This window comes from Pseudomonas sp. GW531-T4 (genome assembly GCF_017349615.1).
Taxonomy (GTDB): domain Bacteria; phylum Pseudomonadota; class Gammaproteobacteria; order Pseudomonadales; family Pseudomonadaceae; genus Aquipseudomonas; species Aquipseudomonas chlororaphis_I.
Genome location: NZ_JACMZT010000005.1, coordinates 110,074 through 224,457, shown reverse-complemented (window position 1 = coordinate 224,457; position 114,384 = coordinate 110,074). Strand labels below are relative to the sequence as shown.

General features: G+C 62.3%; 98 protein-coding genes and 8 tRNA genes (2 of these 106 cut by a window edge). 63 read left to right on the top strand and 43 right to left on the bottom strand.

The genetic code is table 11. The features are described from left to right. The 7 genes from J4D28_RS06305 to ccoN (J4D28_RS06275) all read right to left on the bottom strand — a co-directional run. Positions 1-122, bottom strand: the 5' portion of a protein-coding gene (locus J4D28_RS06305) for a CcoQ/FixQ family Cbb3-type cytochrome c oxidase assembly chaperone (protein WP_003175465.1). 64 nt of this gene lie to the left of the window's left edge; 122 of the gene's 186 nt are visible here — the first part of the coding sequence; the start codon lies at positions 120-122; the stop codon falls past the left edge of the window. A gap of 5 nt (positions 123-127) precedes the next feature. After that, complete coding sequence (gene ccoO / locus J4D28_RS06300; protein WP_009042961.1) at positions 128-736, bottom strand: cytochrome-c oxidase, cbb3-type subunit II; 609 nt, start codon at positions 734-736, stop codon at positions 128-130. Then, positions 736-2,178 (bottom strand): cytochrome-c oxidase, cbb3-type subunit I, encoded by a 1,443-nt coding sequence (gene ccoN / locus J4D28_RS06295; protein ID WP_009042962.1) that lies wholly within the window; start codon positions 2,176-2,178, stop codon positions 736-738. The genes ccoO (J4D28_RS06300) and ccoN (J4D28_RS06295) overlap by 1 nt, the downstream gene beginning before the upstream one ends. Positions 2,179-2,672: 494 nt before the next feature. Continuing rightward, complete coding sequence (ccoP, locus tag J4D28_RS06290) at positions 2,673-3,614, bottom strand: cytochrome-c oxidase, cbb3-type subunit III (protein WP_009047945.1); 942 nt, start codon at positions 3,612-3,614, stop codon at positions 2,673-2,675. After that, entirely contained in the window at positions 3,611-3,835 is a 225-nt protein-coding gene (locus tag J4D28_RS06285) for a cbb3-type cytochrome c oxidase subunit 3 (RefSeq protein WP_023968526.1), read from the bottom strand. The genes ccoP and J4D28_RS06285 overlap by 4 nt, the downstream gene beginning before the upstream one ends. Positions 3,836-3,838: 3 nt before the next feature. Then, entirely contained in the window at positions 3,839-4,447 is a 609-nt protein-coding gene (gene ccoO / locus J4D28_RS06280) for a cytochrome-c oxidase, cbb3-type subunit II (RefSeq protein ID WP_009047947.1), read from the bottom strand. Between the two features lie 10 nt (positions 4,448-4,457). After that, the gene (gene ccoN / locus J4D28_RS06275; protein ID WP_009047948.1) at positions 4,458-5,882 is read right to left on the bottom strand and encodes a cytochrome-c oxidase, cbb3-type subunit I; all 1,425 of its coding nucleotides are present in this window, start codon (positions 5,880-5,882) and stop codon (positions 4,458-4,460) included. A gap of 99 nt (positions 5,883-5,981) precedes the next feature. On the opposite strand from ccoN (J4D28_RS06275), the gene J4D28_RS06270 reads away from it, so the two are divergent. Next, on the top strand, positions 5,982-6,680 hold the full coding sequence (locus J4D28_RS06270) for an alpha/beta family hydrolase (RefSeq protein WP_028682995.1): 699 nt from the start codon (positions 5,982-5,984) through the stop codon (positions 6,678-6,680). Between the two features lie 182 nt (positions 6,681-6,862). On the opposite strand, the gene J4D28_RS06265 is transcribed toward J4D28_RS06270, so the two are convergent. From J4D28_RS06265 to acnA, 3 genes are all read right to left on the bottom strand, one after another. Then, complete coding sequence (locus J4D28_RS06265; protein ID WP_009047950.1) at positions 6,863-8,428, bottom strand: PAS domain-containing methyl-accepting chemotaxis protein; 1,566 nt, start codon at positions 8,426-8,428, stop codon at positions 6,863-6,865. A 169-nt stretch (positions 8,429-8,597) separates the two neighbouring features. Continuing rightward, the gene (locus J4D28_RS06260) at positions 8,598-9,389 is read right to left on the bottom strand and encodes a CPBP family intramembrane glutamic endopeptidase (protein WP_041989222.1); all 792 of its coding nucleotides are present in this window, start codon (positions 9,387-9,389) and stop codon (positions 8,598-8,600) included. Positions 9,390-9,550: 161 nt separating this feature from the next. Then, positions 9,551-12,292 carry an aconitate hydratase AcnA gene (acnA, locus tag J4D28_RS06255; RefSeq protein ID WP_009047952.1) on the bottom strand — a complete coding sequence of 914 codons (2,742 nt, stop codon included), beginning with the start codon at positions 12,290-12,292 and terminating at the stop codon, positions 9,551-9,553. Between the two features lie 207 nt (positions 12,293-12,499). Between acnA and rlmM the strand changes: the two genes are divergently transcribed. Beyond that, entirely contained in the window at positions 12,500-13,573 is a 1,074-nt protein-coding gene (gene rlmM / locus J4D28_RS06250) for a 23S rRNA (cytidine(2498)-2'-O)-methyltransferase RlmM (RefSeq protein ID WP_103330848.1), read from the top strand. Positions 13,574-13,652: 79 nt separating this feature from the next. Next, entirely contained in the window at positions 13,653-13,904 is a 252-nt protein-coding gene (tusA, locus tag J4D28_RS06245; RefSeq protein WP_007921329.1) for a sulfurtransferase TusA, read from the top strand. On the opposite strand, the gene J4D28_RS06240 is transcribed toward tusA, so the two are convergent. Continuing rightward, positions 13,901-15,307 (bottom strand): MATE family efflux transporter, encoded by a 1,407-nt coding sequence (locus J4D28_RS06240; protein ID WP_103330847.1) that lies wholly within the window; start codon positions 15,305-15,307, stop codon positions 13,901-13,903. The two genes, tusA and J4D28_RS06240, sit on opposite strands and share 4 nt — an antisense overlap. A gap of 179 nt (positions 15,308-15,486) precedes the next feature. On the opposite strand from J4D28_RS06240, the gene pdxB reads away from it, so the two are divergent. Next, positions 15,487-16,632 carry a 4-phosphoerythronate dehydrogenase PdxB gene (pdxB, locus tag J4D28_RS06235; RefSeq protein ID WP_101282058.1) on the top strand — a complete coding sequence of 382 codons (1,146 nt, stop codon included), beginning with the start codon at positions 15,487-15,489 and terminating at the stop codon, positions 16,630-16,632. An 81-nt stretch (positions 16,633-16,713) separates the two neighbouring features. Here the strand turns inward: pdxB and J4D28_RS06230 are convergent, their stop codons facing one another. After that, positions 16,714-16,893: a PA1571 family protein gene (locus tag J4D28_RS06230; protein ID WP_007921326.1), complete on the bottom strand. Its 180-nt coding sequence runs from the start codon at positions 16,891-16,893 to the stop codon at positions 16,714-16,716. A gap of 346 nt (positions 16,894-17,239) precedes the next feature. Here J4D28_RS06230 and J4D28_RS06225 point away from each other — a divergent pair, with 346 nt between their 5' ends. Then, complete coding sequence (locus tag J4D28_RS06225) at positions 17,240-19,015, top strand: ABC transporter transmembrane domain-containing protein (RefSeq protein ID WP_009047956.1); 1,776 nt, start codon at positions 17,240-17,242, stop codon at positions 19,013-19,015. Positions 19,016-19,075: 60 nt separating this feature from the next. On the opposite strand, the gene J4D28_RS06220 is transcribed toward J4D28_RS06225, so the two are convergent. After that, complete coding sequence (locus tag J4D28_RS06220; protein WP_041988543.1) at positions 19,076-21,004, bottom strand: transglycosylase SLT domain-containing protein; 1,929 nt, start codon at positions 21,002-21,004, stop codon at positions 19,076-19,078. Between the two features lie 213 nt (positions 21,005-21,217). On the opposite strand from J4D28_RS06220, the gene J4D28_RS06215 reads away from it, so the two are divergent. After that, complete coding sequence (locus J4D28_RS06215; protein WP_009047958.1) at positions 21,218-23,137, top strand: ATP-binding cassette domain-containing protein; 1,920 nt, start codon at positions 21,218-21,220, stop codon at positions 23,135-23,137. An 87-nt stretch (positions 23,138-23,224) separates the two neighbouring features. On the opposite strand, the gene J4D28_RS06210 is transcribed toward J4D28_RS06215, so the two are convergent. Continuing rightward, positions 23,225-23,662: a universal stress protein gene (locus J4D28_RS06210; RefSeq protein WP_007921319.1), complete on the bottom strand. Its 438-nt coding sequence runs from the start codon at positions 23,660-23,662 to the stop codon at positions 23,225-23,227. A 104-nt stretch (positions 23,663-23,766) separates the two neighbouring features. On the opposite strand from J4D28_RS06210, the gene J4D28_RS06205 reads away from it, so the two are divergent. From J4D28_RS06205 to J4D28_RS06175, 7 genes are all read left to right on the top strand, one after another. Further along, positions 23,767-24,204, top strand: coding sequence for a hypothetical protein (locus J4D28_RS06205; RefSeq protein WP_009047960.1), 438 nt, complete (start codon positions 23,767-23,769; stop codon positions 24,202-24,204). Positions 24,205-24,769: 565 nt separating this feature from the next. Next, positions 24,770-26,917 (top strand): fatty acid oxidation complex subunit alpha FadB, encoded by a 2,148-nt coding sequence (gene fadB, locus J4D28_RS06200; protein ID WP_009047961.1) that lies wholly within the window; start codon positions 24,770-24,772, stop codon positions 26,915-26,917. Positions 26,918-26,946: 29 nt separating this feature from the next. After that, positions 26,947-28,122 (top strand): acetyl-CoA C-acyltransferase FadA, encoded by a 1,176-nt coding sequence (gene fadA / locus J4D28_RS06195; protein WP_009047962.1) that lies wholly within the window; start codon positions 26,947-26,949, stop codon positions 28,120-28,122. 89 nt (positions 28,123-28,211) lie between these two features. Further along, positions 28,212-28,448: a DUF1653 domain-containing protein gene (locus tag J4D28_RS06190; RefSeq protein ID WP_023968538.1), complete on the top strand. Its 237-nt coding sequence runs from the start codon at positions 28,212-28,214 to the stop codon at positions 28,446-28,448. A gap of 114 nt (positions 28,449-28,562) precedes the next feature. After that, positions 28,563-31,175, top strand: a complete 2,613-nt coding sequence (gene topA, locus J4D28_RS06185) for a type I DNA topoisomerase (RefSeq protein ID WP_009047964.1) — start codon at positions 28,563-28,565, stop codon at positions 31,173-31,175. A 142-nt stretch (positions 31,176-31,317) separates the two neighbouring features. Beyond that, on the top strand, positions 31,318-31,842 hold the full coding sequence (locus tag J4D28_RS06180; protein WP_009047965.1) for a DUF6586 family protein: 525 nt from the start codon (positions 31,318-31,320) through the stop codon (positions 31,840-31,842). 272 nt (positions 31,843-32,114) lie between these two features. Then, positions 32,115-32,348 (top strand): hypothetical protein, encoded by a 234-nt coding sequence (locus J4D28_RS06175; RefSeq protein ID WP_009042980.1) that lies wholly within the window; start codon positions 32,115-32,117, stop codon positions 32,346-32,348. 104 nt (positions 32,349-32,452) lie between these two features. Here J4D28_RS06175 and sulA read toward each other — a convergent pair whose 3' ends face one another. Both sulA and lexA read right to left on the bottom strand, forming a co-directional pair. Further along, positions 32,453-32,926, bottom strand: a complete 474-nt coding sequence (gene sulA / locus J4D28_RS06170; RefSeq protein WP_007921302.1) for an SOS-induced cell division inhibitor SulA — start codon at positions 32,924-32,926, stop codon at positions 32,453-32,455. A 10-nt stretch (positions 32,927-32,936) separates the two neighbouring features. Beyond that, complete coding sequence (gene lexA / locus J4D28_RS06165) at positions 32,937-33,545, bottom strand: transcriptional repressor LexA (protein ID WP_007921301.1); 609 nt, start codon at positions 33,543-33,545, stop codon at positions 32,937-32,939. 252 nt (positions 33,546-33,797) lie between these two features. Here lexA and J4D28_RS06160 point away from each other — a divergent pair, with 252 nt between their 5' ends. The 3 genes from J4D28_RS06160 to J4D28_RS06150 all read left to right on the top strand — a co-directional run bounded on the left by J4D28_RS06160 (position 33,798) and on the right by J4D28_RS06150 (position 36,463). Continuing rightward, entirely contained in the window at positions 33,798-34,505 is a 708-nt protein-coding gene (locus J4D28_RS06160) for a TetR/AcrR family transcriptional regulator (RefSeq protein ID WP_009047966.1), read from the top strand. 204 nt (positions 34,506-34,709) lie between these two features. Further along, positions 34,710-35,708, top strand: a complete 999-nt coding sequence (nagZ, locus tag J4D28_RS06155) for a beta-N-acetylhexosaminidase (RefSeq protein WP_169915215.1) — start codon at positions 34,710-34,712, stop codon at positions 35,706-35,708. A gap of 11 nt (positions 35,709-35,719) precedes the next feature. Continuing rightward, the gene (locus J4D28_RS06150; RefSeq protein ID WP_028682991.1) at positions 35,720-36,463 is read left to right on the top strand and encodes an S-methyl-5'-thioinosine phosphorylase; all 744 of its coding nucleotides are present in this window, start codon (positions 35,720-35,722) and stop codon (positions 36,461-36,463) included. A gap of 104 nt (positions 36,464-36,567) precedes the next feature. On the opposite strand, the gene J4D28_RS06145 is transcribed toward J4D28_RS06150, so the two are convergent. From J4D28_RS06145 to mfd, 3 genes are read right to left on the bottom strand one after another with little or no spacing between them, the layout of a single operon-like run. After that, on the bottom strand, positions 36,568-39,261 hold the full coding sequence (locus J4D28_RS06145) for a DEAD/DEAH box helicase (protein WP_016704940.1): 2,694 nt from the start codon (positions 39,259-39,261) through the stop codon (positions 36,568-36,570). A gap of 11 nt (positions 39,262-39,272) precedes the next feature. Then, entirely contained in the window at positions 39,273-39,836 is a 564-nt protein-coding gene (locus tag J4D28_RS06140; protein ID WP_009047970.1) for a CsiV family protein, read from the bottom strand. A 10-nt stretch (positions 39,837-39,846) separates the two neighbouring features. After that, positions 39,847-43,296 carry a transcription-repair coupling factor gene (mfd, locus tag J4D28_RS06135; protein WP_009047971.1) on the bottom strand — a complete coding sequence of 1,150 codons (3,450 nt, stop codon included), beginning with the start codon at positions 43,294-43,296 and terminating at the stop codon, positions 39,847-39,849. Positions 43,297-43,646: 350 nt separating this feature from the next. Here mfd and J4D28_RS06130 point away from each other — a divergent pair, with 350 nt between their 5' ends. Then, positions 43,647-45,110 carry a glyceraldehyde-3-phosphate dehydrogenase gene (locus tag J4D28_RS06130; protein WP_016704937.1) on the top strand — a complete coding sequence of 488 codons (1,464 nt, stop codon included), beginning with the start codon at positions 43,647-43,649 and terminating at the stop codon, positions 45,108-45,110. 147 nt (positions 45,111-45,257) lie between these two features. Here J4D28_RS06130 and J4D28_RS06125 read toward each other — a convergent pair whose 3' ends face one another. After that, entirely contained in the window at positions 45,258-46,556 is a 1,299-nt protein-coding gene (locus J4D28_RS06125) for an MFS transporter (RefSeq protein WP_009047973.1), read from the bottom strand. A 373-nt stretch (positions 46,557-46,929) separates the two neighbouring features. Between J4D28_RS06125 and J4D28_RS06120 the strand changes: the two genes are divergently transcribed. Further along, on the top strand, positions 46,930-47,907 hold the full coding sequence (locus tag J4D28_RS06120) for an FAD:protein FMN transferase (RefSeq protein WP_103330845.1): 978 nt from the start codon (positions 46,930-46,932) through the stop codon (positions 47,905-47,907). Positions 47,908-48,108: 201 nt separating this feature from the next. Then, positions 48,109-49,503: a Si-specific NAD(P)(+) transhydrogenase gene (gene sthA / locus J4D28_RS06115; protein WP_007926939.1), complete on the top strand. Its 1,395-nt coding sequence runs from the start codon at positions 48,109-48,111 to the stop codon at positions 49,501-49,503. A 42-nt stretch (positions 49,504-49,545) separates the two neighbouring features. Here the strand turns inward: sthA and J4D28_RS06110 are convergent, their stop codons facing one another. Together J4D28_RS06110 and J4D28_RS06105 are read right to left on the bottom strand one after the other, a co-directional pair. Beyond that, positions 49,546-50,268 (bottom strand): glycerophosphodiester phosphodiesterase, encoded by a 723-nt coding sequence (locus tag J4D28_RS06110; protein WP_016704935.1) that lies wholly within the window; start codon positions 50,266-50,268, stop codon positions 49,546-49,548. 61 nt (positions 50,269-50,329) lie between these two features. Beyond that, positions 50,330-50,917 (bottom strand): PilZ domain-containing protein, encoded by a 588-nt coding sequence (locus tag J4D28_RS06105; protein ID WP_009047976.1) that lies wholly within the window; start codon positions 50,915-50,917, stop codon positions 50,330-50,332. A gap of 94 nt (positions 50,918-51,011) precedes the next feature. Between J4D28_RS06105 and J4D28_RS06100 the strand changes: the two genes are divergently transcribed. The 3 genes from J4D28_RS06100 (at position 51,012) to J4D28_RS06090 (ending at position 54,262) form a co-directional block, all read left to right on the top strand. Then, positions 51,012-52,262, top strand: a complete 1,251-nt coding sequence (locus J4D28_RS06100) for a lipoprotein-releasing ABC transporter permease subunit (protein ID WP_016704934.1) — start codon at positions 51,012-51,014, stop codon at positions 52,260-52,262. 7 nt (positions 52,263-52,269) lie between these two features. Further along, complete coding sequence (gene lolD / locus J4D28_RS06095) at positions 52,270-52,953, top strand: lipoprotein-releasing ABC transporter ATP-binding protein LolD (RefSeq protein ID WP_164485193.1); 684 nt, start codon at positions 52,270-52,272, stop codon at positions 52,951-52,953. A gap of 64 nt (positions 52,954-53,017) precedes the next feature. After that, on the top strand, positions 53,018-54,262 hold the full coding sequence (locus tag J4D28_RS06090; RefSeq protein WP_009047979.1) for a lipoprotein-releasing ABC transporter permease subunit: 1,245 nt from the start codon (positions 53,018-53,020) through the stop codon (positions 54,260-54,262). A 62-nt stretch (positions 54,263-54,324) separates the two neighbouring features. Here the strand turns inward: J4D28_RS06090 and J4D28_RS06085 are convergent, their stop codons facing one another. Both J4D28_RS06085 and J4D28_RS06080 read right to left on the bottom strand, forming a co-directional pair. Next, positions 54,325-55,686: a heavy metal sensor histidine kinase gene (locus tag J4D28_RS06085; protein ID WP_016704933.1), complete on the bottom strand. Its 1,362-nt coding sequence runs from the start codon at positions 55,684-55,686 to the stop codon at positions 54,325-54,327. Then, positions 55,686-56,366, bottom strand: a complete 681-nt coding sequence (locus tag J4D28_RS06080; RefSeq protein ID WP_007926961.1) for a heavy metal response regulator transcription factor — start codon at positions 56,364-56,366, stop codon at positions 55,686-55,688. Before J4D28_RS06080 ends, J4D28_RS06085 begins: the two co-directional genes overlap by 1 nt. Positions 56,367-56,521: 155 nt before the next feature. Between J4D28_RS06080 and J4D28_RS06075 the strand changes: the two genes are divergently transcribed. Continuing rightward, positions 56,522-57,076: a plastocyanin/azurin family copper-binding protein gene (locus J4D28_RS06075; RefSeq protein WP_016704932.1), complete on the top strand. Its 555-nt coding sequence runs from the start codon at positions 56,522-56,524 to the stop codon at positions 57,074-57,076. 68 nt (positions 57,077-57,144) lie between these two features. Next, a complete protein-coding gene (gene queF, locus J4D28_RS06070) occupies positions 57,145-57,975 on the top strand; it encodes an NADPH-dependent 7-cyano-7-deazaguanine reductase QueF (RefSeq protein ID WP_101282061.1) in 831 nt (276 codons plus the stop codon). A gap of 46 nt (positions 57,976-58,021) precedes the next feature. On the opposite strand, the gene J4D28_RS06065 is transcribed toward queF, so the two are convergent. Next, on the bottom strand, positions 58,022-58,285 hold the full coding sequence (locus J4D28_RS06065; RefSeq protein ID WP_007926964.1) for a DUF4404 family protein: 264 nt from the start codon (positions 58,283-58,285) through the stop codon (positions 58,022-58,024). A 113-nt stretch (positions 58,286-58,398) separates the two neighbouring features. Further along, positions 58,399-59,019: a hypothetical protein gene (locus J4D28_RS06060; RefSeq protein ID WP_009047983.1), complete on the bottom strand. Its 621-nt coding sequence runs from the start codon at positions 59,017-59,019 to the stop codon at positions 58,399-58,401. 202 nt (positions 59,020-59,221) lie between these two features. On the opposite strand from J4D28_RS06060, the gene J4D28_RS06055 reads away from it, so the two are divergent. Continuing rightward, positions 59,222-59,905, top strand: coding sequence for a VacJ family lipoprotein (locus J4D28_RS06055; protein WP_009047984.1), 684 nt, complete (start codon positions 59,222-59,224; stop codon positions 59,903-59,905). Between the two features lie 60 nt (positions 59,906-59,965). On the opposite strand, the gene J4D28_RS06050 is transcribed toward J4D28_RS06055, so the two are convergent. Further along, positions 59,966-60,265 carry a PilZ domain-containing protein gene (locus J4D28_RS06050; protein ID WP_009047985.1) on the bottom strand — a complete coding sequence of 100 codons (300 nt, stop codon included), beginning with the start codon at positions 60,263-60,265 and terminating at the stop codon, positions 59,966-59,968. Positions 60,266-60,542: 277 nt separating this feature from the next. On the opposite strand from J4D28_RS06050, the gene rssB reads away from it, so the two are divergent. Both rssB and rssC read left to right on the top strand, forming a co-directional pair. Beyond that, entirely contained in the window at positions 60,543-61,724 is a 1,182-nt protein-coding gene (gene rssB, locus J4D28_RS06045; RefSeq protein ID WP_007926968.1) for a two-component system response regulator RssB, read from the top strand. Continuing rightward, on the top strand, positions 61,724-62,206 hold the full coding sequence (gene rssC, locus J4D28_RS06040) for an anti-sigma factor antagonist RssC (RefSeq protein WP_007926970.1): 483 nt from the start codon (positions 61,724-61,726) through the stop codon (positions 62,204-62,206). The genes rssB and rssC overlap by 1 nt, the downstream gene beginning before the upstream one ends. A gap of 74 nt (positions 62,207-62,280) precedes the next feature. Here rssC and tal read toward each other — a convergent pair whose 3' ends face one another. The 3 genes from tal to J4D28_RS06025 all read right to left on the bottom strand — a co-directional run bounded on the left by tal (position 62,281) and on the right by J4D28_RS06025 (position 65,262). After that, positions 62,281-63,207: a transaldolase gene (gene tal / locus J4D28_RS06035; protein WP_009047986.1), complete on the bottom strand. Its 927-nt coding sequence runs from the start codon at positions 63,205-63,207 to the stop codon at positions 62,281-62,283. Between the two features lie 189 nt (positions 63,208-63,396). After that, on the bottom strand, positions 63,397-64,398 hold the full coding sequence (gene dusA / locus J4D28_RS06030) for a tRNA dihydrouridine(20/20a) synthase DusA (RefSeq protein WP_103330844.1): 1,002 nt from the start codon (positions 64,396-64,398) through the stop codon (positions 63,397-63,399). A 225-nt stretch (positions 64,399-64,623) separates the two neighbouring features. Continuing rightward, a complete protein-coding gene (locus tag J4D28_RS06025) occupies positions 64,624-65,262 on the bottom strand; it encodes an FMN-dependent NADH-azoreductase (RefSeq protein ID WP_103330843.1) in 639 nt (212 codons plus the stop codon). Positions 65,263-65,356: 94 nt separating this feature from the next. Between J4D28_RS06025 and J4D28_RS06020 the strand changes: the two genes are divergently transcribed. Beyond that, complete coding sequence (locus tag J4D28_RS06020; protein WP_009048077.1) at positions 65,357-66,211, top strand: LysR substrate-binding domain-containing protein; 855 nt, start codon at positions 65,357-65,359, stop codon at positions 66,209-66,211. A gap of 52 nt (positions 66,212-66,263) precedes the next feature. Here the strand turns inward: J4D28_RS06020 and J4D28_RS06015 are convergent, their stop codons facing one another. Then, positions 66,264-66,752 (bottom strand): hypothetical protein, encoded by a 489-nt coding sequence (locus J4D28_RS06015; protein WP_009048078.1) that lies wholly within the window; start codon positions 66,750-66,752, stop codon positions 66,264-66,266. A gap of 257 nt (positions 66,753-67,009) precedes the next feature. Between J4D28_RS06015 and J4D28_RS06010 the strand changes: the two genes are divergently transcribed. Then, complete coding sequence (locus tag J4D28_RS06010) at positions 67,010-68,572, top strand: sensor domain-containing diguanylate cyclase (RefSeq protein WP_009048079.1); 1,563 nt, start codon at positions 67,010-67,012, stop codon at positions 68,570-68,572. A 3-nt stretch (positions 68,573-68,575) separates the two neighbouring features. On the opposite strand, the gene J4D28_RS06005 is transcribed toward J4D28_RS06010, so the two are convergent. Continuing rightward, positions 68,576-69,166, bottom strand: a complete 591-nt coding sequence (locus J4D28_RS06005; protein WP_016704926.1) for a GNAT family N-acetyltransferase — start codon at positions 69,164-69,166, stop codon at positions 68,576-68,578. A 187-nt stretch (positions 69,167-69,353) separates the two neighbouring features. Between J4D28_RS06005 and J4D28_RS06000 the strand changes: the two genes are divergently transcribed. After that, positions 69,354-70,190, top strand: a complete 837-nt coding sequence (locus J4D28_RS06000; RefSeq protein ID WP_016704925.1) for an arylamine N-acetyltransferase — start codon at positions 69,354-69,356, stop codon at positions 70,188-70,190. A 12-nt stretch (positions 70,191-70,202) separates the two neighbouring features. Here J4D28_RS06000 and J4D28_RS05995 read toward each other — a convergent pair whose 3' ends face one another. Both J4D28_RS05995 and J4D28_RS05990 read right to left on the bottom strand, forming a co-directional pair. Then, complete coding sequence (locus J4D28_RS05995; protein ID WP_009048082.1) at positions 70,203-70,625, bottom strand: DUF4952 domain-containing protein; 423 nt, start codon at positions 70,623-70,625, stop codon at positions 70,203-70,205. 61 nt (positions 70,626-70,686) lie between these two features. Continuing rightward, positions 70,687-71,106, bottom strand: a complete 420-nt coding sequence (locus tag J4D28_RS05990) for a hypothetical protein (RefSeq protein WP_009048083.1) — start codon at positions 71,104-71,106, stop codon at positions 70,687-70,689. A gap of 239 nt (positions 71,107-71,345) precedes the next feature. On the opposite strand from J4D28_RS05990, the gene J4D28_RS05985 reads away from it, so the two are divergent. Next, complete coding sequence (locus J4D28_RS05985; RefSeq protein ID WP_009048084.1) at positions 71,346-72,884, top strand: nucleobase:cation symporter-2 family protein; 1,539 nt, start codon at positions 71,346-71,348, stop codon at positions 72,882-72,884. Between the two features lie 54 nt (positions 72,885-72,938). Here J4D28_RS05985 and J4D28_RS05980 read toward each other — a convergent pair whose 3' ends face one another. Beyond that, the gene (locus tag J4D28_RS05980) at positions 72,939-74,096 is read right to left on the bottom strand and encodes an MFS transporter (RefSeq protein WP_016704924.1); all 1,158 of its coding nucleotides are present in this window, start codon (positions 74,094-74,096) and stop codon (positions 72,939-72,941) included. 562 nt (positions 74,097-74,658) lie between these two features. After that, a tRNA-Asn gene (locus J4D28_RS05975) sits at positions 74,659-74,734 on the bottom strand. Positions 74,735-75,004: 270 nt separating this feature from the next. Here J4D28_RS05975 and J4D28_RS05970 point away from each other — a divergent pair. Continuing rightward, entirely contained in the window at positions 75,005-75,238 is a 234-nt protein-coding gene (locus J4D28_RS05970; protein ID WP_016704923.1) for a hypothetical protein, read from the top strand. A 6-nt stretch (positions 75,239-75,244) separates the two neighbouring features. On the opposite strand, the gene J4D28_RS05965 is transcribed toward J4D28_RS05970, so the two are convergent. Further along, entirely contained in the window at positions 75,245-75,439 is a 195-nt protein-coding gene (locus tag J4D28_RS05965; protein ID WP_009048087.1) for a hypothetical protein, read from the bottom strand. A 134-nt stretch (positions 75,440-75,573) separates the two neighbouring features. Next, on the bottom strand, positions 75,574-76,770 hold the full coding sequence (locus tag J4D28_RS05960) for an amino acid aminotransferase (RefSeq protein WP_009048088.1): 1,197 nt from the start codon (positions 76,768-76,770) through the stop codon (positions 75,574-75,576). 335 nt (positions 76,771-77,105) lie between these two features. Here J4D28_RS05960 and uvrB point away from each other — a divergent pair, with 335 nt between their 5' ends. From uvrB to J4D28_RS05895, 13 genes are all read left to right on the top strand, one after another. After that, positions 77,106-79,121 (top strand): excinuclease ABC subunit UvrB, encoded by a 2,016-nt coding sequence (gene uvrB / locus J4D28_RS05955; RefSeq protein WP_007923725.1) that lies wholly within the window; start codon positions 77,106-77,108, stop codon positions 79,119-79,121. Between the two features lie 240 nt (positions 79,122-79,361). Further along, the gene (gene gltX, locus J4D28_RS05950; RefSeq protein WP_007922014.1) at positions 79,362-80,843 is read left to right on the top strand and encodes a glutamate--tRNA ligase; all 1,482 of its coding nucleotides are present in this window, start codon (positions 79,362-79,364) and stop codon (positions 80,841-80,843) included. A gap of 237 nt (positions 80,844-81,080) precedes the next feature. Then, positions 81,081-81,156, top strand: a tRNA-Ala gene (locus tag J4D28_RS05945). 78 nt (positions 81,157-81,234) lie between these two features. Further along, positions 81,235-81,310, top strand: a tRNA-Glu gene (locus tag J4D28_RS05940). Between the two features lie 53 nt (positions 81,311-81,363). Next, positions 81,364-81,439 (top strand) — tRNA-Ala (locus J4D28_RS05935). A gap of 79 nt (positions 81,440-81,518) precedes the next feature. Then, positions 81,519-81,594, top strand: a tRNA-Glu gene (locus J4D28_RS05930). 182 nt (positions 81,595-81,776) lie between these two features. After that, positions 81,777-82,316, top strand: coding sequence for a TetR/AcrR family transcriptional regulator (locus J4D28_RS05925; protein WP_009048089.1), 540 nt, complete (start codon positions 81,777-81,779; stop codon positions 82,314-82,316). A gap of 29 nt (positions 82,317-82,345) precedes the next feature. Continuing rightward, positions 82,346-83,179 carry an alpha/beta fold hydrolase gene (locus tag J4D28_RS05920; protein WP_038631269.1) on the top strand — a complete coding sequence of 278 codons (834 nt, stop codon included), beginning with the start codon at positions 82,346-82,348 and terminating at the stop codon, positions 83,177-83,179. A gap of 48 nt (positions 83,180-83,227) precedes the next feature. Then, positions 83,228-83,665 carry a thioesterase family protein gene (locus J4D28_RS05915; RefSeq protein ID WP_009048091.1) on the top strand — a complete coding sequence of 146 codons (438 nt, stop codon included), beginning with the start codon at positions 83,228-83,230 and terminating at the stop codon, positions 83,663-83,665. 118 nt (positions 83,666-83,783) lie between these two features. Then, positions 83,784-84,743, top strand: a complete 960-nt coding sequence (locus J4D28_RS05910; RefSeq protein ID WP_009048092.1) for a tRNA-dihydrouridine synthase — start codon at positions 83,784-83,786, stop codon at positions 84,741-84,743. 121 nt (positions 84,744-84,864) lie between these two features. Then, positions 84,865-85,311, top strand: a complete 447-nt coding sequence (locus J4D28_RS05905; RefSeq protein ID WP_007922004.1) for an Hsp20 family protein — start codon at positions 84,865-84,867, stop codon at positions 85,309-85,311. A 185-nt stretch (positions 85,312-85,496) separates the two neighbouring features. After that, positions 85,497-86,195, top strand: coding sequence for a DUF1266 domain-containing protein (locus tag J4D28_RS05900; RefSeq protein WP_009048093.1), 699 nt, complete (start codon positions 85,497-85,499; stop codon positions 86,193-86,195). Continuing rightward, positions 86,192-88,876, top strand: coding sequence for a DUF805 domain-containing protein (locus J4D28_RS05895; RefSeq protein ID WP_009048094.1), 2,685 nt, complete (start codon positions 86,192-86,194; stop codon positions 88,874-88,876). The genes J4D28_RS05900 and J4D28_RS05895 overlap by 4 nt, the downstream gene beginning before the upstream one ends. Here J4D28_RS05895 and J4D28_RS05890 read toward each other — a convergent pair. From J4D28_RS05890 to J4D28_RS05880, 3 genes are all read right to left on the bottom strand, one after another. After that, a complete protein-coding gene (locus J4D28_RS05890; RefSeq protein ID WP_103330842.1) occupies positions 88,873-90,564 on the bottom strand; it encodes a molecular chaperone HscC in 1,692 nt (563 codons plus the stop codon). The genes J4D28_RS05895 and J4D28_RS05890 overlap by 4 nt on opposite strands. Positions 90,565-90,672: 108 nt before the next feature. Beyond that, positions 90,673-93,951, bottom strand: coding sequence for an EAL domain-containing protein (locus tag J4D28_RS05885; protein ID WP_103330841.1), 3,279 nt, complete (start codon positions 93,949-93,951; stop codon positions 90,673-90,675). 81 nt (positions 93,952-94,032) lie between these two features. Continuing rightward, on the bottom strand, positions 94,033-94,923 hold the full coding sequence (locus J4D28_RS05880) for a LysR family transcriptional regulator (RefSeq protein WP_009048097.1): 891 nt from the start codon (positions 94,921-94,923) through the stop codon (positions 94,033-94,035). 145 nt (positions 94,924-95,068) lie between these two features. Here J4D28_RS05880 and leuC point away from each other — a divergent pair, with 145 nt between their 5' ends. The 6 genes from leuC (at position 95,069) to J4D28_RS05850 (ending at position 103,622) form a co-directional block, all read left to right on the top strand. After that, positions 95,069-96,487, top strand: a complete 1,419-nt coding sequence (gene leuC / locus J4D28_RS05875) for a 3-isopropylmalate dehydratase large subunit (RefSeq protein ID WP_009043027.1) — start codon at positions 95,069-95,071, stop codon at positions 96,485-96,487. A gap of 10 nt (positions 96,488-96,497) precedes the next feature. Further along, positions 96,498-97,142: a 3-isopropylmalate dehydratase small subunit gene (gene leuD / locus J4D28_RS05870; protein ID WP_016704914.1), complete on the top strand. Its 645-nt coding sequence runs from the start codon at positions 96,498-96,500 to the stop codon at positions 97,140-97,142. Positions 97,143-97,371: 229 nt separating this feature from the next. Beyond that, entirely contained in the window at positions 97,372-98,454 is a 1,083-nt protein-coding gene (gene leuB / locus J4D28_RS05865; RefSeq protein ID WP_009048099.1) for a 3-isopropylmalate dehydrogenase, read from the top strand. A gap of 54 nt (positions 98,455-98,508) precedes the next feature. Then, complete coding sequence (gene asd / locus J4D28_RS05860) at positions 98,509-99,621, top strand: aspartate-semialdehyde dehydrogenase (protein ID WP_041988497.1); 1,113 nt, start codon at positions 98,509-98,511, stop codon at positions 99,619-99,621. A gap of 184 nt (positions 99,622-99,805) precedes the next feature. Further along, positions 99,806-100,816: an aspartate-semialdehyde dehydrogenase gene (locus tag J4D28_RS05855; protein WP_016704913.1), complete on the top strand. Its 1,011-nt coding sequence runs from the start codon at positions 99,806-99,808 to the stop codon at positions 100,814-100,816. Between the two features lie 202 nt (positions 100,817-101,018). Continuing rightward, positions 101,019-103,622 (top strand): FimV/HubP family polar landmark protein, encoded by a 2,604-nt coding sequence (locus J4D28_RS05850; RefSeq protein ID WP_103330840.1) that lies wholly within the window; start codon positions 101,019-101,021, stop codon positions 103,620-103,622. A 78-nt stretch (positions 103,623-103,700) separates the two neighbouring features. On the opposite strand, the gene J4D28_RS05845 is transcribed toward J4D28_RS05850, so the two are convergent. Next, positions 103,701-104,360: a M24 family metallopeptidase gene (locus J4D28_RS05845; protein ID WP_009048102.1), complete on the bottom strand. Its 660-nt coding sequence runs from the start codon at positions 104,358-104,360 to the stop codon at positions 103,701-103,703. A 230-nt stretch (positions 104,361-104,590) separates the two neighbouring features. Between J4D28_RS05845 and truA the strand changes: the two genes are divergently transcribed. The 12 genes from truA (at position 104,591) to J4D28_RS05785 (ending at position 114,030) form a co-directional block, all read left to right on the top strand. Next, on the top strand, positions 104,591-105,415 hold the full coding sequence (truA, locus tag J4D28_RS05840; protein ID WP_009048103.1) for a tRNA pseudouridine(38-40) synthase TruA: 825 nt from the start codon (positions 104,591-104,593) through the stop codon (positions 105,413-105,415). A 64-nt stretch (positions 105,416-105,479) separates the two neighbouring features. Beyond that, a complete protein-coding gene (locus J4D28_RS05835; protein WP_009048104.1) occupies positions 105,480-106,103 on the top strand; it encodes a phosphoribosylanthranilate isomerase in 624 nt (207 codons plus the stop codon). Positions 106,104-106,371: 268 nt separating this feature from the next. Next, positions 106,372-107,292: an acetyl-CoA carboxylase, carboxyltransferase subunit beta gene (gene accD / locus J4D28_RS05830; RefSeq protein WP_007921980.1), complete on the top strand. Its 921-nt coding sequence runs from the start codon at positions 106,372-106,374 to the stop codon at positions 107,290-107,292. Then, positions 107,289-108,596 (top strand): bifunctional tetrahydrofolate synthase/dihydrofolate synthase, encoded by a 1,308-nt coding sequence (folC, locus tag J4D28_RS05825; protein WP_009048105.1) that lies wholly within the window; start codon positions 107,289-107,291, stop codon positions 108,594-108,596. The genes accD and folC overlap by 4 nt, the downstream gene beginning before the upstream one ends. Further along, on the top strand, positions 108,580-109,260 hold the full coding sequence (locus J4D28_RS05820) for an SPOR domain-containing protein (RefSeq protein WP_009048106.1): 681 nt from the start codon (positions 108,580-108,582) through the stop codon (positions 109,258-109,260). The genes folC and J4D28_RS05820 overlap by 17 nt, the downstream gene beginning before the upstream one ends. Before the next feature lie 98 nt (positions 109,261-109,358). Further along, the gene (locus tag J4D28_RS05815) at positions 109,359-109,916 is read left to right on the top strand and encodes a CvpA family protein (protein ID WP_009048107.1); all 558 of its coding nucleotides are present in this window, start codon (positions 109,359-109,361) and stop codon (positions 109,914-109,916) included. A 41-nt stretch (positions 109,917-109,957) separates the two neighbouring features. After that, positions 109,958-111,463 carry an amidophosphoribosyltransferase gene (purF, locus tag J4D28_RS05810; protein WP_009048108.1) on the top strand — a complete coding sequence of 502 codons (1,506 nt, stop codon included), beginning with the start codon at positions 109,958-109,960 and terminating at the stop codon, positions 111,461-111,463. 33 nt (positions 111,464-111,496) lie between these two features. After that, positions 111,497-112,708 carry an O-succinylhomoserine sulfhydrylase gene (locus tag J4D28_RS05805; protein WP_009048109.1) on the top strand — a complete coding sequence of 404 codons (1,212 nt, stop codon included), beginning with the start codon at positions 111,497-111,499 and terminating at the stop codon, positions 112,706-112,708. A gap of 5 nt (positions 112,709-112,713) precedes the next feature. Beyond that, complete coding sequence (locus J4D28_RS05800; protein WP_219733791.1) at positions 112,714-113,481, top strand: SDR family oxidoreductase; 768 nt, start codon at positions 112,714-112,716, stop codon at positions 113,479-113,481. 159 nt (positions 113,482-113,640) lie between these two features. Beyond that, positions 113,641-113,716, top strand: a tRNA-Val gene (locus tag J4D28_RS05795). A 59-nt stretch (positions 113,717-113,775) separates the two neighbouring features. Further along, positions 113,776-113,852 (top strand) — tRNA-Asp (locus J4D28_RS05790). A 101-nt stretch (positions 113,853-113,953) separates the two neighbouring features. Then, positions 113,954-114,030: transfer RNA gene (locus tag J4D28_RS05785), tRNA-Asp, on the top strand. Positions 114,031-114,241: 211 nt separating this feature from the next. Here the strand turns inward: J4D28_RS05785 and J4D28_RS05780 are convergent. Continuing rightward, positions 114,242-114,384: the final stretch of an FAD-binding oxidoreductase gene (locus J4D28_RS05780; RefSeq protein ID WP_009048110.1), read on the bottom strand. 1,141 nt of this gene lie beyond the right edge of the window; the window shows 143 of its 1,284 coding nt (coding positions 1,142-1,284); its start codon lies off the right edge, out of view — the gene reads right to left on this strand; its stop codon occupies positions 114,242-114,244.

The following is a 114,384-nucleotide window of genomic DNA, read 5'->3' as shown; positions in this document are numbered from 1 at the left end:
GGCAGCAAGGTGGCGTCTTCGAACTCGGACTTGCGCTTGGGGCTGAACACCCACAGCGCCAGGCCGATGAAGGCCACCATCACCACTACGGTGCCCAGGCCACGAATCATCCCGATATCCATCCAGATCACCGTTTGCTTTTGATGATGGTGCCCAGGCCTTGCAGATAGGCCACCAGCGCGTCCATTTCGGTTTTGCCCTTCACGGCATCCTTGGCACCGGCGATGTCTTCGTCGGTGTAAGGGACGCCGAGCGTGCGCAAGACTTCCATTTTTTTCGCGGTGTCTTTGCCGTCGAGCTTGTTTTCTACGAGGAACGGGTAAGCCGGCATTTTCGACTCAGGTACAACGTTGCGCGGGTTGTACAGGTGCGCACGCTGCCAGTCATCGGAGTAACGACCGCCAACGCGGGCCAGGTCCGGACCGGTACGCTTGGAACCCCACAGGAACGGGTGGTCCCAGACGCTTTCACCGGCGACCGAGTAGTGGCCGTAGCGTTCGGTTTCGGCACGGAACGGACGGATCATCTGCGAGTGGCAGCCGACACAACCGTTGGCGATATAGACGTCGCGGCCTTCCAGTTCCAGGGCGGTGCGCGGCTTCATGCCTTCGACCGGCTTGTTGGTGACGTCCTGGAAGAACAGCGGAACGATCTGGGTCAGGCCGCCGATGCTGACGGCGATGACCATGAAGAAGGCCAGCAGGCCGATATTCTTCTCTACTGCTTCATGCTTCATCAGTGAGCTCCAACTACAGCGATCTGAGCGGCGGCTTCAGCTTCAGCCGGGTTCGAGGCGCGAACGGTACGGAACACGTTGTACGCCATGAACAGCATGCCGGCGGCAAAGAACGCACCGCCCAGGGCGCGCACGATGAAACCAGGGTGGCTGGCCTGCAGGGCTTCGACGAAGGAGTAGGTGAGGGTGCCGTCGTCGTTGATTGCACGCCACATCAGGCCCTGGGTGATGCCGTTGACCCACATCGAGGCGATGTACAGCACGGTACCGATGGTAGCCAGCCAGAAGTGGGTGTTGATCAGGCCGATGCTGTGCATCTGCTGGCGACCGAAGACTTTCGGGATCATGTGGTACAGGGCGCCGATCGAGATCATCGCTACCCAGCCCAGGGCACCGGCGTGTACGTGGCCGATGGTCCAGTCGGTGTAGTGCGACAGCGAGTTGACGGTCTTGATCGCCATCATCGGACCTTCGAAGGTCGACATGCCGTAGAACGCCAGGGACACCACGAGGAAGCGCAGGATCGGGTCGGTGCGCAGCTTATGCCAGGCGCCCGAGAGGGTCATCATGCCGTTGATCATGCCGCCCCAGCTTGGTGCCAGCAGGATGATCGACATGGCCATGCCCAGGGACTGCGCCCAGTCCGGCAGGGCGGTGTAGTGCAGGTGGTGCGGACCGGCCCAGATGTACAGGGTGATCAGCGCCCAGAAGTGCACGATGGACAGGCGATAGGAGTAGATCGGACGCTCGGCCTGTTTCGGCACGAAGTAGTACATCATCCCCAGGAAGCCGGTGGTCAGGAAGAAGCCCACGGCGTTGTGGCCGTACCACCACTGGATCATGGCGTCGGTCGCGCCCGAGTAGGCCGAGTAGGACTTGAAGAAGCTGACCGGCAGGGAAGCGTGGTTGACGATGTGCAGCATCGCGGTGACCACGATGAAGGCACCGTAGAACCAGTTACCCACATAGATGTGCTTGGTCTTGCGCTTGACGATGGTGCCGAAGAACACCAGACCGTAGGTGACCCAGACGATGGCCAGCAGGATAGCCAGGGGCCATTCCAGTTCCGCGTATTCCTTGGTGGTGGTGTAACCCAGCGGCAAGGTAACGATCGCGCCGACGATCACGGCTTGCCAACCCCAGAAGGTGAAGGCCGCCAGGCTGTCGGAAATCAGTCGCGTTTGGCAGGTTCGCTGCACGACGTAGTAAGAAGTGGCAAACAACGCACATCCACCGAAGGCGAAAATCACCAGGTTGGTGTGCAGCGGGCGCAGGCGTCCAAAGGTCGTCCATGGCAGACCGAAGTTCAACTCCGGCCAGACCAGTTGCGAGGCGATGAAGACACCGAGCCCCATGCCAAGGATCCCCCAGACCACCGTCATGATGGCGAACTGGCGGACTACCTTATAGTTATAAGCAGTCGGACTGATTGCTGTGCTCATTCTAAGGTTCCACGGTTTGGGTGTTTTATTAGGAGTAAAAATCGGCCGCAAGTATGGAGAAAGCGGGGGGTCATTGCAACGCGCCATGACCTGGGTCAATGCTTTCAAAAGCTGATTCTGCGGCCTTTCCATGCGCGGAGTAAGGACAAAATCGGCCCCGGACAAAATGTCGCAGCGGATGAAAAAGGCGAGGGGTACAGGTCAGTTGTAACCGGGTGTGTGGAAAGCCCTTGAACGAGCGACAGACGGTAAGTGGCGCGACAGCCGGTATAAACCAGCCTTTGCGGCCTGTCCTCGAACAACGGCTTCGAATGGAGCGGCTACTTCTGGTCTGTGACCGGCCAGTGCCAGTCCACTGCGAAGCAGCTTAGACCCGAATCCGGAGAGTGGAAAGGCAGGGAGTAGAGAGGGTGCGACACTTGGTCGCAAAGGAGGAGGGCTAAGCTTCAAGCTGCAAGCTGCAAGTCAAAAACTCACAGCTTGCCGTTGATCTTTTACTTATCGCTTGCAGCTTCTGGCTTGCTGCTGTGGGAGAGGCTGTAGACGTAGGCCGCGAGCAGCTGGACCTTGTCGTTGCCGAGCAGTTCGTTCTGCGCCGGCATGTGGCCCTGGCGACCGTGGCGAATGGTCTGTTGCAGCTGGGTCAGGCTGGTGCCGTAGATGAAGCCTGCCGGTTGCGTCAGGTTCGGCGCGCCCATGATTTCAGTGCCCTGGCCGTTGGCGCCGTGACAGGCGACGCAGGTGGTGCTGAAGGCTTGTTTGCCAGCGACGAGGTCGGCGCTGCTGTCGGCAGGCAACGGCAGGCCGGCGAGTTCATGACGCACATAGGCCGCGACGTTCTTCACCCCGTCCTCGCCCAGCACTTCGCCCCAGGCCGGCATGGCCGCCATGCGACCGCCCATGATGGTGGCCTTGATGGTGTCGGCGTTGCCGCCCCAGCGCCAGTTGTTGTCGGCGAGGTTAGGGAAGCCGAAGGCGCCCTTGGCGTCCGAGCCGTGGCACACCGAGCAGTTGGAGGCGAACAGGCGTCCGCCCATTTTCAGCGCCTGCGGGTCCTTGGCCACTTCTTCCACGGGCATGGCGGCGAACTTGGCGAAGATCGGGCCGAACTTGGCGTCTGCCTTGTCCATTTCCTTTTCCCATTCCTTGGTCTGGGTCCAGCCGTCCTCGTAGCCCGGCAGAATACCTTTCCAGTTGCCCAGGCCCGGGTAGAGGATCAGGTAGCCGACGGAAAACACCAGGGTGCCGGCGAACAGCAGGAACCACCATTGCGGCAGGGGGTTGTCGTACTCCTCGATGCCATCGAACGCGTGCCCCATGGTCTGGTCGACGCTGCCCTTGGTCTCGCCCTTGCGCGTGCCGATCAACAGCCAGGTCAGGCCGATCAGGCTGCCTATGGTCAGTACGCAGATGTACGTACTCCAGAAGGTGGTCATGGCCGAATGCTCCTTGTCGCATGCTCTTCGGATTGAGCGTCATCAGATGGATTGCCGGGCACTTCCGGCGAAGGTTCGTCGGCGAAGGGCAGCAGGCGCGCCTGGGCGAACTCCGGGTTGCGCTTGGCGTTGAAAACCCAGATCGACAGGCCGATGAAGGCAATCATCACCACCAGCGTGCCGAGCCCGCGGATCATGCCGCTATCGAGTTCAAGACCCATGGCTCACCTCTTGCTCTTGATCGCAGTGCCAAGCACTTGCAGGTAGGCGACCAGGGCGTCCATCTCGGTCTTGCCCTTGAGGGAAGCGACGGCACCGGCGATATCGTCGTCGTTGTACGGCACGCCGAGGGTGCGCATGGCGCGCAGCTTGGTTTCGGTGTGGCTGCTGTCGACCGCCTGGGTGACCAGCCATGGGTAGGCCGGCATCTTCGACTCGGGCACCACGTTGCGCGGGTTGTACAGGTGCGCGCGGTGCCAGTCGTCGGAGTAGCGGGCGCCGACCCGGGCCAGGTCCGGACCGGTACGCTTGGAGCCCCACAGGAACGGGTGGTCCCAGACGCTTTCACCGGCGACCGAGTAGTGGCCGTAGCGTTCGGTTTCGGCACGGAACGGACGGATCATCTGCGAGTGGCAGCCGACGCAGCCTTCGCGGATGTAGATATCGCGGCCTTCCAGCTGCAGGGCGGTGTAGGGCTTCATGCCTTCCACCGGCTTGTTGGTGACGTCCTGGAAGAACAGCGGGACGATCTGGGTCAGACCGCCGATGCTCACGGCAAACACCATCAGCAGCATCAGCAGGCCGACGTTTTTCTCGATGACTTCGTGTTTCATGGCGGACTCCTCAGGCCATCTGCGCAGCGGCGGTGATTTCGGCAGGCTGGGCTGCGCGTACGGTGCGCCAGGTGTTGTAGGCCATCAGCAACATGCCGAAGAGGAAGATCGCGCCACCGGCGAAGCGCACGATAAAGCCCGGATGGCTGGCCACCAGGGTTTCGACGAAGGAGTAGGTCAGCGTCCCGTCTTCGTTGACGGCGCGCCACATCAGGCCCTGGGCGATGCCGTTGACCCACATCGAAGCGATGTAGAGCACGGTGCCGATAGTGGCCAGCCAGAAGTGCGCGTTGATCAGGCCGATGCTGTGCATCTGCTCACGACCGAAGACTTTCGGGATCATGTGGTACAGCGCGCCGATGGAGATCATCGCTACCCAGCCCAGGGCGCCGGCGTGGACGTGGCCGATGGTCCAGTCGGTGTAGTGGGAGAGGGCGTTGACGGTCTTGATCGCCATCATCGGACCTTCGAAGGTCGACATGCCGTAGAACGCCAGGGACACCACCAAAAAGCGCAGGATCGGATCGGTGCGCAACTTATGCCAGGCCCCCGAGAGGGTCATCATGCCGTTGATCATGCCGCCCCAGCTTGGCGCCAGCAGGATCAGCGACATCACCATGCCCAGGGACTGCGCCCAGTCCGGCAGCGCGGTGTAGTGCAGGTGGTGCGGGCCGGCCCAGATGTACAGGGTGATCAGTGCCCAGAAGTGCACGATGGACAGGCGATAGGAATACACCGGACGCTCGGCCTGCTTGGGCACGAAGTAGTACATCATCCCCAGGAAGCCCGCGGTCAGGAAGAAACCCACCGCGTTGTGGCCGTACCACCACTGGACCATGGCGTCGGTCGCACCGGCATACAGCGAGTAGGACTTGGTCAGGCTGACCGGCAGCTCCAGGTTGTTGACGATGTGCAGGATGGCCACGGTGATGATGAAACCGCCGAAGAACCAGTTGCCGACGTAGATGTGCTTGGTGTTGCGCTTCATCACCGTGCCGAAGAACACGATGGCGTAGGCCACCCAGACGATGGTGATGAGGATGTCGATCGGCCATTCCAGCTCGGCGTATTCCTTGGAACTGGTGTAGCCCAGCGGCAGGCTGATGGCCGCCAGGAGGATGACAAGCTGCCAGCCCCAGAAGCAGAACGCAGCGATTTTCGGCGCGAACAGCTGGGTCTGGCAGGTGCGTTGCACCGAGTAGAAGGAGCTGGCGAACAGTGCGCAGCCACCGAAGGCGAAGATCACCGCGTTGGTGTGCAGCGGGCGCAGGCGACCGAAACTGGTCCAGGGCAGGTTGAAGTTGAGTTCGGGCCAGACCAACTGGGCAGCGAGAAAAACCCCGAGCCCCATGCCGACGATGCCCCACACCACCGTCATAATGGCGAATTGGCGGACCACCTTGTAGTTGTAGGCGGTACTGATAGAAGTGTTCATGGTTCCCCATCCACGGTTCAGCTGAAGTGAAAGCGACTGCGCACGGCAAGGCGCGCTCACTTCTTCTGGAGTTATAGGCAGACTAAAAGCGAGGTAAGCATGGGCAAACGGCAAGGGGCTGTTATTGACGGGGATCAATGGGCGCAGTGCGTGCGGGAATGTAGCTGGCTCTGGGATGTCGCGCAGGAGCCGCTGGCCGGCGAACCGCTGACCCTGATCCTGGCCCATGGCGCCGGCGCGCCGATGGACAGCGCTTTCATGAACGACATGGCCGCACGCCTTGCGGCGCATGGGGTCAACGTCCTGCGCTTCGAGTTTCCCTACATGGCCCAGCGTCGCCTCGATGGTGGCAAACGGCCGCCTAACCCGGCGCCGAAGCTGCTGGAGTGCTGGCGCGAGGTATATGCCCAGGTGCGACCTCATGTCGCTGGGCGGCTGGCCATTGGCGGCAAGTCCATGGGCGGGCGCATGGCCAGTTTGCTGGCCGACGAGCTGGGCGCCGATGCGCTGGTGTGCCTGGGGTATCCGTTTTATGCCGCCGGCAAGTCGGAGAAACCGCGGGTCGCCCACCTGGCCGAATTGCGCACCAGGACCCTGATCGTCCAGGGCGAGCGCGACGCCCTGGGTAACCGCGAGGCGGTCGAAGCCTATGCGCTGGCGCCGGCTATCGAACTGTTCTGGCTGGCGGCCGCCGACCATGACCTGAAACCACTCAAGGCCTCCGGCTTCACCCATGAGCAGCACCTGGAGGCGGCCGCGCGGAAGGTTGCCGAGGTTTTGCGCGGTCTGACTGGCTGAACGACTCTTCTGTAGGAGCAGCCGGTCGACGTTCGATTGCTCGCGATTGTTTTTCAAGGCGACAACGGTGGCGACTGCCAGGCCGCATCGCGAGCAAGCTTCGCTCCTACAGGGCGCGCGGGGCTGGAAAAAGGCAATAAAAAACCCGGAAGGCAAACCTTCCGGGTTTTTTGTTTTGCGGCTTAGCGGTTGAAGCGTTCGACCAACGAGTACTGCGTGTTGGCGGTGCGGGTCAGCTCTTCGCTGAGTTGCGCCGAATGCTGGGCCTGTTCCGAGGTCTGGTCGGCCAGTTGGGCAATGGTGCTGATGTTGCGGCTGATCTCTTCGGCCACCGCGCTTTGTTCTTCAGTGGCGGCGGCGATCTGGGTGGTCATGTCGGTGATGTTGGCCACCGCTTCGCTGATCCCCACCAGCGCCTGGTCGGCTTCCAGCACCCGGGCCACGCCTTCCTCGGCCTGACGATGCCCGGCGTCCATGGTCTGCACCGCCGTGCTGGCGGTTTGCTGGAGCTTGGCGATCAGGTTGTGGATCTGGCCGGTGGACTCGCTGGTGCGTTGCGCCAGTTGGCGAACCTCGTCGGCCACCACCGCGAAGCCGCGGCCCATTTCCCCGGCACGCGCCGCTTCGATGGCCGCGTTCAACGCCAGCAGGTTGGTCTGGTCGGCGATGCCCTTGATCACATCGACCACGCCGCCGATTTCGTCGCTGTCCTTGGCCAGCTGGGTCACAGTCAGGCCGGTTTCGCCCACTACCACCGACAGGCGCTGGATCGCTTCGCGGGTTTCCCCGGCGATGTCGCGCCCACGCCCGGTGAGGCGGTTGGCCTCCTGGGTGGCGTCGGCGGTGCGCTGCACGTGGCTGGCCACTTCCTGGGTGGTGGCGGCCATCTGGTTGACCGCGGTGGCCACCTGTTCGGTTTCCACACGCTGGCGTTCCAGGCCGCTGGAGCTGTTGTGCGCCAGGGTGTCGGACTGCCGCGCCTGCTCGTTGAGGTGCTCGGCGGTGTCCTGCAGACGAGTCAGGCAGGTTTTCAGGCGGGCTTCCTGGCTGAGGATCGACATCTCCAGGCGCGCCTGGGCGCCACGGCTGTCGGTGTACATCTGGGCGATCAGCGGGTCGGAGGTGGTCTGTTCGGCCAGGCGCAGCAAGCGCTTGAGGCCGCGCTGTTGCCAGCTCAGCCCGAGCAGGCCGAGCGGCACGGAAAGGCCGGCGGCGAGGGCAAAGCCCCAGGAAGAGTTGAGCCAGACGCCAATCAGGAAGCTCAGCTGGCTGACCAGGATGAACGGCAGCCAGTCCTGGAGCACCGGCAGCCATTTGTCGCGTTTCGGAATCGCCGACTTGCCCTGGTTGATGCGTTGGTAAAGCGCTTCGGCCCGACGGATCTGCTCGGCGGTGGGCTTGACCCGCACCGACTCGTAGCCGACCACTTGCTGACCTTCGAAGACCGGTGTCACGTAGGCGTTGACCCAGTAGTGGTCACCGGTCTTGCAGCGATTCTTGACAATGCCCATCCATGGCAAGCCTTGTTTCAGGGTGGCCCACATATGCGCGAACACCGCGGCCGGAACGTCGGGGTGACGGACCAGGTTGTGCGGTGCGCGGACCAGTTCCTCACGAGAAAACCCGCTGATTTCAACGAAGGCATCGTTGCAGTAGGTGATCACGCCTTTGGCATCGGTGGTGGAGATCAACCGTTGCTGAGCCGGAAAGGTACGTTCGCGCTGGGTGACGGGCTGGTTGTTACGCATGGTTTTTCTATCCGCAAGGCTTTGATAGGTTGTCGGCGGTCTTCGCCAATTGTTGAAGTTTTTTTCTGGAATTTGAGAAGTGCCTCATTGACAGAGAGCTGATTCTGCAAGGTGGCGCGAGGGGGCGGCGAAGCCGAGGCCCGTTCAAGGAGCCCCGGCTTGGCCAGGGTCAACCCGCGAGCATCGGGTAGGTGAACAGCCCGAAGTGCAGCAGGTTCAGACCGAAATGGGTGGCCACCGCGGCACCCAGGCCGCCAAAGCGGTAGGCCAGGCCGTAACCGACCCCGGCGATGCTCGCCAGCAGCCACCATTGCCAGCCGGCGCCCACATGCACCAGGCCGAACAGCAGGGCCGCGCACATCAGCGCCAGGTTTTCGCCATAGGGCAGATGCTTGAAGCGACGGCTCAGGCCGCCCTGAATGTAGCCACGAAACAGCGCTTCTTCCACCAGGGTGACCAGCAGCAGGTTGTTCAGCACCCACAGCCAGGCCTGATCCGGCCATTTCGGCGCCCAGTCGATGATGCCCAGCAACACCGCGCCGCCCAGGGCCGCCAGGGCGGTCAGGGTCAAGGCCAGGGCGCTGGTGTAAAGGGACAGGCGCAACGAGCGGCGGCCGATGATCCAGGGGCAGACCAGCAACAGCCAGAAGCCGATCAGCGGCTTGTCCTGGTTCAGGTACATGGAAAACGGCACGGCGTCGGCGGTGAAGCGTTCCGGGCCGATCGCCCGACCATTGTAGAAACCGGGCAGCCAGTGCATGGCCAGCGCCAGGGCCAGCACCACGAACAGGCCGTGCCCCAGGTAACGCGCGTAAGGGCTTTTCTGCTGGCGCACGGCAAAGCCCGCGCACAGCAGCAAGGCGACGGAAACCGCCGCCAGCAGGCCCAGTTGGCCGTAGCTCAGGGCCAGGGCGTAACCAATGGAGAGAAGTGCCAGGTACATCCATGGCAGAACAGTCATGTGAAATCCTTGTTGCGAAAAGAATGGAATCAGCCGCTCGCGCCACCTGCGTCAGCGGTTACTGGATAGAACGAACGGGGGGCCAGTATAACGAGGCATGGGCGATGAATAAGTGAAACAAAAACACCGCCCGGAGGCGGTGTTGGTTTTGCGGCAAGGCGTTATGCGGCGATCAGCTGTCGCAGGACGTAGTGCAGGATCCCGCCGGACTTGAAGTATTCCACTTCGTTCAGGGTGTCGATGCGGCACAGCACCTCGACCTTTTCCTGGCTGCCATCCTCGCGGGTGATCACCAGGGTCAGGTTCATCCGCGGCGTCAGTTCGACGCCGGTCAGGCCCTGGATATCCAAGGTTTCCTTGCCAGTCAGGTTCAGGCTCTTGCGGTTCTGGTCGAGCTTGAACTGCAGCGGCAGCACACCCATGCCCACCAGGTTGGAGCGGTGGATGCGCTCGAAGCTCTCGGCGATCACTGCCTTGACCCCCAGCAGGTTGGTGCCCTTGGCCGCCCAGTCGCGGCTGGAGCCGGTGCCGTATTCCTGGCCGGCGATCACCACCAGCGGCGTGCCCGCTTGCTGGTAACGCATGGCCGCGTCATAGATCGCCAGTTTCTCGCCGGTGGGGATGTACAGAGTGTTGCCGCCTTCCTCGCCGCCGAGCATTTCGTTGCGGATGCGGATGTTGGCGAAGGTGCCGCGCATCATCACCTGATGGTTGCCGCGACGTGAACCGTAGGAGTTGAAGTCCCGCGGTTCCACGCCTTGCTCGCGCAGGTAGCGGCCGGCTGGGCTGTCGGCCTTGATGTTGCCGGCCGGGGAGATGTGGTCGGTGGTCACCGAGTCGCCCAGCAGCGCCAGGATCCGCGCGCCCGTCACATCCTTGATCACCGGCAGAGGGCCGGAGATGTCGTCGAAGTAGGGTGGGTGCTGGATATAGGTGGAGTCCGCCTGCCACACATAGGTCGCGGCCTGCGGTACTTCGATGGCTTGCCACTGGGCGTCGCCGGCGAATACCTCGGCGTATTCCTTGTGGAACATCCGGGTGTTGACCTGGGTGACCGCCTCGGCGATTTCCTGGCTGCTCGGCCAGATGTCGCGCAGGTAGACCGGCTTGCCGTCCTTGCCTTCGCCCAGCGGCTCGCGGCTGATATCGATGCGCACGCTGCCGGCCAGGGCATAGGCGACCACCAGCGGCGGCGAGGCCAGCCAGTTGGTTTTCACCAGCGGGTGCACGCGGCCTTCGAAGTTGCGGTTGCCGGACAGCACCGAGGCGACGGTCAGGTCGGCTTTCTGGATGGCTTTCTCGATCGGCTCCGGCAAGGGGCCGGAGTTGCCGATGCAGGTGGTGCAGCCGTAACCCACCAGGTCGAAACCCAGGGCGTCGAGGTATTGGGTCAACCCGGCGGCCTTGTAGTAGTCGGTGACCACTTTCGAGCCCGGGGCCAGCGAACTCTTCACCCAGGGCTTGCGCTTCAAGCCTTTTTCCACGGCCTTTTTCGCCACCAGGCCGGCGGCCATCATCACGCTGGGGTTGGAGGTGTTGGTGCAGGAGGTAATAGCGGCGATCACTACCGCGCCGTTTTTCAGGCGATAGGTCTGGCCATTGTGGGCGTAATCGACTTCGCCTATCAGGTCGGCGCTGCCCACGGCCACGCCACCACCGCCTTCGCTTTCCAGGCGGCCTTCTTCCTTGCTGGTGGGCTTGAACTGCAGATCGAGAAAGTCAGTGAAGGCCTGGCCGACGTTCGGCAGCGAGACCCGGTCCTGCGGCCGCTTCGGCCCGGCGAGGCTGGCTTCCACCGTACCCATGTCCAGCGCCAGGCTGTCAGTGAACACCGGCTCCTTGCCCGGCAGGCGCCACAGGCCCTGGATCTTGCTGTAGGCCTCCACCAGCTTCACCACGGCATCTGGGCGGCCGGACAGGCGCAGGTATTCCAAGGTGACGTCATCCACCGGGAAGAAGCCGCAGGTGGCGCCGTATTCCGGGGCCATGTTGGCGATGGTGGCGCGGTCGGCCAGCGGCAGGTCGGCCAGGCCGTCGCCATAGAACTCGACGAATTTGCCGACCACGCCTTTCTTGCGCAGCATCTGGGTGACGGTCAGCACCAGGTCGGTGGCGGTGATGCCTTCCTTGAGCTTGCCGGTCAGTTTGAAACCTATGACTTCCGGGATCAGCATCGACACCGGCTGGCCGAGCATCGCCGCCTCGGCCTCGATGCCGCCCACGCCCCAGCCGAGCACGCCGAGGCCGTTGATCATGGTGGTGTGGGAGTCGGTGCCGACCAGGGTGTCGGGGAAGGCGTAGGTGCGGCCGTCTTCGTCCTTGGTCCAGACCGTGCGGCCCAGGTATTCCAGGTTGACCTGGTGGCAGATGCCGGTGCCCGGTGGCACCACGCTGAAGTTGTCGAAGGCGCTCTGGCCCCAGCGCAGGAAGGCATAACGCTCGCCGTTGCGCTGCATTTCAATGTCGACGTTCTGTTCGAAGGCGGTGTTGCTGCCGAACTTGTCGACCATCACCGAGTGGTCGATCACCAGGTCCACCGGCGACAACGGGTTGATGCGTTGCGGGTCGCCGCCGGCCTTGGCCATGGCCGCGCGCATGGCCGCCAGGTCGACCACCGCCGGCACGCCGGTGAAGTCCTGCATCAGCACCCGCGCCGGGCGGTACTGGATCTCGCGATCCGAGCGACGCTCCTTGAGCCAGGCGGCGAGGGCCTTGAGGTCGGCGCCGGTGACGGTCTTTTCGTCTTCCCAGCGCAGCAGGTTTTCCAGCAGGACTTTCAACGACATCGGCAGCTTGTCGAGATCGCCAAGGCGCTTGGCGGCTTCTGGCAGGCTGAAGTAGTGGTAGGTCTTGTCGTCGACTTTTAATGTTTTAAGGGTTTTCAGGCTATCGAGGGACGGCATTGAATCACTCCTTTTGGTCCGCACGGCTACGGACCTGACGGGAAGGGCAGAGCTCTTAAGCTAGCCCTGTTTTCAGTAGCTGGCTAATAACTGGACTCTATGGACAAGTCCAAGGTTCCGAACTCGGCTATCATGCGCCGGTTTTCGTGACAGGCTTTGCTACAGCGGGTTTGCGCATGATTCATTGCCAATTGCCCAGGAGATTCGATGAACACCCTCTTTATGCACTGCCGGCCGGGCTTCGAAGGCGAAGTCTGCTCCGAGATCGCCGACCATGCCGCGCGCCTGAACGTGGCCGGGTACGCCAAGGCCAAGCCGAGCACCGCCTGTGCCGAGTTTGTGTGCAGCGAAGAAGACGGCGCCGAGCGCCTGATGCGCGAGCTGCGTTTTGCCGAGCTGATCTTTCCGCGACAGTGGGCGCGGGGCGTCTTCGTCGATCTGCCGGAAACCGACCGCATCAGCGTGATCCTGGCCCATCTGGCGAGTTTCCCGACCTGCGGCAGCCTGTGGCTGGAAGTGCTGGATACCAATGACGGCAAAGAACTGTCGAACTTCTGCAAGAAATTCGAAGCGCCACTGCGCAAGGCGCTGACGGCGGCCGGCAAGCTGGTGGACGATGCCGGCAAGCCACGCTTGCTGCTGACCTTCAAAAGCGGCCGCGAGGTGTTTGTCGGCCTGGCCGATGCCGGCAATTCGGCCATGTGGCCGATGGGCATTCCGCGCTTGAAGTTCCCTCGTGAAGCGCCCAGCCGCTCGACCCTGAAGCTGGAGGAGGCCTGGCACCACTTCATTCCTCGCGATCAGTGGGACGAGCGCCTGCACGGCGACATGACCGGCGTCGACCTCGGTGCCGCCCCGGGTGGCTGGACCTGGCAACTGGTCAACCGCGGCATGCTGGTCACCGCTGTCGACAACGGGCCGATGGCCGAAAGCCTGATGGACACCGGCCTGGTGCAGCACCTGATGGCCGACGGTTTCACCTTCAAACCCAAGCAGCCGGTGGACTGGATGGTCTGCGACATCGTCGAGAAACCGGCGCGCAACGCCGCCTTGCTGGAAACCTGGATCGGCGAGGGGCATTGCCGCGAAGCGGTGGTCAACCTGAAACTGCCGATGAAGCAGCGTTACGCGGAAGTGAAGCGTTTGCTCGAACGGATCGAAGACGGCTTCAAAGCCCGTGGCCTTCGCGTGGCGATCGGCTGCAAGCAGCTGTACCACGACCGTGAAGAAGTGACCTGCCACCTGCGCCGGCTGGATGAAAAGAAGCCCAAGGCACGTTGAGCGTAGTTGCGGCGCAATGTCACAGATAGCGTCGATGCCGGCATTGCGCGACAATGCCGGCCAGTTTCAGGAGTGAGTTATGAGTCAAATCATCGATACGCCGGTCGACGGCACGCTGGATGCCACCGGGCTCAATTGCCCGGAGCCGGTCATGATGCTGCACCAGCATATTCGTGACCTGCAGCCCGGCGGCCTGCTCAAGGTGATCGCCACCGATCCCTCGACCCGCCGCGACATCCCCAAGTTCTGCGTGTTCCTCGACCATGAGCTGGTCGCCCAGCAGGAAGAGGCCGGCACCTATCTGTATTGGATTCGCAAGAAGTCCGGTTAACCCGCCGCCCGGCTGATGCGGATTCGCTTGCGCGCGCTGCGCGCCAGGCGGATCGACAGCATCAGCGCCGCGCAGCTCAGGCCGGCAATCAAGCCTTCCCACAGCCCGCTCGGGCCGCTGGCAGGGCCGAACCAGTCGGTCAGCCCCAGCACATAACCCACCGGCAAACCGATACCCCAGTAGGCGAGCAGCGTCAGGACCATGGTCACCCGGGTGTCCTGGTAGCCACGCAGCGCGCCTGCGCAGATCACCTGGATCGCGTCGGAGAACTGGTAGAGCGCGGCGTACACGATCAGCATCGCCGCCACCTGGATCACCGCGGTGTCCGGGGTGTAGATCGAGGCGATGGACTCACGCAGCAGCAGGATCAGGCTCGCGGAGAACAGGGCGAAGGCCAGCGCCGCGCCCAGGCCGACGCCGGCGGCGAAGCGCGCCTGGTATGGATTGCCGGCGCCCAGGGCCTGGCCGACCCGCACGGTGACCGCCATGCCCAGGGAATACGGAATCATGAACAGCAGGGAGCTGATGTTCAGGGCGATCTGGTGCCCGGCCACCACTGTCGCGCCGAGGCTGCCGATCAGCAGGGCGATCACCGCGAAGATGCTCGATTCGGCGAACACCGCGATGCCGATCGGCAGGCCGACGCTCAGCAGGCGCTTGATCACCGCCCACTGCGGCCAGTCGAAACGCTTGAACAGCTGGCTGCTCTGGTAGGCCGGGGCCCAGCGGGTCCAGCCCGCCATGGCCAGCATCATCGCCCACATCACGATAGCCGTGGCCCAGCCGCAACCGACGCCGCCCATGGCCGGTACGCCGAAGTGGCCATAAATGAACACGTAGTTGATGGGGATGTTCAGGGCCAGGCCGAACAGGCCGATGACCATGCTCGGCCGGGTGCGCCCCAGGGCGTCGCTGCAGCAACGCAATACGTAATACAGCGCCACCGCCGGCAGGCCGCTGGCGATGCCGTGCAGGTATTCCATGCAGGGGCCGATCAGCGTCGGGTCGACCTTCATCAGGTGCAGCACCGGCTCGGCATTGATCAGGATCAGGCTGGCGCTCAGGCCGACCGCCAGGGCCAGCCACAGCGCCTGGCGCACGATCGGGCCGATCTCACCATAGGCGCCGGCGCCGACCCGCTGGGCCACCTTGGGCGTGGTGGCCAGCAGGGTGCCGGTCATCAACAGGAACACCGGGATCCAGATCGAGTTGCCCAGCGCCACCGCCGCCAGGTCCCGTGGGCTGTACCGGCCGGCCATCACCGCATCGACGAAGCCCATGGCCGTGGTCGCCAGCTGCGCGATCATGATCGGCAAGGACAGGGCCAGCAGGCTGCGCAGTTCAAGGCGCACCCGGGCCGGGCGGTTGAGGGAGGTGGCAGGGGTATCGGTCACGGAATTCACAGGCGAAGCGTCCACAGGGTTGATGCGCAGGGCGGCGTATTCTACGCATTGACGGATGAGTCAGGAAAAAACCTCTGTTGTCGATTTGTAAGTGCTGGCGGCGCCCGGCGGGATGGATTGCTCGCTGGCCGAAAATGGCCTTCTACGCCTAAACTGCGGCTCCGCGAAAGGAGCCTGCCATGCTGATTGTTGCCGACGAAAATATTCCCCTGCTCGATGCCTTTTTTGCCGGCTTCGGCGAAATCCGCCGTTTCCCGGGGCGGGCCATCGACCGCGCCGCCATCGAGGGCGCCGATGTGCTGCTGGTGCGTTCGGTGACCCAGGTCAGTCGCGCCTTGCTCGAGGATAGCCAGGTACGGTTTGTCGGGACCTGCACCATTGGTACCGATCACCTGGACCTCGAGTATTTCCACGAGGCGGGCATTCGCTGGTCCAGCGCGCCGGGCTGCAACGCACGCGGGGTGGTCGACTATGTGCTGGGCAGCCTGCTGACCCTGGCGGAAATCGAAGGCGCCGACCTGACGCAACGCACGTACGGCGTGGTGGGCGCGGGCGAGGTCGGTGGACGGCTGATCGAGGTGTTGCGCGGCCTGGGCTGGAAAGTCCTGGTCTGCGACCCGCCACGGCAGGTGGCGGAAGGTGGCGACTATGTCAGCCTGGAACAGATCCTCGCCCAGTGCGATGTCATCAGCCTGCACACTCCCTTGACCAAGGCCGGCGAGCTGCCGACCTGGCACTTGCTGGACAAGCAGCGCCTGCTCCAGCTGCGCCCCGGCGCCTGGCTGATCAACGCCAGCCGTGGCGCGGTGGTGGATAACAGCGCCCTGCGCGAGGTGTTGCTCGAGCGTGAAGACTTGCAGGCGGTGCTGGATGTCTGGGAAGGCGAACCCCAGGTCGACGTGGCCCTGGCTGACCTCTGTGTGCTGGCCACGCCGCATATCGCCGGTTACAGCCTCGATGGCCGGCAGCGCGGGACGGCGCAGATCTATCAGGCGCTGTGCGATTACCTTGGGCAGCCGCAAGCGATTCACTTGCACGACCTGCTGCCTCGGCCATGGCTGTCGGAGGTGAGTCTCGATGCCAATAGCGACCCGGCCTGGTCCCTGGCGATGATCTGTCGGGCGGTCTACGACCCGCGGCGCGACGATGCGGATTTCCGCCGCAGCCTGGTGGGCAGCGTGGCCGAGCAGCGCGCGGCCTTCGATGCGTTGCGCAAGGGCTATCCGCCGCGACGTGAAATCGATGGGCTGGCCGTGCGTATCCAGGGCGAAGCACCAGGCTTGCAGCAGATCGTATCGGCCCTGGGATCGGTGTCGGTTCGCTGATCGGGCCTGGAGTCTGGTCGTTTCCGGCAGGCATAAAAAACCCGGCTTCAGGGCCGGGTCAAGAGGACGTGAGGCTATGTGTCAATCTTGCTGCGCAGGCTTGACCAGTCGCTTTTCCAGTTCGCGGCAAGCGTTCTGGATCATGTCTTCGGTGATCGGTACTTCGCGACCCTGAGCGTCGATGATGGCGCATCCCAGAGACTGGTCGGGGTGGGTACGAATCACTTCAATCTTGTCATTGCTGCTGTTTTGCAAGGACATGGCCTGTCTCCTCATCAGGTTGTGCGCTTACTTTAAAACCGCCAGGTGACCAAGCTGTGACAACTCCCTGCAAGGTCCCACTACGGCGTTTTCTATCCGGGGAGTCCTCAGTCCAACAGAAATGCCTGTGGACTTCCACTCGGACCTTAGACCAATAGCATCTAGGCTCCAGTATCAGCGGACATAATTAACCTGACTCATTGTGATTTACCGAAGTTCCAGGAAAAGAAGGTTCCAGGAAAACAGGTTCCAGGAAATCGGTTCCGACAAACAGGGCTGCGCCTCATGACTGTGCTGGATCACCCAGCGGTGAATGGGGCGGGGCCGTTCCCAGGTGTGCTTCCGGATGAACTTCATGCTTTCTTCGCGTCAACGCCGGGCGATTCGCCTGGCCAGTCGTTTCATCGCGCCTTATCGCTGGCAGGCCCTGGGGGCGTTGCTGGCGCTGGTGGTGACCGCGGGCATCACCCTGTCCATGGGGCAGGGCATCCGCCTGTTGGTGGACCAGGGCTTCATGACCGGATCACCGGACCTGCTCAACCAGTCCATCGGCCTGTTTCTGCTGCTGGTGCTGGGGCTGGCGGTGGGGACGTTCGTGCGTTTCTACCTGGTGTCGTGGATTGGCGAGCGCTGCGTGGCGGACATCCGTCGGCAGGTGTTCAACCATCTGATCTACCTGCACCCGGGCTTCTATGAGAACAATCGCAGCTCGGAGATCCAGTCGCGGCTGACCGCCGACACCACCTTGCTGCAATCGGTGATCGGCTCGTCGCTCTCGCTGTTTTTGCGCAATGCGCTGATGGTCATCGGCGGCATCGTGCTGCTGTTCGTCACCAACCCCAAGCTCACCAGCATCGTGGTGATCGCCTTGCCCCTGGTGTTGGTGCCGATCCTGATTTTCGGCCGCCGGGTGCGTAGCCTGTCACGCTTGAGCCAGGACCGTATCGCCGATGTCGGCAGTTACGTGGCGGAAACCCTGGGCCAGATCAAGACCGTCCAGGCCTATAACCACCAGCCCCAGGATGAGCGGCGTTTCGCCCTGACGGTGGAGGAGGCGTTCAACACCGCACGCCGGCGTATCGTCCAGCGTGCCTGGCTGATCACCCTGGTGATCGTGCTGGTGCTGGGCGCGGTCGGGGTGATGCTCTGGGTCGGCGGCATGGATGTGATTGCCGGGCGCATTTCCAGTGGCGAGCTGGCGGCCTTTGTTTTCTACAGCCTGATCGTCGGCAGTGCCTTCGGCACCCTGAGCGAAGTGATCGGCGAGTTGCAACGGGCCGCGGGCGCGGCGGAGCGGATTGCCGAGTTGCTGCGTTCGGAAAACCTGATCCAGCCGCCGAATGAAGGCCTGGTCGCCTTGCCCGAGCGGGTGCGGGGCGAGCTGGTGCTGGAGAACCTGCGCTTCTCTTATCCATCGCGTCCGGACAGTTATGCCGTCGATGGCCTGAGCCTGACGGTTCGCGAGGGGGAAACCCTGGCGCTGGTCGGGCCGTCGGGGGCGGGCAAGTCGACCATCTATGATCTGCTGCTGCGTTTCTATGACCCGGAGCAGGGGCGCATCCTGCTCGATGGCGTGCCCTTGACCCGGCTCGACCCGCAGGATGTGCGACGCTGTTTTGCCCTGGTGTCGCAAAGCCCGGCGCTGTTCTTCGGCAGCATCGAGGAGAACATTCGTTATGGCAAACCCTCGGCCACCCCGGAGCAGGTCAGGGAGGCGGCAAGGATCGCCTACGCCCACGACTTCATCGAGAAAATGCCCGAGGGTTACCAGACCCATCTCGGCGATGCGGGGCTGGGACTTTCCGGCGGCCAGCGCCAGCGCCTGGCGATTGCCCGGGCGCTGCTGGTGGATGCGCCGATCCTGTTGCTGGATGAAGCCACCAGCGCCCTGGATGCCCAGAGCGAGCATTTGATCCAGCAGGCCTTGCCGAGCCTGATGAAGAATCGCACCACCCTGGTGATCGCCCATCGCCTGGCCACGGTGAAAAACGCCGACCGCATCGCGGTGATGGATCAGGGCCGGCTGGTGGCGGTGGGTACCCACCAGGAGTTGATCGCCAGCAATCCGCTGTATGCACGTCTGGCGGCGTTGCAGTTCAGCGATGGCCAGGCAGCCTCCTGAGCCCGCGCTGGAAACAAAAATGCCCGCATCGCTGCGGGCATTTTTATTGGGCGTTATCGCTTACTGATCGTCGAAATACCGCTCATGCCAATCCACCAGTGGCTGTGGCGAATTGAGTTTCTGGCCGTAGATCACCGAGTAGGACAGCACGTTCTGCACGTACTGGCGGGTTTCATCGAACGGAATGCTCTCGACCCAGACGTCGAAGCTCAGGTGGTCGGCGCCCCTGAGCCATTGGCGCACGCGGCCGGGGCCGGCGTTGTAGGCGGCGGACGCGAGCACCCGGTTGCCGTTGAACTGGCTGTGCACCTGGCTCAGGTAGGCGGCGCCGAGCTGGATGTTCTTGTCCGGGTTCAGCACTTGCTGCGGCGAGGCCAGCGGGATGCTGAACTTGCGCGCGGTTTCCTTCGCGGTGCCGGGCATCAGTTGCATCAGGCCGGCCGCGCCGACGCCCGAGCGAGCGTCGTCCATGAACGCGCTTTCCTGGCGGGTGATCGCGAAGATCCAGCTCGAGTGCAGGCCACGGACCTTGGCTTCGCGCACCAGGGTGTCGCGGTGGGCCATCGGGAAGCGGATGTCCAGGTCGTCCCAGTATTTCGCCTGGCTGATGGTGCGGATAGCCGGGAAGTACCATTTCAGGTCGTAGGCCAGCTTGGCCTGGGCGACCATTTCGTCACGGCTGAAATGACGGCTGACGTGGTACCACTCACGCCGGCCATCGACGATCTGGCCGCGGGCATGGAACTCCAGGGCGCGCCGTACGCCCGGCGTATTGCGTACCTTGTTGATCACCTGCTGGCTGAGCACCAGCGGTTTGTTGTTCAGCTGATAAGGCAGTTGTGTGCGGTCGGCCGCGAGGAAACCATAGAAGTCGCGTTCGTTGGCCAGGCCCTTGTAGAGGGTCTGGGCCTGAGGGTTCTGCGGCTCGGCCAGTTCCAGGCTGCGCGCCTGCCAGTAGCGCCAGCGGTTGGTGGTCGCCAGGTCCTGGGGCAACTTGCGGGTCAACTGGTAGGCATCTTCCCAGCGCGCCAGGCGCAGCAGCAGGCGCAGGCGCCACTCGGAGACCGTGTTGTCGCGCAGCTCGGGATCGTATTTGGTCATCACCTCCAGGCCACGGCTGTCGAAGCGTCGCGCCAGGGTCAGGCCGATTTCCCGGGCAATCGCCACTTTTTCGTCACGGGAGAAGTGCATGCTGCTGGCATAACCGTCGAGCAGGGCCATGGCCCTGTCCGGATCCTGGCGGGCCAGGCGGCGCAGACCCAGGCCGACCACGTCGGACATGGCTTCGCTGGCTGGAGTGAAGCGTGACGGCTGGCTGAGCAGCTCGGGTTTCTGGGCAACATCCACCAGCAGCCGGCCCTGGGGGGCGAGGGTGGTCATGCTTTTGACCAGGCTATTGGCCAGCGGATAGTTGCGGGCTTCGGCGGCCAGTTTGGCGCGCTGCCAGCGCTTCTGTTCGGTCAACTGGCCTTCGGCGGCCCACTGGGCGAACAGCGCGTCGCAGGTGGCCGGCAAGGATTTGCCGCTGAGCCAGAGCTTGTCGGTGGCGGCGTACCCTTCGGCCTTGAGGTTGTGGCCCAGCTGGTATTGCGCGTTCAGGCAGTCCAGCTCGGTGAAGTTGAGCTTGGGGTCGTAATACTTGACGAAGGTGGCCCAGTCGCCACGTTCGGCCAGCCAGCGCAACCAGCGCAGTCTCATCCAGTTGGCCTGGGGCAGGTCGCCGTGTTCACCGAGAAACTTTTCGATCTCGGCGTTGCTGGCGGTTTTTAGCCGGGCGGTCAGTTCGTCGTAGGCCAGGTAGGGCTCGAGCGGGTAGTCGGCCAGGACCTGGCGGTAGCGGAAATACGGGCCGGTGTCGCCCTTGGCCAGGGCGCGTTTGGCTTCATCGTAATATTGACGCTGGAGTGAGAGGTCCGCGGCCTGAGCGGTGTGCACGGCAGAGGCAGAAAGAAGCAGGCAGGACAAAAGACTGAAAAGGCGACTGCGCATGAGACATCCGGGCAGAGAAATCATGACAAGTGCCGACAATGCCAACACTGATTATTCCCTAGCTTAGCCTTTTGCCAGCAACGGGTGAAAGCTTTGCCGGCCTCTTGTCGCCAGTTCGCTGCAAATGTTGTTCAGGGTGCTTCAGGATTGAAAATGCCGGCCTTCTGAGGCCTCAACTCAGGTAGAATGCGCGCCCGGTTTTTGGAGAAGCTCATGACCCTGCTCAAATTCAGCGATGTGTCCCTTGCGTTCGGCGCTATGCCGTTGTTGGACAAGGTGTCCTGGCAGATCGCCCGTGGTGAGCGGGTGTGCATCATCGGCCGTAACGGCACTGGCAAATCCAGCATGCTGAAGCTGGTCAAGGGCGATCAGAAGCCCGACGACGGTTCCGTATGGCGCGCGCCCGGTCTGAAAATCGGCGAATTGCCGCAGGAATTGCCAGTGGCCGACGAGCGGACAGTGTTCGACGTCGTCGCCCAGGGCCTCGATGGCGTTGGCGAGCTGCTGGCGCAGTACCACCACCTGAGCCAGAACATCGTCACCGATGCCGATCTGGAAAAGCTCATGCACGTCCAGCATGACCTCGAAGCCCGTGATGGCTGGCGCTTGCAGACGCTGGTGGACAGCACCCTGAGCCGCCTGCAGCTGCCGGCCGACAAGACCCTCGCCGAGTTGTCCGGTGGCTGGCGCCGTCGCGTCCTGCTGGCTCAGGCCCTGGTGTCCGAACCGGACCTGCTGCTGCTCGACGAACCGACCAACCACCTGGATATCGGCGCCATCGCCTGGCTGGAAGAAGCCCTGAAGGACTTCCAGGGCGCCGTGCTCTTTATTACCCACGACCGTTCCTTCCTGCAGAACCTGGCGACCCGGATTCTTGAGCTGGACCGTGGTGGGCTGATCGACTGGAACGGCGACTACGCCAGCTTCCTGGTGCACAAGGAAGCAGTGTTGGCGGCTGAAGAGACAGCCAACGCGCTGTTCGACAAGCGCCTGGCCCAGGAAGAAGTCTGGATTCGCCAAGGCATCAAGGCCCGTCGTACCCGTAACGAAGGCCGCGTGCGCGCCCTCAAGGCCCTGCGTGTCGAGCGCAGCGAACGTCGCGAGCGCACCGGCAAGGCCAATATCCAGCTGGAAACCGCCGACAAGTCCGGCAAGCAGGTCATGGTGCTCGAAGACGTGAGCTTCGCTCATCCGGGCGGGCCATTCCTGGTCAAGAACTTCTCCATGGTCCTGCAGCGCGGCGACCGTATCGGCCTGCTCGGCGCCAACGGTACCGGCAAGACCACGCTGCTCAAATTGATGCTGGGCGGCCTGGTGCCGAGCAGCGGCAAGGTCGAGGAGGGCACGCGTATCGACGTGGCGTACTTCGACCAGTTGCGTCACCAACTGGACCTGGAAAAGACCGTGATCGACAACGTCGCCGAAGGTCGCGACTTTATCGATATCGATGGCCAGAGCCGTCACGTGCTCAGCTACCTCGGCGATTTCCTGTTCAGCCCGCAGCGTGCCCGCACACCGGTCAAGGCGCTGTCCGGTGGCGAGCGTGCCCGCCTGCTGCTGGCCAAACTGTTCAGCAAGCCGGCCAACCTGCTGGTGCTCGACGAACCGACCAACGACCTGGACGTGGAAACCCTCGAGCTGCTGGAAGAGGTGTTGCTGACCTTCCAGGGCACCGTGCTGATGGTCAGCCACGACCGGGCATTCCTCGATAACGTGGTGACCAGCACCCTGGTGTTCGAAGGCGAAGGCAAGGTTCGCGAATACGTCGGCGGTTATCAGGACTGGCTGCGCCAGGGCGGTTCGCCACGCCTGCTGGGCGTGACCGAGAACAAGTCCGGCAAGGCCGAGCTGAATTCGGCGGTGGTTGCGCCTGTCGCAGCGGCACCTGCTGCGGCACAGGAAGCACCTGCGGTCAAGAAGAAGCTCAGCTACAAGTTGCAGCGGGAGCTCGAAGCGTTGCCTGGCCAGATCGAAGCCATGGAGCAGCAGATCGCCAGCGTGGAAGCGGAGATGGCCGACGCCGGCTTCTATCAGCGTCCTGCGGCCGAGACCACGGCAGTCATCGCCCAGTTGGAACAGCTCAACGCTGAACTGGACGTGATGGTCGAGCGCTGGGCCGAGCTGGATGCCTGAGTGACCTGGCGTCAATAAAAAAGCCCGACATTCATGTCGGGCTTTTTGCAGGGCCGGTGCGGGCGGAGAATTCTGCCTGCGGCGGGCTCAGCGTTTGACCAGGTGCACGGCCAGCACGTCGCAAGGGGCGCCATGCAGCACGTCGTTGGCGGTCGAGCCCAATAGCAGGGCCAGGCCGTGGCGGCCATGGCTGCCGACCACGATCAGGTCGCATTCCTGTTCCTTGGCCAGATGGTGGATTTCCTGGCGTGGCTGGCCATAGGTCAGGTGGCTGTATTCCTTGGACAGCTCGGGGTATTTGGTGATGAGGCGATCGAGGCGTTCCTTGGCCTGGTCGAACTGCTGCTGTTGCAATTGGGACAGGTCCATCGGCACGTCGCCGCCGAACGCCATGGCCATCGGCTCGACAATATGCACCAGGGACAATTTGGCGCTGTTGCTGACCGACAGCTCGCGTGCCCGGTGGATAACAGGATCGCACTCTTCGGTTAGATCTACGGCGACCAGAATATGGTGGTAGGGCATGAGGTGCTCCTCCTGAGGATTGCAATAGCTTCAAGTATGGCTGGTTTCAAGCGGATTGGTTCCGACCTGGATCAATCGGCTCATCAAGAATCGGGAGTACAGATATGACGGTCTGGATAGTGGTGTCAATCCTCGCAGTGGTCTTGAGTCCGCTGGCCTGGTTGCGCCCGTCGCGCCGCCAGAGCGGGCAGATCGCCCTGCGCATGGAGGCGCGACGCATGGGGCTGGGCATGCAACTGGCGCCTCAGGAATGGCCGCACTGGATGGATCCGCAGCCTCCAAGCCCCTGTGCGCAATACCATCGGCCGCGGCGCGGTACACAGCCGGCCTGCTGGGCCTACTGGCAAAGTGCGCCGGGCATGTGGGTCAACCAATGGCGGGAAGCCTGTGCGGACCCGGCCTTGCTCGAGCACTTTCGCACGCTGCCGGCCAATGTGTTCAAGGTCGAGGCCGACCGGCAGATGATCGTCTTGTATTGGGGCGAACGTGGCGAAGCCAGTGTTTTGCAAGACATTGCCGCGGTACTCAAGGCGCTGGCGTGAAGCATGACCTGCGCTGCAATGGCCAGGTTGTTGAAAAACAGGCAATAAAAAGCCCGACAGGGTCGGGCGGGGTTGGCCAGGCAGGCCGGTAAATCCTTTCTGATCCCCTGGTTCTGACCGGCGGGGATAGAGTTGTCGCCGATCTTACGCCTGGTTTTCGGCCAGGCATCCATATTTTTGCTCCAGGATTGTGCCAGCGTAGCCGCGAATCGGTTACGGGGGCCACGTATTAGGGCGACTTTTCTAAAGATTGATTCTATGAATGTCCTGAGATGAGCAAGCTTGTTGATGGTGCGTGCCCGTCTGGAATGACTAAGAAGTCGCGTTTTAAACAACCTTTTGGGCGATTGACAATTGTCGGATTTTGCCTGAATGTGGCGTACCCAAATCAAACGGGCGTATGAATTGAGCGTTTGTATTACCAGACGGCTCTTCCAGAATCCCGACTATCGCGTTGGCGGGTGTGCCTGGCGGATTGGCGTAGCATCGATGGAAACGTCGTTGCCGAGTCAGAAGTTAGCGTCCGACGTGTACTGTTCAGCTTCCATATCGTGGAGATCAGTTGATGATTTACGAAGGTAAAGCCATCACGGTTAAGGCTCTTGAAAGTGGCATCGTCGAATTGAATTTCGACCTCAAGGGTGAGTCCGTCAACAAGTTCAACCGTCTTACCCTGAACGAATTGCGTTCGGCCGTAGACGCCATCAAGGCAGATGCGTCGGTCAAGGGTGTGATCGTCAGCAGTGGCAAGGACGTCTTCATCGTCGGCGCCGACATCACCGAATTTGTCGACAACTTCAAGCTGCCGGATGCAGAGCTTGTCGCAGGCAACCTCGAAGCCAACAAGATTTTCAGCGATTTCGAAGACCTCAACGTTCCGACCGTTGCCGCGATCAATGGCATCGCGCTGGGCGGCGGTCTGGAAATGTGCCTGGCAGCTGACTATCGCGTCATGTCCTCCAGCGCCAAGATCGGCCTGCCGGAAGTCAAGCTGGGTATCTACCCGGGCTTCGGCGGTACCGTTCGCCTGCCGCGCATCATCGGTGCCGACAACGCCATCGAATGGATTGCCGCCGGCAAGGAAAACCGTGCCGAGGACGCACTGAAAGTCGGCGCCGTCGACGCTGTCGTTGCCCCGGAAAAACTGCATGAAGCGGCTCTGGCCACCGTCAAGCGCGCCATCTCCGGCGAGTTCGACTACAAGGCCAAGCGTCAGCCGAAGCTAGAAAAGCTCAAGCTCAACGCCATCGAACAGATGATGTCCTTCGAAACCGCCAAGGGTTTTGTCGCCGGCCAGGCTGGCCCGAACTACCCGGCGCCGGTCGAAGCCATCAAGACCATTCAGAAAGCCGCCAACTTCGGTCGTGACAAGGCGCTGGAAGTCGAGGCCGCAGGCTTCGTCAAACTGGCCAAGACCTCTGCTGCGCAGAGCCTGATCGGTCTGTTCCTGAATGATCAGGAGCTGAAGAAAAAGGCCAAGGCCTATGACGAAATCGCCCACGATGTGAAGCAGGCCGCCGTACTGGGTGCCGGCATCATGGGTGGCGGTATCGCCTATCAGTCGGCGTCCAAAGGCACGCCGATCCTGATGAAAGACATCAACGAACACGGTATCGAGCAAGGCCTGGCGGAAGCCGCCAAGCTGCTGGTCGGCCGTGTCGATAAAGGTCGCATGACCGCGGCGAAGATGGCCGAGGTGCTCAACGGCATTCGTCCTACGCTGTCCTACGGTGACTTCGGCCACGTCGACCTGGTGGTCGAAGCGGTCGTCGAGAACCCTAAGGTCAAGCAAGCGGTTCTGGCCGAAGTCGAAGACCAGGTCAAAGAGGACACCATCCTCGCTTCGAACACCTCGACCATTTCCATCAGCCTGCTGGCCAAGGCCCTCAAGCGTCCGGAAAACTTCGTCGGCATGCACTTCTTCAACCCGGTGCACATGATGCCGCTGGTCGAAGTCATCCGTGGCGAGAAGTCCAGCGAGCTGGCCGTGGCCACCACCGTTGCCTACGCCAAGAAAATGGGCAAGAACCCGATCGTGGTCAACGACTGCCCGGGCTTCCTGGTCAACCGCGTGCTGTTCCCGTACTTCGGCGGTTTCGCCAAGCTGGTCAGCGCCGGTGTGGACTTCGTGCGCATCGACAAGGTCATGGAAAAATTCGGCTGGCCAATGGGCCCGGCCTACCTGATGGACGTGGTCGGCATCGACACCGGCCACCACGGTCGTGACGTGATGGCCGAAGGTTTCCCGGATCGCATGAAAGACGATCGCCGTTCGGCTATCGATGTGCTCTACGAAGCCAAGCGTCTGGGCCAGAAGAACGGCAAGGGTTTCTACGCCTACGAGGCCGACAAGAAAGGCAAGCAGAAGAAAGTGGCCGACCCGTCGGTGCTGGAAGTGCTCAAGCCTATCGTGTACGAGCAGCGTGAAGTCACTGACGAGGACATCGTCAACTGGATGATGATCCCGCTGTGCCTGGAAACCGTTCGTTGCCTGGAAGACGGCATCGTCGAGACCGCGGCCGAAGCCGATATGGGCCTGGTGTACGGTATTGGTTTCCCTCCATTCCGTGGCGGTGCGCTGCGCTACATCGACTCGATCGGTGTTGCCGAGTTCGTTGCCCTGGCCGACCAGTACGCCGATCTGGGCGCGCTGTACCACCCGACCGCGAAGCTGCGCGAGATGGCCAAGAACGGCCAGAGCTTCTTCGGTTAAGCGCCCCCTACTAGAGCGAGAGTGAATATATGAGCTTGAATCCTAGAGACGTCGTGATTGTCGACTTCGGTCGTACTCCGATGGGCCGCTCCAAGGGCGGCATGCACCGCAACACCCGCGCCGAAGACATGTCGGCGCACCTGATCAGCAAATTGCTGGAACGCAACTCCAAGGTCGATCCGGCGGAAGTCGAGGACGTGATCTGGGGCTGTGTGAACCAGACCCTGGAGCAGGGCTGGAACATCGCGCGCATGGCGTCGCTGATGACCCAGATCCCGCACACCTCGGCCGGCCAGACCGTCAGCCGCCTGTGTGGCTCGTCGATGAGCGCGCTGCACACCGCCGCCCAGGCAATCATGACCGGCAACGGTGACGTATTCGTGGTTGGCGGCGTCGAGCATATGGGCCACGTGAGCATGATGCACGGTGTCGACCCGAACCCGCACATGTCCCTGTACGCGGCGAAAGCCTCGGGCATGATGGGCCTGACCGCCGAGATGCTCGGCAAGATGCACGGCATCACTCGTGAACAGCAGGACGCCTTTGGAGTGCGTTCCCATCAGCTCGCCCACAAGGCGACGGTGGAAGGCAAGTTCAAGGACGAGATCATCCCGATGCAGGGTTACGACGAGAACGGTTTCCTGAAACTGTTCGACTACGACGAAACCATTCGCCCCGAGACCACCCTGGAAAGCCTGGCGGCCCTCAAGCCGGCCTTCAATCCGAAGGGCGGTACCGTGACTGCCGGTACTTCGTCGCAGATCACCGACGGTGCTTCGTGCATGATCGTGATGTCGGCGCAGCGTGCCCAGGACCTGGGCATCCAGCCGCTGGCGGTGATCCGCTCGATGGCGGTGGCGGGTGTGGATCCGGCGATCATGGGCTATGGTCCAGTACCGGCCACGCAGAAAGCACTGAAGCGCGCGGGCCTGGGAATTGCCGATATCGACTTCTTCGAGCTCAACGAAGCTTTCGCGGCGCAGGCTCTGCCAGTGCTGAAAGATTTGAAAGTGCTCGACAAGATGGACGAGAAGGTTAACCTGCACGGCGGCGCGATCGCCCTGGGTCACCCGTTCGGTTGTTCCGGTGCGCGTATCTCCGGCACCTTGCTCAATGTCATGAAGCAGAATGGCGGCACCTTTGGCGTGTCCACCATGTGCATTGGCCTCGGTCAGGGTATTGCCACTGTCTTCGAACGCGTTTAAGCGTTGTGTTGATGGAAGCCGGGGCCCAGTGCCCCGGTTTTTGTTTTTCTGAAGATTTATTATTTTTTATTTTGCGCGAGGGCCAGAACATGCAATTACAACCCGGGCTCTATCAGCATTACAAGGGACCGCAGTACCGCGTTTTCAGCGTGGCGCGGCATTCCGAGACGGAAGAGGAAGTGGTGTTCTATCAAGCCCTGTATGGCGATTACGGCTTTTGGGTGCGCCCCTTGAGCATGTTCCTGGAGTCGGTCGAAGTTGACGGCGAGCAGGTGCCACGCTTTGCTTTGGTGCAGGCCGAACCCAGTCTTTTTTCACGGCCATGAGCCGAGGTCGCGCAGAACCCTGCGCTTGACCTCACCTTGTTGCCACTATATATAGCGGTGCCGCGTCAGGCGCCAACCGCCTCTCACTTCTCGAATTCAGGAATTTTCCGATCCATGGGCAAATCGCTGGTCATTGTGGAATCCCCGGCTAAGGCCAAGACCATCAACAAGTACTTGGGTAACCAATACGTGGTGAAGTCGAGTATCGGCCATATCCGAGACCTGCCCACCAGTGGTTCGGCGAGCGCCGCCAAAGAGCCTGCCGCCAAGCGAGGCAAGGCGGCTGCTGGTGAAGCACCGGCGCTGTCGGCCAAGGAGAAGGCGCGCAAGCAGCTGGTCTCGCGCATGGGAGTCGATCCGGACCACGGCTGGAAAGCCAAGTACGAGATCCTTCCAGGCAAGGAAAAAGTCATCGAAGAGCTGCGCCGGCTCGCCAAGGATGCCGACACCATCTATCTCGCAACGGACTTGGACCGCGAAGGGGAGGCCATTGCCTGGCACCTGCGGGAAGCCATTGGTGGGGATGACAGCCGCTACAAGCGCGTGGTGTTCAACGAAATCACCAAGAAGGCGATCCAGGAAGCCTTCTCCCAGCCGGGCGAGCTGGATATCGATCGGGTCAACGCCCAGCAGGCGCGTCGCTTCCTCGACCGCGTGGTGGGTTACATGGTTTCGCCGCTGCTGTGGGCCAAAATTGCCCGTGGCCTGTCTGCCGGTCGTGTGCAATCGGTGGCGGTGAAGCTGGTGGTGGAGCGCGAGCGCGAAATCCGTGCTTTCATCCCTGAAGAGTACTGGGAAGTTCATGCCGACCTCGGCACCGCCAAGGGCGCCAATGTGCGCTTCGAAGTGGCCCGTGAAAACGGCGAGGCCTTCAAGCCGCTGAACGAAGCCCAGGCCATGGCGGCGCTGGAGAAGCTCAAGGCTTCGACCTACACCATCGCCAAGCGCGAAGACAAACCGACCAGCAGCAAGCCGTCGGCCCCGTTCATTACTTCTACCCTGCAGCAGGCCGCGAGCAACCGCCTGGGCTTCGGGGTGAAGAAAACCATGATGATGGCCCAGCGTCTGTATGAAGCCGGTTACATCACTTATATGCGTACCGACTCGACCAACCTCTCGGCTGATGCCCTGACGATGGCGCGGACCTATATCGAAGAAGAGTTCGGCAACAAGTACCTGCCGTCCTCGCCGAACTTCTACAGCAGCAAGGAAGGGGCCCAGGAGGCGCACGAAGCGATTCGGCCGTCCGATGTGAATACCCACCCAAGCAAGCTGTCGGGCATGGAACGTGACGCCGAGCGCCTCTACGAGCTGATCTGGCGCCAGTTCGTGGCCTGCCAGATGCTGCCGGCGCAATACCTGTCGACCACCGTCAGCGTCGCCGCTGGTGGCTTCGAGCTGCGTGCCAAGGGTCGTATCCTCAAGTTCGACGGCTACACCCGTGTCATGCCGCAGATGAGCAAGCCGGGCGACGACGATGTCCTGCCGGACATGGCGCAGGGCGATGTGCTGAAGCTGATCAAGCTCGACCCGAGCCAGCACTTCACCAAGCCGCCGGCGCGTTACTCCGAAGCCAGCCTGGTCAAGGAAATGGAAAAGCGTGGCATCGGTCGTCCTTCGACCTACGCGGCGATCATTTCCACCATCCAGGACCGTGGCTACGTGGCGCTGCACAACCGTCGTTTCTATTCGGAAAAGATGGGCGACATCGTCACCGAGCGTCTGTCCGAGAGTTTCTCCAACCTGATGGACTACGGCTTCACTGCCGGCATGGAAGAGCACCTCGATGACGTGGCCCAGGGCGAGCGCGACTGGAAAAACGTCCTCGACGAGTTCTACGGCGACTTCAAGAAGAAGCTCGAAGTGGCCGAAGGCAGCGACAGCGGCATGCGCGCCAACCAGCCGGTGATGACCGATATCCCGTGCCTGACTTGTGGTCGTCCGATGCAGATTCGTACGGCGTCCACCGGTGTGTTCCTCGGTTGTTCGGGTTACAGCCTGCCACCGAAAGAACGCTGCAAGGCGACGGTCAACCTGGTGCCGGGCGACGAGATCGCCGCAGACGACGAGGGTGAATCCGAGTCGCTGGTACTGCGCGGCAAGCACCGTTGCCCGATCTGCAGCACGGCGATGGACGCCTATCTGCTGGACGAGAAACGCAAGTTGCACATCTGCGGTAACAACCCGGATTGCGCGGGCTACGAGATCGAAGAGGGCAGCTACCGCATCAAGGGCTACGAAGGTCCGAGCCTGGAGTGCGACAAGTGCGGCAGCGAGATGCAGCTCAAGACCGGTCGTTTCGGCAAGTTCTTCGGCTGCACCAATCCGACCTGCAAGAACACCCGCAAGCTGCTCAAGAGCGGTGACGCGGCGCCACCGAAGATGGACCCGGTGAAGATGCCCGAGCTGAAATGCGAGAAGGTCAACGACACCTATATCCTGCGCGACGGGGCTTCGGGTCTGTTCCTGGCAGCCAGCCAGTTCCCGAAAAACCGTGAGACCCGCGCACCGCTGGTGCTCGAGCTGATCCCGCACAAGGACGAGATCGATCCGAAGTATCACTTCCTCTGCGAAGCGCCGAAGAAGGACCCGGAGGGTCGTCCGGCGGTGATCCGCTACAGCCGCAAGACCAAGGAGCAGTACGTGCAGACCGAAGTCGACGGCAAGCCGACCGGCTGGCGTGCGTTCTACGACGGTGGTAGCTGGAAAGTCGAAGACAAGCGTTAAGGTCCGCATCGGACGCTTCTGACAGGCCGCGTAAACTTCTAAGGGTACGCGGCCTTTCTTTTTGGGCTTGCGGTGGGCTGGAGTGTTCCACGACACTGTACGGCCAGCCCGCTGTTATCTATTCGTTGTGGAGATTGCTGTCATGGCCCACGAACTCTATACCCGTACCAACCAGAAAATTTACTTCGCCGGCCTGTCGCTGGAAGCCTTGGCGCGAGCCGAAGCGGGCGGGGCAATGAATGCTCAGGCGCTGGTGCAGGCCGGGCGAGAATCGGTGTTGTTTCATCTGTACGGCGCGCTGCTTGGCTTGTGTCACGAGATTGCTGGCTTCTATCGCCTCCCGCAGGCCAATGCGCCTCGCGCGGAGCTGCTGCTGACCCGCGAGGTGCTGGAAAGCATCGCCATCCCCGAGCTGGCCGAGTTGGTGGAGCTGGCCCATAACCCGGAAACCTGGCTGGCGAAGCTGCTGGCTGCCCATTCGGCGATGTTCCAGCCACCGCGGGTACCGCATAAACCCAAGGGCGATGTCACCCAGCCGCTGATCGTCGCAGTGAACCTCGATGAAGAAGAGCAGGCGCCGGAGCTGAGCCGGGAAGAGCTGGAGCAATGGCGTCAGAACCTCAAGGCTTTGGCTATACGCTTCCGTGACGGTCTGAATGAGTGTTGAGCTGCGGTACGACTCACCATTCAAGGATGAGTAGGCGTTCAACAGCGACGTCCAGATGCTCCCAAGCTCGATGGTCAGCGCGCCATCAACAAGAAACAGGTCATTACGCGGTTTTTCCGCTTAGGAAGCCGTTGCCAGTTCTGATTGCAAATCGAATTTCTGTGACAAATGCCTGCTCGTAACCCCGGGCAAATAAAGAAAACCGCTTGGGCCCGCGCGAGGTCGGGGTGATGACTGATATAATCCCGGCCTTTCGTGGAGAACAGACCTTTATGCCAACGTCCTTTCTAGAAATTGTCGAATTGCCAGACGGTCGTATCGAGCTGCGCAGGGCTGAGGACGAGGGTTCTCTGGTCACTCTGGACTTTTCAGAGGATGCCAAAGCCTTCTTGCAAGGCCAGCATGTCGAGGTGGCCAAGGCCATGTTGAGCGTGGGTGTGCAGATGGCGGGTCGCCTGGTTGAAGGCGAATTGGAGAAAGAAGAGGGACCACGGATTCTTCACTGAGTCCGTTTGTCGGTTTTTTTGCTGTCGTTCGTCGCCTCCTTTCGGCTTCTCAATCCTGGAGAAGCCTTGTGTCATTCAAGCGTGTCCATCGACGCTTCTAGCGGTCAGCCCAGACGAATATTCAGGCTTTGTGCGTCGCCCGTGCGGGCTGCGCTGATAAGTTGCTGACGGGCGCTGCTGTTCAATGGATTGAGCCAGCTGACGACGGTGTGGCTGCGTCCCAGGCGCAGAGCCTCGCAAGCCAGTTGTTGCGCGCTTTGGGCGCCGCGCGGGTGCAGCAGCAGGATCCGTTCGCGGTTCAGGCCGGCATCCCGCAACCAGGCCTGGGTCAGGCTTGCCGGCGGGGCAATCAATGTCAGCCAGCGCGCGTCCTGGTCCTGGCTCAGTTCCCTGAGGATAGGCGCGAGCAGGCTCAGGCAATTCCCGGCGGCACCGCGTAACGACAGTTCACTGAAGGCTTCCGGTTCGTTGCTCCAGGGCGATTCGACTACCTCTTTGAGGATAGGCGCCAGAGGCTGGGCCATGAAGGCTTCGAACAGCGGCAGTTGTGCATGCTGTGGTGTGTGAGGGAACTGCATAGAGCCTCCTTTAGCGGCGAATGACGCCGACACTCAAGCCTTCGATCACCAGGTCCTGATCTTTCAGGTTGACTTCGATAGGGGCGAACTCAGGGTTTTCGGCAATCAGCCAGACTTTGCTGCCTTCGCGCTTGAAGCGTTTCACGGTGACTTCGTCGCCAATGCGGGCGACGACGACCTGGCCATTGCGGGCCTCGCGAGTGGTGTGCACGGCCAGCAGGTCGCCATCGAAGATGCCGATGTCCTTCATGCTCATGCCGTGAACCCGCAGCAGGTAGTCCGCGCGTGGATGGAAGAAGGCCGGGTTGATATTGCAGGACTCTTCGATGTGCTGCTCGGCGAGGATCGGCGCGCCGGCGGCAACCCGGCCGATGATGGGCAGGCTGGAGTCGTCGGGCTTGGCTTCGAACCCCGGGATGCGAATGCCGCGGGAGGCGCCTGGAGTCATTTCGATCGCACCCTTGCGGGCCAGCGCCTTGAGGTGTTCTTCGGCGGCGTTGGGCGACTTGAAACCCAGTTCCTGGGCGATTTCCGCGCGGGTCGGTGGGTAGCCGTTGTCTTCGAGGCAACGTTTGATAAAAGCCAGAATCTCAGCTTGGCGTGGCGTCAGTTTTAGCATATCGATCGCTCTGTCTTTTTATACAGTGACTGGAATTATATACAGTGAATGGCGCTTGGCAATCCTCCTTTTTCCAGTCGCCGCTGGACGGTCGGGTCGCCGCTGCGCATGCCTGGTGTCGCGTGGCTGGCTACAGGACGCGGCAGGTATGGTTAAATAGCTGACTGACCGGCCGCAAAACGGACAGGCAGGCTTGACAAGACTGGGGCTGAAACGTATGTTTCAAACAAGTGTTTGTCAGGCGGAGTAGCCATGGCCCAGTCGGAAACCGTTGAACGCATTCTCGATGCTGCCGAGCAGTTGTTCGCGGAAAAAGGTTTTGCCGAAACCTCATTGCGGCTGATCACCAGCAAGGCCGGGGTCAACCTGGCGGCGGTGAATTATCATTTCGGTTCCAAGAAGGCCCTGATCCAGGCAGTGTTCTCGCGCTTCCTCGGGCCGTTCTGCATCAGCCTCGACCGTGAGCTGGAGCGGCGTTCGGCCAAGCCGGACAGCAAGCCAAGCCTCGAAGAGCTGCTGGAAATCCTCGTCGAGCAGGCCCTGGTGGTCCAGCCTCGCAGCGGCAACGATCTGTCCATCTTCATGCGTCTTCTGGGCCTGGCCTTCAGCCAGAGCCAGGGGCACCTGCGGCGTTATCTGGAAGACATGTACGGCAAGGTCTTCCGCCGCTACATGCTGCTGGTCAACGAAGCTGCGCCGCGCATCCCTCCGATCGAACTGTTCTGGCGTGTGCACTTCATGCTCGGAGCGGCGGCGTTCAGCATGTCGGGGATCAAGGCGTTGCGGGCGATTGCCGAGACCGACTTCGGGGTCAATACCTCGATCGAGCAGGTAATGCGCCTGATGGTGCCATTCCTCGCGGCCGGCATGCGCGCTGAAACCGGCGTCACCGACGATGCCATGGCTGCGGCGCAACTCAAGCCGCGCAGCAAATCGACTCCGGCGGTCGCCAAGGCCTGACCGTCCGGGTGGGCGCGGCAGCTTACATCCGCTAAGCTAGCCGCCCATGTCGACTCTCGTTTCCTACCTCCTTTCACATCTTTCGCCGATCGTCGCTTGCCGGGCTTTGCCGTCGGCAATGGATTCGTGCGTCCGCGCCACGCCAGCACCTTCTGCGATGCCGTGTGCGCACTTCGTTACTAAGGAATTGCTATGACCACAGGCCTGCAAGGCTCCTTGATGGTGGATGTCGCCGGTACCTGGCTGACAGCTGAAGATCGCCAGCTCCTGCGCCAGCCCGAAGTGGGTGGGTTGATCATCTTTGCCCGCAATATCGAGCATCCGCGGCAGGTGCGTGAGCTGAGCGCGTCCATTCGGGCAATTCGCCCGGACCTGCTGCTGGCGGTGGACCAGGAGGGCGGTCGCGTGCAGCGCCTGCGCCAGGGCTTCGTGCGGCTGCCGGCCATGCGTGCCATCGCCGACAACCCGAATGCCGAATACCTGGCCGAGCAGTGCGGCTGGATCATGGCCACCGAAGTGCTGGCCGTCGGCCTGGACCTGAGCTTCGCGCCGGTGCTGGACCTCGATCATCAGCGCAGTGCCGTGGTGGGCACCCGCTCCTTCGAGGGCGACCCCGAGCGCGCCGCGTTGTTGGCGGGCGCCTTTATCCGTGGCATGAACAGCGCCGGCATGGCGGCCACGGGCAAGCATTTCCCTGGTCACGGCTGGGCCGAGGCGGACTCCCACGTGGCGATCCCCAACGACGAGCGCAGCCTCGACGAGATTCGCGCCAAGGACCTGGTGCCTTTCGCGCGCCTGAGCAAGCAATTGGCGGCGGTGATGCCGGCCCACGTTATCTACCCTCAGGTCGATGCCCAGCCGGCCGGGTTCTCCCGCCGTTGGCTGCAAGAGATCCTGCGCGGTGAATTGCAATTCGACGGCGTCATCTTCAGTGACGACCTGTCGATGGCCGGTGCGCACGTGGTTGGCGATGCCGCGAGCCGGATCGAAGCGGCGCTGTCGGCCGGTTGCGACATGGGCCTGGTGTGTAACGACCGGGCGGCGGCCGAGCTGGCCTTGAGCGCGGCCCAGCGTCTGAAAGTGACACCGTCGGCGCGTATTGCGCGGATGCGCGGCCAGGCGTTCGCTTGCACCGACTATCGCCAGGATCCGCGCTGGCTGGCGGCGCTCGGCGCACTCAAGGATGCCCAGCTGATCGATTAAGGACTTTTGCGATGACGGTTTACGCGATTATCGGCGGTACCGGCCTGACCCGGCTCGAAGGCTTGAGCATTCACCAATCCTTGCCCCTGGACACGCCTTATGGCGCTCCGTCGGCGGATATCCAGAAGGGTGAATACGCCGGGCGCGAGGTGTTGTTTCTGGCGCGCCACGGTCATCCGCATCGCTTGCCGCCGCATCAGGTGAACTATCGGGCCAACCTCTGGGCGTTGAAGCAGGCTGGCGCCGAGGCGGTCCTGGCGGTCAATGCGGTGGGTGGCATTCATCCGGCGATGGGCTCCGGGCATTTCTGCGTGCCGCATCAACTGATCGACTACACCAGCGGTCGCGAGCACACCTACTTTGCCGACGACCTGGAGCAGGTCACCCACATCGACTTCAGCTATCCCTACAGCGAGTCGCTGCGCCAGCAGTTGATTGTCGCGCTGGAGGCCGAAGGCTGTGAATTCAGCAGCCAGGGTGTGTACGCCTGCACCCAGGGCCCGCGCCTGGAGACCGTGGCGGAGATCGCCCGCCTGGAGCGTGACGGCTGCGACATCGTCGGCATGACCGGCATGCCGGAAGCGGCGCTGGCCCGTGAGCTGGAGCTGGACTACGCCTGCCTGGCGCTGGTGGTGAACCCGGCGGCGGGCAAGTCCGCTGCGGTGATTACCATGGCCGAGATCGAACAGGCATTGCAGGGCGGCATGGGCAAGGTGAAGTCGACGCTGGCGCGGGTCCTCGCGGCAAACCTGTAGCCGCTGGTAAAGGCTGCGATCGAGCGCGTAGCGCTCGCAAAACCTGAATCCGCGTATTCACGCCTGCTGCGCAGCCGATCACAGGCTGCGCCAGCGGCTACAGATCAGCGTCCGCCTTTCTTGTCGGGCAGCGGGGCGAAGAGGGCTTCGATGTCTTCGCTCTGCAGCTTCCAGTCGCCGGCCTTGCGCCCATCCAGCACGCCCGCCGCCAGGTCGGACTTCTCCTGTTGCAGGTGCTGGATTTTCTCTTCCACCGTGCCGCGGGCAATCAACTTGTAGACGAACACTGGCTTCTCCTGGCCGATCCGATAGGCGCGGTCGGTGGCCTGGTTTTCCGTGGCCGGGTTCCACCAGGGGTCGTAGTGGATCACGGTGTCGGCCTCGGTCAGGTTGAGGCCGACGCCGCCGGCTTTCAGGCTGATCAGGAAGATTTGCAGCTTGCCGCTCTGGAAGTCCCTGACCGGCGTGCGGCGATCGCGGGTCTGCCCGGTCAGCAGGGCGTAGGCGACGTTGCGCCGTTTCAGCTCGGCCTCGATCAGGCTCAGCATCGAGGTGAATTGCGAGAACAGCAGGATGCGCCGGCCCTCGTCGAACAGCTCCTCGAGCATTTCCATCAGACTGTCGAGCTTGCCGGAGGAACTGCCTCGCGTAGGCACCGCATCCTCGTTGACCAGGCGCAGGTCGCAACACACCTGGCGCAGTTTCAGCAGCGCTTCAAGAATGATGATCTGGCTGCGGGCCACACCCTTGCGGGTGATCTCGTCGCGGACTTTCTTGTCCATGGCCAGGCGCATGGTTTCGTACACATCGCGCTGGGCTTCATTGAGTTCCACCCAATGGATGATCTCGGTCTTGGGCGGCAGCTCGGTGGCCACCTGTTCCTTGGTGCGGCGCAGCAGGAAGGGCTTGATCCGTCCATTGAGGTGCTGCAGGCGCACTTCGCTGGCGTGCTTTTCGATCGGCACGCGGTAGTCGCGATTGAAGCTCTTCACGTCTCCCAGCCAGCCGGGCAGCAGGAAGTGGAACAGCGACCACAGCTCGCCCAGGTGATTCTCCAGGGGCGTGCCGCTCAGGCACAGGCGCTGCCGGGCGTTGAGCGCGCGCGCGGCCTGGGCCGCCTTGCTCGACGGGTTCTTGATGTATTGCGCCTCATCCAGCACCAGGACATGCAGGGGCAGGGCGGCGAGCTGCTCGACATCCTTGGGCAGCAGCGCGTAGGTGGTGAGGATCAGGTCGTAGTCGGCCAGTCGGGCGAAGTGCTTCTTGCGGCCAGCGCCATACAGGGCCAGGACCCTGAGCTGCGGCGTGAAGTGCGCCGCCTCGTCGAGCCAGTTGGGGATCAGGCTGGTGGGCATCACCACCATGCACGGCCGGTCCAGGCGCCCGGCGTTTTTTTCGCTGAGCACGTGGGCCAGGGTCTGCAGGGTTTTGCCCAGGCCCATGTCGTCGGCCAGGATGCCGCCGACTTCCAGCTGGCGCAGGGACTGCATCCAACTCAGGCCTTCGAGTTGATAGGGGCGCAAGGTGGCGTTCAGGCCTTCTGGCGCGGGGGCCGAGTAATCCTTGATATCCCGCAGCCGTTGGGCGAAGGAGCGGATATGTTCGCCGCCCTCCCAGAGCAGGGGCAGGTCTTCCAACGGATTGAGGCGGGTCGCGTCGGCACTGCTCAGGCGCAATGTAGTTTCGCCGGGCTCCTGCAGATAGAACTCACCGAGGGTGGCCAGCACCGGCTTCAGCCGGCCGTAGGGCAGCGCCACTTGCAGGGGACCGTTGGGCGAGTTGGGACGCCCGGGAATATTTACCAGGATCAGTTCGTCATCCCGGCGTTTGGCCAGGCGTTCCGGGTTGAGGATTTCGGTGTGGGAGCGCATCAGGTTGAGCAGGATCGGCAGCAGGCTCAGGCGCTCGCCGTTGACGATGATGCCCAGTTCCAGGTCGAACCAGTCGCGCCCCGGCGCTTCGTCCACCGTGGCGTACCAGTCGTCCACGGCGGTCAGGTCGAAGCCGAAGTCGTCGTCGATCTGCAGCTCCCAGCCCTGGGTGCGCAGCTTGGGCAATTCGTTGAGGGTGAAGGTCAGCCAGGCGCTGTCGTTGACCATTTCATACAGCTCGCCAGCGCTTTCCGGCAGGGCCTTGCTCTGCCGGGTGGCGATCTTGAAACCCAAGGCCCGCAACTGTTCGCGATAGCGTTGTTCGACTTCCGGCTGGCGCTTGATGCGCAGGGTCTGGTGTTCCTGGCGAATCAGCACGTCGGCGTTTTTCTGCCCGCTGACGTATTCCTCCAGGTAGCTGAACGACAGCGCGGCACGGTGCTGGATGTAGCGCTGCATCTTGCCGTTGCGCGGTTCGAAGGCGCTGAACTCGATGCTGGCCAGCCACAGCCGGGGTATTGGCTGCACGTTGTCGACGATCTGTTGCGGCAGCGGGGCGGGGCTGCGGTTTTCCAGCACGGCCTGGAGTTTTTCCAGCAGCTCGGCGTCTTTCGCTGCTGCCGGGTAGGCCAGGGTTTCCTCGATTTTCAGCAGCACCGCGGCGATGTGTTTGCAATTGCTGCGCACCGGGCAGGTGCAGGAGGCTTCGACCATCAGCAAGGTGTTCTTGGCCGACTCGCGCAGGCTGATGGTCTGTCGATAGACGTTGCCCCCCGAACCTTCGCAACTGGCGGTGATGACGCTGTCGCCGGCCTGGACGATCCTGACGCGGTTCTCCAGGGCGTAGCGGCGGCCACGCTCCAGGGCTTGTTCCTTGAATCGGCTGACCCAGGAAGGCGCCAGGGGTTTGGTCAGGGTCGGGGGCATAGGGACTTCTGTCAGTCCACGATTTCAGGAGGCGCCTCGCGCGGCGCGGGGGCCGACAGCGAGGTGATCTTGATCAGCAGGGCCAGGTGACCGTTGTCGAGGTAGTTGAGCTGGCCGTTCTTGGTGTGGCTTTCCTGCTTCAGGCGTTCGCTGGCGGTCACCAGGCCATTGCTGTCGATCTGGTTGACCCAGAACTGCGCATCCACATCGGTGAAGCGCCCGAGCTTGAGGGTCAGGGTGCCCTCGATCGGGAACTGGCCGAACTGTTCCTGGCCCTCGCTGACGGCGATTTTCACCGGGTTTTCGTCCAGCGCCTGCTGCCAGGCCTTGTGCATCAGCACGCTGTAGTCGCCGCTGGCGGTGAGTTTCTCGACCACGCTGCCCAGCGCCGGGGTGCGCTGGCTGTCGGCGCCCAGGTGTTGGGCGCCAGCGGCCCAGTCTTCGGGGGCGGCGCGGCTGACGATGGCGGGAACCGCGTTCTGCCGGACCAGAATCATTTCGACCTGATACATGTCGGCAAACGCCGAGGGAGCGACCAGGGTCAGGAGCAAGGTCAGTGAGCGAAACAGGCGCATGGGGCGTCCTTCAAGCAGTTTTCGGGGTGAGGCGCTCGAACAGCGCCTCCAATGTGTTGAAGCGTTCTTCCGGGCGTTCCATCGGCACCATGAATTTGAACAGCGTGGCGCCTTCAAATTTGTAGCGATTGGGTTGGCCCTGGATGAGTTTGATCAATGCCAGCGGATCCACCGGGGTATCGGCGGCGAACTCGAGACGACCGCCTTGCGGGCCGCCGTCGACCTTCTTGATGCCCAGTTGCTCGGCCTGCAGTTTCAGCAGGGTCAGGCGCACCAGGTTCTTGGTCGGTTCCGGCAACAGGCCGAAGCGGTCGATCATCTCCACTTGCAGGTCTTTCAGGCCGTCCTCGTCGGTGGCCGAGGCAATGCGCTTGTAGAGGATCAGCCGCGCGTGCACATCCGGCAGGTAGTCTTCGGGAATCAGCGCCGGCAGGCGCAGGTTGATTTCCGGACCGCCGCCCAGCGGCTGGTCGAGGTTCGGCTGCTCGCCCTTGCGGATGGCTTTCACCGCGCGCTCGAGCATTTCCATATAAAGGGTGAAGCCTACCGCCTGGATCTGGCCGCTTTGGCCATCGCCCAGCAGTTCGCCGGCGCCGCGGATTTCCAGGTCGTTGGTGGCGAGCACGAAGCCGGCCCCCAGGTCCTGGGTATTGGCGATCGCCTCCAGGCGCTTTTCCGCGTCCGGGGTGATCTGCTGGCGCGCTGGCGTCAGCAGGTAGGCGTAGGCCTGGTGGTGGCTGCGACCGACCCGGCCGCGCAACTGGTGCAGCTGGGCCAGGCCGAACTTGTCGGCGCGCTCGATGATGATGGTGTTGGCGCTCGGTACGTCGATGCCGGTCTCGATGATGGTCGAGGCGATCAGCACGTTGAAGCGCTTGTGGTAGAAGTCGCTCATCACCTGTTCGAGTTCGCGTTCGCGCATCTGCCCGTGGCCGATGCCGATGCGCGCTTCCGGCACCAGTTCGGCGAGGTCGGCGGCGCATTTCTCGATGGTCTTCACATCGTTGTGCAGGTAGTAGACCTGGCCGCCGCGCAGCAGCTCGCGCAGCAGGGCCTCTTTGACCGTGCTCTTGTTCTGCTCCATGACGAAAGTGCGCACCGACAGGCGTCGGGCTGGCGGCGTGGCGATGATCGACAGGTCGCGCATGCCCGAGACCGCCATGTTCAGCGTGCGCGGAATCGGCGTGGCGGTCAGGGTCAGGATGTCGACTTCGCTGCGCAGGGCCTTGAGCTGCTCTTTCTGGCGCACGCCGAAACGGTGTTCTTCGTCGATGATCACCAGCCCGAGGTTCTTGATCTTCACATCGTCCTGCAACAGCTTGTGGGTGCCGATGACGATGTCGATCTTGCCTTCGGCCAGGTCGGCCACCGCGGCATTCACTTCCTTGGCGGACTTGAAGCGGCTCATCACTTCCACGGTCACCGGCCAGTCGGCGAAGCGATCGCGGAAGCTGTTGTAGTGCTGCTGGGCGAGCAGGGTGGTGGGCACCAGGATCGCCACTTGCTTGCCACCGTGCACGGCGATGAAGGCCGCGCGCATCGCCACTTCGGTCTTGCCGAAGCCAACGTCGCCGCAGACCAGGCGATCCATCGGCTTGGCCGCGAGCATGTCCTCGCGCACCGCTTCGATGGTGGTTTGCTGGTCGGGGGTTTCTTCGAACGGGAAGCCGGCGCTGAAAGTGGCGTAGTCGGCTTTCGGGTCGGCGAAGGCATAACCTTCGCGGGCCGCGCGGCGAGCGTAGATGTCCAGCAGCTCGGCGGCGACATCGCGCACCTGCTCGGCGGCCTTGCGCTTGGCCTTCTGCCAGGTTTCCGAACCCAGGCGGTGCAGCGGCGCCAGGGCGTCATCGCTACCGGTGTAGCGGGCGATCAGGTGCAGGTTGGCCACCGGCACATAGAGCTTGGCGCCCTCGGCGTATTCCAGGGTGAGGAATTCGGCGGCCTGGTTGTCGATTTCCAGGGTGGCCAGGCCCAGGTAGCGGCCCACGCCATGATCGATATGCACCACCGGCGCGCCTTCGCGCAGCTCGGTGAGGTTCTTGATCACTGCATCGTTGTTGGCATCGGCGCGTTTTTCCCGGCGCCGGCGCTGCATCACGCGCTGGCCGAACAGCGGGCTTTCGGCCACCAGCGCCAGGGCTGGATCGTCCAGCAGCAAGCCTTCGTCCAGCGGCGCGATGGTGATCGCCAGGCGGTCCTTGCCGGCAACGAAGTCCGGCCAGCTGTCGACGGTCTTTGGCCGCAGCTTCAGGCGCTCCAGCAACTCCAGCAGTACCTCGCGGCGCCCGGCGGATTCGGCGGTGAACAGCACGCGTCCGGAGAACTCGTCGAGGAAGTTCGCCAGGGCCGCCAGCGGCTGGTTGGCCTTGGCTTCGATGGCGAGGTTGGGCAGGGTCTGCGCCGGGAAGCGCTCGCGGCCGCCACCGGCCTCGATGTCCTGCTGGCTGGCGACTACCCGCGGCCAGCTTTTCAGGCGGGCGAAGCAGTCTTCCACCGGTAGGAACAATTCGGCGGGCGGCAATAAAGGACGGGACGGATCGACGCGGCGTTCTTCGTAACGGTTGCGCACGTCGTTCCAGAAGTTCTCGGCCGCCTGTTCGATGCCTGGCAGGGAGAACACCTGGGTGTCCTGGGGCAGGTAGTCGAACAGGGTCGAGGTGTCTTCGAAGAACAGTGGCAGGTAATACTCGATGCCGGCCGGGGTGATTCCGCTGCTCAGGTCCTGGAAGATCGGGCAGCGGCGGAAGTCGACGTCGAAGCGCTCGCGGAAACGGGCCTTGAAGCGGGTGACGGCTTCTTTCTGCAGCGGGAATTCCTTCGCCGGCAGCAGGCGTACCGAATCGACCTTGTCGATGGAGCGCTGGTTTTCCGGATCGAAGGTGCGCAGGGTCTCGATTTCATCGTCGAACAGGTCGATGCGATAAGGCAGTTTGCTGCCCATCGGGAACAGGTCGATCAAGGCGCCGCGCACCGCGAACTCGCCGTGCTCGTACACCGTATCGACACAGCGATAGCCGCTGGCTTCCAGGCGGGTACGCATCTGTTCGACATCCAGCTTCTGGCCGATGTCCAGCACCAGGCTGCTGCCGAGCAGGAACTTGGTCGGCGCCAGGCGATGCAGGGCGGTGGTGATCGGCACCACCAGCACACCGTGCTCCAGCTCCGGCAGCCGGTACAGGCTGGCGATCCGCTGGGAGATGATGTCCTGGTGCGGCGAGAACAGGTCGTAGGGCAGGGTTTCCCAGTCCGGGAAATGCAGCACGGGCAAATCCGGGGCGAAGAAACTCAGCTCCTGCTCCAGCCGTTCGGCACTTTGGCTGTCAGCGGTCAGCAGCAGGGTGAAGCGCTTGGCGGCGCTGGCAGCCTCGGCAATGGCCAGGCTGAGGGCGGCACCGGGCAGATTGCCCCAGTGCTGTTTGCCGGCGGCGGCAGGGAGTTGCGGTAGACGCAGAACGGGCACGGAAGGTTGAGCTCCAGCGTTGCGACAAAGTCGGTAATTGTAGCGGTCCGGCATACCGGCTGTCAGTTGCTGATGTGTCTATTACGTGGTTGCGGAAAATGTAGTGGTTATGACAAAAAAACGCGTTTTTTGGCAGGAAATGTAGTGCCGAATTGGGGCGGTGTTACGGAGGGTTACAGACAACGCTGGGTTGCCGCGCAAAATGAGGCCTTTCTGAAACCCGCGTATTTACTGGGCTGGAGCGGGGCGTGATTTTTCCGGATGAGGTTTTGTTACGTTCTGCGCGACAGGCGCGCATTGCTACGCAGGGGACTCGGCTGCATAATGTAGCCCCTTTTTTCAGCCCCTACATGTGGAAGGTTCCCGTGACTCAGAAGCCCGACCAGTGTCTTGGTGAATGGATCGACCGTGAAGCGCTCGCAGAAGCGATGATTCCGCTTATCGGTCAGCTCTACCGCAATAACAATGTGGTGAGTTCGATCTATGGCCGCAGCCTGATCAACCAGTCTGTCATCGCGATTCTCAAAGCTCACCGCTTTGCTCGCCATCGTTCTTCCGACGATAGCGAACTCTCCGTCCACGAAACATTCCCACTGCTCAAGGCCATGAGCGAGCTCAAGCTCGGCGCTGCCTCGGTGGACCTGGGCAAGTTGGCGTTCAAATTCCGCAACGAAGGCAATGGCCGCACCGCCGAGCAATTCGTTCGCGAAGAGCTGGCTGACGTGGTTGGCCAGCAAAACGCTTCGCCCCGCAAAGGCACCGACGTGGTCCTGTACGGCTTCGGTCGTATCGGCCGTCTGCTGGCGCGCATCCTGATCGAGAAAACCGGTGGCGGCGACGGCCTGCGCCTGCGTGCCATCGTGGTGCGCAAAGGCGCCGAGAACGACCTGACCAAGCGCGCCAGCCTGCTGCGTCGCGACTCGGTACACGGTTCGTTCAACGGCACCATCACCATCGACGAAGCCAACAACACCATCACCGCCAACGGCAACCTGATCCAGGTTATCTACGCGAAGAACCCGACCGAGGTGGACTACACCCAGTACGGCATCAAAGACGCGCTGCTGGTGGACAACACCGGTGTATGGCGTGACGCCGATGGCCTGGGCCAGCACCTGGCCTGCCCGGGTATCGACCGCGTCGTTCTGACCGCGCCTGGCAAAGGCAAGCTGAAGAACATCGTTCACGGTATCAACCACACCGACATCACCGCTGACGACAAGATTGTTTCCGCCGCTTCCTGCACCACCAACGCCATCGTGCCGGTGCTCAAGGCCGTGAACGACAAGTTCGGCATCGTCAACGGGCACGTCGAAACCGTTCACTCGTACACCAACGACCAGAACCTGATCGACAACTTCCACAAGGGCGATCGTCGTGGCCGTAGCGCCGCGTTGAACATGGTGATCACCGAGACCGGTGCTGCTACCGCTGCTGCCAAGGCCCTGCCTGAGCTGGCCGGCAAGCTGACCGGTAACGCGATCCGCGTTCCGACGCCAAACGTGTCGATGGCCATTCTCAACCTGAACCTCGAGAAAGCCGCAACCCGTGAAGAGATGAACGAGTACCTGCGCTACATGGCGCTGCACTCCGATCTGCACAAGCAAATCGACTTCGTCAATTCCCAGGAAGTGGTTTCCACCGACTTCGTTGGCTCGCGCCACGCCGGTGTGGTGGACGCTGAAGCGACCATCACCCAGGACAACCGCGTTGTGCTGTACGTCTGGTACGACAACGAATTCGGCTACAGCTGCCAGGTGGTTCGTGTGATGGAAGACATGGCTGGTGTGAACCCGCCTGCGTTCCCGCGCTAAACCTTAGCCGCACATGAAAACGCCCCGACTTGTCGGGGCGTTTTTGTTTGTGGCGTTTGCTTGCGATGCGCTTGTATCTGCTCGGGCGTTATCGCGGGCAAGCCTCGCTCCTACAGAAGCGTTGGGCGCGCTCGCGATAACGTCCTGTCAGGCGCCATCGGCTATCGCTGCCTGTGCGCTGCGCAGTTCGTGGCGATTGCCGCGGAACAGCACCAGGGTCGCGATCAGGCCCAGCACCGCTGCGCCGCTGAGCCAGATACCCGGCGCCGCCTTGTTGTCCAGCACATGGATCAGGTAGGTGCAGGCTGCCGGCGTGAAGCCGCCAAAGGTGGCGGTCGCCAGGCTGTAGGCCAGGGAGAAGCCGGTGGTGCGTACTTCAACCGGCATGATCTCGGTGAGGGCTACCACCATGGCGCCGTTGTACGAGCCATAGAGGAAGGACAGCCACAACTCGACGATCAGCAGGTGGCTGAAACTCGGGTTGGCCACCAGCCAGGACAGTGCCGGGTACGCCGTCAGGATTGCCAGGACGGTCGCCGCCAGCAGCAGCGGCTTGCGCCCGACCTTGTCCGAGACGGCGCCCATCACCGGCAGCCAGAAGAAGTTCGACAGGCCGATGCACACGGTGACCAGCAGCGCGTCCAGGTCCGACAGCTGCAGCTCGGCCTTGCCGAAGGTCGGGGTGTAGGCGGTGATCAGGTAGAAGGACACGGTGGTCATCACCACCAGCGCCATGCCGGCCAGGACGATGCCGAAGTTCTGGCCAATGGAGCGGATGATTTCCTGCAGGGTAGGGCGGTGCTTGCGTGCCTGGAACTCCGGGGTTTCTTCCAGCGAGCGACGGATCATGAAGATCGCCGGCACTATCATGCAGCCCACCAGGAACGGTACGCGCCAGCCCCAGTCGCCCATTTGCTCCGGGCTCAGCCAGTGATTCAGGCCCACACCCAGCAGGCCGGCGAATACCACGGCGGCCTGTTGGCTCGCCGATTGCCAGCTGACGAAGAAGCCCTTGCGACCCGGGGTGGAGATTTCCGCCAGGTAAACCGAGACGCCACCCAGCTCCACTCCGGCAGAGAAACCCTGCAGCAAGCGGCCGAGCAGCACCAGCAACGGCGCAGCGACGCCGAGGGTGGCATAACCCGGGACGCAGGCGATCAGTACTGTGCCCGCGGCCATGAGCAGCAGGGTGATGATCAGGCCCCGGCGGCGGCCATGGCGGTCGATATAGGCACCGAGAAAGATCGCGCCCAGCGGGCGCATCAGGAAGCCGGCGCCGAAGGTCGCCAGCGACAGCATCAGTGACGCGAAAGCACTGTCGGCAGGGAAGAAGGTCTTGGCGATGGCCGTGGCGTAGAAGCCGTAGACCATGAAGTCGAACATCTCCAGAAAGTTGCCGCTGACAACGCGAAAGATCGCCTTGCCTTTGCCCGTGGTCGTGGACATTTTATTCACTCACTTTGGCTATTTTGTTAGCGATCCCTGGTCGTTACCCGTCCTGGTTGCACGGTCTGGGGCGGCTAAGCCGCAGGTCAGACAGTTTGTAACAATATGTGTATGAGTCTGCCGAGGCAACAAAAACTCTTAGCTTGCTTGCTAAGTAGATGGAAGGCTTGGGATTTATTGCCAGCCAACTCGCTGAATAAACCCGCAAGAGCGAGCTTGCGATGAGCTGGGTTCGGCCTGGATCAAATCCGCGCTGGCTGCCGCATAATGGCCCGCCCTGATCGGCGACTGCCGAGAGGGAAATCGAGTGTCGGGAGGCGAAGTCTTGTTGGTTGGATCTTGGGTGCGAGGATGGCTTCCTGTCGTTTTGCTCATGGCCCTGGCTGGATGTGATCGGGGCGATTCGCTGGAAAGCTTCGGCGGCCCGACCATGGGCAGTACCTACTCGATCAAGTACGTGAGGCGGGCAGGCCTGGCCGCGCCGAATGAGGTGCAGGCCCAGGTCGAGCAGATACTCGCGCAGATCGACCGGCAGATGTCGACCTATCGCAGCGACTCGGACATCGAACGCTTCAACGATCTGCCGGCCAACAGCTGCCAGGCGATGCCGGCGGCGGTCCTGCGCTTGGTCGAGGTGGGCCAGCAGTTATCGCGGGACAGCCAGGGCTCCTTCGATCTGACGGTCGAGCCGTTGCTCAACCTCTGGGGCTTCGGCCCGCAGGGGCGCGGAGAGGCGGTGCCCAGTGATGAGGCGCTGGCGCAAGCGCGGCAGCGGGTCGGCTATACCCATCTGCGTATCGAGGGCGACCGGCTGTGCAAGGACGCCGCGGTCGAGGTGGATTTCAACAGCATCGCCGCCGGTTATGCGGTGGACCGGATTGCCGCCAGGCTCGCGGAAATGGGCATCGACAGTTACCTGGTCGAAGCCACGGGCGAACTCAAGGCGGTCGGCAGGAAACCCGACGGTTCGGCATGGCGCATCGCCCTGGAGGAGCCGCGGGACGACCGACAGGTTGCCGAGCGGGTCATCGCCGTCGATGGTTATGGGGTTTCGACTTCCGGCGACTACCGCAATTATTTCCAGCGCGACGGGCAGCGTTACTCCCACACCTTCGACGCCCGCACCGGCAGACCTGTCGAGCATGGGCTGGCCTCGGTCACGGTGATCCATCCCGCGGCTGTGATGGCCGATGGGTTATCGACCCTGTTGCTGATCCTCGGTCCCGAGCGCGGCTGGGATTACGCAGAAAAACACGATATCGCCGCATTTTTTGTGATTCGCGCCGATACAGGCTTCGTCACACGCAGCAACCGCGCGTTTGATCGCCTGTTTGCCGGACAAAAGCAGTAATCTTGCGCAGCGCCGCGGCGCGATGTCGCAGGCAAAAGTAGCCGGCGACGCGACCAAGGGTTAATGTGCGCGGCGTTGACGCTTCTATAGACTGTGCCCGGGTTCGTAACCGAGCCAAATTGATCCTTCATGCCGCTGGCCGCGACATGATTTAGCCGCAGGCGCCACATCGGGTGCCGCGGCCTGTTCTGAGGAGTACGCATGGCTGTCTACAACTACGACGTAGTGGTGCTGGGTTCAGGCCCCGCTGGAGAAGGTGCGGCAATGAACGCCGCGAAAGCAGGACGCAAGGTAGCGATGGTCGATAGCCGTCGCCAGGTCGGCGGTAACTGCACCCACCTGGGCACCATCCCGTCCAAGGCCTTGCGTCACTCGGTCCGGCAGATCATGCAGTTCAACACCAACCCGATGTTCCGGGCCATTGGCGAGCCGCGCTGGTTCTCGTTCCCCGACGTACTGAAAAGCGCCGAGAAGGTCATCTCCAAGCAGGTCGCCTCGCGCACCGGCTACTACGCGCGTAACCGGGTCGACGTGTTCTTCGGCACCGGCAGCTTCGCCGACGAGCAGACCATCGAAGTGGTCTGCGCCAACGGTGTGGTCGAGAAGCTGGTGGCCAAGCACATCATCATCGCCACCGGCTCGCGCCCGTATCGCCCGGCCGATATCGATTTCCACCACCCGCGTATCTACGATAGCGACACCATCCTCAGCCTCGGCCACACCCCGCGCAAACTCATCGTTTACGGCGCCGGCGTGATCGGCTGTGAATATGCGTCGATCTTCAGTGGCCTGGGGGTGCTGGTCGAGCTGGTGGACAACCGCGGCCAGTTGCTGAGCTTCCTGGATTCCGAGATCTCCCAGGCGCTGAGCTACCACTTCAGTAACAACAACATCACCGTGCGCCACAACGAGGAATACGACCGCGTCGAAGGCCTCGACAACGGCGTGATCCTGCACCTCAAGTCGGGCAAGAAGATCAAGGCCGACGCCTTGCTCTGGTGCAATGGCCGGACCGGCAACACCGACCGGCTGGGTATGGAAAACATCGGGGTCAAGGTCAACAGCCGTGGCCAGATCGAAGTGGACGAGAACTACCGCACCTGTGTGCCGAACATCTACGGCGCCGGTGACGTGATCGGCTGGCCGAGCCTGGCCAGTGCCGCCCATGACCAGGGTCGTTCGGCTGCCGGCAGCATCGTCGACAACGGCAGCTGGCGCTTCGTCAACGATGTACCGACCGGGATCTACACCATTCCGGAGATCAGCTCGATCGGCAAGAACGAGCAGGAACTGACCCAGGCCAAGGTGCCGTACGAAGTGGGCAAGGCCTTCTTCAAGAGCATGGCCCGCGCGCAGATCGCCGGTGAGCCGCAAGGCATGCTGAAGATCCTGTTCCACCGCGAAACCCTGGAAGTCCTGGGCGTGCACTGCTTCGGCTACCAGGCTTCGGAGATCGTGCATATCGGCCAGGCGATCATGAACCAGCCGGGTGAGCTCAATACCCTGAAGTACTTCGTCAACACCACGTTCAACTACCCGACCATGGCCGAAGCCTATCGGGTCGCAGCTTACGACGGCCTCAACCGGCTTTTTTGAGCGACTCCGGCCGGTGGCCTGAGCCGGCCGGGGAGACCGATTTCAGTAACTCTCGAGCGTGGCGCTGGCCAAACCGGGAAAGTCTGTAATCAGGCTGTCTACGCCGAAGTCGGCGAGCCTGCGCATCAGTGCAGGCTCGTTGACTGTCCACACCGACACATGCAAACCCTGACGCTGCGCCCGTTGCAGCCGCTCCGGGGTGCAGAGTGTCCAGTTCAACGCCAGAATCTCGCAGCCGTAGCTTTGCGCGACCTTCAACGGGTCGAGCCAGGCGTATTCGGCGACCAGCCCGCGCGACAGATCCGGGGTCAATTCGACAGCCGCCTTGAGCACTTCCCGTGAACTGGAGGTGACGGTGACCTTGTCCAGCAGGCCGAAACGCTGGGCCATTTCGCGAATCGCCAACACCGTGGTGGCGGCACGGGTGCGCGAGGCGCTCTTGACCTCCAGCTGCCAGTGCTCGAAGTCGCACTTTTCGAACAGCTCTTCCAGGCGCGGGATCGGGCAGGGCGTGACCCAGCCCGGGCCACCCTTGCGGGCGTCGTAGGTCACCAGTTCTTCGGCGCTGTGTTCGACCACCTTGCCGCGGCGGTCGGTGGTGCGCTTGAGGGTGGGGTCGTGGATCACCATCAGCTCGCCGTCCATGGACAGGTGCAGGTCCAGCTCGCAACGGCGTACGCCATGCTTGAGGCACTGCTGGAAGCTGGTCAGGGTGTTTTCCGGTGCTTCGCCTTTAGCGCCGCGGTGGCCATAAATCAGGGTCACGATTGCTCCTTCACGGAAATTTTTCCATTAGATGGTCAGTGCTGCGCGATGGGGCCACAGGTCAGTCGGCGGCCGGGTCGTTCTGCTCTCGGGCCTGGCGACGTTCCTGGGCTTGCTTCTGCAGGATATAGCGCGCCAGCAACTGGCGTTGGGCGTCGGTCAATGATTCGAACTCGGTACCGATTTCGAACGTGCCGAAACTGCGGGTTTCACAGTGGGTGACCTTGGCCCGCAACAACAGGCCCAAGGCCTGGGGCATCAGCAGCAGCTTGACCGCCAGGTGGGTGCCGGCCGGGTAGGACAGGTGATGTTCGAACTCGATGCCGCCTTCGGAGAGAATCACCCGCTGCGGTTCGCCGAACTTGCCGAGCACGGTCTGCGCCACCACCTGGCTGAGCAGGTCGATGCGCTTGTTCATGGTCTTGAGGTAGTTGGCCAGGGTCCGGTCGCGCTCGCTGACCTGGCGCAGCAGGTGCTGCGATTCGAATTCGCTCAGATGCAACTCGCTGAGCAGGTTGAACAGCGGCGACGCATCCTGCAACACTTCCTTGCTCGCCGCTTCGTGGGCGGACAAGGGGCTAATTTCCAGTGCGATCGTGTCCTCGATACGGTAGTATTCGCGGCGATCTTCTTCATCTAATGTCGACATGGCGAACCCATGGTAGCGGCGGTGGTCTGAGTGTAAAGCTGCTTACCTGGACCCGCCACAAGGACGTCTTCTTTTCCTCCGAACAAGCCCCGACATGTTCAGACCTCTCTTCGTATTTATTGGCACGCGTTATACCCGTGCAAAGCGTCGCAATCATTTCGTGTCATTCATTTCCCTGACCTCGATGATCGGACTTGCCCTGGGCGTGGTCGTGATGATCGTCGTGCTGTCGGTGATGAATGGCTTCGACCATGAGATGCGCACCCGCGTGCTGGGCATGGTGCCCCACGCGACCATCGAGTCCGGTGAGCCGATCAGCGACTGGCAAGGCCTGGCCGACAAGGTCCAGCAGAACCCCAAGGTGCTGGCGGTTGCGCCCTTCACCCAGATGCAGGGGTTGCTGACCAATAACGGCCAGGTGCAGAAAGTCCTGCTCAACGCCATCGATCCGGCCAAGGAACGCCAGGTTTCGATCATCGATAACTTCATGAAGCAGGGCAAGCTGGACGACCTGGCGCCCGGCAGCTTCGGCATCGTGATCGGCGACAAGGCAGCGACCAAGCTGGGGGTTGGCCTGGGCGACAAGCTGACTTTCGTCGCGCCCGAGGTCACGGTGACCCCGGCCGGGATGTTCCCGCGCATGAAGCGTTTTACCGTGGTCGGCATCTTCCATGTCGGCGCCGGTGAGCTGGACGGCTATCTGGGCCTGACCAACCTCGACGACCTGGGCCGCCTGCACCGCTGGAAGCCGGATCAGGTCCAGGGCCTGCGCCTGAAGTTCGACGACCTGTTCCAGGCGCCACGCACCGCCTGGGAAATTGCCGAGCATCTGGGCGAGAACCAGTACTACGCCCGTGACTGGACCCGTACCCACGGCAACCTGTACCAGGCCATCCGCATGGAAAAAGCCATGATCGGCCTGCTGTTGCTGCTGATCGTCGCTGTTGCCGCCTTCAACATCATTTCCACCCTGGTGATGGTGGTGAACGACAAGAAGGGCGATATCGCGATCCTGCGCACCCTGGGGGCGACGCCGGCCAGCATCATGGCGACCTTCATGGTCCAGGGCACGGTGATCGGTGTGATCGGTACCTTGATCGGCGCCGTGGTCGGGATGTTCGCGGCGTTGAACGTCAGCGCGGCGATCTCGGCCCTCGAAGGCCTGATCGGGCACAAATTCCTCAATGCCGACGTGTACTTCATCGACTACCTGCCATCGCAACTGATGGCCGAAGACGTGTTGATGGTCTGCGGTGCGGCACTGGTCCTGAGTTTCCTCGCCACCCTGTATCCAGCCTGGCGTGCCGCGCGCACCCAGCCTGCGGAGGCGCTACGTTATGAGTGAGTTGGGCATGAGTGAAAAAGCAATTCTGAGCTGCCGCGACCTGGGCAAGTCCTACGAGGAAGGTCCGGAGTCGGTGGTGGTGTTGTCCGGCCTGCAACTGGAGTTGCACCCGGGCGAACGGGTGGCGATCGTCGGTACCTCCGGTTCGGGCAAAAGTACCTTGCTCAACCTGCTGGGCGGCCTCGACACGCCAACCAAGGGCAGCGTCTGGCTCGACGGTGAAGAGCTTTCGGCACTGAGCGAGAAGGGCCGCGGCCTGTTGCGCAACCGCTCCCTCGGTTTCGTCTACCAGTTCCACCATTTGCTGCCGGAATTCACCGCGTTGGAAAACGTCTGCATGCCGCTGCTGATTGGCAAGACCGCGATCCCGGAAGCCCGTCAGCGGGCCACGGCCTTGCTGGAGCGGGTCGGGCTGGCCCATCGCCTGGAGCACAAGCCGGCCGAGCTGTCCGGTGGCGAACGCCAGCGTGTGGCCATCGCTCGCGCCCTGGTCAACAAGCCAGGGCTGGTGATGCTCGACGAGCCGACCGGCAACCTCGATTCCCACACCGCGCAAGGCATTCAGGACTTGATGCTGGAACTCAGCACCTCGATGCGTACCGCGTTCCTGGTGGTGACCCACGACATGAACCTGGCTCGCCAGATGGATCGCGTCCTGCACCTGCAGGAAGGTTGCCTGACGCCCATCTGACTGGCTGCAACCCGGCGCCTGAAACAGGCGCCGGGTCTTTAATTTCCATACGGTGCCCCAGCGAATGTTCAGACCGTTATCGATCTTTATCGGCACGCGCTATACCCGCGCCAAGCGCCGCAATCGCTTTGTTTCCTTCATCTCCATGACCTCGATGATCGGCCTCGCCCTGGGCGTGCTGGCGATGATCGTGGTGTTGTCGGTGATGAACGGTTTCCAGCGCGAAATGAGCTCGCGCATCCTCGGCATGGTGCCCCACGCCACCATCGTCGGCGTCAAGCCGATCGACGACTGGCAGCCGGTGGCCGCCGCGGCGATGAAAAATCCCGAGGTGACGGCCGCGGTGCCGTTCACCGAGATGGAGGGCATGCTCTCCTACAAGGGCTCGATGCAGCCGATTCAGATCAGCGGCATCGACCCGGCCCAGGAAGGCAAGGTCTCCATCGTTGCCCAGCACATCGTGCAGGGCCGTCTGGATGCCTTGAAACCGGGCGAGTTCGGGGTGGTGATCGGTGAGATCACGGCACGCCGCTTCCGCCTGAATGTCGGCGACAAGCTGACCCTGATCGTGCCGGAAATCAGCTCTGCGCCGGGCGGCATCACCCCGCGCATGCAGCGTTTGAACGTGGTCGGGGTGTTCAAGGTCGGGGCCGAACTCGACGGTTCCATGGGCTTGATCCATGTGGCCGATGCCGCCGAGATGCAGCATTGGCAGCCGAACCAGGTGCAGAGCGTGCGCCTGGCGGTCAAGGACCTGTACGCCGCGCCCAAGGTTTCCAGCGACATCGCGGCCAGCCTGGGCGCTGGCTTCAAGGCCGATGACTGGACCCACACCCAGGGCAGCCTGTTCAGCGCGATGAAGATGGAAAAGACCATGATCGGCCTGTTGCTGCTGATGATCGTCGCCGTGGCCGCGTTCAACATCATCGCCACGCTGATCATGGTGGTGAACGACAAGGGCGCGGACATCGCGATCCTGCGCACCATCGGCGCCACGCCACGGCAGATCATGGCGATCTTCATGGTCCAGGGCACGGTGATCGGCATCGTCGGCACCTTGATCGGTGGCGTGCTGGGGGTGATCGCGGCGTTGAACGTCAGTGCGCTGGTGGGTTGGCTGGAACGGGTCAGCGGCCAGCACATCTTCAGTTCCGACGTGTACTTCGTCAGCAACCTGCCTTCCGAGCTGCAGGGCGGCGACGTGGCCCTGATCTGCACCGCGGGTTTTGTCCTGAGTTTCCTGGCGACCCTGTATCCAGCCTGGCGCGCGGCGAAGGTCGAGCCGGCGACGGCGTTGCGTTACTCCTAAGGCCCAAGCCCGCTATCGCGAGCAAGCTCACTCCTCCGGGGAGCTTGCTCGCAACCCCTGCGCTAGTCCTGCCTCGGCAACTCAATCACAAAGCTCGTCCGGCCCTGCGCCGATTCGCAACGAATCTGCCCGCCATGGGCGCGGATGATCGATTGAGTGATGGCCAGCCCCAAGCCTGCATGTTCACTGCTGCCTTCATGGCGCGCCGGGTCGGCGCGGTAGAATCGGTCGAACAGTCGTGGCAAGCGTTCAGGCGGAATACCTTCGCCGGTGTTTTCCACCCGCAGGAATGAACCCTTGGCGGTCTCGCCAAGCCGCACCCGCACTTCGCCGCCAGCCGGGGTGAAGCGCAGGGCGTTGTCCAGCAGGTTGGAAAGGGCGCGACGCAACATGCTGCGGTCGCCCTGGATCTTCGCACTGCCTTCGCGCCCCAGGGCGATGCCGGCGTCTTCGGCCAGCGGCGAATAGAACTCCAGCAGCATGTCGGTTTCGTCACCCAGCTCCAGTGCTTCGCGCTTTGGCGTCAGCAGGCCATGGTCGGCCTTGGCCAGGTAGAGCATGTCGTTGACCAGTTGGGCCATCCACTGCAGCTCTTCGAGGTTGCTGTGCAGCGCTTCGCGATAGTCTTCCAGCGCCCGTGGGCGGGTGAGGGTGACCTGGGTGTGGGTCAGCAGGTTCGACAGTGGGGTGCGCAGTTCATGGGCGATGTCCGCCGAGAACGCGGAGAGACGCTGGAAGGAGTCGTCCAGGCGCCCGAGCATGGCATTGAAGGCCTGGGCCAGTTCGGCCAGTTCGCCGGGCATCTGCTGCTCCGGCAAGCGCTGGGTCAGCGAGCTGGCTGAAACACCCGCGGCGACCTCGCTCATCCGCCGTAACGGACGCAGGCCGCTGCGCGCCGCCCAGGCCCCGAGCAGCGCAGTGGCCAGTGCCGAAAGGCCGACGGTCAGCCAGATCAGGTGCTGCATGCGTTGCAGGAAGTGCTGGTGGTGGGTGATATCGAGCATCAGGGTCAGCTCTGGCGAGCCGGCCTGGCCGGGCTCCAGGGCTGCACTGTAGATGCGGTAGGCGGTACCGTCGTGTTGCAGACTGTGCAGTCCGGTCGGCTGGGCCGCAGTGGCCGGCAACCCCTTGGCGCTGTCGAACCAGACGGCGCCATCCGCGCCTGTGACCCGCAGCGTCAGGTCCGGTTGATGGCTGAGTTCATCCTGCAACTGCGCCTTGCGTTCGGCAAAGCGTTGCGGGTCGGCGGCGCCCTGCAGCGCACTGCGCATGGCGATCAGCTTGCCTTCCAGCAGTTGCTGGTCGAGTTCGATGAAGTGCGCCTCGCTGGCGCGGCTGAACAGCACCCCGGCGAGCAGCGAAACCACCGCGGTGCAGCCGGCGAACAACAGGGCCAGGCGCCCACTCAGGGTCAAGCGGCGCATCAGGCCTGGCGCTCTTCGAGCACGTAGCCCATGCCGCGCACGGTGTGGATCAGCTTGTTGGGGTAATCGTCATCGATCTTCAGGCGCAGGCGGCGGATCGCCACTTCGATGACATTGGTGTCGCTGTCGAAGTTCATGTCCCAGACCTGAGAGGCGATCAACGTCTTGGGCAATACTTCGCCCTGGCGTCGCAGGAGCATTTCCAGCAGCGAGAACTCCTTGGCGGTGAGGTCGATGCGTTGGCCGTTGCGTTCGACCCGTCGGCGAATCAGGTCCAGGCGCAGGTCCGCCAGTTGCAGGGTGGTTTCCTGGGGCGTGGAGCTGCCGCGGCGCAGCAGGCTGCGAACCCGGGCCAGGAGTTCGGAGAAGGCGAAAGGCTTGACCAGGTAATCGTCGGCGCCCAGCTCCAGGCCGTGAACCCGGTCTTCCACCGCATCGCGCGCGGTCAGGAACAGCACCGGTATCTCCAGCCCGGCGCCGCGCACGGCTTGCAGGATCTGCCAGCCATCGCGGCCCGGCAGCATCACGTCGAGAATCAACAGGGAATAGTCGCCGGTCAGCGCCAGGTGTTGGCCGGTGGTGCCATCGGCCACCAGCTCGGCATTGAAGCCGGCCTCGCTCAGGCCCTGGCGCAGGTAGTGGCCGGTTTTCGGTTGGTCTTCGACGATCAGCAATTTCATGGGCGACTCATGGCAAATGGAACGCGGGCTTTATACCGTGGGCAACGGCCGCTTGGCACAAGCTGACAAAGTTGTAATTTAGCAGTCAGCCAGCTGGCAGCGGTGCGGCCTTAGAGTTTCACACACGCTGAACCTCATCTTATTGGAGTACGACTATGTTTTTGCCCAAGAGTGTTTTACCTCGTTCGTTGACGCTGGCCGCGTGTTTGCTGGCATTGGGTGCACCGGCCTGGGCATCGCCGGCGCAGACCTACGATTTCGGTCAGGCGGCCTCGGCGGCCAAGGCCACGCGTACGGTGGAAGTGGTCATGAACGACATGTCCTACACCCCCAAGAGCCTGGACATCAAGGCTGGCGAGACCGTGCGTTTCGTCTTGATCAACAAGGGCCATTTGCTGCATGAGCTCAATCTCGGTACCGCGGCCATGCATGCCGAGCACCAGCAGGAAATGCTGAAGATGCAGCAGAGCGGCATGCTGACACCTACCGCGATGAAGAGTATGCCCGCCGGGGCCATGGATCACGCCGCCATGGGGCATGGCGCGATGCCCGGCATGAAGCACGACGATCCGAACAGCGTGCTGGTGGAGCCGGGCAAGACCGCTGAGCTGACCTGGACCTTCAGCAAGGCCGGCAGCCTGGAGTTCGCCTGCAATATCCCGGGGCACTATCAGGCGGGCATGGTCGGCAAGCTGACCGTCAGCCAGTAAGCGCCTGGGGCTCAAAGGCGGAGGCAAAGACTGATAGAATCGCCTGATTCTTCAGTCAGGTTTCCGCCATGCATCCCGCAGCCGAACATTCGCCGCTGGGCAAGTCCAGTGAATACGTCTCCACCTACACACCGTCCTTGCTGTTCCCGATCCCGCGGGCGGCGAAATGGGCCGAGCTGGGCCTGAGCGCCGACACCCTGCCTTATAAAGGCGTGGACTTCTGGAACTGCTTCGAGCTGTCCTGGCTGCTGCCTTCCGGCAAGCCGGTGGTGGCCATCGCCGAGTTCAGCATTCCGGCGGACTCACCGAACATCATCGAGTCGAAGTCGTTCAAGCTGTACCTCAACTCGCTGAACCAGACCCCTTTCGCGGATCGCCAGAGCCTGGAAGAAACCTTGCGTGCCGACCTCTCGGCGGCGGCCGGCAAGCCGGTGGGCGTGCGGATCCGCAGCCTGGGCGAAGTGGAGGCGGAAGGTGTGGTGGCCTTGCCGGGGACCTGCATCGACGAGCTGGATATCAACGTCAGCAGCTATGAACATCCACGTCCGGAGCTGCTGCAGTGCGACAGGTCGCGGATTGTCGAGGAGAGCGTGCACAGCCATCTGCTCAAATCCAATTGCCCGGTCACCAGCCAGCCGGACTGGGGCAGCGTGGTGGTGGAGTACCGTGGCCCGGCGCTGGACCACGCCAGCCTGCTGGCCTACCTGGTGAGCTTCCGTCAGCACTCGGACTTCCATGAGCAATGCGTGGAGCGGATTTTCCTCGACCTGCAGCGCTTGCTGCAGCCGGAGAGGCTCACGGTGTATGCGCGTTATGTGCGTCGTGGTGGCCTGGACATCAACCCGTATCGCAGTACCGAAACAGCGAGTTTCGCCAACTTCCGACTGGTTCGCCAGTAATGAAAAGCCCCGCTCTGGTAGCGGGGCTTTTTTTGTCTGTAAGGGGTTAAATCCCCATGTTGCCGAGGGTTTGCACGATGTTGCGCAAGGTGCCGGCAATGGCGGGGTGCTCAAGCTCGAAGCGTTCGACGGCGAGGTTGACCCCGTCGGCCAGGCTGGTGTCCTGGGTGGCGTTTTCCAGTTTGAGCTCGAGCTCGATCTGTTGCATCAATTCCTGCAGATTGGCGCGTTCTGCTTCCGAAAGCGGTGGGTTCTGCTCCAATTGCTCGCGCAGGGTATTGAGCTGTTCTTGCAGTTCGCGGGCAGGCATGGCGTTCTCCCTTCATTGATAGGCACAGCCATGGACCGCGCCGATTCGCTAAAGGTCCATGTCTGAACCTTAGCGTAATCCACTCGCGGGCAATGTGCATGATCTTGATCAAGTCAGGGTTTTTCACCCTTCAGGCGACGCTGGCCGATGTCGGCGAGGCAGGTCGGCAGCTCTCCCAGATGGTCGATCACCGAGTGCACGCCGAGGCTGAATAGATGCAGGGTCGCCTTGCCACGCTTGAGCTCGCGTTCCTGCTGACTCAGCGCCTGCCATTGCGCCGGGCTCATGCCACAGAGCGAACCGCAGGACGCCAGGCCGATGGTCCACAGGCCGGCGTTGAGGCCCGATTGCAGCAGGCGCGGTTCGCCGCTGACCAGCACGCAGCCGTCCAGCCGGCTGGCATTCAGGGCCATCAGCGCCTGCCAGCAGGCATCGGGAGCAGGCCAGCGGGAGCCTGTGTTGGGGGAGGCGATGACCCAGTCGGGTAGTGAACTCGCCAGGCGCTGGCTGAGACTGTCGGGCAATTCGTCGAGCCAGGCGCAAGGTACGCCTTGTTGTTGCAGGCTGTGCAGGATGTCCAGGGCGCCGTGGGTGGCGTGGGCCTGTTCCAGGACCGGGTGATCGGCGCTGTGCAGGCGCATCCGCGCGCCGAAATCCACCAGGCAACCGCTGAGGCCAAAGAGCACGGCGGTCAAGGTGGGGGCGGATACAGGCAAGGCTTCGGCGTGAGGCATCGTGACGTCCCTGAAATACCTTGCAAGCGTATCGACGGCAGATGACCGTTGGGTGACAGCCTCGTGAACAGGCCATGCAAACGAGGGGGGAGAGGGCTAAGCGCTGCGCCAGTGCTGCATAAATGGATATATCCGACTTATACTAGCGCGCTTACCGCCAGGGCATAGCGCCCGCGACAGTACAATCCAAGGAGTTTCTGCTATGCGCTGGAGCAATCGTCTCGCTCAGCTTATGTGTGCCGGCATGCTGCTGGTGCCGGTTTTGGCCCACGCTGCGGAAGACGATCCGTGGGAAAGCATCAACCGCCCGATCTTCACCTTCAACGACACCATCGATACCTATGCGCTGAAACCCTTGGCAAAAGGTTATCAAGCCGTAACGCCGCAATTTCTCGAGGACGGCATTCACAACTTCTTCCGTAACATCGGTGATGTCGGCAACCTGGCCAACGATATCCTGCAGGCCAAGCCCCATGCCGCTGCCGTCGACACTGCGCGGCTGTTGATGAACACCACCATCGGCGTAGCGGGCTTTTTCGATGTGAGCACCAAGATGGGTTTGCAGCGTAACGATGAAGACTTCGGCCAGACCCTGGGTTACTGGGGGGTCGGCAGCGGTCCTTACGTGATGCTGCCGTTCTTCGGTCCGAGCACCCTGCGCGACGCGCCGGCCAAGTATGTGGACAGCTTTACCGACGGTTACCGTTATGTGAACGACGTGCCGGTACGTAACAGCGTGTTTGCCCTGGAGGTCGTCGACACCCGCGCCAGCCTGCTGTCGAGCGAGAAGCTGATCAGTGGCGACAAGTACACCTTCATTCGCAATGCCTACCTGCAGAACCGCGAATTCAAGGTCAAGGACGGCAAGGTCGAAGACGATTTTTAAGCTTTGACCCAGTCATGAAAAAGGCGGCCTCGAGGCCGCCTTTTTTCATGGGTTTCAGAATCAGTTCATCTTCAGGATTGTAAGGCCAAGTTTCTGGCCGTTGCCTTCCAGTTCGGTGACCCAGACCACTTCGGTGTCCGCTTCCAGTCCCCTGAGGGCAGCATGGTCGGAATCGATACGCACGCTGAGCTGGTCGCCAACCTTGAATGAGCGTGGTGCCCGGACCTGCATGCCACTGCTGGAAAGGTCGATACAGACGGCTGAAATCACCTGGCCCTGATGGATCAGCGTGACCTCTGCATCCACCCGCATGCGGATGTAATCGCGCTTTTCACTGTAGTCACGATCGTTTGGGCTCATAGGCTCCATCCTGCGTTTAAGTTGCGGATTTGTCTGTTCTTATAACTCCCGGTGATTTGAGGTGTAAAGACGTCCAGCGACCATCGGCATGAGCTTGAAACGCCCCGCGGATGGGAGTACCGTCTGCGCCTTAGAAGGGCACCTCTGATGGTCGAGCGTGCAGGGCTACGGGCCCTGGCTCCGTTTCCAGAGTGGCTAGAAAGCGAATCCAGTAGTGTGTGTCCAGGCCTCGTGCCCAGCCACCTACGCCAACCTAATTCTGGCGCCGTTTGCCCACATGCCAAAAACCAGTGCCACGCTGCTGATAATCGATGACGACGAAGTAGTGCGCGCGAGCCTCGCGGCCTATTTGGAAGACAGTGGCTTCAGCGTCCTGCAGGCCAGTAACGGCCAGCAGGGACTTCAGGTGTTCGAGCAGGAAAAGCCCGACTTGGTGATCTGCGATCTGCGCATGCCGCAGATGGGCGGCCTCGAACTAATCCGTCAGGTAACCGACATCGAGCCGCAAACCCCGGTCATCGTGGTTTCCGGTGCCGGTGTGATGAACGATGCCGTCGAGGCCCTGCGCCTGGGCGCAGCGGACTATCTGATCAAGCCGCTGGAAGACCTCGCGGTGCTGGAGCATTCGGTGCGCCGGGCACTGGATCGTGCGCGCCTGCTGCTGGAAAACCAGCGCTACCGGGAGAAGCTGGAAGCCGCCAACCGTGAGCTCGAAGCCAGCCTGAGCCTGTTGCAGGAAGATCAGAACGCCGGGCGCCAGGTGCAGATGAACATGCTGCCGGTGAGCCCCTGGACCATCGATGAGTTCAAGTTCGCGCACCAGATCATCCCGTCGTTGTACCTGTCCGGTGATTTCGTCGATTACTTTCGTGTCGACGAGCGCCGCGTAGCCTTTTACCTGGCGGATGTTTCCGGACATGGCGCGTCATCGGCCTTTGTCACGGTGCTGCTCAAGTTCATGACCACGCGCTTGCTGTTCGAGTCCAAGCGCAATGGCACTTTGCCGGAATTCAAGCCGTCGGAAGTTCTTGGCCATATCAACCGTGGTCTGATCAGCTGTAAGCTGGGCAAACACGTGACAATGGTCGGTGGCGTCATCGACGAGGAGACGGGCTTGTTGACCTATAGCATTGGCGGACACCTGCCATTGCCTGTGTTGTACACGCCAGACAGTGTGCGTTACCTGGAAGGGCGCGGTCTGCCGGTAGGCTTGTTCAATGAAGCCACCTATGAAGATCACATTCTGGAACTGCCTCCGAGCTTCAGCTTGACGCTGATGTCTGATGGCATTCTGGACCTTTTGCCGGAACCCACACTCAAAGAGAAAGAGGCCGCCTTACCTGAACGGGTGAGAACGGCAGGCGGCAGCCTGGATGGTCTGCGGCAAGTTTTTGGATTGGCCACGCTAGGGGAGATGCCGGATGATATCGCCCTGTTGGTGTTGAGCAGGAATCTTTAATGAGTACCGGTAGAATCCAGTTCGCCGAGCAGGACGGCACCTTTGTCCTGAAGTTTATCGGTGAAGTGCGCCTGACCCTGTGTTCGGCGCTGGATGCGACTATTGAGCGGATCTTCACGGCGCTGAATTTCTCGGCGATCGTGATCGACCTGACCGAAACCCGTAGCATCGACAGCACCACCCTGGGCCTGCTGGCCAAGCTGTCGATCCTGTCGCGGCAAAAGGTCGGCCTGTTGCCGACCGTCGTCACCACCCACGAAGACATCACTCGGCTGCTGCAGTCCATGGGCTTCGATCAGGTGTTCAACATCGTTGACCGTCCGATCCCATGCCCGGAATGCCTGACCGACCTGCCATCCCAGGACCAGTCGGAAGAGGTGGTGCGGCTCAAGGTGCTGGAAGCGCACAAGATCCTCATGGGTTTGAACGACTCCAATCGCGAGGCGTTCCACGATCTGGTGAATGCTCTGGAACGTAACTGATCCGATAAAAGCGGCAGCGCATAAAAAAGGGCGAACCCACGAGGGTTCGCCCTTTTGCGTTGGCGCTCGCTCGATCAGAGCTTGGCGGCCAGCAGTGCCTCGAGTTTTTCCTGGTCGCGGGCGAACTGACGAATACCTTCGGCCAGTTTCTCGGTAGCCATCGCGTCTTCATTGGAGGCCCAGCGGAACTGCGCTTCGTTCAGGCTCTGGCGGGCTTCGCCAGCATGGCCCGGCGTCAGTTTGCGCTCCAGCTTGCCGGTATCGGCGGCCAGCTTCTCGATCAGGTCGGGGCTGATGGTCAGGCGGTCGCAGCCGGCCAGTTGCTCGATCTGGTTCAGGTTACGGAAGCTTGCACCCATGACCACGGTCTTGTAGTCATTGGCCTTGTAGTAGTTGTAGATGCGGGTCACCGATTGCACGCCCGGATCGTCGGCGCCGGTGTAGTCGTTGCCGCTGGCCTTTTTGTACCAGTCGTAGATACGGCCCACGAACGGCGAGATCAGGAACACGCCGGCCTCGGCGCAGGCGATCGCCTGGGCGAAGGAGAACAGCAGGGTCAGGTTGGTCTGGATGCCTTCGCGTTCCAGTTGCTCGGCAGCGCGGATGCCTTCCCAGGTGGAGGCAATCTTGATCAGTACACGATCACGGCCGATGCCAGCCTTGTCGTACAGCTCGATCAGTCGATGGGCACGCTTGAGCATGGCGTCGGTGTCGAACGACAGGCGTGCATCCACTTCGGTGGAAATACGGCCCGGGATCAGTTTGAGGATTTCTTTACCCACCGCGACGCCAAAACGGTCGCTGGCCAGGCCGACATCGCCCTTGACGTCGCTGACGCAGGCATTCAGCAGCTCGGCGTAACCCGGAATGGCCGCGGCCTTGAGCAGCAGGGAAGGGTTGGTGGTGGCGTCTACCGGTTTGACCCGGGCGATAGCGTCGAAGTCGCCGGTGTCGGCAACCACGGTGGTGAACTGCTTGAGTTGTTCCAGCTTGGAAGTCATGAGTGTGCTCTGTCCTGTGGGTCTGTTGACATTACCCGAGCGCTGACAGCCGCTCAAGGGCGTGAAGAGGTAAGCGGAGGCCTAAACAAGCCCCAAGGGCAACAACCTGAAAAACAGGTGTTTGAATGCTGGGGCGCTATCCGTTTACTACGATGCCAAAACACCCGTCAGGTTCAACCCGCGCGACCGTTAGCGACCTTCGAGCAACTGCCCCGCCTGATCCAGCAGCGCCAGCGGATCCTTGGCCTTGTGGATGTCCACCGAGAGCAGTTGGCGGAACTTGCGCGCCCCCGGAAAACCAGTGCCCAACCCCAATACATGGCGAGTGATGTGGTGCATGGCGCCACCCGTGGCCAGGTGCCTGGCGATATAAGGCCGCAACTGCGCCAGCGCCTCGGCTCGGGAAATCACCGGCGCCGTGCTGCCGAACAACTGCTGATCCACTTCCGCCAGCAGATACGGGTTGTGATAGGCCTCGCGGCCCAGCATCACCCCGTCGAAAGTCTGCAGGTGCTCATGGCAGGCTTCCAGGGTCTTGATGCCGCCGTTGAGGATGATCTCCAGTTCGGGGAAGTCCGCCTTCAGCTGCGCCGCCACATCATAACGCAGGGGAGGAATGTCACGGTTTTCCTTCGGCGACAGCCCCTCAAGAATCGCGATCCGCGCATGCACGGTAAAGCTGGTGCACCCGGCCTCACGCACCTGGCCGACGAAATCGCACAGTTCTGCATAACTGTCGCGGCCATTGATGCCGATCCGATGCTTGACCGTCACCGGAATGCTCACCGCATCGCGCATCGCCTTCACGCAATCGGCCACCAGCCCCGGATGCCCCATCAGGCACGCGCCGATCATATTGTTCTGCACCCGATCGCTCGGACAGCCAACGTTGAGGTTCACCTCATCGTAACCATGCTCCTGCGCCATCCGCGCACAAGCCGCCAGATCCGCCGGCGTACTGCCACCCAACTGCAACGCCAAGGGATGCTCGGACTCGTCATGACGCAGAAAACGCTCATGATCGCCATTGAGCAACGCACCAGTGGTAACCATCTCGGTGTAGAGCAGGGCATGCTTGGACAGCAGGCGCAGGAAGAAGCGGCAATGGCGGTCAGTCCAATCCATCATCGGCGCCACAGAGAAGCGGCGAGAAAGGACTGGCGAAGCAGTTGGAGCAGGAGATAAGAGCATTGGGCAATCTGGATGGGTGAGGCGAAGGAGGAGAAGTTTATCAGGAATGGCGTTCCGGGGTTGGGAGGGCGCGCGTACCAGGAGGATGAATGGTCTTCGTTTCTTATATTCCGGTCGGTTGTATGAACAGCGGCAGGGTAATAAAAAGCGGGCAGCCTTAAGGTTGCCCGCTTTTTTGTTTGGTCCGATAGCTGCTTGGTTAGGCGAATTTTCGCTGCATTTGAATCACTTGAAGCAATCTGCCAACTCCCTGGCGCGATTCCCAGCCTCTTGCCGCGCCGCCTGATCCACCTCATATCCCAGGATGGTCTTTTCCACGATCAACGCGTGCACCTGGGTAACTCCGACGAACTTCAGCCAGGCCTCGACGTAGGGCTTCTGGAAGTCGAAGCGCTCTGCTGGTGTGTCGGATTGCGGCGAGAAGTCGAGGCCGCGGGCGTAGGCGACGACCGCGGTTTTGTTGTGCAGCAGGCCGCGCAGGCCGTGTTCGGCGGTGAAGCTGAAGAGGATGTCTTTCTGCGTGACCAGGTCGATGAAGTGCTTGAGCTTGTAGGGAATGCTGTAGTTCCACAGGGGTACGGAAAGTACCAGCAGGTCGGCGTTGTGCAGGTGGGCGGCGAGGGTTTCGAGGGTACTCCAGGCGTCTTGCTGGTCGGGGGACAGGGCTATGCCTTGCAGGCCGGTGTATTTGGCGTCCATGGCGTGCTGGTCGAATTCCGGCAGGTCCAGGCTCCACAGGTCCAGGGTGCTGACTTCGGTGTGGGGATGGTGGGTCTGGTAGCGGTCGATAAAACCGCGGGCGATTTGTTGCGAGGCGGAGCGCTCTTTGCGGGGGGAGCATTGGATATGCAACAGGCGGGTCATGACGGCATCTCGGAGGAGGAATGCCGGCATTGCAACATAGCGCTTGGCGGAATATAAATCGTAAATAAATGGCTGATTGATCACGTATCTCTATATGTTCGATGTTCTGTTGCTCAAGACTTTTGTGACGGTGGTGGACGAGGAAGGCTTCAGCCGTGCCGCCGAGCGGCTGCACCTGACACAGTCGGCGGTCAGCGGGCATCTGCGGCGCCTGGAAGAGCAGGTTGGCAAGCCGTTGCTGACCCGTACCACGCGTTCCCAGCATTTGACCGCCGATGGCGAGCGCCTGATGGCCTATGCCCGCGCCATCCTCGCCTTGAACCGCGATGCCTGGGCCGAGCTGACGCGTTCGCCGTTTCACGGCCGGGTGCGGATAGGCATGTCCGAGGACTTTGTCGAGCCCCGCCTGCTGCGCCTTTTGCAGGAGTTCGCGGCGCAGTACCCGGGCATGGAAATCGATATACAAGTGAATATTCCCGGCACGCTGCTGGAGCGCATGCAGCAGGGCGGTCTTGAGGTGGTCATCGGTTCGCTGTGTGAAACCCGTGAGTCGGGCCTGCTGCTGTGGCAGGAACCGCTGGTATGGGCCAGTTCCGCGTACCTGGTCGGGCGCTTGCCGACACCCTTGCCGCTGGCGCTGTTTCCCGAGCCATGCCCTTATCGGGCGGTGGCCCTGCAGCGTCTGGCGCAAGCGGGAATCGCCCAGCGTACGGCAATGCTTTGCCCCAGCAACGCGGCGTTGCGCACGGCCGCCCTGTCCGGGTTTGCGGTGGCGCCGATAGCGACGAGTCAGGTGGGGCAGGGGCTTGCGGTGTTAGGGGCCGAGCATGGCTTGCCGGCATTGCCCGATGCGGAGTTTCGGTTGTTCACGGCCAAAGATGCCGATCAGGGCATAGTGGCTGCGTTGTCCCAGGTAATCGTGGCCTATTGTGCGGCGCGGCGGGTCTAGCCGTCGGCCTCAGCGGCGCGACTGCCCGAAGGGGCAGTCGCTTGAGCGAAGGTCAGAGATCCAGACCTTCCTGGATCACCGACAGCAGGGTGTCTTCATTGAGTTCGAGCGGGTCCGGCCTGGTTTTACCGGGACCTGGAACCGTCTGGATCAGCCAGTGCCCCTCGCCATGCTCGCTGCCGCTGCGCAGCATGTAGCGCTCCGGGCCTTTGCCATGGATTTCGACACGCCCGGCGCCACCGCTGGTGAAGCGGGCGATGGGGTCGAGGAGGATGCTTTTATGGTTGCCCTCGATCAGCAGTTGATCGATGGCATAGTTGAAGGTGGCGCCAGAGGAGTGGCTCTCGAACACGCGAGTGGGGACGCGCCGGATATTCAGGCCGACCTCTGACAAGGGTGTCAGCCAGGTCTCGACCTGGTGGTACATCTCATAGACCTGTGCAGGCCACAGCTCGATGGCCTTGTCTGCCGAGATGTCTTCCTTGGCCCAGCTGTCCTGTTTTTGTTTCAGCCTTGCGGCGAGTTCATCGACCTTACTCATTCCGATTTCCTATCGTGATGTGAGGGTAAGTGTAGTCTCGGAAGGTACTTTACCTTGGCGGACGGTGACCAGCGATTCCTAACCCTCTACTGGATGACGATGCTTGTATTGTGACGAGGTGTTTTTTATATATCCCTGATGGGCATCAGAAAAATGCTCTACATTTTCAGACGGTGCCACCCTGAATTGTCCGCTATTACCTCTTAGGATTGGCCAGCCCGGCTGCATCGCATGCCTTACCTTGCCAGGATGATGCTTTGCCTATCCCGATTCACGATCCTCACCATTCTTCCGATCGAACCTTGAAGCGGCTGCCGCTGCTCAAGGCCGCGGTGGTATTCATTTCGATGGTTTGCCTGTGCCTGTGCGGCCTGCTTTATCTGCAGCTGGCGCAGTCCTATCACTACGATATGGCGCGGGCGCAGGTCGCCTCGTCGAACCTGACCCGGGCCATGGCGCAACAGGCCGAGGACACCTTCATTGAGGCCGACCTGGTGCTGGCCAGCCTGGCCGACTGGATTCAGAAGGACGGTTATGGCCCGGCGCAGAAGCCTTTCCTGCAGAAGATCTTTGCGCAGAGGGCGCAGGCGCTCAAACAGATGCATGGGCTGTTCCTGTTCGACCGGACGGGGCAATGGGTGGTCACCTCGTTCGATCGCTTGCCCCGCGGCGAAGGCGTGGCCAATCGGGACTACTTCCGCTTTCATCAGCAGAACACTTCCTTGCTGGCTCATGTCGGGCCGGCGATCCGCAGCCGGGAAAACGGTGAGTGGATCATTCCGCTGACACGGCGGCTGAACGACAGGCAGGGCAATTTCGAGGGCGTATTGCTGGCCGGCATCAGGCTGGCCTATTTCGACCAGTTCTTCAAAAGCTTCGATATCGATGACAGCGGCACCATGTTCCTCGCCCTGTCCGATGGCACCTTGCTGGCGCGGCGCCCGCTGGAGGAGCGGCAGATCGGCGCGTCCCTGGCGCGCGGGGAAATTTTCAGCAAGTACTTGCCCGAGGCGCCCTCGGGCACTGCGATGATTCGCTCGCTGGTCGACAAAAAGATGCGGCTCTACGGCTATCGCCAGCTGGAGGCCTACCCGCTGGTGGTAGGCGCGGCCAGCTCGAAGGATGCGGTCCTCAAGGACTGGTATGCCAGCGCCTACCAGTCCAGCGCCATTGTCGCCCTGGTGGTGCTGGGCATCGGCCTGTTCGGCTGGGTGTTCGTGCATCAGCTGCGCAACGGCGAACGCATCGAGGCGGACCTGCGGGCCGCGCAGGCGGCGCTGGAGGTGATCGCGACCCATGACAGCCTGACCGGCCTGGCCAATCGCCGGCTGCTCGAGCGGGCGCTGGAGACCGAGTTCGGGCGTGGAGGGCGGCAGGCGAGCCCGCTGAGCCTGATCATGCTCGATATCGATTTTTTCAAGCGCTACAACGACACCTACGGCCATGTCGCCGGAGACCAGTGCCTGGCCGAGGTGGCGCAGGTGCTGAGGGATTGCTGTCAGCGCAAGGCCGACCTGGTGGTGCGTTATGGCGGGGAGGAATTCGTGGTGCTGTTGCCTGACACCGAGATGCCGGGCGCCCTCGCCATGGCCGAGCAGATTCGTCGCAGCGTCATGGAAAAACACATCCCGCACACCGGCTCGCCCTTTGGCCGGGTCACTCTCAGCCTGGGGTGCTACTGCTTCGTGCCGAGCGGGCGCGACAGCATCGAGGCGTTCCTCGAACACGCCGATGCCGCGCTGTATCAGGCCAAGAAATCCGGGCGCAATCAGGTGGCGATCGAGAGCGTCAACCAGCCGTTGGCGCGCTCGGACCGCTGACAGTCAGGCTTGGTCCTGATCCGGGTAGCCCAGCTTGCGTTCGAGCTGTTGCCTCACTTGTGGCCACTCATCGTCGATGATGCTGAAGCGCACCGAGTTGCGCTTGCGCCCATCGGGCATGATCCGTTCATGACGCACGATGCCTTCCTGCTTGGCTCCCAGGCGCAGGATGGCGTTGCGCGATTTCTCATTGATTTCGTCGGTGGTGAATTGCACTCGCACACAGCCGAGCACCTCGAAGGCATGGCGCAGCATCAGGTACTTGGCTTCGGTGTTGACGAAGGTTTTCTGCCAGCGCGTGGCGATCCAGGTGCTGCCGATTTCCAGCTTGCGGTTCTTGCGGTCGATCTTCCAGAAGCGGGTGCAGCCGATCACCTCGTTGCTGGCCTTGAGGACGGTGGCGAAGGGCTGGACTGTGCCAGCATCGCGGCCGCCGAGGGCAATCTGCAAGTAATCGTTCACAGTCTCGCTGGACGGCACCACGGTGAACGGCAGGTTCCACAACTGGCCATCCTCGGCGGCCTTGACCAGGGCGTCGGCGTCGGAGAGTTGCAGCGGTCGCAGGAGGATTCGCGGGCCTTCCAGTGTTTCCATGACAGGTTTTTCCGGCAGTGATGGAGGGGGCTTCGGCCGCCTATTACAGGCACACGCCCAAGCCTTGGCAAGGTCCATTAATGGGCTGTTTCGAGCAGGGATATTGGCCAAATCAATTGTCAGTTCGGGGCATTAATGGCTTATACATAGCGCCGATATGCGACACCTCATGCATAAGGACAACCCCATGAGTCAGCCCCACCTGATGAACTTCGCGCTTTACCTGCAACGGCTCGGCTATGACAGTGCACCGCCACCGACCCTGGCGACCTTGCGCGAGCTGCAGTTGCGCCACACCAGCACCTTCGCTTTTGAAAGCCTGTCGACCCTGTTGCGCGTGCCGGTGCCGATCGACCTGGCTTCGGTGGAGCACAAGGTCCTGCATGAGGGCCGTGGCGGTTACTGCTACGAACTCAACCAGATGTACCAGGTGCTGTTGCAGCACCTGGGTTACGAGGCGCGCGGCATTACCGGGCGGGTGGTGATGGGCGGGCCGGAAGATGCCTGGTCCGCGCGCGCTCACCGCCTGGTGCTGCTGACCCTGGACGGCGTGCGTTATGTTTCGGATGTCGGCTTTGGCGGCATGGTGCCCACCGCGCCGCTGCTGCTCGATACCGAGGACGAGCAGGCCACGCCCCACGAGCCCTATCGCATCACCCAGCGTGATGGCAGCTACACCCTGCGCGCCAAGGTCGCCGGCGAGTGGCGGGCGATGTATGTATTCGACCTGCAGCGGCAGGAAGCCGTGGATTACGAAATGGGTAACTGGTTCGTCTCGACCCACAAGAACTCGCCGTTTCTCGGTCAGCTGAAAGTCGCGCTGATGGGCGAAGGCCTGCGCCGGACCCTGAATAACGGCAGCTACGCCGTGCATCGCCTGGGCCAGGACAGCGAGCGGCGGCAGATCACCGACCCCGACGAGTTGATTGCCCTGTTGCAGAACGAGTTCGCCATTCGGGTTCCGCAGCATCCGCGGCTGCGAGAGGTCCTTGGCGAATTGCTGGCAGTGCCGCAATCGGCCTGATCGGTCCGGGCTTCAGGGTTCCTCGGTGTCGAGGTCGATAGTCAGATAGAAATAGTCGATATCCCCCCAGGCTTCGCGGCGATCGACGAAGGTTTCCGCCGACCCCATGAACACGCTGTAGCCCAACTGGTTGCGCGGGTCGCGGTAGAAGCCAGGCGGCGCATCCCAGACACAACAGGAGCGCCGCAGGGGCGGCATCCGGAACTGCTCGCCCAGGTAGCGTTCGGCAGCCTGGGCATCACGCCCTGCCAGGCGATAGGTGGCGCGCAGCGGCTTGGTCTGCAACTCGGGTTCGGCGTGACATTCGAGGAACTCGATATAGGTGGGTTTGTTGCCGATTTGTACCAGGAAATCGCCGCAGACCGGCGCGGCCTGGGCGCTGGACGCCAGTATCAACAATGCAGGGCTGATCAGGATCGAGAGGCATCTGTTCATGTGGCGATTCCTTCCAGGCTGAGCAGTCTTTTGCTGAGCAAGGCCCCCGGGCAGCTCAGGGTCAACGCCATAAAGGCATCTGCTCATCACCATCCTTCAGCTGTCGGCGATACGTCCAGTGAGTCAGCAGCGCAATCAATGCACTGTCCAGCAGCCAGAGCGGCATCAGCAAACGCAAGGCAGGGTGAAGGCAGAGCACTCCGGCAATCGTCAATCCCAGCAGCAGGCTGCTGAGCCAATTGGCCAGGCCCTTGGCGCAGAGCAGGGCGTACAGCGGGGTAAACACCAGCGCCATGGGCAGAAAGCCGAATATCGCGCCGCCGGCGACGAACAGGGCAAAGGTCCCCAGGCCAGCCCAGAACCCTTGCCATAGGCTGTCGGTGAAGCTGGCGCTGTACATGGCCAGGACAAAACCCTGTAAGGCCACGACCGTGCGGAAGCTGCCATAGGCGAGGCTGAAGCTATTGCGGAGATGATTCATTCAAGCGCTTCCATGCGTAGACGAAGGGCGTTGCCTGGGTAGGCGCCCTTTGGAGGCGGGGGATTCTATCAGGGTGTCTGGCGCAGTGTTCGGCAGGTGAAAGGCGGGGGCGGGTTATCGGGTATCGCGGTTTTATGAGGTTGGGCTGTGTCGAATAAAGTGTATACAACTCTATAGACATTTGTCTCTACTGTTGAATACAGTGTGCCCCATAACAAAAACCAGGGAACCCCCCAACCATGAAAACGCCCTCCGTTTCACCGCAGCGGCCTGAAGATGAAAACCTCGGTCTTGGCGCGAATATGGCTTACGGCCTGCAACATGTTCTGACCATGTACGGCGGTATCGTTGCGGTGCCTTTGATCGTCGGCCAGGCCGCCGGCCTGGCCCCGGCGGACATCGGTCTGCTGATCGCGGCGTCGTTGTTTGCCGGCGGCCTGGCGACACTCCTGCAAACCCTCGGCCTGCCGTTTTTCGGTTGTCAGCTGCCGCTGGTCCAGGGCGTGTCCTTCTCGGGCGTGGCGACCATGGTGGCGATTGTCAGCAGCGGTGGCGAAGGGGGCTTCCAGTCGATTCTCGGGGCGGTGATCGCCGCCTCGCTGATCGGTCTGCTGATCACTCCGGTGTTTTCACGCATCACCAAGTTCTTTCCGCCGCTGGTCACGGGCATCGTGATCACCACCATCGGCCTGACCCTGATGCCGGTGGCCGCGCGCTGGGCCATGGGTGGTAACAGCCATGCGGAAAACTTCGGCAGCATGGCCAATATCGGCCTGGCGGCGATCACCCTGGTGTTGGTGTTGCTGCTGAGCAAGATCGGCAGCGCGACCATCTCGCGGCTGTCGATCCTGCTGGCCATGGTGGTGGGGACGATCATCGCGGTGTTCCTGGGCATGGCCGATTTCTCCATGGTCACCCAGGGGCCGATGTTCGGCTTCCCGACGCCGTTTCATTTCGGCATGCCGACCTTCCATTTCGCCGCCATCCTGTCGATGTGCATCGTGGTCATGGTGACCCTGGTGGAGACCTCGGCCGACATCCTCGCGGTGGGTGAGATCATCGACACCAAGGTTGACTCCAAGCGTCTGGGCAATGGCCTGCGCGCCGACATGCTGTCGAGCATGATCGCGCCGATCTTCGGTTCCTTTACCCAGAGCGCCTTCGCCCAGAATGTCGGGCTGGTGGCGGTGACCGGGATCAAGAGCCGTTATGTGGTGGCCACCGGCGGGGTGTTCCTGGTGATCCTCGGCCTGCTGCCGTTCATGGGGCGGGTGATTGCTGCCGTACCGACCTCGGTGCTCGGCGGTGCCGGTATCGTGCTGTTCGGCACCGTGGCGGCCAGCGGTATCCGGACCCTGTCCAAGGTCGACTACCGCAACAACGTCAACCTGATCATCGTCGCCACCTCGATTGGCTTCGGCATGATTCCCATCGCTGCGCCGAATTTCTACGATCATTTCCCAAGCTGGTTCGCCACCATCTTCCATTCCGGCATCAGCTCGTCGGCGATCATGGCCATCGCGCTGAACCTGACGTTCAACCACTTCACCCTGGGCAACTCGGATCAGCAGTCGGTGTTCGCCGTGGCGTCCGAGCGCACCCTGCGTTACCAGGACCTGGCGGCGCTGCGTGAAGGCGATTATTTCAGCGGCGGCAAGCTGCACGATGCCGAGGGTAATGAGATCCCGGTGCTGGATACCTCCCATGGCGAGCACTCTGCGGCTGCTCATCAGTCCTCGGCCCATGCCTCGGGCGCGGCCCAAGCCAGCAAGGTCTAGGGCCGGTTGATCGAGTCGCCAGGCTGGACGCAATCAGTCCAGGCTGGCGGCTGGTTACTCCGCGACCCGGTCCGGCAGCCCTTGCCGGACCAGCGACAAGGCGAACAGCACCACCACGGCGGCGGCCGCTGATAGCGCCAAGGGCAGGCCGTGGGCGCTGCCGCTCATGGCGGCGCCGCTGAGCAGCGGCCCCAGCAGGCTGCCGATACCCCACAACAACCCCGCGCTGGCGTTGGCCGTGACCAGGTCGGGGCCGCTGAATTCCTGGCCGATCAGGATGATCGCCAGGGTATACACCCCGCCGGCCGCCGCGCCGAGTATCACCAGGCTCGGCCAGAGCAGCGCCGGGTAGTTCATCAGCAATGGCAGCCCCAGGCCGATCACCAGCGACACCACGCCGCAGCCCAGGTAGATGGCAGCGCGTCCGGCCTTGTCCGACAGCCAGCCCAGGGGAAACTGGAACGCCGCATCCCCCAGCAGAATGATGCTGACCATCAGCGCCGCGAGTTTGATGGCGTAGCCGTGAGTCGCGGCGTAGACCGGAAACAGCGAGAGAACCACCGTATCGAAGAAGGCGAAGAACAGGATGCCCACGCACAGCGCCGGCGCCACTCGGATAAAGCCCAGTACCGAGAAACTCTTGTTCTCGGCGTGGGCGGCGACAGGGCGCTGGCGTGGCAGGGTCAGCCAGATCACCGCAATGGCCAGCAGGTAACCCGTGCTGACGCTGGCGATCACTGCTGGACCTTCGGTGCCGAGCAGGGCCACCAGGCCCGGGCCAATCATTTGGAACACCGTGAAGCAGGTGGTGTAGACCGCGATCACCCGCCCGCGCACGGTGTCCGTGGCCATCTCGTTGACCCAGGTTTCCCCCAGGATAATGATCAGCCCCGCGCCGAAGCCCATGACGATCCGCGCCAGCCCCAGGCCGGTGAGGCTGATCCCGGGGATTTCCAGGGCGCCGATGCTGAGGGCGCACAGACTGAAACACAGCAGGTAGATCTGCCGGCGGCTGAGTCGCTGGCACAGGCCGTTCACCAGGAACGCCGACAGCATCATGCCGGCGGCGGGAAGGGCCGACATGATGCCGATCTGGGTGTTCGAGGCGCCGGCCTGGTACAGGCGCAAGGCAATGACCGGCACGGTGGAGCCGATGCTCAGGCCGACAATCGAGATGCCGAGGATCAGCGCGGCCAACAGGGTTTTGTTCATGGAAGACACCTGCGCCCGACGAGTCGGGCGCTCAAAGACGGTTTGCGGTGGCGCGGCGCTTTGGTTCGGGCAGGGTTCCGGTTCGACTTACGCAGGCGTAGGCCGGGCCGGGAGTCTGCGGTGCAAAGCGGCGGATGGATCGGTACGCGGCGGGCAAGGGCCGCTGCGGCATCAGCTCCGCGCCGGGTTCGGACGCAACGGTGGCGTCAGGCGTGAGGGGAGAAGGTGAAGGCGAACAGCACGCTGCGGCGGCGTCGATTGATCGCGCAGTCGGATTGCGACATCGCGAAGGTCTGCGATGGGCTCATCGAGAGAAAACTGTGATGGGACTGTGCGGGAAAAAACATGAGTCGTGACGGCTGGCGTGAGAAGGGGCACAGCCTACTTCAGGCGCTGGCGTCAGGCAATCGGAGACAGGCCGGAATCGGGCGCAGCGCAAACGCCTATCCGCATGCCGATCTGGCATGCGGTGAATCGATCTTGGGGGAGGGTGACGCTGAGCTGATTCGCCGTAGGAGCAGGGCGCTCCTGGAAGTATTGCTGGCTAATCAGTGTAGGAATATGGCTCCACGACCTGGACTCGAACCAGGGACCCAGTGATTAACAGTCACTTGCTCTACCAACTGAGCTATCGCGGAATGCGGCGTATCTTACTGATTAAAAAGGAGAAGTCAAGCATCCAAAAACAAAGTTTGGCTTGGGTGGGCTTGTTTGGTCCTGGTCACGACGCCAATCCGCGGCTATTTGCCCGTTGGCGGTTACCGGAACCGCGGCACAGGTCTACCATGGCGCCCCGGCAGTGGTTTCACGCGCTCCCGGCTTCTCGCCGAAAAGGTAACGCTCATGACCCTGTTCAAGTTTTTACCCGCCGTAGTGCTTGCCCTGTCGCCTCTGTCTGAGGAGGCCCTATGAGCATCGAGCAAATCAGCCTGCCCAAAGGCGTCGGTCCCCAGGCCATGAAACTGTGGGACGCCATTACCCAGGCCGGATCGGCCGCTGAATTGAACCGTGCAGGTGGCAAGGCCGAGGGTTTTGTCCTGGGGCTGGAAAGCACCAAGGCCATCAAGGGCCAGGTCGCCGAGTCGCTGTATGTGGCGTTCGATGATGCCGCTAGCCAGCGCAGCGTTGAACTGGCCGGTTGAGCGCCCTTAACCGCCGAAGGTAAAGGTGCCCAGCATGAACTTCGCGGCCAGCGATGTGGCGGCCAGTTGTACCAGCCACAGCGCCAGGCCGCCTAGAAATACCCCCAGGGCAATTTGCAGGACCAGGTTCTTTTCGCGTTTCTGCGGGCGGGGGAAGTGGTCCAGTTCGTCGCGGTCGGCTCGCAGGTCGTCGTGTCTCATGGGGATTCTCGATAGGGAAGCGATGGGGAAGAAGGAAAGCTGGATTCAGTCTAGTGGGCATCCGGCCGGCGAGGGCGGCCCACAAAAAAGGGGGAAGCCTTCAGGCTTCCCCCTTTTCATTCACCGCACGTGGCTCAGATCACCTGGATGATGGCCTTGGTCACGACGTCGATGTTGCTCTGGTTCAGCGCGGCCACACAGATGCGGCCGGTGTCCAGGGCATAGATGCCGAACTCGTTGCGCAGGCGCGTCACTTGATCGACGGTCAGGCCGGAGTAGGAGAACATGCCGCGCTGACGGGCGACGAAGCTGAAGTCGCGCTGTGGCGCGCCCTTGGCCAGCAGGTCGACCATCTGCAGGCGCATGCCGCGGATGCGCAGGCGCATTTCGGCCAGTTCGGCTTCCCACTGGGCGCGCAGTTCCGGGCTGTTGAGCACCGCGGCGACGATGCTTGCACCGTGGGTCGGCGGGTTGGAGTAGTTGGTGCGGATTACGCGTTTGACTTGCGACAGCACGCGCGCGCTTTCTTCTTTCGACTCACTGACGATCGACAGGGCGCCAACGCGCTCGCCATACAGCGAGAACGACTTGGAGAACGAGCTGGAGACGAAGAAGGTCAGGCCCGATTCGGCGAACAGGCGCACGGCGGCGGCGTCTTCGGCGATGCCGTCACCGAAGCCCTGGTAGGCCATGTCGAGGAACGGCACGAGGTTTTTCGCCTTGATCACCTGCAGCACGTTTTTCCAGTCTTCCGGGCTCAGGTCGACGCCGGTCGGGTTGTGGCAGCAGGCGTGCAGGACCACGATCGACTGGGCTGGCAGGGCATTCAGGTCTTCCAGCAGGCCGACGCGGTTCACATCGTGGGTGGCGGCGTCGTAGTAGCGGTAGTTCTGCACCGGGAAGCCGGCGGTTTCGAACAGCGCGCGGTGGTTTTCCCAGCTTGGATCGCTGATGGCCACGACTGCGTCAGGCAGCAGCTGCTTGAGGAAGTCGGCACCGATCTTCAGTGCGCCGGTACCGCCGACGGCCTGGGTGGTAACCACGCGACCGGCGGCCAGCAGCGGCGAATCGTTGCCGAACAGCAGTTTCTGCACGGCCTGGTCGTAGGCGGCGATACCGTCGATCGGCAGGTAGCCACGGGAAGCATGTTGAGCGGCGCGGATCGTCTCGGCTTCGACAACGGCGCGCAGGAGTGGAATTCGCCCCTCCTCGTTGCAGTAAACACCGACCCCCAGGTTGACCTTGTTGGTACGGGTATCGGCGTTGAATGCTTCGTTGAGGCCCAGGATAGGATCGCGTGGTGCCATTTCGACAGCGGAGAACAGGCTCATTATTACGGCGGCTCTGAATGGAGTGTGGAGGGACGTGTCGCGCTCCAGCCGAATGCACTAGAGCGGTGCACAAACGGGGAGCTAGTATAGAGGCCATCACTGTGCGCGGCGACAGCTGAAAGGGCTTTTCCGGCAAGTTTTTCGGTTTATTTTTCGACCGTTAGTCTTATTGCAACGTCAAAGTCGTAGAGGGGCTTGGGAGCTTTACCTTGAAAGCTGTGGAATTTGCCTCCACATCCAGCACAATCCAGTATTTTCCCTGCGACACTCGTCGTTTGCGGTCTTTCTCGTTCCTGTGCGGCGGCGTCGTGCTGGAGTGAACCCAGAGGTACGTTATGTCTGAATTCCAGCTAGTCACCCGCTTCCAGCCCGCCGGCGATCAGCCGGAAGCCATCCGCCTGATGGTCGAGGGCATCGAGGCCGGGTTGGCGCACCAGACGCTGCTCGGTGTGACCGGCTCGGGCAAGACCTTCAGCATCGCCAACGTGATCGCCCAGGTGCAGCGCCCGACCCTGGTGCTGGCGCCGAACAAGACCCTGGCCGCGCAGCTGTACGGCGAGTTCAAGGCGTTCTTCCCGAACAACGCGGTGGAGTACTTCGTTTCCTACTACGACTACTACCAGCCGGAAGCCTATGTGCCGTCCTCCGACACCTTTATCGAGAAGGACGCCTCGATCAACGACCATATCGAGCAGATGCGTCTGTCGGCGACCAAGGCGCTGCTGGAGCGCAAGGACGCGATCATCGTCACCACGGTGTCCTGCATCTACGGCCTGGGCAGCCCGGAAACCTATCTGAAGATGGTGTTGCACGTCGATCGCGGCGACAAGCTCGACCAGCGCGCCTTGCTGCGCCGCCTGGCCGACCTGCAATACACCCGCAACGACATGGATTTTGCCCGCGCCACCTTCCGCGTGCGTGGTGATGTGATCGATATCTACCCGGCGGAATCCGACCTGGAAGCGATCCGCATCGAGCTGTTCGATGACGAGGTGGAAAGCATCTCTGCCTTTGACCCGCTGACCGGCGAAGTGATCCGCAAGCTGCCGCGTTTCACCTTCTATCCCAAGAGCCACTACGTGACGCCGCGGGAAACCCTGCTGGATGCCATCGAGGGGATCAAGGTCGAGCTGCAGGAACGCCTGGAATACCTGCGCAGCAACAACAAGCTGGTGGAAGCCCAGCGCCTGGAGCAGCGCACCCGTTTCGACCTGGAGATGATCCTCGAGCTGGGCTACTGCAACGGCATTGAAAACTACTCGCGCTACCTGTCCGGACGGCCGGCCGGGGCGGCGCCACCGACCCTGTACGACTACCTGCCGGCGGACGCCTTGCTGGTGATCGACGAGTCCCACGTCAGCGTGCCGCAGGTCGGCGCCATGTACAAAGGCGACCGTTCGCGCAAGGAAACCCTGGTGGAGTACGGCTTCCGCCTGCCCTCGGCGCTGGACAACCGGCCGATGCGCTTCGACGAATGGGAAGGGGTCAGCCCGCAGACCATTTTTGTCTCGGCCACGCCGGGCAACTATGAAGCCGAACATGCCGGCCGGGTGGTCGAGCAGGTGGTTCGCCCCACCGGCCTGGTCGACCCGCAGGTGGAAGTGCGTCCGGCGCTGACCCAGGTCGATGACCTGTTGTCGGAAATCACCAAGCGCGTGGCCGTGGAAGAGCGGGTCCTGGTGACCACCCTGACCAAGCGCATGGCCGAGGACCTGACCGATTACCTCGCCGATCACGGCGTGCGTGTGCGTTATCTGCACTCGGACATCGACACCGTGGAGCGGGTCGAGATCATTCGCGACCTGCGCCTGGGCACCTTCGATGTGCTGGTGGGGATCAACCTGCTGCGCGAAGGCCTGGACATGCCGGAAGTGTCGCTGGTGGCGATTCTCGATGCGGACAAGGAAGGTTTCCTGCGTTCCGAGCGCTCGTTGATCCAGACCATCGGTCGTGCCGCGCGTAACCTCAACGGCCGGGCGATTCTCTACGCCGACCGCATCACCGGCTCCATGGAACGGGCGATCGGCGAGACCGAGCGCCGTCGCGACAAGCAGATCGCCTTCAACCTGGCCAATGGCATCACCCCCAAAGGCGTGTTCAAGGACGTCGCCGACATCATGGAAGGCGCCACCGTGCCCGGTTCGCGCAGCAAGAAGCGCAAGGGCATGGCCAAGGCCGCCGAGGAAAATGCCCGCTACGAAAACGAACTGCGTTCGCCCAGCGAGATCACCAAGCGCATCCGCCAGCTCGAAGAGAAGATGTACCAACTGGCCCGCGACCTGGAGTTCGAAGCCGCGGCGCAGATGCGCGACGAAATCGGCAAGCTGCGCGAGCGTTTGCTGACGGTCTGATCTGCAATTGCTGCCTGTAGCCGCTACCGCAGGCTGCGATCGGCCCTTACGGCCTTGGCATTCTTGAAATCGCTGGAGGTCCTGCGGACCTATCGCAGCCTGCGGCAGCGGCTACAGATTCGTTTCGATTAGCCCCGACCTTGGCTTAAATGCCCTGCTCACTGGAGCGGGGCCGGCATCGCCTGTTACCATTCGCCTCTTGTTTGATCTTCGCTTTTCATATTCTTTCCGAGACATGCCATGACCACCGTCCGCACGCGCATCGCGCCATCGCCTACCGGGGATCCCCACGTAGGTACCGCTTACATCGCCTTGTTCAACTACTGCTTCGCCAAGCAGCACGGCGGTGAGTTCATCCTGCGCATCGAAGACACCGATCAACTGCGTTCGACCCGCGAGTCCGAACAGCAGATTTTCGACGCCTTGCGCTGGTTGGGCATCAACTGGAGCGAAGGCCCGGACGTGGGCGGCCCGCACGGCCCTTACCGGCAGAGCGAGCGTAGCGAGATCTACCAGAAGTACACCCAGCAGCTGGTCGACATGGGCCATGCCTTCCCGTGCTTCTGCACCGCCGAAGAGCTGGACCAGATGCGCGCCGAGCAGATGGCCCGTGGCGAGACGCCACGTTACGACGGCCGCGCGCTGCTGCTGTCCAAGGAAGAGGTCGCCCGCCGCCTGGCCGCTGGCGAACCGCATGTGATCCGCATGAAGGTGCCGAGCGAAGGCGTCTGCGTGGTGCCGGACATGCTGCGTGGCGATGTCGAGATCCCGTGGGATCGCATGGACATGCAGGTGCTGATGAAGACCGATGGCCTGCCGACCTACTTCCTGGCCAACGTGGTCGACGACCACCTGATGGGCATCACCCACGTGTTGCGTGGCGAAGAATGGCTGCCTTCGGCGCCGAAGCTGATTCTGCTCTACGAGTATTTCGGCTGGGAACAGCCGCAGCTGTGCTACATGCCGCTGCTGCGTAACCCGGACAAGAGCAAGCTGTCCAAGCGCAAGAACCCGACCTCGGTGACCTTCTACGAGCGCATGGGCTTCATGCCGGAAGCCATGCTCAACTACCTGGGCCGCATGGGCTGGTCGATGCCGGACGAGCGCGAGAAGTTCTCGCTGCAGGAAATGGTCGACAACTTCGACCTGTCGCGCGTCTCCCTGGGCGGACCGATCTTCGATATCGAGAAACTGTCGTGGCTCAATGGCCAGTGGCTGCGCGACCTGCCGGTGGAAGAGTTCGCCAGCCGCGTGCAGACCTGGGCGCTGAACCCTGAATACCTGATGAAGATCGCGCCGCACGTGCAAGGCCGGGTGGAAACCTTCAGCCAGATCGCACCGCTGGCCGGGTTCTTCTTCGCCGGTGGCGTGACCCCGGATGCCAAGCTGTTCGAGTCGAAGAAACTGTCGGGCGACCAGGTACGGCAGCTGATGCAACTGATCCTGTGGAAGCTGGAAAGCCTGCGTCAGTGGGAAAAGGACAGCATCACCGCGACCATCCAGGCCGTGGTCGAATCCCTGGAGCTGAAGCTGCGTGATGCCATGCCGCTGATGTTCGCCGCGATCACCGGTCAGGCCAGTTCGGTCTCGGTGCTCGATGCCATGGAAATCCTGGGGCCGGACCTGACCCGTTTCCGCCTGCGCCAGGCCATCGACCTGCTGGGTGGCGTGTCGAAGAAAGAAAACAAAGAGTGGGAAAAACTGCTGGGCGCGATCGCCTGATTCAGCACTCTGATTCGCGGGAGCCGGCACGCTGGCTCCCGCGAAACTGTGCAAGAAGTGAAATTGCGGTCGTTGGCGGAGGGCACAACGGTCCGCAAAAGCCCCGGATTTACGGGGGAGGGCGGTAAGTGATTGTTATGCCGGCAAATTTTTTTAAAAAAAGCTGAAAAAAAATTTGACAGCCTTCCGATACGCCCTTAAGATTCGCCCCGTCCTCAGCGATGACATCAACGATGAGGGGCTATAGCTCAGCTGGGAGAGCGCTTGCATGGCATGCAAGAGGTAGACGGTTCGATCCCGTCTAGCTCCACCAATTTACAGTTCAAGGTTTGGCCACACCGGCCTTGAATCGATCAGTTCTCAGCACTGATCAGTTGTTAGAAGGGTTTGCGTCCCCTTCGTCTAGTGGCCTAGGACACCGCCCTTTCACGGCGGTAACAGGGGTTCGAGTCCCCTAGGGGACGCCAGTTTTACAGAAGCGATGTTGCAAGATGTCGCTCCGCCGCGAGGCGAAAAATCCGGGGCTATAGCTCAGCTGGGAGAGCGCTTGCATGGCATGCAAGAGGTCGACGGTTCGATCCCGTCTAGCTCCACCAATTTACAGTTCAAGGTTTGGCCACACCGGCCTTGAATCGATCAGATCTCAGCACTGATCAGTTGTATAGAAGGGTTTGTGTCCCCTTCGTCTAGTGGCCTAGGACACCGCCCTTTCACGGCGGTAACAGGGGTTCGAGTCCCCTAGGGGACGCCACGATTACCCGCTCTGCGGGATTTATAAGGGTCATTCAATTATTGAATGGCCCTTTTGTTTGTCTGGCGTTTGGCCAATTCTCCCTTTCTCCCCACACTGTTCTTCTGACCGGCGGTCACACTAACGACTTGCGAAAATTTATTATGAGAATAATATTTTGATCGTAATATTCGGAGGCAACGATGAACGATAAAAAAGCTCAAACCCGCGAACGCATTCTCCAGGCCGCCAGCTCCGCGCTGGTGCAACGTGGCCCGGCCGAGCCGAGCGTGGGCGAAGTGATGGGCGCCGCGGGCCTGACGGTCGGTGGCTTCTACGCGCATTTCGAAAGCAAGGACGCGCTGATGCTGGAAGCGTTCAGCCAATTGCTGGCCCAGCGCCGGGGCCTGATCGCCGATATGGATGCGTCGTTGACCGGCGAAGAGCGGCGAGCGCTGGTGGCGGCGTTCTACCTGTCGCGCAAACACCGCGATTCCACCGAGCAGGCTTGCCCGATCCCCGCATCGGTCGGTGAGATGGGGCGCCTGCCGGATGATTTCCGAAGAGTCCTGAATGAACACATCGAGCTGATGCTGGCTCAGTTGGCGACCACGCCTGAAGACATCGACAAGGCCCTGGCCGACCTGGCCCTGATGGTGGGTGGCTTGTCCCTGGCCCGGGCGCTGGGAGCCGGTGAGCTGTCGGACCGTTTACTGCGCGCTGCCAAGTCGGCGGTGCTATGACCTGAGGCGCTGGCCTGAGGAGAGGAGCGATGAGCACGTTAAGTTGGGTTCGTGGCGTTAATGGCACCTTGGGCTGGGTTGCACCAACGCTGGTCGCCAGCAAGATGCGGCTGGCATTCATGACGCCGCGCGAGCGGCTGCCGCGTGACTGGGAGCTGCCGCTGCTGGCGCGTTCGGAGCGCATCACCCTGCGGTTCGGGCTCTCGGCATTGCGCTGGGGCCAGGGGCCGGCGGTGCTGCTGATGCATGGCTGGGAAGGGCGCCCGACGCAATTCGCCAGCCTGATCGATGCACTGGTGGGCGCCGGTTACAGCGTCGTGGCGCTGGATGGTCCCGCTCACGGACGTTCTCCCGGTCACGAGGCCAATGTGATGCTGTTTGCCCGGGCCATGCTCGAAGCCGCCGCGGAGTTGCCGCCGCTGCGCGCAGTCATCGGCCATTCCATGGGGGGCGCCAGCGCCATGCTGGCGGTGCAACTGGGCTTGCGTACCGAGACCCTGGTCAGCATCGCCGCCCCGGCGCGGATACTCGGTGTATTGCGCGGTTTCGCCCGTTATGTGCGCCTGCCGCCCAAAGCGCGCTCGGCCTTTATCCGCCAGGTGGAGCAGGATGTCGGCATGCGCGCCGCGGCCATGGATGTCGCGCACTACCAGTTGGATATGCCCGGGTTGATCGTGCATGCCGAAGACGACAACTTTGTCCCGGTCAAGGAATCCGATCTGATCCACGAGGCCTGGTTCGACAGCCGCTTGTTGCGCCTCAAGGAAGGTGGGCATCAGCGCGTATTGGCCGACCCACGTGTGATCGAGGGCGTGCTGACGCTGTTGGCCGGCCGCAGCCTGCAAGCGCGCCAATCCGCCTGAGCAATCCGTTACACTGCCCCGGTCGAATAATCTGACCGGGAGTGGGGCATGGGCTGGGATCTGGCAACGCCATTTATCATCGATCTGCAGGTGGGTGCCGAAGACATCGACGGCTTGGGGCATGCCAACAACGCGGTGTATGTCACCTGGCTCGAGCGTTGCGCCTGGCGTCATTCCCAGCGCCTGGGCCTGGACCTGAGCGAGTACCGCCGCCTGGATCGGGCCATGGCGGTGGTACGCCACGAGATCGACTACCTGGCGGCGGCCTATGAAGGCGACGAGCTGCAACTGGCGACCTGGATCGTCGATTGGGACCAGCGCCTGAAGATGTCGCGGCGCTTCCAGCTGGTGCGTCCGAGCGACGGCACCACCTTGCTGCGGGCCCAGACCACCTTTGTCTGCATCGAGCTGTCCAGCGGCAAGCCCAAGCGCATGCCGGCGGAATTTCTTGAAGGTTATGGGCCGGCGTTGCAAGGCGCGAGCTGAGCTTTCGGCATGGCTTCATCGCCGCCGGTGACCATCCACCTGTTGAAATACCTGCTCCCCGGCGAAACCCAGTAAACTGCCGCACGTTTTTTATCGCGTTTTACGTTGAGTGTGATTCATGCAAATTGCTTTGGCGCCCATGGAGGGGTTGGTCGATGACATCCTGCGGGATGTGCTGACCCGGGTCGGTGGTATCGACTGGTGCGTGACCGAGTTCATCCGGGTCAACGACCAGTTGCTTACGCCGGCCTATTTCCACAAGTTCGGCCCCGAGTTGTTGAATGGCGCGCGGACCGCGTCCGGCGTGCCGCTGCGGGTGCAACTGCTGGGTTCCGATCCGGTGTGCCTGGCGGAAAACGCCGCCCTGGCCTGCGAGCTCGGTTCCGAAGTCATCGACCTGAACTTCGGCTGCCCGGCCAAGACCGTCAACAAATCCCGGGGCGGGGCGGTGCTGCTCAAGGAGCCGGAGCTGCTCAACCAGATCGTCGAGCATGTGCGGCGTGCCGTGCCTGCGCATATCCCGGTGACCGCCAAGATGCGCCTCGGCTTCGACAGCCCGGATGGCTCGCTGGTGTGCGCCACGGCGTTGGCCGAAGGTGGCGCGGAACATATCGTGGTGCATGCGCGGACCAAGGTCGACGGCTACAAGCCGCCGGCGCACTGGGAGTGGATTCCACGGGTGCAGGACGTAGTCAAGGTGCCGGTGTTCGCCAACGGCGATATCTGGAGCGTCGAAGACTGGCGCCGCTGCCGGGAAATCAGCGGCGTCGAAGACATCATGCTCGGTCGTGGCCTGGTGTCGCGTCCGGACCTGGCCAAACAGATCGCCGCCGCACGTGCCGGCGAGGAAGTCGTTGAGATGACCTGGGCCGAGCTGATGCCGCTGATCCAGGACTTCTGGTTGCAAGCCAAGGCACAGATGACCGCTCGCCAATCGCCGGGTCGCCTGAAGCAATGGCTGGCGATGCTGACCCGCAATTATCCCGAGGCGGTGGAGCTGTTTACCGTCCTGCGCCGTGAAACCGAGCCGGATCAAGTCTCGCGTTTGCTCGGCTTGCCAGTGGCCGAGGCGGCCTGAAAAAAATCTGCAAAAAGTCTCTTGAAATGCAATCGGCGGTCCCTATCTAAGGGTTACGCGATGCCGAATTCGGGTCGCGGAGACAAAAAAACTTGCTGATTGTTTTCAGGAGATTTGAACCATGAGTACTGCATTTTCCCTCGCGCCACTGTTCCGTTCCTCGGTGGGTTTCGACCGTTTCAACGACCTGTTCGAAACCGCCCTGCGCAATGAGCCAGGCAGCACCTATCCGCCCTACAACGTCGAAAAGCACGGTGACGACCAGTACCGCATCGTCGTGGCCGCCGCCGGTTTCCAGGAAGAAGACCTGGAGCTGCAAGTCGAGAAGGGCGTGCTGACCATCAGTGGCGGCAAGCGTGACGCGAACGAAGGCGTCACCTTCCTGCACCAGGGCATCGCCCAGCGTGCGTTCAAGCTGTCCTTCCGCCTGGCCGATCACATCGAGATCAAGGCCGCCGGCCTGAGCAACGGTCTGTTGAGCATCGACCTGTTGCGGGTGATCCCGGAAGAAGCGAAAGCCAAGCGCATCCCGATCAACGGGACGCAGAAGCCAGCCCTGCAGCATTGATCCCTGCGCCGCCACACCAGCGTGTGATCAAGCGCTGAGTCGCTGAAAAAGGCCCCGACCAGTCGGGGCCTTTTTTATGCCCGGGAAAATCATCGTTCGCCTTTGCCGCGTAGTGGCGCTTTCTCTACAATCCGCCGCAGTTTTGCCGACCCCCATTCCTCACCGGTCGGCCTGGAGCCTTTTTCATGGACGAGATACAACAGCGCTGGCTGTGGAGCCTCTCTGCGCCGATGGTTGCGCTCAACCCTCGCGCCGGATACGACAACCCCGCGTTCTACCCCAGCCCGGAATCCATCGACCTGCAAGGCAGTTGGGGCATCAGTGACCGACGGCAGTTGCTGGGCATGCTGGAAAAGATGACTGACAACGGTCATGCCACCCACCTCGACGACGCGTATCGCGCCTGGCAGCGTTATCTGCCGAGCGAATGGCAGGCCCTGCTCGAGACGCTCGAACCCCGTGAACGCATCCTGCACCAGTTCGCCAGCCGTACCTTTGGTGCTTGTGGCCCGGGTGGGATCCTGGCCTGGGATTACGGGCGCATGGGGTTTCTCTTGCGTTGCGGTGTGCGCAACCAGTGGATCGATCTGGCCGAGAGCCTGTGGTTGCACGGCCGGCTGGCGGTCAGGGCGCAATACCACTACGGCAGTTGGTTCGCTTATTTCAATGGATTCCTCGCTGGCCGCGCGTTCTGGGGGTGCCAGGGCAATAGCGATGACGAACTGGCTTACGAGCTGGATCGACAGGGGGAGAACCCCCTCAGCCAGATGATTGCCCGCGGGCTCGCTGAAAACATGGCGGATTGTCTGGCGGACTTGCCTTGGCACCTGGATCTCGACTTGCCGCAGCGTCCGGCGTCGCTAGAGGAGTTCGACTGGTCATGAGTTGCTGGATAAAGCTGGGCATCGACCCTACCACCGATGAAACGCTGATTCGCAATGCCTATCGGGCCCGTCTGCCGGAGCATCACCCGGAGACCGATCCGGAAGGGTTCCAGGCGCTGCGCCAGGCCTACGAAAGTGCTCTGCGGCTGGTGCGTGACAACGAGCAGGAGCTTGAGGCGTCGCAGGAGAGCGAGCCTGCGCCTGCGCAAGCCATCCTCGATTTTGATGCGCTGCTGAATGATCCGGCTCGCCGCTTCGATCCCGATGCCTGGCAGGCTTTTATCAAGGCGCTGGATCAACTGCCGCTCGGCCTGCTCGATGACTTGCGCTGGGAGTTGTTCCAGCGGACGGCCAACGCCGGGCCGCTTTCCTACCGTTGCGCGGGCCTGCTGGCCCAGCGCATGGGCTGGGAGCATCAGTTGCTGGAGCTGGGTTTCGATCAGGCCCGGCATGTCGAGGACTATCTGAACCGGATCAAGGCCCCGGACCCATTCGATACGGCGCTGATGGGGAGTTGGTCGGAACCGGCGCAGACCGAAAGCCTGTGGTTCGCGCGCAGTCTCGACTTCATCTTCGACCGGCGACCGCTCCACGAGTACGAAGACTTCGCCAGCCAACACACCTGCCTGCCGTTACCGAACGATGCAGTGTTCATCAAGCGCCTGCTGGTGCAATTCACCCAGGCCGGCATCGGTGGCCAGGGGCTGCTGCAGTTGTGCATCGAGCAGCAGCGCGAAGCGCCGGATGATGTGGACTGGCTGTACCTGTTGGCGTGCCAGAACAGCCTGCTGGGGCTGGACGATCAGGCGTTGCCTTGCTGGGTCCGGCTGTGGCAGGAGCATCGTCATCCCAAGGCCGAGAGCCAATTGCTGGCGCTGTGCGCCAAACGTCAGCCGGACTTTTTGCCGCTGCTGATTCAGGCCTTTGATCGTCTGGAGAACTTCAGCGACTGGTCCACCGATCTCGCCCACGTCACCCAGGAATACGGCAGCCCGTCACAACGTCCCGAGACGCTGATCCGTTGGCTCGGCGTTGGCCGGCTCGAGCTGCAGGGGTTGGCGCAGGCCTTTATCGATTGGCGGATGAGTGGTGACGAGTTGCCCTTGCTGGCGCAGTTGCTTGGCCAGAACACCGATACCCGGTTGTTGCGCCTGTACCGGCATGCCTGGGCCTTGCACCGTGGCGCAGCAGAGCTGTTACAACAGGTGCTGGACGAACCGCAGCCGCTGGATGCCCTCGAAGCCCTGGTGCTGAGCGGGTTCAAGGACCAGGCCGGGCAGCACTTGCGCTGGTTGAACCAGGCGCCGATTCCGTTGGCGATGAAGACCTTCATCGATGAGGGGGCTGCTTCGGTGCAACTGGCCGATGCGCTGACAACCGGTGAGCCGCACCAGATCTGCCGTTTGTGGCTGCGCCGATTGCGCCCTTACGGTCATGCCGCCCTGGAGCGTATCGCCGAGTCTTTCGAATTGAGCGATACCGATGCCGCGAGCGATCTGTCGGAACTGAACCTGCTGCTGCAACTGAGCCAGCGCGGCGTCGTGTTGCCGCCACCAGGGACGGGCGAGGCGCTCTGGCACTGGTACACCCATACGCTGTTCCTGATGGTATTGCTGGAGCAGCCGGAACGCTGGTGGCAATTGATCGACTCGCAGTGTCTGGCGCGTCTGGCGCTCAATCCGTCCCATCCGCTCAGCCGGCTGCAGCCGCAGCTTGCCCAGTTGCAGCGCGAACAGGGCGACCTGAGCGCTTTGCTCGGCTGGCTGCAATTGGACGATCCGCTGCATGCCTTGCTCGACCGGCAGTTGCTTGGCGTCCAGGAAGCGCTCGACAGTGTGCGGTTGTTGAGCAATGAGCGCCTGTTTGCATGCCTGCGCGGTGACCTGCCGGCCTTCGCGGACGATTTGCTCGGGCGCATGCTCTTGAGTGGCGTGCTGTATCACGACCCGGTGATCGATGCGCAGCAGCGTCGATACCTGCTCGACCGGATTACCGAAATCACCAACCCCCAGGACTGGTTCGACGGCTTCCGCCACGGCCTGATCAAGGGCGAGCCGCCACGGCCGCCGCATCAGACGCTGGCCGAAGACGAAGGGATCGACAGCGAGGCCTTTTACCTGGCCCTCGATGTGCTCAAGGGGCTGGTGCGTTATGGCAGTGCCGGTGTGCCTCGGCAGAAAGTGCTGCTGCGCATGCAGCGGGCCAAGGACAACCCGGAACACGGACTCGGCCTGCGCTTTGCCTTCAGCGCGCTGCTGTCCTGGAGCGAGCGTCTGCTGCTGGCCAAGGGCGACAGCCGTCCGACGCCGGCCACGGCTTTCTGGCGACTGGGTACACGGCTGGGGCGTGGAGCGTTCTTCTGGCAGGTGCTGGGCGCTGTGCTGGTCACGCCGCTGGCCGCGTTATTCAGCGGCACATCGCTGTCCGCGATCGTTGTGTCGTTGCTGGGCACTGTGTTTTTGCTCGGGGCGATGCTGCGCCGTCTGCATGACATAGGCCGTGGCATCCCGACCTTGCTGGTGCTGGGCGGTCTGTCGGTGTTCTTTCCATTCCTGGCGCTGATTCTGTTCGCCTTTCCTGGCGACAAACTGCCCAACCGCTATGGCGTACCGCCGGACAGCGCTGCTGAAGACGCGCTGCCTGGCGGTTTGCAGGCCTGCTTGCGGCGGCTCGACGGCTAGAGGCGCAGTTGATCCAGCGCCTTGTTCAGCTGGGTTCGATGGCTGGCAATCTCCGTCGGTTGCTGGCCGCCGAGCACGGCGGTGAAGGTGCCCAGCCAGTCGGCGATCTGTTCGCGCTCGTCGCCCAGGCTTTGCGCCCACGCCCGTTCCAGCCGTGCCAGCAGCGTGCGGTTGGGCAGGGCGTCGCGAGGATGGATTTTCAGCGCGGTCAGCCGCTCATGGCTGGCCTGCCGGGATTGCGCATCGAGCCCGGTGGGGCTGCGGTCGATGCTGTGGCTATGGCGTTCGCCGCTGGCCAGCAGGGTGACGTCGACTTCGAGCAGGCCATTGATGTCATAGCTGAAGCGTACGTCCAGGGACTGGATCTGTTCGCTGGGCGTCAGGGGCACGTCGAAGGAATCAATGAAAATATTGTCCCGCACCCAGGGCCGCTCGCCCTGATACACCGCAATGCGGATAAACGCCTGGTGCGGGTGCGTGGTGTAGAACTGCTGCACCCGTGACGTCGGGATCACCGTATTGCGTTCGATGATCGGCGAAAAGGCTCCACTGACCTGTTCGCCGCGACTGGTCGAAATCCCCAGGGTGTAGGGGCAGACGTCGGTCAGGATCAGTTCCTCGATGGCCCCGTCCCGGGCCTTGCAGGCGGCCTGGGTGGCGGCGCCCAGCGCGACAATCGTATCCGGATCGAGGTGGCGGTAAGGCAGGCGCCCAAAGAGCGTGGCGACCATTTGCTGCACCGCCGGCATCCGGGTGGCGCCGCCCACCAGCACCAGGCTGTCGAGGTCACGGGGCTTTAGGCGGGCATCGCGCAGGGCCTGCTCGATGGGTGCTCGCAAGCGGGCCAGCAGCGGCTCCCAGATCTTCAGCGCCAGCGCTTCGTCCAGGGTCCATTCATATGACCGGTCCCCATGACGCCAACTGAGTGACTGAGTGCCGTCGGCGAGTTTGCACTTGAGCTGCTCCAGGGCGTCACCCAGGCTGGCCATGCCCTGCGCGTCGATCTGCGCCGGGGTGAGTTGCCAGTCCTTGAGGCAGGCCTGCAACAAGGCCTCGGTAAAGTCTTCGCCGCCCAGGAAGTTGTCGCCCGTGGAGGCGTGCACTTCAATCAGCGGCAGTGCGTATTCCAGCACCGTGACATCGAAGGTGCCGCCGCCCAGGTCGAAGATCAGCGTGCGTTCGAACTTCTGTTCATGCAGCCCGTAGGCCATGGCGGCCGCGGTCGGTTCGTTGATCAGCCGCGACACCGTCAGGCCCGCCAGTTCGGCGGCGAATAGAGTGCGCTTGCGTTGTTCGTCGCTGAAGTAGGCCGGCACCGAAATCACCGCTTCCTGCACCGGATGGCCGAGAAAGGCTTCGGCATCCTGTTTGAGCGAGCCGATCACCAGCGCCGAGAGTTCTTCCGGGCTGAACGACCGGCCGCCCAGTTCGAGGCGCTTGTCGCTGCCCATGAAGCGCTTGAAGGTGGCGACCGTGCGTTCCGGGTGGGTTGTCAGGCGGGCCCGCGCGGCTTTGCCCACCAGGATGCTGTCGTCTTCATCGAGGCTGACCACCGACGGGGTGAGGACATCGCCGAGGGCGTTGGGGATCAACTGGGCGCGGCCGTCCTGCCAGACGGCGATCAGGCTGTTGGTGGTGCCAAGGTCAATGCCCAGCAGGGCCGGGCGGGGGAGGGTTGCATCCTGCATGATCGATCTCGTGGGGCGTCACAAAAAACGCGACCCTACAGGTTGCGCCAGACACTGGCAATTGCTGTCCCGTTGATCTGTCAGGCTGGTGATTGTGTCGTCGTCCGTTCAGGCCAGCAGGGCTTTCAAGCCCTCCAGCGGCAGCGGTCGACTGTGCAGGTAACCCTGATACAGATGGCACCCCAGGCCTTGCAGGAACTCGAGCTGCTCCGCGGTTTCCACGCCTTCGGCGATCACATTCAAGTCCAGGCTGCGGGCCATGGCGACGATGGCGCGAACGATCTCCGCGTCGTTGGGGTCGTGGGTCGCATCGCGGACGAAGGACTGGTCGATCTTCAGCGCATCCACCGGCAAGCGCTTGAGGTAGGTCAGCGACGAATAACCGGTGCCGAAGTCGTCCATGGCGAAACTCACGCCGAGTTTTTTCAGGCGCCGCATCTTGCTGATGGTGTCTTCCAGGTTCTGGATCACGATGCCTTCGGTGATTTCCAGCTTCAGCAGCGAAGACGGCAGTTGGTATTGGCTCAGGCTGCGCTCTATGCGCTCGACGAAGTCGTTCTGGCGGAACTGCCGCGGGCTGATGTTCACGCACAGGCTGAAATCGAACGGGTCCACCAGACCTTCGGCGATCAGCTGGCTGAAGGCCTGGCAGGCTTCGTCGAGAATCCAGGTGCCGACCTCGAGGATCAGGCCGCTGTCTTCCAGGACCTTGATGAACTCGGTGGGCGATTGCGCCCCCAGTTCGGGGTGGTGCCAGCGCACCAGGGCTTCGGCGCCGACGATGCGGTTGTCGCGGGCGTCGACCTGGGGCTGGAAGTGCAGGCTGAACTCGCCCCGGGACAGGGCCAGGCGCAGGTCGGTTTCCATGCGCAGGCGCTCGCTGGCGGCTTTCTGCATGGTGTTGTGGAACATCTGGGTGGTGTTGCGCCCGGAGTCCTTGGCCCGGTACAGCGCGATATCGGCGCGCTTGAGCAGGTCGGTGGGGGTCGAGCCGTGGTCGGGAATCAGGGCCACGCCTATGCTCGGGGTCACCTGCAGGCGCTGGCCGTCGAGGAACATCGGCTCGGACAGCAGTTCGCGCAGGGTATCGGCCAGCTCCCGTACCTGCTCGCTGACTTCGCTGCGGCTGCCCTCCAGGCCGCTGAGCAGGACCACGAACTCGTCGCCGCCCAGGCGCGCCACCGTGTCTTCCATGCGCACGCTGGCCTCGAGCCGCGCGGTGACGATCTTCAGCACGGTGTCGCCCACCGGATGGCCGAGGGAGTCGTTGATGTGCTTGAAATGGTCCAGGTCGAGAAACAGCAGGGCGCCGCGCAGGTTGTGTCGCTTGAGCAGGGCGATCTGCTGGCTCAGGCGATCCATCAGTAGCGCGCGGTTGGGCAGGTTGGTCAGCGGGTCGTGGTAGGCCAGGTGGCGAATCTGTGCCTGGGCATTTTTCAGCAGGCTGACATCCCGCGCGGTGAGCAGCAGGCAGGCGGTTTCGTTGAGGGTGATGGGCTCGACCGAGACCTCGACCGTCAGGATCTCTCCGCGCTTGTTGCGGCCGAGCATTTCCAGGTGATTGACCCGACCTTTGAGCTGTAGCTCGGCAAGCAGGATCGAACGCTGTTTTTCCTCGGCCCAGATGCCGACCTGATACACGGTGCGGCCGATCACTTCCTCGGCGCGGTAACCGGTCAGCCGGCAGAAGCCGTCGTTGACCTCCAGGTAGCGCCCGGTGTCGCGCTCGGTGATGGTGATGGCGTCGGGGCTGGAGTGGAACGCCTTGGCGAACTTCTCTTCGCTGGCCTTGAGCGCGGCCTCGGAGCGTTGTTGCTGGGTGATGTCGCGCAGCGTGGTGACAATGCAGGGTTGTTTGTCGACGGTGATCTGCCGGCTGGAAATGATGCAGGTCAGGGGTTGCCCGTCCTTGTGCCGGACCAGCACCGCGACGTTGTTCAGCGCCTGTTCGCGGATCACCTGCTCGACCCGTTGCAGGCGCTGCGCGGAATCGTCCCAGAGACCGATTTCGTCGGCGCTGCGGTTGAGCACTTCGTCGACGGTCCAGCCGAAGGTCTGGGTGAAGCTGGAGTTGATCTCGATGAACTGTCCGGTTTCCTGGAGCGTGACGCAGATCGGGTCCGGGCTGACCTGGAACAGGCTGGCGAACTTCTCCTCGGACGTCACCAGGCGTTGCTCGCGCTCGACCTGTTCGGTGATGTCCAGCAAGGTCCCGGCCATGCGCAGCGGGTTGCCTTGCTCATCGCGGTAGAGGCGGGCACGGCTTTCCAGAAAGCGTGACGAGCCATCGGCCAGCTGTACGCGGTAGGTCAACTGATAATTGCCGGCCGGGCCTTCGCGCAGGCTGCGGTAGGCATCGCGCATGCTGTTGCGCTCTTCGTCGGGCACACCCTCGAAAAACGCATCGAACGACTCGTGGAACGGCATCGGCTCCAGGCCATGCAGCTGTGCGGCGCGGGCCGAGCCGTAGAGCATGCCGCTGGGAATGTGCCAGTCCCAGGTGCCGAGCTGGGCCGAGTCCAGCGCCAGGTCGAGGCGCTCCTGGCTGTCCTTGAGGGCCTGTTCGGCGCGCTTGCGTTCGCTGGTGTCGAGAAAGGTGCTGAGCAGGTAGGCCTGGCCTTCCAGCTCGACTTTCTGGGCGCTGAGGATGCCGTCGTGAATCTGCCCGTTGCTGGCGCGCAGTTGCACCTCGAGGGTGGCGGCCTGGCCGCGCTTCTGCACCGCCTTGACCATTTGCGCGCGTTGTTCCGGGTCGACCCACAGGCCCAGTTCGAGGGTGGTGCGGCCGATGACGTGCTGCAGCGGCCAGCCGAAGAGGATTTCGAAGTACTGGTTGGCCTCGCTGATCAGGCCATCTTCCAGGCGGGTCAGCAGCACCATGTTCGGGCACAGGTGAAACAGCGTGGCAAAGCGTTTTTCCGAGCTGCTGAGGGCCTGTTCCCGCTGGCGTTGGTGGGTGATTTCGCGAATCACTCCGATCATCCGCGGCTTGCCGTGCTTGTCCGGCAGCACGCTGCCATTGATTTCCAGCCAGTGCAGGCTGCCGTCGGGCCAGCGGATGCGGTGATGCATCGCCTGCTCCAGCGGCGCGCCGGCCAGCACCGAATGGAAGGCGCGAATGGTTTTGGCGCGATCTTCCTCGGGCAGCAGGTCGAGGTATTCCAGGTCTTTGGGCAGCGGCTGGCGCGGATCGAAGCCAAACAGCGCCTGGGTGCCCCGCGACCAGCTGATTTGCCCGCTTTCGATGTCCCAGTACCAGGCACCCAGCCGTGCGCCATTGAGGGCGGCAAGCAACTGCGGAGCGCTCTCCCAGCTTTGCTCCGACTGCTTGGGGTCGAGCGCGTGAATGCGCGGCATGGGCGGTAGACGGTCAGCGGGTTTGGGCATGAGCAGCGGGCCTTGGGCTGATAAGAGCGTTAGGCGCGGGTTCAGGCAATCAAGGAGGTGGCATAAGTCATGCCGGGACGCTTACGCCTTGGTCCCTGGCCAATCGACTTGTGCATCCAGTAAGGCCATGAAAGCCCGCGCAGCATTCGACAGCGTCCGTTCGGTATGCAGGATATAGCCTAGCTGGCGAGTGAGCTGTATGCCCGGTAAAGGAATGCGCGCCACCTGCTCATCGAGCATGGTGCGGGGCAAGACGCTCCAGGCCAGGCCGATGGACACCATCATCTTGATGGTTTCCAGGTAGTTAGTGCTCATGGCGATGTTCGGGGTCAGGCCCTGGGCCTCGAACAGGCGCTGGACAATATGGTGGGTAAAGGTGTTGCCACCGGGAAATACCGCCGGATGCAGGGCAACATCGGCCAGGCTGACCGTGCCGTTGCTCACCAGCGGATGCTCGGGGGCGGCGACGAAGTCCAGCGGGTCGTTCCACACCGGCGTGGCCTTGACCAGCGCATGGGGCTCGGGGGCCAGGGTGATCACCGCCAGTTCGGCGCGACCGTGGAGGATCTCTTCGTAGGCCACTTCCGAGTCGAGAAACTGGATGTCCAGGGCCACTTCCGGGTAACGCCGGGTAAAGGCGCGCAGCAGGGGCGGTAAGCGGTGCAGGCCGATATGGTGGCTGGTCGCCAGGGTCAGGCGACCGGTGACTTCGCCGGTCAGGTTGGTCAGCGCCCGGCGGGTGTCGTCCAGCACGTTGAGGATCTGATAGGCCCGCGGCAGTAGGGCGCGTCCGGCCTCGGTCAGGCCCACTTCGCGGCCCAGGCGATCGAACAGCCGCACATTGAGCTGTTGCTCAAGGCCGGCGATGCGCTTGCTGATGGCCGGCTGGGTCAGGTGCAGGCGTTCACCGGCTCCGGAGAAGCTGCCGGTTTCGGCAATCGCGATAAAGGCATTGAGGTTGGCCAGGTCCATGGTCGCATTCCAGTTGGTTATCCAAAGTATAAAAAATATGAATTTGAGTTATTTAATGTAACGCCATAGCATCAGCCTCACAAGCCAAGGGGTTATTGACCGGTGTCAGAGACCCGCGGCATAGAAAATGATGAGGAACCGTCTGATGGCCGGCAAAACGCTCTACGACAAGCTCTGGGATTCGCATTTGGTCAAGCAGCGCGACGATGGCTCGGCGCTGATCTATATCGATCGTCACATCATCCACGAAGTGACTTCGCCGCAAGCCTTCGAAGGCCTGCGTCTGGCCGGGCGCAAGCCTTGGCGCATCGATGCCAACATCGCGACCCCGGACCACAACGTACCGACCACGCCGGAGCGCAAGGGCGGCATCAGCGCCATCGCCGATCAGGTCTCGCGTTTGCAGGTTCAGACCCTCGATGACAACTGTGACGAATACGGCATCGTCGAATTCAAGATGAACGACGTGCGCCAGGGCATCGTTCACGTCATCGGCCCGGAGCAGGGCGCGACCTTGCCCGGCATGACCGTGGTCTGCGGCGACTCCCATACCTCGACCCACGGTGCCTTTGGCGCCCTGGCCCACGGTATCGGCACCTCCGAGGTCGAGCACGTGCTCGCCACCCAGTGCCTGGTCGCCAAGAAAATGAAAAACATGCTGGTGCGGGTCGAGGGCAAGTTGCCATTTGGCGTGACCGCCAAGGACATCGTCCTGGCCGTGATCGGCAAGATCGGCACGGCCGGCGGTAACGGCCATGCCATCGAGTTCGCCGGCAGCGCGATTCGCGACCTGTCCGTCGAAGGCCGCATGACCATCTGCAACATGTCCATCGAAGCCGGCGCCCGCGTGGGCCTGGTGGCGGCGGACGAAAAGACCGTGGAATACGTCAAGGGTCGTCCATTCGCACCCAAGGGCGCGGAATGGGACCTCGCCGTCGAAGCCTGGAAAGACCTGGTCTCCGACGCCGACGCCAAGTTCGACACTGTGGTCGAGCTGGATGCCGCACAGATCAAGCCGCAAGTCAGCTGGGGCACTTCGCCCGAGATGGTGCTGGCCGTCGATCAGAACGTGCCGGACCCGGCCAAGGAAATGGACCTGGTCAAGCGCGACTCCATCGTCCGTGCCTTGAAATACATGGGTTTGACCGCCAATCAGGCGATTACTGACATTCAGCTGGACCGGGTATTCATCGGTTCCTGCACCAACTCGCGGATCGAAGACCTGCGTGCCGCGGCCGTCATCGCCAAGGGCCGCAAGGTGGCCTCGACCATCAAGCAGGCCATCGTGGTCCCGGGTTCGGGTCTGGTGAAGGCCCAGGCGGAGTCGGAAGGCCTGGACAAGATCTTCCTCGAAGCTGGCTTCGAATGGCGCGAGCCGGGCTGCTCGATGTGCCTGGCGATGAACCCGGACCGTTTGGAGTCCGGCGAGCATTGCGCCTCGACTTCGAACCGCAACTTCGAAGGTCGTCAGGGCGCCGGTGGGCGTACTCACCTGGTCAGCCCGGCCATGGCCGCGGCCGCCGCCGTCAACGGTCGTTTCGTCGACGTCCGTGAATTGATCTAAGGAGCGCAGCATGAAAGCTTTCACCCAGCACACCGGTCTTGTCGCGCCTTTGGATCGTGCCAACGTCGACACCGATCAGATCATTCCCAAGCAGTTCCTCAAGTCGATCAAGCGCACCGGCTTCGGCCCGAACCTGTTCGACGAGTGGCGTTACCTGGATGTCGGCCAGCCGTACCAGGACAACTCCAAGCGTCCGCTGAACAAGGACTTCGTGCTCAACGCCGAGCGTTACCAGGGCGCCAGCGTGTTGCTGGCCCGGGAAAACTTCGGTTGCGGCTCCAGCCGTGAGCACGCCCCTTGGGCGTTGGAAGAATATGGTTTTCGCAGCATCATCGCGCCGAGCTACGCCGACATCTTCTTCAACAACAGCTTCAAGAACGGCTTGCTGCCGATCATCCTCAGCGAGGCTGAAGTCGATGAACTGTTCCAGCAGGTCGAGGCCGAGCCGGGCTACCAGCTGCAGATCGATCTGCAGGCCCAGACCGTGACCCGTCCCGATGGCAAGGTGTTGAAATTCGAGATCGATGCGTTCCGCAAGCATTGCCTGCTCAACGGCCTGGACGATATCGGCCTGACCTTGCAGGATGGCGACGCGATTGCCGCTTTCGAGGCCAAGCATCGGGCCAGCCAGCCGTGGTTGTTTCGCGACGCCTGATCGGCGTTAAAGTGACGCAGTGATCGCGAGCAAGCTCGCTCCGGCAGGAAAGGACACACAGCCTGTAGGAGCGAGCTTTTTGCTCGCCGGAACCGCCAAAAAAAGCCATGACGGGTTTGATATTCGGGCCAGCGCTTCGTTCTCTACGAGTGAGCGGATGCCGCGGGCCAGGCAACAGTATTTTTCCGGGCGTGCCGACCAGCACACCGACAGAGCAAATGAGGAAAGCATGAGCAAGCAGATTCTGATTCTCCCAGGTGACGGTATCGGCCCGGAAATCATGGCCGAGGCGGTCAAGGTGCTGGAGCTGGCCAACGCCAAGTACAGCCTGGGCTTCGAGCTGAGCCACGACGTGATCGGTGGCGCGGCCATCGACAAGCACGGCGTGCCGCTGGCCGACGAGACCCTGGATCGTGCGCGGGCAGCCGATGCGGTCCTGCTGGGCGCCGTGGGCGGTCCGAAATGGGACAAGATCGAGCGTGATATCCGCCCTGAGCGTGGTCTGCTGAAGATCCGCGCACAGTTGGGCCTGTTCGGCAACCTGCGTCCGGCAATCCTTTATCCGCAACTGGCCGATGCTTCCAGCCTCAAGCCGGAAATCGTCTCCGGCCTGGACATCCTTATCGTCCGCGAGCTGACCGGCGGTATCTACTTCGGCGCGCCACGCGGCACCCGCGAACTGGACAACGGCGAGCGTCAGTCCTACGACACCCTGCCGTACAGCGAGAGTGAAATCCGCCGCATCGCCCGTGTCGGCTTCGACATGGCCCGTGTACGCGGCAAGAAGCTCTGCTCGGTGGACAAGGCCAACGTCCTGGCGTCCAGCCAGCTGTGGCGCGAAGTGGTCGAGCAGGTGGCCAAGGATTACCCGGATGTCGAGCTGAGCCACATGTACGTCGACAACGCCGCCATGCAACTGGTGCGTGCGCCGAAGCAGTTCGACGTGATCGTCACCGACAACATGTTCGGCGACATTCTTTCCGACGAAGCGTCGATGCTCACCGGTTCCATCGGCATGCTGCCGTCGGCGTCGCTGGATGCCAACAACAAGGGCATGTACGAGCCATGCCACGGTTCGGCGCCGGACATCGCCGGGCAGGGCATCGCCAACCCGCTGGCGACCATTCTGTCGGTGTCGATGATGCTGCGTTACAGCTTCAACCTGAACGACGCGGCGGATGCCATCGAGCAGGCCGTGAGCCTGGTACTGGACCAGGGATTGCGCACTGGCGACATCTGGTCGGCCGGTTGCACCAAGGTAGGTACGCAGGAAATGGGCGATGCAGTAGTCGCCGCGCTGCGGAATCTGTAATCTTTCGGGCCCACCGCTCAGACGGTGGCCCACTTTTGTATAGGTGTAGTTGCGATGAAACGTGTAGGTCTGATCGGTTGGCGCGGTATGGTCGGTTCCGTGCTCATGCAGCGGATGCTGGAAGAGCAAGACTTCGATCTTATCGAGCCGGTGTTTTTCACCACTTCCAATGTCGGTGGCCAAGGCCCGTCCGTGGGCAAGGACATTGCTCCGCTCAAGGACGCTTACAGCATTGAAGAGCTGAAGACCCTCGACGTGATTCTGACCTGCCAGGGCGGCGACTACACCAGCGAAGTCTTCCCCAAGCTGCGCGAAGCCGGCTGGCAGGGCTACTGGATCGATGCCGCTTCCAGCCTGCGCATGCAGGATGACGCGGTGATCATCCTCGACCCGGTGAACCGCAAGGTCATCGACCAGCAGCTGGATTCCGGCACCAAGAACTACATCGGCGGCAACTGCACCGTCAGCCTGATGCTGATGGGCCTGGGCGGCCTGTTCGAAGCCGGTCTGGTGGAATGGATGAGCGCCATGACCTACCAGGCGGCGTCCGGTGCCGGCGCGCAGAACATGCGTGAACTGATCAAGCAGATGGGCGCGACCCACGCCGCCGTGGCGGATGACCTGGCCAGCCCGGCCAGCGCCATCCTTGACATCGACCGCAAGGTCGCCGAAGCCATGCGCAGCGATGCCTACCCGACCGAGAACTTCGGCGTACCGCTGGCCGGCAGCCTGATCCCGTGGATCGACAAGGAACTGCCGAACGGCCAGAGCCGCGAAGAGTGGAAGGCCCAGGCCGAGACCAACAAGATCCTCGGTCGCTTCAAGAGCCCGATCCCGGTCGACGGCATCTGCGTGCGCATCGGCGCCATGCGCTGCCACAGCCAGGCGCTGACCATCAAGCTGAACAAGGACGTGCCGATCGCCGATATCGAAGGGTTGATCAGCCAGCACAACCCTTGGGTCAAGCTGGTACCGAACCAGCGCGATATCAGCATGCAGGAGCTGAGCCCGACCAAGGTTACCGGCACCCTGAACATCCCGGTGGGCCGTCTGCGCAAGCTGAACATGGGCTCGCAGTTCCTCGGTGCGTTCACCGTCGGCGACCAGCTGCTGTGGGGCGCCGCCGAACCGCTGCGCCGCATGCTGCGGATCCTGCTCGAGCGTTGATCCTCTGATGCGTTGAAAGAGCCCGCTCCTTGCAAGAGGCGCGGGCTTTTTTATGTCGGAGCCGCTGCTGATTACTGGCTATGAGCATGTTTGCGAAAAGTCTGATGTGTCAGGTCTGATAAATTGCCTCGCCCCCAAGCGCCGGGTAAAGTGCCGCTCCCCCCGTTTCGCCAGAGGTAGCACCATGAACCAGTCCTTCGATATCGCCGTGATCGGTGCCACCGGTACTGTCGGCGAAACCCTCGTCCAGATTCTCGAAGAGCGCGATTTTCCGATCGCCAACCTGCACCTGCTGGCCAGCAGTGAGTCGGCGGGGCATTCGGTGCCGTTTCGTGGAAAAAATGTGCGGGTGCGCGAGGTCGACGAGTTCGATTTCAGCAAGGTACAGCTGGCGTTTTTCGCTGCCGGCCCGGCGGTGACCCTGAGCTTCGCCCCGCGGGCCACGGCGGCCAATTGCGCGGTGATCGACCTGTCGGGCGCATTGCCTTCGGCCCAGGCGCCGAATCTGGTGCCGGAAGCCAACGAGCGCGTGCTGGCTGGCCTGAAGAAGCCCGTTCAACTGAGCAGCCCCAGCGCCGCGGCCACGTCGCTGGCGGTAGTCCTGGCGCCCTTGCAGGCATTGTTCGAGATACAGCGGGTCAACCTGACCGCCAGCCTGGCGGTGTCCACCCAGGGCCGCGAAGCGGTAACCGAACTGGCACGGCAGACCGCCGAACTGCTCAATGCGCGCCCATTGGAGCCACGCTTCTTCGACCGGCAGATGGCCTTCAACCTGTTGGCGCAGGTCGGCACGCCCGACGAGCACGGTCACACCCTGTTGGAAAAACGCCTGGTCCGGGAGTTGCGCGAGGTGCTGGCGCAGCCTTTATTAAAGATTTCTGTCACTTGTGTTCAAGCCCCGGTGTTTTTTGGCGATAGCTATAGCGTGACTCTGCAGTCAGCCACGGCGATCGACCTGGACGCGGTCAATGCCGCGCTTGAAGCGGCGCCCGGCATCGAGCTGGTCGAGGCGGGCGACTACCCGACCGCGGTGGGCGATGCGGTCGGGCAGGATGTGGTCTACGTTGGTCGGATGCGCGGGGGGATCGACGACCCGGCGGAACTTAATCTCTGGCTGACGTCAGATAACGTACGCAAAGGGGCTGCGCTCAACGCGGTGCAGCTGGCTGAGTTGTTGATAAAAGACCTTCTGTAAAAGATACTTGGCAACAATTTGCAGAATGATTCTAGCTGGGCGCTATGCTTGGCTGGTTGCTGGAGGTGAGCTGTCGTCGCGCTCTTCCAAGGCATGCAGACATAATCGCGCGAAGCGGCCCTTCAGGCCGCACGCAATGCCTTACGGCAGCGCTACAACACCTTCTCGCTGGCCGAGGAATGTTCAAACAAAGGATGAGGCTATGGTTCAAGTTCGCAAACTGGTGTTAGCAATAGCGGCCGCGTCGGCGCTGTCCTCCGGTATGGCGCAGGCGCTTGGGCTCGGGGAGCTGACCCTGAAGTCGACTCTGAACCAGCCACTGGTCGCAGAAATCGAGTTGCTGGACGTCAAGGATCTCACCGCCGCCGAGGTGGTGCCGAGCCTGGCCTCGCCTGAAGATTTTGCCAAGGCGGGCGTCGATCGCCAGGCCTTTCTCAATGACCTGAGCTTTACCCCGGTGCTCAATGCCAACGGCAAGAGCGTGCTGCGGGTTACTTCGAGCCAGCCGCTCTCCGAGCCGATGGTCAAGTTCCTGGTGCAGGTGATGTGGCCCAATGGCCGTCTGCTGCGCGACTACAGCGTCCTGCTCGATCCGTCCAAGTTTTCCCCGCAAACCGCTGAGGCGGCCGCGCAATCCGCGGCGCAGGCTCCAGCGGTTGCCGCGCCGGTCACCGGTGCCAACAAACCTGCCCAATACACCACCTCGGCCCGCGACACCCTCTGGGAAATCGCAGCCAAGGCCCGTAATGGCGGTTCGGTCCAGCAAACCATGCTGGCCATCCAGGCGCTGAATCCGGATGCCTTTATCGACGGCAACATCAACCGGCTGAAAACCGGGCAGGTATTGCGCCTGCCCGATGCCGTGCAGAGCACCAGCCTGCCGCAGCCACAAGCGATCGCCGAGGTCGCCGCGCAGAATACGGCGTGGCGTCAGGGGCGTCGCCTGGCACCACGCGGCGCTCAGCAGCAACTGGACGGCACTCGGCGCGCTGGTGCGGACAAGGCGCCTGCACAAGGCGCGGTCAAGGATAATCTGAGCCTGGTGTCTGCCGAATCGGGCAAGGCGCGGGGCAAGGGTGCGGCTGGCGATAGCCAGGCGCTGAGCAACAAGCTGGCAGTGACTCAGGAAAGCCTCGATGCGGCCCGTCGCGATAATGCCGAGCTGAAAAGCCGCATGACGGATCTGCAGAGCCAGCTGGACAAGCTGCAACGCCTGATCGAATTGAAGAACGACCAGTTGGCCAAATTGCAGGCGGAAGGGGCGGGTGCCGTGGCGCCAGCACAACCGACCGCGGCCATGCCGGCGCAACTGGCCGAGCAGCCGGCGACCCCGGCAGCGCCAGTGACCGATCCTGCGGCAGCTGCGGGCGAGGCCCCGGCTGAAGCGGCCCAGGCGCAAGCGCCGGCGTCCGATGAAGGCAAATTCAATGACTTGCTGACCAACCCGATCCTCTTGGGGCTGGCGGGTGGCGGGGCAATCTTGGTGCTGTTGTTGCTGCTGTTGCTGGCTCGTCGCCGCAAGGCTCAACTGGAAGCAGAAAAACACCTGCGCATGGCGCGTGCCCTGTCCGAAGAGGCTGAGCTGTCCAAGGACCTGGATCTGCCGGAAAGCAGCTTCGAAGGCCTTGAAGTTCCACCGCCGAGCGTCAAGCTGGCTCCAGCTCCAGCTCCAGCTCCAGCTCCAGCTCCAGCTCCAGCCGTGGCGCCTATGGTGACCGCGGCGCCGGTGGCTGCTGCGGTCGAGCATCCGGTCGATGTGCTGGATCAGGCCCAGTCCCATATCGATGGCGGTCGCCTGAACCAGGCGGCGGCGATCCTGGAGGAGGCCGTCAAGCTGGAGCCACAGCGTAGCGAGTTGCGTTTGAAGCTGATGGAAGTCTATGGCCATCAGGGCGATCGCAGCGCTTTTGTGGCCCAGGAACGTCAGTTGGTGGCCAATGGCAAGAACCACGCTGAAGTCGAGCAACTGAAAAGCCGTTTCCCGGCAATGGCTGCGGTGGCGGCTGCAGGTCTCGGCGCGGCTGCTGCAGCGGCGGCGCTGGATGCTCAATACGTCAAGGAGCTGTTGCTCGACGAGCCACAGGAGCCTGCGTCGGCAGCGGCTGTCGATGACCTGGATACCGATTTCGATCTGAGCCTGGACGATCTGGAGGCGGCCTCTCCAGCGGCACCGGCTGCTCCTGCTGCTTCGACTCAAGCTGAGCCCGAGCTGGACGACTTCCCGCTGGATGACGACCTGAGTTTCGAGTCGGTGCTGCAGCAGCAAACCGAAGCCAAGGAAAGCCTGGACGACCTGTCGGATTTCGACCTGGATCTGGGTGAGGACCTGCCTGCTGCGGCGCAAGCCGATGAGGATTTCCTTCTCAGCCTGGATGACGACCTGAAGGATCTGCCGGCTGCCGAAGTGCCGACGGTGACTGAAGCTGCGCTCGACGATCTTGAACTGCCTGCGGACTTCGACTTGTCCCTGGCGGACGAGATGGATGCCCAGCCCGCTGCCAAGGATGCTTTCGCGTCCGAGCTGGACGATGTCAACGCCGAGCTGGATCGCTTGTCGCAAAGCCTTGAGCAGCCGGAATTGGCCGAGCCGACCTTTACCGCGGAAGACGCCGCGGGCAGTGCTGACGAAGGGGATTTCGATTTCCTTTCCGGCGCCGACGAAGTGGCGACCAAGCTCGATCTGGCCCAGGCCTACATCGACATGGGCGATAACGATGGCGCGCGGGACATTCTCGGCGAAGTCATCAGCGAAGGTAACGACGGTCAGAAAAGCGAAGCCAAGGAAATGCTCGCGCGTCTGGTCTGAGTCAGCGGTAGCAGCAAAAAAACGGCAGCCATCGAGGCTGCCGTTTTTGTTTCCGGGTCAATGACAGTGCTTGTGCTGTCAGGCCAACAGGTCTTCGTAGAAGGCGCCGAACGGCCGGGCAGGGTGGGCGATCTGGATTTCCAGAATCCACAGGCCGACATTGGGGCATGCCTCGAAGTTGCCCAGGTCGCCCGCTCGATAAATGGCATGGGGGAAGTCGCTGACCCGGTGGCCCTTGATCTCCAGATTCAGCACCCAGCCCATGGCGCTCGCCTGTTCTTCGGCATAGCGATACAGGGCGGGGCCGGCCACCTTGTGCTCGCTCCAGTGATCGCGGACCCGTTCGAACAGGGTTTGGGCTGCCGCGGCGCAGGCTTGCATCTCGGGATCGTTGCCGGTGACGAAGGTCGCGCCGCAATCGCCTTCGTGGCGGTCCCAGACCACCCCCAGGTCGATAAAGAAGATGTCATTGTCACCCAGTGCCGGATCGCCTTCGGAGCGTTGCTTGAAGGTCTTCAGGGTGTTTGCGCCAAAACGCACCAGCGCCGGGTGCCAGATCCTGTCCATGCCCAGCTCTGCAAGCACCTCCAGCCCCAGCGCGCGAGCCTGGGACTCGAGCATGCCTGGCTGGATGCGTGCGGCTATCTGGGTGATGGCTTCCCAGGTCTTGTGCTTGGCGTGAAGCATGCCTTGCAGGGTATAGGCGAGGCCCACGGCCTCCTTGTTGATGGCGGTCATTGGTCAGGTCCCGGTCGAGTGGATTTATGCTTATCGCTATATATTTGTCTATATAGCGTTGGTCCCGGTTTTCACGCAATCCTGTTTATGCCCGCCGGCGCATAATCGGCAAACCTCAACTAAAAGCGGGCCGCGCATGGCGTCTGTCTGCGCGCGCCTTATAATGGCCGCCTTTGCGCATATCAGCAGGCTGTAAGTTCTTGGCAAATATAGATAACGCGGCCGCCGAAATGGCGGCCGCAGGCTTTTTCAGAATCGCGTTGGGTGTCGAATACAAGGGCTCGCGTTATCGCGGCTGGCAGCGTCAGGCTTCCGGTGTCCCGAGTGTCCAGGAAACCCTCGAAAAGGCGCTGTCCCGGGTGGCGGATTCGCCGGTGCTGCTGTCTTGCGCCGGGCGTACCGACGCCGGCGTGCACGCCTGCGGGCAAGTGGTGCACTTCGATACCCAGGCCGAGCGTTCGATGAAGGCGTGGGTGATGGGGGCCAATATCAACCTGCCCCACGACATCAGTGTGAGCTGGGCCAAGGTCATGCCGGCGCATTTTCATGCGCGGTTCAAGGCAATTGCCCGCCGCTATCGCTACGTGATCTACAACGACCAGATCCGTCCGGCGCACCTGAACGAGGAGATCACCTGGAACCACCGCCCGCTGGATGTCGAGCGGATGGCCGAAGCCGCCCAGCATCTGGTGGGCACCCACGATTTCAGTGCGTTCCGCGCCGGGCAATGCCAGGCCAAGTCGCCGATCAAGGAAATCCACCATCTGCGGGTCACCCGCCACGGCAAGATGATTGTCCTGGATATCCGCGCCAGCGCGTTCCTGCATCACATGGTGCGCAATATCACCGGGGTGCTGATGACCATCGGCGCGGGCGAGCGTCCGGTCGAGTGGGCCAGGGAAGTGCTGGAGAGCCGGATTCGCCGCACGGGCGGGGTGACGGCGCATCCTTTCGGACTGTATCTGGTGCAGGTCGAGTACCACGATGAGTTCGAGTTGCCCGAGCGATACATCGGGCCACATTTCCTCACCGGCTTCTCGGAACTTGACGGCTGACGCCCGGAAAAGCATTTGCTACCATCCGGGACTTTCCCCGGATTTGACCTGAGGTTTAAACGACATGTCAGCCGTTCGCAGCAAAATTTGTGGGATTACCCGCATTGAGGATGCGCTGGCGGCGGTCGAGGCCGGGGCCGATGCCATCGGGCTGGTGTTCTACGCCAAGAGCCCGCGGGCGGTGAACGTCCAACAGGCGCGGGCAATCATTGCCGCGCTGCCGCCGTTCGTGACCACCGTGGGCCTGTTCGTCAATGCCAGCCGCTGCGAGCTGGGCGAGATCCTCGATGCAGTACCGCTGGACCTGTTGCAGTTTCATGGCGATGAAACGCCGGCGGACTGCGAGGGCTATCACCGGCCCTACATCAAGGCGCTGCGAGTCAAGGCCGGCGACGATATTGCCGGCAGTTGCGCAGCATATGCGCGGGCCAGCGGCATTCTGCTCGATACCTATGTCGAGGGCGTGCCCGGTGGAACCGGCGAAGCCTTCGACTGGTCACTGGTACCGCAAGGCTTGAGCAAGCCGATCATCCTGGCCGGTGGCTTGACTGCCGAGAATGTCGGCCAGGCGATAGCACAGGTTCGCCCCTACGCGGTGGATGTCAGCGGTGGGGTGGAGCAGAGCAAGGGCATCAAGGATCACGCAAAGATTCGCGCATTTATGCAGGCCGTTCGCGGCAGCTGTTAGTCGATGTGACGGCTGGCAGTCTGCCGCCGTCCATAACACCACTGTACAAAACAGGCCGGCACCATCGCTGGGCGGGCCGAAATCGAAGTGGCAACCGCTCTATCCGGGGGTTGCCGGGATGGCTGAGGAGCCGTTCGGTACAGGCAGGTCAAGCTCGCGCTGACCGCGGTAGCGAACAGATCATCGCCGCACACATGAATTTAGCTCAAGGGCATACGCGGGGCCGCGAACCAGAGCGTTCGGGTCGCCGGTACTGGAGAAAGAAAGCATGAGCAACTGGTTAGTAGACAAACTGATCCCTTCGATCATGCGTTCCGAGGTGAAGAAAAGCTCGGTGCCTGAAGGTCTGTGGCACAAGTGCCCATCCTGCGAGGCGGTGCTGTATCGTCCGGAGCTGGAAAAGACCCTGGACGTTTGCCCCAAGTGCAACCATCACATGCGCATCGGCGCTCGCGCCCGCATCGACATTTTCCTCGACGCTGAAGGCCGTGCCGAACTGGGTGCCGACCTGGAGCCGGTAGACCGTCTGAAATTCCGCGACGGCAAGAAGTACAAGGATCGCCTGACCGCGGCCCAGAAGCAGACCGGTGAAAAGGACGCGCTGATTTCCATGAGCGGTACCCTGCTGGGGATGCCGGTGGTGGTATCGGCGTTCGAATTCTCCTTCATGGGCGGTTCCATGGGCGCCATCGTCGGCGAGCGTTTTGTGCGTGCTGCCAACTACGCGCTGGAAAAGCGTTGCCCGATGGTCTGCTTCTCCGCTTCCGGCGGTGCTCGGATGCAGGAAGCGCTGATCTCCCTGATGCAAATGGCCAAGACCTCCGCGGTGCTGGCGCGTCTGCGTGAAGAAGGGTTGCCATTCATTTCCGTGCTGACCGACCCGGTCTACGGTGGCGTTTCCGCCAGTCTGGCGATGCTGGGCGACGTGATTGTCGCCGAGCCCAAGGCCCTGGTCGGTTTCGCCGGTCCACGCGTGATCGAGCAGACCGTGCGGGAAAAACTGCCGGAAGGTTTCCAGCGCAGCGAGTTCCTGTTGGAGCATGGCGCCATCGACATGATCATCCCGCGCCAGGAACTGCGTCCGCGCCTGGGCAACCTGCTGGCTCAGCTGATGGGCTTGCCGACGCCTGAGTTCGTGGCTGCGCCCGTCGAAGCGATCGTGGTGCCACCGGTGCCTGCAAACATATGACCGAACGTACCCTTGGCGACTGGCTTGCCTACCTTGAGCAGTTGCATCCGTCAGCCATCGATATGGGGCTGGAGCGCTCGCAAGAAGTAGCGTCCCGCATGGGATTGGGCAGGCTGGCGCCTCGGGTCATCACGGTGACCGGTACCAACGGCAAGGGTTCTACCTGTGCGTTCGTGGCGTCCTTGCTGCGAGCCCAGGGGCTGAAGGTCGGTGTCTACAATTCTCCCCATCTGTTGCGCTACAACGAGCGCGTGCAGATCGATGGCGTCGAAGCCAGCGATGCCTCGCTGTGCGAGGCCTTTGTCGCGGTCGAGGCCGGGCGCGGTGAAATTTCCCTGACCTATTTCGAGATGGGCACTTTGGCGGCCTTCTGGCTGTTCCAGCGCGCCGGTCTCGATGCGGTGGTGCTGGAAGTCGGCCTGGGCGGGCGCCTGGATGCGGTCAACCTGGTGGATGCCGATCTGGCGCTGGTCACCAGTATCGGCGTCGACCATTCCGATTACCTGGGCGACACCCGTGAATCCGTGGCCTTCGAGAAGGCCGGCATTTTCCGCCAGGGCGCGCCTGCGCTCTGTGGTGACCTGAATCCCCCTCAACCCCTGCTGGATAAGGCGCGTGAGCTGAGCTGCCCGTTCTTCCTGCGCGGTCGTGATTTCGACCTGGGGATTACCGAGGCGAACTGGCAGTGGCGTGGTCTCGATGCGCAGGGCAATGCCGTCGAATTGCGGGATCTGCCGCTGCTCGATCTGCCCATGGAGAACGCTGCGCTGGCCTTGCAGGCCTATTTGCTGCTGGGGCTGCCTTGGCAGGCCGGGCGCATCGCCGAAGCCTTGCGGCAGGCGCGAGTGGTCGGGCGCCTGGATCGCCGTCAGCTCGAATGGCAGGGCAAGCGCCTGAACCTGTTGCTGGATGTCGGGCACAACCCCCATGCCGCGGAATATCTGGCTGAACGCCTGATGCGCCGCCCCGTGGCGGGCAAGCGCCTGGCGGTATTCGGCCTGTTGGCGGACAAGGATCTGGAAGGCGTGGTTGCCCGTCTGGATGCCTGTGTCGAGCATTGGGCGGTGGCGCCGCTGGATTCTGCCCGCGCGCGTCCCGTTGCGGACTTGCAGGCGGCACTGGAGAACCTTGGGGCTTCGGTAACGTCTTACGAGAGTGTCGCCGCTGCTTTGGAAGGGCAGTGTGCGCAGGCTACGGCCGAAGACGAGATTCTGCTGTTCGGATCTTTTTATTGTGTTGCCGAGGCGCTCGAGTGGCTCGCTCGGCGCTCCACGGAGGAAGCTGCACATGGCTATGCTGGATAACGTCTACAAGCAGCGAATGGTTGGGGCCCTGGTTCTGGTGGCGTTGGCGGTGATTTTCCTGCCGATGCTGTTTTCCCGCGAAGATGAGCAGCGGCATGTCAATGTCGAGGCGCCGGCAGCACCTCAGGCCCCCGCGGTAACCCAGATCCAGGTCGAGCCTGTGGCGGTGCCCGAGCCACAGGCGTTGCCACAAGAGCCGGTACCCACCGATGAAGAGGTGGCCCAGCAGGCCGCGCCTTCGATGCCGATTGCTCCAAGTGCCCCTGTTTCAGCTCCAGCCCCGACTCCGGCGCCGCCGCCAGTCGCTGCGAGCAAGCCAGTGGCTCCACCGCCTGCACCCGCGCCCAAGCCGGCTCCGGCCCAGCCGATTGCCGCGGCGCCAGCCAAGCCCGATGCGACCCCAAGCCGTGTCGATGCGAATGGCCTGTCGGTCAGTTGGTCGGTGCAACTGGCCAGCCTGTCCAGTCGGGAAAGTGCTGAAAACCTCCAGAAAACCTTGCGCAGCCAGGGTTACAACGCCTATATCCGTTCCGCCGATGGCAAGAACCGGGTATTCGTTGGTCCGTTGATCGAGCGGGCCGAGGCAGACCGCCTGCGCGATTTGCTGAGCCGTCAGCAGAACCTCAAGGGTTTTGTCGTGCGCTTCCAGCCTGAACGCGGTTAAGGCTATCGCCTTGATTTGCAAAGCACAGTGAATCGCAGCTTACCGACGGCCATGCGCTCTGTTAAAATGCGCCGCCTTATCCGTCTGTAGGCTGCACTGTGCCATTTACCTGGGTTGACTGGGCGATCGTTGCAATCATCGCCATCTCCGCTTTGATCAGTTTGAGCCGCGGCTTCGTCAAAGAAGCGCTGTCGCTGCTTACCTGGATCGTCGCAGGAGTCGTTGCCTGGATGTTTGGTGGCTCTCTGTCCGAATACCTCGGCGGATACATCGAGACTCCCTCTGCTCGCGTGATCGCGGGCTGTGCCATCATGTTTGTCGCCACTTTAATCGTGGGCGCAATGATCAATTATCTTATCGGCGAATTGGTTCGCGTCACCGGGCTATCCGGGACCGATCGATTCCTGGGCATGGCCTTCGGCGCGGCGCGTGGCGCGTTGCTGGTGGTCGTGGCAGTCGGGCTATTGAGCCTGGGGCCGGTACAACAGGATTCCTGGTGGCAGCAGTCGCGACTGGTGCCACAATTTCTATTGGTTGCAGACTGGTCAAAAAACCTCATATTGGGGTGGAGCAGTCAGTGGCTGGCCAGCGGTATCAGCGTACCCGCTGAAATACCGTTCAAGGAACAACTCTTACCGGCCAAAACGCCTCAGTAAGATGTGTTCAGTTCAGTTTCATTAAGTAGGGGTTGCGTCGCATGTGTGGCATCGTCGGTATCGTCGGTAAGTCGAACGTCAATCAGGCGCTGTATGACGCGCTAACCGTCCTCCAGCACCGCGGCCAGGACGCTGCCGGTATCGTGACCAGCCATGATGGCCGGTTATTCCTGCGCAAGGACAACGGCCTGGTCCGTGACGTTTTCCATCAACGGCACATGCAGCGCCTGGTCGGTCACATGGGTATTGGCCATGTGCGTTATCCGACCGCTGGCAGCTCGACTTCGGCCGAAGCTCAACCGTTTTACGTCAACTCGCCTTACGGCATTACTTTGGCGCATAACGGTAACCTGACCAATGTTGAACAGCTGGCCAAGGAGATCTACGAATCTGACTTGCGCCACGTCAACACCAATTCCGATTCGGAAGTCCTGCTCAACGTCTTCGCTCACGAGCTGGCCCAGCGCGGCAAGCTGCAACCGACCGAAGAAGACGTGTTCGCCGCCGTGACCGACGTGCACAACCGTTGTGTTGGCGGTTATGCGGTAGTGGCTATGGTCACCGGTTATGGCATCGTCGGTTTCCGCGACCCTCACGGTATTCGCCCGATCGTTTTCGGTCAGCGTCACACCGACGAAGGCGTCGAGTACATGATCGCCTCCGAAAGCGTGTCCCTGGATGTGCTGGGTTTCACCCTGATCCGCGACCTGGCGCCGGGCGAAGCGGTCTACATCACTGAAGACGGCAAGCTGCACACCCGCCAGTGCGCGACCAATCCGAAACTGACTCCATGCATCTTCGAGCACGTCTACCTGGCGCGTCCGGACTCGATCATCGACGGTGTGTCGGTGTACAAGGCACGCCTGCGCATGGGTGAGAAGCTGGCCGAGAAGATCCTGCGCGAGCGTCCGGATCACGATATCGACGTGGTCATCCCGATTCCGGATACCAGCCGCACCGCAGCGCTGGAGCTGGCGAACCACCTGGGCGTCAAGTTTCGCGAAGGCTTCGTGAAGAACCGCTACATCGGCCGGACCTTCATCATGCCGGGCCAGGCCGCGCGGAAAAAATCCGTGCGCCAGAAACTCAATGCCATCGAGCTGGAATTCCGTGGCAAGAACGTGATGCTGGTGGATGACTCGATCGTGCGCGGCACCACCTGCAAGCAGATCATCCAGATGGCCCGTGAAGCCGGTGCGAAGAACGTCTACTTCTGCTCCGCGGCGCCTGCCGTGCGTTTCCCGAACGTATACGGCATCGACATGCCGAGTGCTCACGAGCTGATCGCACACAATCGTTCGACTCAGGATGTGGCCGATCTGATCGGCGCCGACTGGCTGATCTATCAGGATCTGCCTGACCTGATCGAAGCGGTCGGTGGCGGCAAGATCAAGATCGAGAGCTTCGACTGCGCGGTGTTCGATGGCAAGTATGTCACCGGCGACGTCGACGAGGCCTACCTGAACAAGATCGAAAACGCACGTAACGATGCCTCCAAGGCCAAGACCCAGGCGGTCAGTGCGATCATCGATCTGTACAACAACTGATTTAGAGCACTAAAGACATAAGGAGTAGGCGGCATGAGTCAGGATTGGGATGCCGGTCGGCTGGACAGCGACCTTGATGGCGTAGCTTTCGATACCCTGGCCGTGCGCGCCGGCCAACACCGTACCCCGGAAGGGGAGCACGGTGATCCGATGTTCTTCACCTCCAGCTACGTGTTCCGTACGGCCGCCGATGCGGCCGCGCGGTTTGCCGGCGAGGTGCCGGGCAATGTCTATTCCCGCTACACCAACCCGACCGTGCGAGCGTTCGAAGAGCGCATCGCCGCCCTGGAGGGCGCCGAGCAGGCCGTGGCCACGGCCACCGGCATGGCGGCCATTCTCTCGGTGGTCATGAGTTTGTGCAGCGCGGGCGATCATGTATTGGTTTCGCGCAGTGTGTTTGGTTCGACCATCAGCCTGTTCGAAAAGTATTTCAAACGCTTCGGTATCGAGGTCGATTACGTGCCCCTGGCGGACTTGTCCGGCTGGGATGCGGCAATCAAGGCCAATACCAAGTTGCTGTTCGTTGAGTCGCCGTCCAACCCGCTCGCCGAGCTGGTGGATATCGCTGCGCTGTCCGAAGTGGCTCACGCCAAGGGCGCGATGCTGGTGGTCGACAACTGTTTCTGCACCCCGGCGCTGCAGCAGCCGCTGAAGCTGGGTGCGGACGTGGTAGTGCACTCGGCAACCAAGTTCATCGACGGCCAGGGTCGTTGCATGGGCGGTGTGGTGGCTGGCCGCAGCGAACAAATGAAAGAAGTGGTGGGTTTCCTGCGTACCGCGGGGCCGACCCTGAGTCCGTTCAACGCCTGGATCTTCCTCAAGGGTCTCGAAACCCTCAACCTGCGTATGCGCGCCCATTGTGCCAACGCCCAGGCCCTGGCCGAATGGCTGGAGCAGCAGGACGGCATCGAGAAGGTGCACTACGCCGGTCTGCCAAGCCATCCGCAATACGAGCTGGCCAAGCGTCAGCAGCGTGGTTTCGGTGCGGTGGTGAGCTTCGAGGTCAAGGGTGGCAAGGAAGGGGCCTGGCGTTTTATCGACGCCACTCGCCTGATCTCCATTACCGCCAACCTGGGCGATAGCAAGACTACCATCACTCACCCGAGCACCACCTCTCACGGTCGTCTGGCGCCGCAAGAGCGTGAAGCGGCGGGCATTCGTGACAGCCTGATTCGTATCGCTGTCGGCCTTGAGGATGTGGTGGACCTGCAAGCCGATCTGGCGCGCGGCTTGGCAGCCTTGTGATCGAGTTGTCCGAACAGCAGAGCATTGCCAACGGCCGCGTCGCGCTGGTGACTGGCGCGGCGCGCGGTATTGGCCTGGGCATCGCTGCCTGGCTGATCAGCGAAGGCTGGCAGGTGGTGTTGACCGATCTGGACCGCGTGCGCGGCTCCCAGGTGGCCAAGGTCCTGGGTGACAGCGCCTGGTTCATCGGCATGGATGTGGCGGATGAAGCGCAGGTCGCCCTGGGGGTCGCCGAAGTGCTGGGGCAGTTCGGGCGCCTCGATGCGCTGGTGTGCAATGCGGCGGTCGCCGATCCACGCAACATCACCCTGGAAAGCCTCGACCTGGCTTACTGGAATCGGGTGCTGGCGGTGAACCTCAGCGGTCCGATGCTCCTGGCCAAGCATTGTGCGCCGTATTTGCGCGCTCATGGTGGAGCCATCGTCAACCTGGCATCTACCCGTGCCCGGCAATCGGAGCCCGACACTGAGGCCTATGCAGCGAGCAAGGGCGGCCTGCTGGCCTTGACCCATGCATTAGCCATGAGTCTGGGGCCGGAGATTCGGGTCAATGCGGTCAGTCCTGGCTGGATCGATGCGCGGGATCCGGCGGCGCGTCGGGCCGAACCTTTGAGCGATGCCGATCATGCCCAGCATCCGGCAGGCAGGGTAGGGACGGTCGAAGATGTGGCGGCGATGGTGGCGTGGCTGTTGTCGAAGAACTCCGGTTTTGTCACTGGCCAGGAGTTCGTGGTCGACGGCGGCATGAGCAAGAAAATGATTTATCGCGATTGATGGCATGTGAAGGGCGCAGCGAGCGCGGCTTGAGGTCGCCGGCGTTGTTGATCCCTTTTGCAGGCATTGTCGTGATTTTGTCTTTTTCAGAAAAACTTCAAGCAGGGTATTGACTTAGCATCGGTATCTGCGTAAATTTCGCGGCCTCAACGAAGCAAAGGGTGATTAGCTCAGCCGGGAGAGCATCTGCCTTACAAGCAGAGGGTCGGCGGTTCGATCCCGTCATCACCCACCACTTCTTGAGTGTCTTTCGAAAGAAAGGCGGAGGCTTCCACGGAAGCGTCCAACCGACGCGCAGCGGTAGTTCAGTCGGTTAGAATACCGGCCTGTCACGCCGGGGGTCGCGGGTTCGAGTCCCGTCCGCTGCGCCATATTTTCCAGATCAGGGATTCCTGCTCTGAGATTGAAAAGCCTCGAAGCTTTCCAGCCAGACGATTTAAACGGTTCACATGGACGCAAGTCCAAGCGATACGCAGCGGTAGTTCAGTCGGTTAGAATACCGGCCTGTCACGCCGGGGGTCGCGGGTTCGAGTCCCGTCCGCTGCGCCATATCTACTTGAGGGAACACTGAACGCCCTCAGGTGACGAAGAAGCCACAGGCTCTTCGGATCGATAGCAAAGACCCTGGTCGAAAGACCGGGGTTTTTTGTTTTCGGAATCCGCTTTTTCTGTGCCGTTCAGGCAGTCGATATTCCCTCTCTGCAAAGCTCAAAAAAAACCGCCTTATGGGCGGTTTTTTATCTGGAGAGGGGCAGGGTTATCAGAATCCCAGCTTGTCCCGCAGGCTGTAATACCAGGCGCCCATTGCAGTGAATGGAGTGCGCAACAGCTGGCCGCCAGGGAAGGGGTAGTGCGGCAGCTCGGCAAAGGCGTCAAAACGCTCTGCCTGGCCGCGCAGGGCCT

Bases quoted from the DNA above. Each gene is read 5' to 3' on its own strand.
- ccoN (WP_009047948.1), bottom strand. From the start codon at position 5,882: ATGAACACTTCTATCAGTACCGCCTACAACTACAAGGTGGTCCGCCAA.
- J4D28_RS06100 (WP_016704934.1), top strand. From the start codon at position 51,012: ATGTTCAGACCTCTCTTCGTATTTATTGGCACGCGTTATACCCGTGCA.
- J4D28_RS06025 (WP_103330843.1), bottom strand. From the start codon at position 65,262: ATGACCCGCCTGTTGCATATCCAATGCTCCCCCCGCAAAGAGCGCTCC.
- asd (WP_041988497.1), top strand. From the start codon at position 98,509: ATGAAACGTGTAGGTCTGATCGGTTGGCGCGGTATGGTCGGTTCCGTG.
- J4D28_RS06270 (WP_028682995.1), top strand. From the start codon at position 5,982: ATGGGCAAACGGCAAGGGGCTGTTATTGACGGGGATCAATGGGCGCAG.
- J4D28_RS05855 (WP_016704913.1), top strand. From the start codon at position 99,806: ATGAACCAGTCCTTCGATATCGCCGTGATCGGTGCCACCGGTACTGTC.
- accD (WP_007921980.1), top strand. From the start codon at position 106,372: ATGAGCAACTGGTTAGTAGACAAACTGATCCCTTCGATCATGCGTTCC.
- queF (WP_101282061.1), top strand. From the start codon at position 57,145: ATGCATCCCGCAGCCGAACATTCGCCGCTGGGCAAGTCCAGTGAATAC.
- sthA (WP_007926939.1), top strand. From the start codon at position 48,109: ATGGCTGTCTACAACTACGACGTAGTGGTGCTGGGTTCAGGCCCCGCT.
- J4D28_RS05970 (WP_016704923.1), top strand. From the start codon at position 75,005: ATGAGCATCGAGCAAATCAGCCTGCCCAAAGGCGTCGGTCCCCAGGCC.
- J4D28_RS06190 (WP_023968538.1), top strand. From the start codon at position 28,212: ATGCAATTACAACCCGGGCTCTATCAGCATTACAAGGGACCGCAGTAC.
- J4D28_RS06140 (WP_009047970.1), bottom strand. From the start codon at position 39,836: ATGCGCCTGTTTCGCTCACTGACCTTGCTCCTGACCCTGGTCGCTCCC.
- J4D28_RS06220 (WP_041988543.1), bottom strand. From the start codon at position 21,004: ATGCGCAGTCGCCTTTTCAGTCTTTTGTCCTGCCTGCTTCTTTCTGCC.
- uvrB (WP_007923725.1), top strand. From the start codon at position 77,106: ATGTCTGAATTCCAGCTAGTCACCCGCTTCCAGCCCGCCGGCGATCAG.
- J4D28_RS06125 (WP_009047973.1), bottom strand. From the start codon at position 46,556: ATGTCCACGACCACGGGCAAAGGCAAGGCGATCTTTCGCGTTGTCAGC.
- J4D28_RS05910 (WP_009048092.1), top strand. From the start codon at position 83,784: ATGCAAATTGCTTTGGCGCCCATGGAGGGGTTGGTCGATGACATCCTG.
- J4D28_RS06180 (WP_009047965.1), top strand. From the start codon at position 31,318: ATGGCCCACGAACTCTATACCCGTACCAACCAGAAAATTTACTTCGCC.
- ccoO (WP_009047947.1), bottom strand. From the start codon at position 4,447: ATGAAACACGAAGTCATCGAGAAAAACGTCGGCCTGCTGATGCTGCTG.
- J4D28_RS06150 (WP_028682991.1), top strand. From the start codon at position 35,720: ATGACGGTTTACGCGATTATCGGCGGTACCGGCCTGACCCGGCTCGAA.
- leuB (WP_009048099.1), top strand. From the start codon at position 97,372: ATGAGCAAGCAGATTCTGATTCTCCCAGGTGACGGTATCGGCCCGGAA.
- J4D28_RS05990 (WP_009048083.1), bottom strand. From the start codon at position 71,106: ATGAATCATCTCCGCAATAGCTTCAGCCTCGCCTATGGCAGCTTCCGC.
- J4D28_RS05920 (WP_038631269.1), top strand. From the start codon at position 82,346: ATGAGCACGTTAAGTTGGGTTCGTGGCGTTAATGGCACCTTGGGCTGG.
- lexA (WP_007921301.1), bottom strand. From the start codon at position 33,545: ATGCTAAAACTGACGCCACGCCAAGCTGAGATTCTGGCTTTTATCAAA.
- leuD (WP_016704914.1), top strand. From the start codon at position 96,498: ATGAAAGCTTTCACCCAGCACACCGGTCTTGTCGCGCCTTTGGATCGT.
- J4D28_RS05805 (WP_009048109.1), top strand. From the start codon at position 111,497: ATGAGTCAGGATTGGGATGCCGGTCGGCTGGACAGCGACCTTGATGGC.
- acnA (WP_009047952.1), bottom strand. From the start codon at position 12,292: ATGCCGTCCCTCGATAGCCTGAAAACCCTTAAAACATTAAAAGTCGAC.
- J4D28_RS05965 (WP_009048087.1), bottom strand. From the start codon at position 75,439: ATGAGACACGACGACCTGCGAGCCGACCGCGACGAACTGGACCACTTC.
- lolD (WP_164485193.1), top strand. From the start codon at position 52,270: ATGAGTGAAAAAGCAATTCTGAGCTGCCGCGACCTGGGCAAGTCCTAC.
- J4D28_RS06075 (WP_016704932.1), top strand. From the start codon at position 56,522: ATGTTTTTGCCCAAGAGTGTTTTACCTCGTTCGTTGACGCTGGCCGCG.
- gltX (WP_007922014.1), top strand. From the start codon at position 79,362: ATGACCACCGTCCGCACGCGCATCGCGCCATCGCCTACCGGGGATCCC.
- J4D28_RS06145 (WP_016704940.1), bottom strand. From the start codon at position 39,261: ATGCCCCCGACCCTGACCAAACCCCTGGCGCCTTCCTGGGTCAGCCGA.
- J4D28_RS05960 (WP_009048088.1), bottom strand. From the start codon at position 76,770: ATGAGCCTGTTCTCCGCTGTCGAAATGGCACCACGCGATCCTATCCTG.
- J4D28_RS05880 (WP_009048097.1), bottom strand. From the start codon at position 94,923: ATGGACCTGGCCAACCTCAATGCCTTTATCGCGATTGCCGAAACCGGC.
- J4D28_RS05890 (WP_103330842.1), bottom strand. From the start codon at position 90,564: ATGCAGGATGCAACCCTCCCCCGCCCGGCCCTGCTGGGCATTGACCTT.
- fadA (WP_009047962.1), top strand. From the start codon at position 26,947: ATGAGCTTGAATCCTAGAGACGTCGTGATTGTCGACTTCGGTCGTACT.
- J4D28_RS05915 (WP_009048091.1), top strand. From the start codon at position 83,228: ATGGGCTGGGATCTGGCAACGCCATTTATCATCGATCTGCAGGTGGGT.
- J4D28_RS06015 (WP_009048078.1), bottom strand. From the start codon at position 66,752: ATGAGTAAGGTCGATGAACTCGCCGCAAGGCTGAAACAAAAACAGGAC.
- J4D28_RS05980 (WP_016704924.1), bottom strand. From the start codon at position 74,096: ATGAACAAAACCCTGTTGGCCGCGCTGATCCTCGGCATCTCGATTGTC.
- J4D28_RS06085 (WP_016704933.1), bottom strand. From the start codon at position 55,686: ATGCGCCGCTTGACCCTGAGTGGGCGCCTGGCCCTGTTGTTCGCCGGC.
- J4D28_RS06230 (WP_007921326.1), bottom strand. From the start codon at position 16,893: ATGTCCTTGCAAAACAGCAGCAATGACAAGATTGAAGTGATTCGTACC.
- J4D28_RS06120 (WP_103330845.1), top strand. From the start codon at position 46,930: ATGGCCCTGGCTGGATGTGATCGGGGCGATTCGCTGGAAAGCTTCGGC.
- J4D28_RS05905 (WP_007922004.1), top strand. From the start codon at position 84,865: ATGAGTACTGCATTTTCCCTCGCGCCACTGTTCCGTTCCTCGGTGGGT.
- J4D28_RS06205 (WP_009047960.1), top strand. From the start codon at position 23,767: ATGACGGTCTGGATAGTGGTGTCAATCCTCGCAGTGGTCTTGAGTCCG.
- J4D28_RS06285 (WP_023968526.1), bottom strand. From the start codon at position 3,835: ATGGGTCTTGAACTCGATAGCGGCATGATCCGCGGGCTCGGCACGCTG.
- ccoP (WP_009047945.1), bottom strand. From the start codon at position 3,614: ATGACCACCTTCTGGAGTACGTACATCTGCGTACTGACCATAGGCAGC.
- J4D28_RS05900 (WP_009048093.1), top strand. From the start codon at position 85,497: ATGGACGAGATACAACAGCGCTGGCTGTGGAGCCTCTCTGCGCCGATG.
- dusA (WP_103330844.1), bottom strand. From the start codon at position 64,398: ATGCTCTTATCTCCTGCTCCAACTGCTTCGCCAGTCCTTTCTCGCCGC.
- J4D28_RS05845 (WP_009048102.1), bottom strand. From the start codon at position 104,360: ATGACCGCCATCAACAAGGAGGCCGTGGGCCTCGCCTATACCCTGCAA.
- truA (WP_009048103.1), top strand. From the start codon at position 104,591: ATGGCGGCCGCAGGCTTTTTCAGAATCGCGTTGGGTGTCGAATACAAG.
- J4D28_RS06060 (WP_009047983.1), bottom strand. From the start codon at position 59,019: ATGCCTCACGCCGAAGCCTTGCCTGTATCCGCCCCCACCTTGACCGCC.
- J4D28_RS05895 (WP_009048094.1), top strand. From the start codon at position 86,192: ATGAGTTGCTGGATAAAGCTGGGCATCGACCCTACCACCGATGAAACG.
- J4D28_RS05835 (WP_009048104.1), top strand. From the start codon at position 105,480: ATGTCAGCCGTTCGCAGCAAAATTTGTGGGATTACCCGCATTGAGGAT.
- J4D28_RS06160 (WP_009047966.1), top strand. From the start codon at position 33,798: ATGGCCCAGTCGGAAACCGTTGAACGCATTCTCGATGCTGCCGAGCAG.
- J4D28_RS06225 (WP_009047956.1), top strand. From the start codon at position 17,240: ATGAACTTCATGCTTTCTTCGCGTCAACGCCGGGCGATTCGCCTGGCC.
- J4D28_RS06055 (WP_009047984.1), top strand. From the start codon at position 59,222: ATGCGCTGGAGCAATCGTCTCGCTCAGCTTATGTGTGCCGGCATGCTG.
- ccoO (WP_009042961.1), bottom strand. From the start codon at position 736: ATGAAGCATGAAGCAGTAGAGAAGAATATCGGCCTGCTGGCCTTCTTC.
- tal (WP_009047986.1), bottom strand. From the start codon at position 63,207: ATGACTTCCAAGCTGGAACAACTCAAGCAGTTCACCACCGTGGTTGCC.
- J4D28_RS05925 (WP_009048089.1), top strand. From the start codon at position 81,777: ATGAACGATAAAAAAGCTCAAACCCGCGAACGCATTCTCCAGGCCGCC.
- pdxB (WP_101282058.1), top strand. From the start codon at position 15,487: ATGCTGATTGTTGCCGACGAAAATATTCCCCTGCTCGATGCCTTTTTT.
- J4D28_RS05850 (WP_103330840.1), top strand. From the start codon at position 101,019: ATGGTTCAAGTTCGCAAACTGGTGTTAGCAATAGCGGCCGCGTCGGCG.
- J4D28_RS05885 (WP_103330841.1), bottom strand. From the start codon at position 93,951: ATGCCCAAACCCGCTGACCGTCTACCGCCCATGCCGCGCATTCACGCG.
- rssB (WP_007926968.1), top strand. From the start codon at position 60,543: ATGCCAAAAACCAGTGCCACGCTGCTGATAATCGATGACGACGAAGTA.
- J4D28_RS06130 (WP_016704937.1), top strand. From the start codon at position 43,647: ATGTGGAAGGTTCCCGTGACTCAGAAGCCCGACCAGTGTCTTGGTGAA.
- fadB (WP_009047961.1), top strand. From the start codon at position 24,770: ATGATTTACGAAGGTAAAGCCATCACGGTTAAGGCTCTTGAAAGTGGC.
- rlmM (WP_103330848.1), top strand. From the start codon at position 12,500: ATGAACACCCTCTTTATGCACTGCCGGCCGGGCTTCGAAGGCGAAGTC.
- J4D28_RS06080 (WP_007926961.1), bottom strand. From the start codon at position 56,366: ATGAAATTGCTGATCGTCGAAGACCAACCGAAAACCGGCCACTACCTG.
- J4D28_RS06210 (WP_007921319.1), bottom strand. From the start codon at position 23,662: ATGCCCTACCACCATATTCTGGTCGCCGTAGATCTAACCGAAGAGTGC.
- J4D28_RS06215 (WP_009047958.1), top strand. From the start codon at position 21,218: ATGACCCTGCTCAAATTCAGCGATGTGTCCCTTGCGTTCGGCGCTATG.
- J4D28_RS05820 (WP_009048106.1), top strand. From the start codon at position 108,580: ATGGCTATGCTGGATAACGTCTACAAGCAGCGAATGGTTGGGGCCCTG.
- J4D28_RS06090 (WP_009047979.1), top strand. From the start codon at position 53,018: ATGTTCAGACCGTTATCGATCTTTATCGGCACGCGCTATACCCGCGCC.
- ccoN (WP_009042962.1), bottom strand. From the start codon at position 2,178: ATGAGCACAGCAATCAGTCCGACTGCTTATAACTATAAGGTAGTCCGC.
- J4D28_RS05985 (WP_009048084.1), top strand. From the start codon at position 71,346: ATGAAAACGCCCTCCGTTTCACCGCAGCGGCCTGAAGATGAAAACCTC.
- rssC (WP_007926970.1), top strand. From the start codon at position 61,724: ATGAGTACCGGTAGAATCCAGTTCGCCGAGCAGGACGGCACCTTTGTC.
- J4D28_RS06065 (WP_007926964.1), bottom strand. From the start codon at position 58,285: ATGCCTGCCCGCGAACTGCAAGAACAGCTCAATACCCTGCGCGAGCAA.
- topA (WP_009047964.1), top strand. From the start codon at position 28,563: ATGGGCAAATCGCTGGTCATTGTGGAATCCCCGGCTAAGGCCAAGACC.
- sulA (WP_007921302.1), bottom strand. From the start codon at position 32,926: ATGCAGTTCCCTCACACACCACAGCATGCACAACTGCCGCTGTTCGAA.
- J4D28_RS06020 (WP_009048077.1), top strand. From the start codon at position 65,357: ATGTTCGATGTTCTGTTGCTCAAGACTTTTGTGACGGTGGTGGACGAG.
- J4D28_RS06050 (WP_009047985.1), bottom strand. From the start codon at position 60,265: ATGAGCCCAAACGATCGTGACTACAGTGAAAAGCGCGATTACATCCGC.
- J4D28_RS06265 (WP_009047950.1), bottom strand. From the start codon at position 8,428: ATGCGTAACAACCAGCCCGTCACCCAGCGCGAACGTACCTTTCCGGCT.
- leuC (WP_009043027.1), top strand. From the start codon at position 95,069: ATGGCCGGCAAAACGCTCTACGACAAGCTCTGGGATTCGCATTTGGTC.
- folC (WP_009048105.1), top strand. From the start codon at position 107,289: ATGACCGAACGTACCCTTGGCGACTGGCTTGCCTACCTTGAGCAGTTG.
- J4D28_RS06000 (WP_016704925.1), top strand. From the start codon at position 69,354: ATGAGTCAGCCCCACCTGATGAACTTCGCGCTTTACCTGCAACGGCTC.
- J4D28_RS06005 (WP_016704926.1), bottom strand. From the start codon at position 69,166: ATGGAAACACTGGAAGGCCCGCGAATCCTCCTGCGACCGCTGCAACTC.
- J4D28_RS06105 (WP_009047976.1), bottom strand. From the start codon at position 50,917: ATGTCGACATTAGATGAAGAAGATCGCCGCGAATACTACCGTATCGAG.
- tusA (WP_007921329.1), top strand. From the start codon at position 13,653: ATGAGTCAAATCATCGATACGCCGGTCGACGGCACGCTGGATGCCACC.
- J4D28_RS05995 (WP_009048082.1), bottom strand. From the start codon at position 70,625: ATGAACAGATGCCTCTCGATCCTGATCAGCCCTGCATTGTTGATACTG.
- purF (WP_009048108.1), top strand. From the start codon at position 109,958: ATGTGTGGCATCGTCGGTATCGTCGGTAAGTCGAACGTCAATCAGGCG.
- J4D28_RS06175 (WP_009042980.1), top strand. From the start codon at position 32,115: ATGCCAACGTCCTTTCTAGAAATTGTCGAATTGCCAGACGGTCGTATC.
- J4D28_RS06260 (WP_041989222.1), bottom strand. From the start codon at position 9,389: ATGACTGTTCTGCCATGGATGTACCTGGCACTTCTCTCCATTGGTTAC.